The organism is Gandjariella thermophila (assembly GCF_005405885.1).
Taxonomy (GTDB): domain Bacteria; phylum Actinomycetota; class Actinomycetes; order Mycobacteriales; family Pseudonocardiaceae; genus Gandjariella; species Gandjariella thermophila.
Window position 1 is genome coordinate 1 of record NZ_BJFL01000005.1, and the last position, 115,343, is coordinate 115,343.

Genomic DNA, 115,343 nt, shown 5'->3' on the forward strand with positions numbered 1-115,343 from the left:
AAGAACTGGAAGATACTTGCCACCGGCTTTCGAGGGCGCCTCGCCGAGCTTCCGAATGTCATCCGAATCGTCACCGCACTGGAGTTCTACCGACTTGGCTGGTAAGGGCTCTGAATAACGCTCTTGACCTTCACCGAGCTTGCGCGATGGATCAACCCGATCGTGCGCGGCTGGTTGCGGTACTACGGAGCGTTCTATCGCTCTGCGCTGTTCGCCGTCCTCCGGCGTGTCAACGCCTACCTGATGCGTTGGATCCGCAAGAAATTCAAACGGCTTCGGAGGTTCAAGAAGGCCCACGGGTGCTGGCAGCGCATCACCAGTCAGCATCCCAGGCTCTTCGCTCACTGGGCATGGACACCGACGTTCTGGTGATCAGGATGACAAGAGCCGTGTAACGAGAGATCGTTACGCACGGTTCTGTGGGAGCCGGAGGGTGCGATTCCCTCCGGCCACCCGACCCTTAGGCGGGTTCCGGGCGCAGCGGAACGAGGGTGACCAGGCCGGACAGCTCGATGACCCGGCGGACCAGGGACTCCGGCGGCACCAGCAATTCCAACCAGATCTGCAGCAGCCGCAACCGCTCGGCCAGGCCGAAGAAGATCCAACCCCGGCTTAGCCGGGCGCGCCGCGGGACTGGGTGAGCCAGCCGGCGACCTGGACGCGGGAGGTGAAGCCCAGCTTGTTGAGGATGTGCTCGACGTGGGTCTCCGCGGTGCGCTGCGAGATCACCAGCTGGGCGGCGATGTCCCTGTTGCTCAGTCCCTGCGCGACCAGTTCCGCGACCTGCCGCTCGCGCGGGGTGAGCGGGGTGGCCTCCTCGCGCGGCGCGGGCGGGGTACCGGCGGAGTCCTCGCCGAGCGCGTAGGCGATCGCCGCCTCCGGGGTGAAGCGCAGGCCGCTGGAGAACGCCGCCTCGTACGCCCGGTCACCGAGATGCGCGCGGGCGTCCTCGGCGCACGCGTCGTGGAAGCCGCGCAGGTAGGCGTACAGCGACAGGCCGGTGGCGCGCCAGATGCACTGCACCGCGCCGAGCAGCGTGGCTGCCCGCTTCCAGTCGCCCTCGGAGGCCGCGATCCAGGCCAGCGCCTCGGTGCAGTTGCCGGCGCCGAGCATGTCCGCGAACAGCAGCTTGAGCCGCAGCCCGGTCTGCTCGGCGGTGGTGGCGCGGGTCGTCTCGCCGCGCCGCCACAGCGCGATTCCCATGATCCACAACGTGTAGGACCGGTACCACCGCTCGCCGCGCGCGTCGCTCATCGCCAGCGACTCCTCGCACAGCGCCACCGCCCGGTCGTGCTCGCCACGGAAGATCGCGATCGAGGCGAGCCGGGCGATCGCGTGCACGACGCCGATCGGATCGCCGGTGGCGCGGTGCCTGGCCAGTGCCTCCTCGAACCGGGCGGTGGCCTCGCCCAGGTCCCCGCGGAAGATCGCGATCAGGCCGGCGAGCCGGGCGGTGTAGGCGAGGCCGCTCGGGTCGTCCAGCTCGGTCGCCAGCCGGCGGGCCGCATCGTGCAGCGGGATCGCGGTGGCCATGTCGCTCTGCAGGCAGGCCAGCCAGCAGTTCACCCACAGCGCCTTGGCCCGCTCCGGGGTGGGGTCCGGGGCCAGCGCGAGCAACCCGTCCAGCCAGCGCCGACCCTCGCTGAGGATGCCCGTGGTGATCCAGTAGATGCGCAGCGCGGCGGCGATCCGCAGCCCGGCGAGCGCCTCCGAGCGGCAGGTCCGGCTGAACGCCAGTGCGGTGCGCAGGTTCGGCAGTTCCCGCCGCAGCCGGCCCCACCACTCCACCTGGTGCGGGCCGAACCACTCCGCCTCGGCCTGCTCGGCCAGCCGCCGGTAGTAGTCCCGGTGCCGGCGCAGCACCCGGTCTTCGGCCGGGCCGGCGAGGCGTTCCCGGCCGTACTCGCGGACCAGTTCCGGCAGCCGGTACCACACCCGGTGCGCGTGCTCCTCCCTGGCCAGGATCGACTTGTCCACCAGGTTGACCAGCAGGCCGGCCACCGCGTCGCGGGCGATGCCGCCGCCGGAGCAGACGTCCTCGGCCGCCGCGAGGTCCAGACCACCGGAGAACACCGACAGCCGGGCCCACAGGTCCTGCTCGGCCGGCGAGCACAGGTCGAAGCTCCAGGACAGCAGCGCCCGCAGGGTGCGCTGCCTGGGCGGCGCCGCGCGGCGGCCGGTGACCGGAAGCTGCAGCCGGTGCTCCACCCGCTCCAGCAGTTGCTCCACGGACAGCGCGCGAAGCTGCACCGCGGCCAACTCGATGGCCAGCGGCAGCCCGTCCAGGCGGCGGCAGATCTCGGCGATCGTGCCGGCGTTGTCCCGGGTGACGGCGAAGTCCGTCACCACGGCCGACGCCCGCTGGGCGAACAGGTCGACCGCGTGGAAGGAGGCCACCGCGTCCACTGGCTGGTCCGGCTCCGGCACGGACAGCGGCGGCACGGTGAGTACGTGCTCGCCGCCGACGTGCAGCGGCTCCCGGCTGGTGGCCAGGATCCACAGCTTCGGTGCGGCCGGCAGCAGCGTGGCCGCGAGCGTGGCCGCCGCGTCGACCAGGTGCTCGCAGCTGTCCAGCACGAGCAGCAGGTGCTGGCCGGCCAGCCGCTCGGAGAGCACGTCGAACGGGGCCTCGGTGGCGTGGTGCCGGATGCCCAGCGTGTTCGCCACGGTCTCGGCGAGGAGGCTGCCGTTGTCCAGCGAGGCGAGGTCGACCAGCCACACGCCGTCCGGGAAGGTCCGGCGCACGCTCGCCGCCGCGCGCAGCGCCAGCCGGGTCTTGCCGATCCCGCCCGGCCCGGTCAGCGTGACCATGCGGGTCGCCGACAGCAGCCGCCTGAGTTCGGCCAACTCCGACCGCCGGTCGACGAAACTGGTCACGTCGACCGGCAGGTTGCTGGCCCGGCTTCGGACCGCTGGCCTGGTCATCACGGTCAACGGTAGGTGAACCCGGTCCGGTCGCCCAGCACGGGCACAAATCGATGCGACGGCGGATCGGCCGCGCGCGGGAAAGCCGGGGCGGCGCCGGGCATTCGCGCCTCCCCGGCGCCGCCGGAACCGGTCGTGCCGGCGGCCACGGCGGGGCTCCGAAACATGGACCGGTTTCGAATTAGCCCGTTGACCTGGTCGGATCCGTGACTACGTTGAGGACGTGCGCGCTGTCGCGACTCGGCGGCCGGGCAACCTGCCGGCCGAGGTGACCAGCTTCGTCGGCCGCCGGTCCGAGACCGCGGAGGTCCGGCGCCTGCTGTCCGTCGCCCGGCTGGTGACGTTGACCGGCGTGGGCGGCGTCGGCAAGACCAGGCTGGCGCTGCGGGTCGCCACCGCGCTGCGGCGGGCCTTCCCGGACGGCGTGTGGCTGGTGGAGCTGGCCGAGGTCGGTGAGGACGCGCTGGTGCCGCACACCGTGGCGCAGGCGCTGGGCATCCAGGACACCGCCGGGCGCAGGCCGGTGGAGCTGCTTGTCGACTTCCTGCGCGGCCGCCACCTGCTGCTCGTGCTGGACAACTGCGAGCACGTCGTCGACGGTGCCGCCGAGCTGGTCGGCACGCTGCTGCGCGAGGCCGACCACCTGCGGGTGCTCACCACCAGCCGAGAGACGCTGCGGGTGCCGGGCGAGCACGTCCGCGTGGTCGAGCCGCTGCCGTGCCCGGCGCCGGGCGGCGAGGCCGGCGACGAGACCGCCGCGGTCACGCTGTTCACCCAGCGGGCCGCGGCGATGATTCCCAGCTTCACGCTCACCCCGGACAACCGCGCCGATGTCGCTAGGGTGTGCCGCCGGCTGGACGGCCTGCCGCTGGCCATCGAACTGGCCGTGGTGCGGCTGCCCAGCCTGTCCGTGACACAGCTCGAGGAGCGGCTCGACCAGCGGTTCCGGCTGCTCACCTCCGGCGACCGGGCGGGCGCCACCCGGCACCGCACGCTGCGCGCGGTGGTGGACTGGAGCTACGAGCTGTGCACCCCCGCCGAGCGGGTGATGTGGGCGCGGACGTCGGTGTTCGCCGGGGCGTTCGGGTTGGACGCCGCCGAGGAGGTGTGTGCGGGCGACGGCGTCACCCGTGGCGAGGTGATGGAGCTGCTCGCCAGCCTGGTCACCAAGTCCATCCTGGTCTGCGAGACCCGCCGGGAGCGCGCCCGGTACCGGCTGCTGGAGACGATGCGCCAGTACGGCAGGGAACGGCTGCGGGAGGGCGGGGCGGAGTCCGCGGTGCGGCGCCGGCACGCCGAGCGCTACCTGCGGCTGGCCGGGCAGTGCGAGCAGGAGTGGTTCGGCCCCGGTCAGGACGCCTGGCTCCACCGGTTGCAACGGGAACACGCCGACCTGCGGGCCGCGCTGGAGTTCTGCCTCGGCACCGAGGGACTGGCCCGCTGGGGGCTGCGGATGGCGGCGGCGCTGTGGTTCCACTGGATCTACTCCGGCCTCGCCGGGGAGGGCCGGCGCTGGCTGGAGTGCACGCTGGCCGTGGACCGCTCGCCCACCCCGGAACGGGCGAGGGCGCTGTGGGCGGCCAGCTTCATCGCCACCCACCAGGGCGACCTGGCGGCCGCCGGTGAGCTGGCCGACGAGGCCCGGCACCTGGCCGAGCGGCTGGGCGAGATGTCCACCCTGGTCCGCGCCGTCCACCGGGAGGGCCTGATCGCCACCTACACCGGTGACCTGGAGCGGGCCGAGCGCCTGCTGAGCGGCGTCCTGGCCCGCTACGCGGAGCTGGGCGAGGGGGAACACGCGCAGGCCGTGCTCGCCCGGCTCGGCCTGGCCGCGGTGCGCGAGATGCGCGGCGACCTCGACGAGGCGATCCGGCTCGGCCGCGAGTGCCAGCGGATCTGCCAGGCGCGCGGCGACCACACCCTGCTGTCCAGCACCCGCTACATCCTGGCCCGCATCCACCGCGCGGCCGGTCACCCGGACCAGGCGGCCAGCCAGGCCCGCGAGGTGGTCCGCATGCAACGCCGCCACGGCGGCCGGCCGGACGCCTGGCACCTGGCGCTGTGCACCGAGGTGCTGGCCTGGCTGGCCGAGGACGGCGGCGAGCACGAGCGGGCGGCGGTGTTGCTCGGCGCCGCGGCGCAGGTCCGGCGCGCCGCCGGGCTGGTCGACATCCTCCGCACGTCCATGCACGACCCGCACCGCGGCTACGAGCACCGAGCCCGCGCCGCGCTCGGCGACGACGGCTACGTGGCGGCGTTCGACCGGGGCAGCCGGCTGTCGGTGCCGGAGACCATCGCCTTCGCGCTCGGCGAGAGCCCCCGGCGCCGGTTGAAGCGGGCCGCCGGCGGCGAGCCGGGCGCGGCGCCCACGGGGACGGACGGGGCGTCGTTGACGCCGCGGGAACGGGAGGTCGCCGAACTGGTGCTGCGCGGGCTGTCCAACAAGGAGATCGCCAGCGAGCTGGTGATTTCCGCGCGCACCGCGTCCACCCACGTGGAGCACATCATGCTGAAACTCGGTTTCAGCTCGCGCACCCAGATCGCGGCGTGGGCCAGCACCAACGCCGCGGCCGCCCAGCAGGGAAATTCGGCCGGCTGAAGGCCTGCTGAACAGGGCTCCTTTCCCGCCGGCGAGCACACGCCCCGGCCACGCGAATCGGCATATGGTGGACGCCAGCCAGTCCCGTTCGCTGAGGGGTCGAAGAACCGACCGGGCGCGGTCAGGGAACGGGGATTCGAGGAGGGGACGTGAACGTGTTCGTGCCGCTCGTGGGCGCTCTGCTCTCGTGGCTGCACGGCTATTTCGGCCTCGACGTGTGCCCCGGGGACTGGGCGTGGACGCTGACCGGGCTGGGCGCGGTGACGGCGGCGTTCCCGGTGGCCGGCGTGGTCCTGGTGCTGGCCATCCGGCACGTCACCGGCAACCGGCTGTCCCTCGGCACGGTCACCGCCTTCGCCGGGATCGGCGTGTTCACATCGCTGGTGGTGCCCTGGGCGATGTTCGGCGGCGCCTCCGACGTCTTCCGCGCCGCCTTCCGGGGTTTCGTACCGGCGGGAATGGGCCGTGCCGAGCTGGCCACGCTGGGTGAGCGCTTCTGCTTCGTGGTGCAGCAGCGGGCCTATCTCGGCAACGGGCAGATCGGCAGTACCACGCTGTTCACCGGCCAGGGCATCGTCGCGACGGTGCTGCACGCCGTCACGCTGGTCGTGCTGCCGGCCATCGGCGTGTTCGGCGTCATCCTGATCGGCCGCGCCGCGTTCCGCCGTGGCCCGCGCTGGCCGTCCCGGTTCTTCTGGGTGCCGTTCGCCGTGCTGCCGTTCGTCACCACGCAGCTCACCGCCAGCGTGCTGGCGCAGCTCTGGGTCGGGTTCGTGCCGGCCAGCCTGCTCGGCGCGATCGCGGTGCGCCTGCTGCCGCCGCCGAGCTGGGCGGCGATCAACCGCAGCGCCGAGCGTCGCCGGGAGCAGCCACCGGAGCCCGCCGCCGATCCGCTGACGCCGCCGCCGGCCGCGCCGATGACCCCACCACCGGCCCGGCCGATGGCCGAACCGATGGCCAGCCAGCCGCTGCCGACCCCGCTGGACGGCGACCCCGGCGACGGGCGGCGCCCGCCCGAGCTGCCCGGACCCACCGTGGAACCACCGAGGGACGGCCCCGCCCGGCTGGCCACAGCGCCCGGCCGGATGCCGTTCGAGGCGTACCGCAACAGCATGCCGCAGCAGTCCACGGCCGCCGCGGTGGGCGCGGACCGCGGCGTCACCGCGGCGATCGGCCCGCCCATCGCCGGCCGGTTCGTCCGCCTGCAACGCCTCGGTCGGGGCGGGATGGGCACCGTGTGGCTGGCCGAGGACAGCCAGCTCGGCCGCACGGTGGCGGTGAAGCTCTCCCACGCCCTCGACGCCGACACCGAGGAACGCATCCTGCGCGAGGCCAGGGCGCTGGCCGCGGTGCGCCACCCGAACTGCGTGCGGGTGTACGACATCGTCGAGGACGCCGGCGAGGACGGCCGCGGCCTGGCCATCGTCATGGAGTACATCGAGGGCCGGTCGCTGTCCGAGGAGGTGCGCGGCCACGCGGCGCTGGACGACGTGGCCGCCGCCCGGCTGTGGGCGACCATGGCCGGCGCGCTGGCCGCCGCGCACGACAAGGGCGTGCTGCACCGCGATGTCAAGCCGTCCAACATCATCATCGACCCGAGCGGCGCCCCGCACCTGATCGACTTCGGCATCGCGCGGCGGCAGGGCGAGAGCACGCTCACCGCCGCCGGGATGATGATGGGCACCCCGGACTACCTGGCCCCGGAGACGGCGGCCGGCCAGCCGGCCACACCCGCCTCGGACGCCTGGCAGCTCGCCGCCACGGTCAGCTTCGCGCTCACCGGCCGGCCACCGCGCGGCGAGCGGGAGAGCACGGTGTCCGCGCTGATGGCCGCCGCCCAGGCGCAGCCGGTCACCCACCTCCCGCAGCAAAGCGTGCACCGCAAGCTGCTTGCCGCCTCGCTGCACCCGGACCCGGCCCGGCGGCCACCGCTGTCCCTGGTGCAGCGGGAGGTCAACGGCTGGCTGGCGCACGCCGGCCACAAGCAGGACGGCCCGGTCACCGGCATGCTCCGCCGCGCCGAGATCGGCCACTGACCAGTGACCGCACCCGCCGGCTGACGGGCAATCAGCGCAAGGTCGGCCGCTCATCGTGCCGTACTCGCTACCCTGAGCAGTCGAGCAGCGGGAGAGGGGCGGGCCGGTGCCGTGGATGTTGCGGGCGGTGGAGTTGTCCGGGTCGACGCGGTGGCGGTGGCTGCTGCTCGACGAGGACGGTCGGACGGTCGCCGACCACGAGGTTGACGTCGACCCGGCGGCCCCGGAGTACGAGGCCATCCATGACCTGCACGGCTACCTGTGGCGGAACCGCGTGCCCGACGACCGCATCCCCGCGGAGACGGCGATCGTGGCGCGCGTCGGTGCGTGGCTCGGCGAGCGGGTGCTGGGTGAGCGGATCGGCCGGCTGATCGTAGCCGGTGACGAGGACACCGTCCGGGTGGAACTGCCCGAGGGCGCCGACTTCCTGCCGCACTGGCCGCTCGAACTGTCGCATGTGGACGGTGTTTCGCTGGCCGGTCGTGGAGTCGGCCTGGTCTACCAGTGGGCTGGCACCCAGGCCCGGGACAAGCAGCCGGTGGGCGACGCGCTGCGCATCCTGGCGCTGTTCTCCATGCCGTCCCGCACCTCCGTGCTGGCGCTGCGCCGGGAGCGCTACGAGCTGGCGCGGCTGGTCCGCACCGTTGCCGCCCGCGAGCGCCGGGCCGTCGAGCTGCGGGTGCTGCAGTACGGGGTGACCCGCGACCGGCTGCGCGCCACCGCCGAGCAGGAGCCGGGGTGGGACGTGCTACACCTGGCCGGGCATGGGCTGGAAGGGGGCCTGCTGCTGGAACATCCGGACGGCTCGCCCGACGAGGTGTCCACCACGGACCTCGTGACGCTGTTACGGCCGGCGCGACGCCGGTTGAAGCTCGTCGTGCTCGGCGTCTGCCACTCCGGTGCGGCGACGGCCGCGGAGACGATGCGCTGGTTGCGACTGGACGAGCAGGCGGACGCGCTGGACCCCACCGCCGAAGTCGACGGCGCCACGGTGGGGCTAGCGCGCGGTTTGGTGGAACGGCTCGGCGTTGCCGCGGTGGCGATGCGCTACCCGGTATCGGACGAGTTCGCCGTCGCGCTGACCGCGGAGCTGTATCCGCGGCTGCTGGGTGGCATGCCGGTGGACCGCGCCGTCGCCCTGGCCGTACCGGCCGCCGCCGGGGAGCGGCCCTCGGCCGGCCGACCGCCGTTGTCCCTCGGCACGCCCGCGGTGTTCGGCCCCGGCGCCGCCGGCCTCACCCTGCGTCCGCCGGCCGGCACCGTGGACCTCGACCCGAGCCGGCACCGGATGGTCGGCTTCCCCGCCGAGCCGGAGCGGTTCGTCGGTCGCACCCGGCTGCTCATCGACGCGGCCCGCGCGCTCGCGCCGCGCAGCGACCGCACCGGCGTGCTGCTGGTCGGCATGGCCGGAGCCGGCAAGACCACGGCCGCCCTGGAACTGGCCTACCAGCACCGGGACCGCTTCGGCGCGCTGGCCTGGTGGCAGGCCCCCAGCCGGGACACGGCGCCCGGCGACGCGATCGTCGGCCTGGCGCACGCCCTGGAAACCCAGCTCGGCCACCTCGGCTTCACCATGCTCGACGCGGTGGGCGGCGAGGACCGCCTGCGCCACTTCCTGCCCCGGCTGTCCGCGCTACTGCGCGACGAGGCGGTGCTGCTGGTGCTGGACAACCTGGAGACCCTGCTGTCGGCGTCCGGCACCTGGCGAGACCCGATGTGGGCGGCACTGGTCGAGACCCTGACCGGGCACGGCGGCGAGTCCAGAGTCGTGCTCACCAGCCGGACCGCCCCGGACGGCCTGGACACCGACCGGGTGGCGGTGCTGCCCACCCACGCGCTGTCCCTGGCCGAGTCGATCCTGCTCGCCCGTGAGCTGCCGCACCTCGGCGCGCTGCTGCGGGACGTGCCCGGTCCGCACCGCGGACCGGCGGCCGATCCGGTGCTGGCCCGGCGAGTGATCCACGTCGTGCAGGGCCATCCCAAGCTGCTCGAACTCGCCGACGCCGCGGCCGCCGACCCGGAGAAGCTGCGCGCCCGGCTGGACGCCGCCGAGCGTGCCGGTGCGGACGCCCCGCTGGGCGCCTTCTTCGCCACCGGCACCAGCGACGTGGACGGCGCCCAGTTCCTGGACATCCTGACCACCTGGACCACCACCGCGCTCGCCGACCTGCCCACCCCGGCCCGCACCCTCGCGGAGCTGATCGCCTGCCTGGAAGACGCCGACCGGACCGTCCGGGTCGTCGGCACCGTCTGGCCGCAACTCTGGCGCACCCGGCACGACGGCGACCCGCCGTCACTGGACGAGGCCGTCGACACGCTGGCCGCCGCCGCGCTGGTGGACGCCGAAGGCGTCGGGGACGTCGCCGTGGACTACCCGATGCACCCGGGCGTGGCCGCGGCCGTCCGCGCCGCCACCGATTCCGACCTGCGCGCCACCGTGGACGACCTGCTCGGCGACCTGTGGTGGCGGGTCGCGGTCGGCGCGGGGCAGGTGGAGCAGGAGGGCGACGACGTCGCCGGCGAGACGATCGTCAACCGCGGCCTGGCCGCCCTGCCGTACCTGGTGCGCCGCGGCCGTGCGCGGGAGGCCGTCGCCCTGATGACGGCCGTCACCTCCCGCGATCCCTCGCCGGGCACCGCCCACCGCGTGCTGGGTTACCTGCGCCGCCTCCGCGACGACGGTGTGGAGACCGGGCAGCGACTGGACACCCAACTGCTCCACGCCAGGGTGCTGGCACGGATCGATCCCGCCGAGGGATTGGCCGCGATGCACGCCCTGCGGGCCGAGGTCCGCGGTCGCGGCGACCCGAAGGAGGGCGCGCGGGTCGCCGGTGAGCTGGCCAACCTGCTGCGCGATCACGCGGACCTGGCCGCCGCGCTGGAGGCCGCCGAAGAGGCGGTGTCGCTGGACCGCGCATCCGGGGGCGGCCCGTGGAGCGAGGCTGGCCACGAGGCGCTGGTGCTGCAGATCCTCGCGGCGATGGGCCACCACGACAAGGTGCTGGAGCAGGCGACCGGCCTGCTCGAGCGGCTTGACTCCCTCGATCCCGAGTCCAGTGCCGGCGAGTACCTCTCGACCTGGACCGTCACCGAGACCATCCTCGACGCGGCGTTCCTGGCCGCTTGTGGTCTGGGCGACTGGCCCCGTGCGCTCGAACTCAACGGGCGCGCCCAGGACAGCAGGAAGCGGAGGGGAGCGTCCACACAGGACCGCGCCCGCGTCGCCTTCAACGCCCACTTCCCGCTGCTGGAACTGGGCCGCCACGGCGAGGCGGAGGAAGTGCTGCTCGCCTGTCAGGAGGAATTCGAGCGGGCCGGCGACATCGTGCTCCTCGGTCGGGTGTTCAGCGCCAGGGCCAATCTCGCCATGAAACGGGGCCGGCTCGGCGAGGCGATCGCGAACGAGCACCACGCGCTGCGGTACAAGTACCAGCGTCCCGAGGCCGGCACCGTGGCCACGAGCCACCACAACCTGGCGCTGTACTGTCTCTGTCCCCCGAAGCGACCGGAACTCGCGGTTGTGCACGGCCTGGCCGCCGCGCTGCTGTTCCGGGCCTCCCACCGCGCCGCCAACGAGGACAGCGGCGTCCGCATCGTCGCCTGGTCATCGCGCGGCCACGCGGATGACCTCCTGCCCGCAGACCTCGGTGAACTGACGGCGCGGGTCGAGCAGGTGCCCGGCGTCCGGTTCGGCGAACTCCTCACCGAGCTCGTGCCCGACGCCGCGGCACGGGACGCGCTGTTCACCGACATCGTGAACGCAACACGCACCGTCGTGCTGAAGTAGCCGGCGCGGAAAATGCCGCTGATCGTCTGCGCTGGTCGGCGTACCTTTGCCGGGTGATCTCGACGAGATGGCTGGTCCGGCGGGAGTACCGGTCACCGAGCACGACGTGAACGCGGACGGCACGGTCCGAGACGCGGCGGTGGCGCTGTGGGTGGATGCCGCTCGGCAGGCTTATCTCGACCATTGCGCCCTGCTCCAGCGGTTGCGCGAGCGCTCCGGGCTCACCCTGCGGCACCGTACGGGCACGCTGCCCGCCGGCGCACTACTCGGCCGGCCGACCAGCGTAGTGATCTCCGCCAGCACAACGGAGTTCCGACCGCGTTCGTTCACCATCTCGATGCGGCTCCGCCCGCGCGGCGGTGACCAGGAGGTCGCGCTGAACGCCGCCTCCGTGATCCGGCTGGAGGACCCGACGACCGGCGAGGTGGTCGAACTCGGTCCACCAGCCGCGTTCCTCTTGATCGCGTTACCCCGATGCCTCGATGCCGGCCCCACCCTGCTCATCCCGTTCAGCAGCGACCTGTGGATTCCACCGGGACCGTCACACCCCCTGCTGCCTCGCCGGATGACTCGCGGTTAGGAAGTACTCGGCAACTCGCACCCGCCATTCACGACGGGTCATTCGCACGGTCACGAAATCGTCTCCGCTGTCGCCTGTGGGTCATACTTCGGCCACGCCGGTTACTTCGATCGTGTGGCCGCATATCATCGCACGACGGGAATAGCTTACCGCACTCTGACAACTCCCAGACGGTGCCTGACTTCCGATCCCGCGACGTAACGGTTCCGGTGTTCGCGCGGATATGTTCGGTGCGGCGACCGGCCGACCATGGGCCGAGGCCGCCAAGGTGATATTTTTGACCTGACGGGAGAACTGGTGTGGGCCGTTCGCGGCGGGCCAGCGAAAACCTCGCGCTCTTCATCTTGTGCGGTAAGCTCGCGGCGCAATGGATGGCCGCATCATTTCTGAGCTATCCGCCTGTTCTGTTATATCTGCTCACCAGCGACCCCGTGCTGCTCGGCCAGCACGACGAGGTGTGGGTGTTCAGTTGCTGCGCCCCCCTCGCGGCGCTGTGGGTGGTACTGCGTCACCGGCGCGTGCGGCTACGGCTCTCCTGGATCGTCGGCCGCTCCCTGGCACTGCTGGCCCTCTCCGCGGTCGTCGCGGCGATGGTGCCGACGCCGCCCGGGTTGCGTATTGTCGACCTCAACCCCGTTCGGTCCGGCGCCGTGCTGTGGCTGCTCTGGGTATGGATCATCGTCTGGCGAATCATCGATCGGCGCGTGGCGGCCCGCCAGGGGACGCAATGGGTCGGGACGCCTTGGGCCGGGACCGTCCGGCAGGCGGAGCGGGGCGATATCTGGTGGGCGGAGGTGCCGTTTGAGAAGGGTAGTTACGAGGACGGTGGACAAAGCTCCAAGGACCGGCCGTGCCTGGTGGTCAGCACCTTCAACCGGCACGCCTATGTCCTGAAGATCACCAGCGTGCCGAAGGAGGAGCGGCACGGCTACATTGCGATCCCCGCCGGCTGGCATCCGGAAAACGACAAACCCAGTTGGCTCCAACTGCATCCGCTGTTGAAGGTGCCGAAAGGAGACTTCCGCCGGTACGTCACGTCCTGCCCGGAATGGTTCTGGGACAAGTCAGTGAGGTTTATCCGGCGGATGCCACGACGGCCACCCACCCGCAGCCGGCCCGCGCCGCCACGCGGACTCCTCTCGGCAGAACCGACCAGACCGGACCGCGCCGGCAGAGACGCTGAGCAGGCGCACTCGGCTGAGCACGGGTGGAGAGTCGGGTGGTGGATTAGTCCGCGCGGTTGGTCGGTAACTCCTTGCAGTTGACGGCGCAGTCCGTCAAGATCGCCGAGCACCCACGCCGGAGTCGGCCGTCCGGCCCGACTGGTGAAGAACGCAGCGCCCGCGTACTCAAACGGGCGCCCCGTCGCGGGCACACCGGCGATTTCAGGAGCCCTGGACGGAGTAGTGGCACTGGACGCCGTGGTCGTCGGTGCTGTGGCGGCGCAGCACCGTCCGGCCGTCCACGATGATCGTGCAGCTCACCGGTCCGGTGGCCGTCGTGGTCACGTCGACGAAGCCGAAACCGGTGGTCGCGGACGCCGACCAGGGCAGGCGCACGTGCCGCAGTGCGCCCGGGGAGTTCGCGGTGTACTCGGCGGTCCTGCCCGTGGTGGCCTGGCCGGGGAAGCTATAGAAGATTTCCTCCGCGGTGCCGGCTCCGGTCACCTCCACCCGGATGGTGTGGTTCTCGAACAGGCCGCAGCCGGACGCCAGCAGCGCCGGCGTGATCATCACGATGCCCAGGACGGCGCCTCGCCGCATGCCGTGCCCCCTCGTTTCCGTCCCCCGTTCCGGTGGCCCGGGCAGGCCACCGGAACGCTACGGCGGGCACGGATCAGCCGGCGTCGGCTTCGGGGCTGGTCGGCATGTCAGCCCACGGGATGAGGTAGGCCGTCTGACCCCCTACGGGTCACCCTCCGCGTCAGCGCCAGGACGGCAGCCAGAGTTCGGCGTTCCACCGCCACGGGCTGATCGAGTCACCGACGAGTATCGGCCACAGCCAGGCGAAGTTGGCCACCACCAGGCCGATGTACAGGGCGACCACGAGCGTTCCGGTGCCCCGGCGTTCCACGCCCTGCCGCACGCTGCCCAGGATCTCGCCGAGCACCACGGCCAGGCCCAGCACCAGGAACGGCGCCATCGGCGTGGCGTAGAAGAAGTACATCTGCCGGTCCAGGTTGAGGAACCAGGGCAGGTAGCCGGCGAGGTAGCCGACCAGCACGGTGGCGTAGCGCCAGTCCAGCCTGGTCGCCGTCCGCCACACCGCCCAGGCGAGCATCGGCACCGACAGCCACCACATCGCCGGCGTGCCGATCAGCATCATCGCGCCGACGCAGTCGGCATCGCCGCAGCCCGGCGCCCCCGGCCCGGACTCGTAGTAGTAGAGCATCGGCCGCAGGCTCATCGGCCAGGCCCACGGCTTGGACTCCCACGGGTGCGGGTGGTCCCTCGGGGTCACCAGGTGCTCGTGGAACTCCAGCACGTTGCCGCTGTAATACCACAGTGACCGCAGCGCGTCCGGCACGAACCAGAACGTCGACTTGGTGCCGAGCTTGGTGCCCACCGCGTGCCGGTCGATTCCCGTCTCGCTGGCGAACCAGGCCCAGTAGCACCCCAGGTAGACCACCACCGGGACGGCGATCAGCGCCCACAGCGCGGGCAGGATGTCCAGCCGCAGCGTGCCCCGCCACGGGTGCCGCACCCCGGCCGCCCGCCGAGCCGCGACGTCGAAGACCAGGACGAGCAGCCCGAAGCCGGCCACGTAGTACAGCCCGCCCCACTTCGTCGCGCAGGCCACGCCCAGTGCGACGCCGGCCGCGAACCGCCACCACCGGAAGCCCAGCCGCGGCCCGTACGGCGAGTCGTTGATCCAGCCCTCCCGGACCGCCACGGCGAGCCGGCCGCGCACCTGGTCCCGGTCGACCAGCACGCAGGCGAACGCGACGACCACGAAGAACGTCAGGAAGATGTCCAGCATCCCCATCCGGGACTGGACCTGGCTGACGCCGTCGCAGATCAGCAGCACGCCGGCGACCGCGCCGAGCAGCGTGGACCGGGTCAGCCGCCGCCCGGCCCGCACGATCAGCAGCACGCACAGCGTGCCGACCACCGCCGAGGCGAACCGCCAGCCGGTGCCGTCGTAGCCGAACAGCCACTCGCCGGCGGCGATCAGGTACTTGCCCACCGGCGGGTGGACCACCAGCTCGTAGCCGGGGTTGTCCTCGTAGCCGCCGTTGCGCAGCATCTGCCACGCCTGCGGCACATAGTGCTTCTCGTCGAAGATCGGCGTTCCCTTGTCGGTGGGGAAGCCCAGGTGCCAGAACCGCACCACGCCGCCGATCAGGGTGACCACGATGGTGACCATCCAACCCCGCAGCCGGTCGGTCGGCATCGGCGGGCCCAACCGGTCAGCCGGGTCGGTGAGCGCGGCGTCCGCCGGAGGCGACGCCTCCGGTACCTCGCCGATATCGACCACCTCGTCCTCGGGTGCGGTGGCGCTCGCGTGCGGTGCCAGGACCTTCACCCGGCCGATCGTAGGGTGACCGGTGTGAATCCCGTATCGCGACCGGGCCGGCTGGTGCTCGCCGCGACGCCACTGGGCGACGCCAGGGACGCCTCGCCGCGGCTGGTGGAGGCGCTGGGCGCGGCCGAGGTGATCGCCGCGGAGGACACCCGGCGGCTGCGCGCGCTTGCCGCCCGGCTCGGCGTGTCGCCGCCGGGCCGCGTGGTGAGCTGCTACGACGCGGTGGAGGGCGCCCGGCTGCCCGGGCTCCTCGACGCGGTGCGCGAGGGCCGGACCGTGCTGGTGGTCACCGACGCCGGGATGCCCAGCGTGTCCGACCCGGGATACCGGCTGGTGGCCGCCTGCGTGGCCGAGGGGCTGCCGGTGACCTGCCTGCCCGGCCCGTCCGCGGTGACCACCGCGCTCGCCGTGTCCGGGCTGCCGTGTGACCGGTTCTGCTTCGAGGGGTTCCCGCCGCGCAAGCCGGGGGAGCGGCGGCGGTGGCTGGCCGCGCTCGCCCATGAGCCGCGTACCTGCGTGTTCTTCGAGTCGCCGCACCGGCTTGCGGACACCCTGGCGGCGGCCGCCGAGGTGCTCGGCGACGACCGGCGGGCCGCGGTGTGCCGGGAGCTGACCAAGCCGTACGAGGAGGTCCGCCGCGGCGGGCTGGCCGAACTGGCCCGCTGGGCGGCCGAAGGCGTCCGCGGCGAGGTGACCGTGGTGCTCGCCGGCGCGGTGGCCGGGCCCGCCCAACCCGACCTGCCCGCGCTGGTCACCGAGGTTGAGCAGCGGGTCGCCGAGGGCGAGCGGCTGAAGGAGGCGGTGGCCGCCGTCGCGGGCACCGCGGTCGCCAAGAAGGAGCTGTACGACGCCGTGGTCGCCGCCCGCCGGGCCGTCAGGTGAGTCCGACCGCGGCCGCCGGCGTGGTGAGCAGCGCCTCCAGCGGGGCGGCCTTGTGCAGGCACTCCTGCCACTCGGCGTCCGGGTCGGAGTCCGCGGTGATGCCCCCGCCGACGCCCAGCCACACCCGGCCGGCGTGCGCCTCCAGCGTGCGGATCGCCACGTTCAACTCCAGCCCGGCCACCGGGGAGGCCAGCCCCACCGAGCCGCAGTACACCTCGCGTGGCTCCGGTTCCAGTTCGGCGATCAGCTCCAGCGCCCGCAGCTTGGGCGCGCCGGTGACCGAGCCGGGTGGGAACGCGGCGGCCAGCAGGTCGGCGTCCGTGGCGTCCGGCCGCAGCCGGCCCCGCACGGTGGACACCAGGTGCCACACGCCGGGCGCCGGATGGACGGCGAGCAGTTCGGGCACGGTGACGGTCCCGGTGGCGCACACCCGGCCGAGGTCGTTGCGCACCAGGTCGACGATCATCACGTTCTCCGCGACGTCCTTGGTGGACGCCCGGAGCAGTCGGGCGTTGCCGTCGTCGGCCGGCCCGCGCCTGGGCAGCGTGCCCTTGATCGGGCACGAGGTCACCCGGTCGCCGTGCCGGGCCAGGAACAGCTCCGGGGAGAACGACGCCACCGCGCCCCACGCCCCGGACAGGTAGGCGGCGCGGGCCGGGCGCAGCCGGGCCACCCCCTCGGCGAACACCTCGGCCGGATCGCCGGCCAGCTCGCCGTCGAACCGGCTGCAGATGTTCGCCTGGAAGATCTCGCCGGCCGCGATCGCGTCGACGCACCCGCGCACGGCGTCCCGGTGCCGCCGCGCCGGTGGCCGCCGCAGCGGGCTGGCCGCCCACGGCCGCGGCGGCGGGTCGTCCCCGGCCAGCAGCCGGGCCATCTCGCCGGCCAGCGCCGCCGCGTCGTCGCGGCTCGTCGTGGCCCAGCCGTCGGCCGCGGCGCCGGTCAGCGCCTCGAACCACCACCTGCCCGCCGCGTCCAGCCGGAGCACGTGGTCGGCCCAGCCCCAGGCCGCGTCGGGCAGCCGCCGCGACCGGTGCGGCGGGTCGGCGAGCCCGTACCCGAGGTAGCCGAACCAGCCGCCAGCCACGGCGCCCGGCGGCGCCTCGGCCACCACCGGCTGCCGGTCGGGGACGCGCAGCGCCTCGCCGCCCGCGACCGGCTCCGCCCGCAGCGTCGGCGCGAGTACCGCCGCCGCGCCGAACCAGTCGCCGACCAGCCCGGCCGGCGGCGGCAGCCGCAGCGCCTCGGCCCGCGCGACCAGCCGCCGGAACACCCGCTCCGGTGACACGTCCGCACCGACCAGCCTGCTCACCACCCGCATGGGTTCATTCTCGTCATCCAGGTGGGTGACCGTGTGCCGGTGTCCTCTGGGCTTCTTGCGGACGGGTAGTCAGTTGCGGGTTGGAACGCCGACATGGCTCACCGACAATTGCCGGCCAGGCTCGGGACGTCACAATTTCTGGCGTCACAAAACGATGGCCAAACGAGCCGCGCGGGAGACGATGCGATGACCGCCGTACCATGGCCCGCCTGATCATCTGCTGACCGTGGAGGAGTTCGCGGCGCTCCACTGGGTGATCGACCCGGAACCGCCGATCAGCCTGACCGCGTACCACCTGGCCGGTGAGTTCGGTTACCAGGAGGCTCCCGCGGCGACGGGCGAGTTCGTCACCAGCGAGCCGTTTCCGCTGCGGGTGGGCCTGGCCGCGCTGATCGCGACGCGCAACCGGTGACGTGCGGCGCGGCAGCCCCGAGCCGGCGTGCCGCAACCCCTGACCGGCAAACCGGCTGCGTGGCTCCGTAGGCTTGACATATGAGCGCCCCCGTGTTGACCGCGGTGGCCTGGCCCTACGCCAACGGCCCCCGCCACATCGGTCACGTCTCCGGCTTCGGTGTCCCCTCTGACCTGTTCGCCCGCTACATGCGGATGGCGGGGCACCGGGTGCTCATGGTCTCCGGCAGCGACGAGCACGGCACGCCGATCCAGGTGCAGGCCGAGAAGGAGGGCGTGACCCCGAGGGAACTGGTGGACAAGTACCACCGGGCGATCGTCGACGACCTGCACGGCCTCGGCCTGTCCTACGACCTGTTCACCCGCACCACTACCGGCAACCACTACCAGGTGGTGCAGGAGCTGTTCCTCGCCCTGTGGCGCAACGGGTACGTGGTGCCGAAGACCGCGATGGGCGCGATCAGCCCGTCCACCGGCCGCACCCTGCCAGACCGGTTCATCGAGGGCACCTGCCCGATCTGCGGCTACGACGGCGCCCGCGGCGACCAGTGCGACAACTGCGGCAACCAGCTCGACCCGATCGACCTGATCAACCCTCGCTCCCGGATCAACGGTGAGCAGCCGAAGTTCGTCGAGACCGAGCACCTGTTCCTCGACCTGCCCGCGTTCACCGAGTCGCTGGGCGGCTACCTGGCCAGCCGCACGAACTGGCGCACCAACGTGCTCAAGTTCAGCCAGAACCTGCTTGGCGACCTGCGACCCCGGGCGATCAGCCGAGACCTCGACTGGGGCGTGCCGATCCCGCTGGACGGTTGGCGTGAGCAGCCGATGAAGCGGTTCTACGTGTGGTTCGACGCGGTCATCGGGTACCTGTCGGCGAGCGTGGAGTGGGCCCGCCGCTCCGGCGACCCGGACGCCTGGAAGGCGTTCTGGACCGACCCGGACACCGAGGCCTACTACTTCATGGGCAAGGACAACATCGTCTTCCACTCGCTGATCTGGCCGGCGCTGCTGCTCGGCGAGAGCGGGCGGGGCGACAAGGGCGGCACCCCGGGCGCGTTCGGCACGCTCAACCTGCCCACCGAGGTGGTGTCCAGCGAGTTCCTCACCATGAGTGGGTCGAAGTTCTCCACCTCCCGCGGCACGGTGATCTACGTGCACGACTTCCTCCGAGAGTTCGGCCCGGACCTGCTGCGCTACTACATCTCCGTCGCCGGCCCGGAAACCCAGGACGTGGACTTCACCTGGGAGGAATTCGTCCGCCGGGTGAACTTCGAGCTGGCCAACGAGTGGGGCAACCTGGTCAACCGGTCGATCGCGATGGCCGCCAAGAACGTCGGCGCGGTGCCGGAGCCACGCGCCCCGCAGGCCGCCGACGAGGAGCTGAAGGCGCTCGCCCGGAACGCCTTCGACGTCGTCGGCGGGCACCTGCGGCGGTCGAGGTTCAAGGCGGCGGTCACCGAGGCGATGCGGGTGGTCGGCGCGGCCAACAAGTACATCTCCGACCAGGAGCCGTGGAAGCGCAAGGACGACCCGGAGCGGCGGGACACCATCCTGCACACCGCGCTGCAGGTGGTGCGGGACGCGAACACCCTGCTCACCCCGTTCATCCCGCACGCCGCGCAGCAGGTGCACGAACTGCTCGGCGGCACGGGCGTGTGGGCCGCCCAGCCCGAGGTGCGCGAGGTGTCCGATCTGGACGACGAGGGCACCACCTACCCGGTGCTGTGCGGGGACTACCCGGCCGAGCAGGCGCGCTGGGAGTCGGCGCCGATCGAGGTGGGCCGGCCGCTGGCGAAGCCGACGCCGCTGTTCGCCAAGCTGGACCCGTCCCTCGGCGACACCGGCCCCGAGTGGGCGCCGATCCAGAAATGAGTACGCGTCGCGACGAGCGGCCGCCGGTGCCGGAGCCGCTTCCGGTGCCGGCGGTCGACGCGCACACCCACCTGGACGCGTGCGGCTGCGAGACCGCCGCCGATGTCCACGCCATGGTCGACCGCGCCGCCGCCGCCGGGGTGACCAGGGTGGTCACCGTCGCCGACGACCTGGCCTCGGCCCGCTGGGTCGCCGAGGCGTCCACCTGGGACGACCGGGTGTTGGCCGCGGTGGCGCTGCATCCCACCCGCACCAAGGACTTCGGCGAGGCCGAGCGGGCGGAACTGGAACGGCTGGCGGGCCATCCGCGGGTGGTCGCGGTCGGTGAGTCCGGTTTGGACTACTACTGGGACTACGCGCCGCACGACGCCCAGCAGGAGGCGTTCCGCTGGCACATCGACCTGGCCAAGCGGGTCGGCAAGCCGCTGATGATCCACGACCGGGACGCGCACGAGGACATCCTGCGCATTCTGGACGAGGAGGGCGCACCGGACACCGTGGTGTTCCATTGCTTCTCCGGGGACGCCGAGTTCGCCCGCCGCTGCGTGGCCGCCGGGTACGTGCTGTCCTTCGCCGGCACGGTGACCTTCCGCAACGCCCGCGCGCTCCGCGCGGCCGCCCTCGAGGTGCCGGCGGACCAACTGCTGGTCGAGACGGACGCGCCGTTCCTCACCCCGCACCCGTACCGGGGTCGGCCGAACGAGCCCTACTGCGCCGCGTACACGGTGCGCGATCTGGCCGCGCTGCGCGGCGTCGACGTGGCGGATCTCGCGTCCACCAGCACGGCGACCGCCGAACGAGTGTTCCGCCTCGGGCAGGTGCCGGTTCCATGACGAACCGTGCGTACCGGCCGTGCCAGCCTGTGATGCAAGACACACTCTCCGAAGCGATGTTTGCCCTACCGGCCCGTACTCCGTTACGGTCCCGTGACCGTAACCCGAGACGACGATGTTCAGGGTGGACCCGGAGTCAGGCTGGCAGTGCGTCGGGGACGGCCAGCCCCCGCCAGGGGTGGCCGTGCGGCGCTGACGACGGGAGTCGGAGCACCAAACCGAGTGCCGCGAGCAGCGGCAGCGGACGCGTAGCCGATCACGGCGTTGATCGGCCGGTCGCTGCGCTGGTCGCGGAACCCGTGTGGAGGTAACGGCCCTGTGAGTGGAACTGCCTGGCCCCGCAGGTATGGCGGCGTCACCGGCGTGCTGGACGACGCGCCGACCACCTGGTTCAACACGGGTGGCGCGCACACCGGGTTAGCGCTGCAGGAGCGCCCCCGCCGGCGCACACCGGCCGAACTGATGCACGTCACCACGGACGACGTGCTCGAGGTTCTCGGCCCAGACGCGGACGACCTGCTCGCCGCCGCCAACGTCACGCTCGACGAGCTTGTCGGCCTGCTCAACGCGGAGACCACGGTCCTCCCCGCGATGACCGACGAGTTCCTGCGGGTCATCGAGGAAGGCGAGCCCGAGGCCGAGGCGGAACCGGAACTCGCGGACGCCGACGCGGGCACGGCCACCGGCCGCTGGAAGCGCCGCTTCCTGCGCGCGTCGGTCGCCGCGATCCTGCTTTCGCTCACCGGCGGCGGTGCCGCCGCGGTGGCGATGGAGAAGTCCGTCACGGTCGACGTGGACGGCCAGGAGCACAGCGTCCGCACCTACGCCGGCACCGTCGGCGACGTGCTGCGCAGCGAGGGCATCAGCCCCGGCGCGCACGACATGCTCAGCCCCTCGCCGAATGCGAAGGTCGGCGACGGCGGCAAGATCGTCCTGCAGCGCGGCCGGCTGCTGCACGTCACCGTGGACGGCCAGCGGCAGGACCAGTGGGTCAAGGCGCACACCGTCGGCGACGCGCTGCGCCAGCTCAACCTGCCGGTGCAGGGCGCGTGGCTGTCCGCCCAGCCCGGCACGCAGATCCCGCTCGAGGGAATGAACCTCGAGATCAAGACGGCCAAGCAGGTCACCCTCTTCGACGGCGCCAACGACCCGAGGCCGCTCACCACGAACGCGGTCACCGTCCGGGAGATGCTCGCCGGCCTGGGGCTCAACCTCGGCCCGCAGGACTCGGTCGACCCGGGCCTGGACCAGCGGATCACCACCGGCGCCGAGATCCACATCAGCCGCACCGGCGTCACCGTGGTCAACCAGACCATGCCGATCGACCCGCCGGTGCAGCAGATCCAGGACCCGACGATGATGAAGGGCGAGCAGCAGGTCGTCGACCCGGGCACGCCCGGCCAGCAGATCGTCACCTTCCGGATCACGACGATCAACGGCAAGCAGACCGGCCGCGAGCAGATCGGCGTGAAGGTCATCACCCCGCCCAAGCCGAAGATCGTCAAGGTCGGCACCCAGCAGCCGCCGGACGGTGCCGAGTGGGACCGGCTCGCGCAGTGCGAGTCCGGTGGCAACTGGGCGGCCAACACCGGCAACGGGTACTACGGCGGCCTGCAGTTCGACCTGCAGACCTGGTCCTCGCACGGCGGCACCCAGTACGCGCCTCGGCCCGACCTGGCCACCCGCGAGCAGCAGATCGCCATCGCCACCAAGGTGCGGGACGAGCGCGGCGGGTACAGCGCCTGGCCGGTGTGCTCGAAGAAGGTCGGCCTGGCCTGACGGACAATCCGGGGGTGGCTGACAACTCCCCGGCGCCCGAACCGCCGGCACCCGGTTCTCCGGTGCCGCCGCAGGCGCGGCTGCTCGGTCCGGCCGACGTCCGCCGGCTCGCCGACGAACTGGGGCTGCGGCCCACCAAGCGGCTCGGGCAGAACTTCGTGCACGACCCGAACACGGTGCGGCGCATCGTGGCCGCCGCCGCGGTGTCCGGGGACGACGTCGTGCTGGAGGTCGGCCCGGGGCTCGGCTCGCTGACGCTGGCCCTGCTGCCGTGCTGCCGCTCGGTGGTCGCCGTGGAGGTCGACCGGGTGCTCGCCGGGCGGCTGCCGCGCACCGTGGCCGAGTACGCCCCCGGGACGGCCGACCGGCTGCGGGTGGTGCCGGCCGACGCGATGCGGGTCCGTGCCGGGGACCTGACCGCCGGCGGGCCGGCGCCCACCGCGCTGGTGGCCAACCTGCCCTACAACGTGGCCGTGCCGGTGGTGCTGCACCTGCTGGAGGAGGTGCCCACGCTGGCCCGCGGCCTGGTCATGGTGCAGTCCGAGGTGGCCGACCGGATGGCGGCCGGGCCCGGCAGCCGGGTGTACGGCGTGCCAAGCGCCAAGCTGGCCTGGTACGCCGAGGCGCGGCGGGCCGGCCCGGTGCCCAGGGCGGTGTTCTGGCCGGTGCCCAACGTGGACTCCGCGCTGGTCGCGCTGACCCGCCGGCCGCCGCCGTCGGCCGCGCCGCGCGCCGAGGTGTTCGCCGTGGTCGACGCCGCCTTCGCGCAGCGGCGCAAGACGCTGCGCGCCGCGCTGGCCGGCTGGGCCGGATCCGCGGAGCGGGCCGGCCGGCTGCTGGCCGCCGCCGGCGTCGATCCGGCCACCCGCGGCGAGCAACTCGGCATCGCCGACTTCGCCCGCATCGCCGAGGCCGCGGTGCGGGTGTGATCCGCTGCGCCGTTCGACGGGTCCGGAATGCGACGGCTGGCCGGTTGCCACACCGGGGAATCGGTGGCGTGCCTGTGACCTGGCAGACGAACCGCCGAATTTGATGTTCCTACCCTTGCGATCATCCGGTCGGTCGGTTGTACTGCTAGGTGCGTCCATCCCGAGCGGCCGAGAGACCTGGCTCTTCGACGCCGCAGCAACCATCCACCTCGGTGGGCAGGTGCTAACGCCAGGAGCGATGGAGTCTCTATGTGCGAACTCGAGCCTCGGCCGGTGCGGCGACCACCCCGCGACGTCGCGGAAGCAGGAGCGGACGGGCACGTCGCGCGGGTGCTGCGGACCCCGCCGAAACTCGTCCGGCGCCGTTGCGTCGATCAGTGCCGCCGCACCGTGACCGCATGTAGCCCGGCGGCGTAGCCAGCGGGCCTAACCCGTCTCCGCTGACTCCGCCCGCGCTTTCGCGCGAGCTCCTGTCTGATTTCCCGCCCGATCCGGACTGTCCATTCAGGACGGTAGCCGGCGCCGACCGCGCCGCGCTGCCGCGTGCCGCCGTGGAGCCAACGTGATCACAGTCGAGAACCTCACCAAGTCATTTCCCGGCCGGCGTGGAGCCGTGCTCGCCCTGGACCACGTCACCCTGGACGTCCCCGCCGGCGCGGTGTGCGGCGTCGTCGGCCCCAGCGGCGCCGGCAAGTCCACCCTGGCCCGGTGCCTGGCGCTGCGGGAGCGGCCGGACAGCGGCGCCATCCGGCTGGACGGCACCGACCTGGTCACCCTGGGCGGCAGCCAGTTGCGTGCCGCCCGCCGGCAGATCGGCGTGGTCCCCGAGACGCGAGCGCTGGTCCGGCAGCGGACCGTGGCCGGCAACATCGCGCTGCCGCTGGAGGCCGCCGGCGTGCCAGGGCCGGCGCGCAAGGACCGCGTGGCCGAACTGCTCGACCTGGCCGGACTGACCGGCCGGGCGGACGACCACCCGGAACAGCTCTCCCCGGGGCAGCGCCGGCGCGTCGCGGTGGCCAGGGCACTGGCCGGCCGGCCGGCCGTGCTGCTCGCCGACGAGCCCACCGCCGCCCTGGACCCGGACTCGGGCGGTGCCGTGCTCACCCTGCTCGACCGGGCCCGCGCCGAGGAGGGGGTGACCGTCGTCCTGGTCACCCACGACCTTACCGTGGCGCGGCGGGTCTGCGACGCGGTGACGGTGCTGGACCGCGGCCGGGTGGTCGAGCGGGGCGCCCTGCTCGACCTGGTCCGCGACCCGCGCACGCGCACCTCCGCCGCGTTGCTCCCGCTGGACGGGGAGATCCCCACCTCCGGCCACGACCGGGTCGCCGACGTGCTGCTGGTCGGCTTCGCGGCGATCGGGGCGCTGCTGCCGGAGGCGGCGAACCGGTTCGACGTGCGGCTGGCCGTGCTCGGCGGCGGCATGACCCGGCTGGGTGACACCCCGGTGGCCCGGTTCCGGATCGGCCTGTCCGGCGAGCGCGCCGACTCCGCACTGGAGTGGATCTCCGACTCCGGCGCGGTGGTGCACCGCACCCCGAGGGGGCCGCAGGGCGTCGCGGCGTGACCTCCGACACGTCCCGCGGCGGGCTCGGCGAGGTTGCCACGTTCGGCCAACCCCGCCGAGCCCGCCGCAGGCGGGGCTGGAACCGATGATCCCGGCCACCACTTAAGGAAACGCACGTAGGCTGCAGGTGTGCTGGCCGTAGTCCCATCTCCCGTGACCGTTCGCGTCCCCGGCAAACTCAACCTGCACCTCGGCGTCGGTGACGTGCGCGGGGACGGGTACCACGACCTCTGCACGGTGTTCCAGGCCGTGGCGCTCACCGACGACGTCACCGTGTCCGTCGCCGAGGAACCGGGCGTGGAGGTGGTCGGCGAGGGCTCCGCCGCAGTGCCCGCCGGCGCGTCCAACCTGGCCTGGCGCGCGGTGCAGACGCTCGCCACGCACGTCGGCAGGGACCCGGACGATCCGAAGGTGCGGGTGGCCATCCGCAAGGGCATCCCGGTGGCCGGCGGGATGGCCGGCGGCAGCGCGGACGCCGCGGCCACGCTGGTCGCGCTGGCCTCGCTGTGGCGGCTGGAGATGGGGCGGGACGAGCTGGCCACGATCGCCGCCAAGCTGGGCAGCGACGTGCCGTTCCTGCTGCACGGCGGGAACGCGCTGGGCACCGGCCGGGGCGAGCAGATCGTGCCAGTGCTGTCCCGGCACACCTACCACTGGGTGCTCGCCTTCGACCGCCGCGGACTGTCCACTCCGGACGTCTACACCGAACTCGACCGGTTGCGCGCCGAGGGCGACCCGCCCCGGGTGGGCAGCGTGGAACCGCTGCTGGAGGCGCTGGCCACCGGCGACCCGAGGCAGCTCGCCCTGCTGCTGGGCAACGACCTGCAGGCCGCCGCGGTGTCGCTGCGGCCCGGCCTGCGGCGTACCCTGCGCGCCGGGGTGTCCGCCGGCGCGCTCGCCGGCATCGTCTCCGGTTCCGGGCCGACCTGCGCGTTCCTCTGCGGTGATGCGCAGTCCGCCGTCGAGGTGGCCGCCGAGCTTTCCGGCGCCGGCGTGTGCCGTACCGTGCGGGTGGCGCAGGGCCCGGTGCCGGGCGCCAGGACGGTCGGCGGCGAGGAGACGCGCCCCACCCCGCCACAGGTTCACGCGTAGCCGAGCGTCGAACGCCCTCGCCCCGAGGTCACCGACGGGACCCGCGATGACGAGCGCGGGAACGCGCCAGGGCGAAGCGCGTTCGCGGAACGGGCACCGAAACTGCGGAAAGCTCGCGGACAAGGGAGCGTTCGTGGCCAATCCGGTCAACCTGGTCAACCTCGAAGGTGTGCACAAGAGCTACGGCGTCCGGCCGCTGCTCGACGACGTCTCGCTCGGGGTCGGCGAGGGCCAGCGGATCGGCGTGGTGGGCCTGAACGGCGGCGGCAAGACCACGCTGCTGGAGGTGCTCAGTGGGATCGGGCCGCCGGACGCCGGGCGGGTGAGCCGCACCCGCGGGCTGCGCATGGCCGTGGTCACCCAGCGCACCGAGCTGCCCGAGGGCGCCACCGTGCGGCAGGCGGTGCTCGACCCGCTGGGGTTCGTCGCCGAGCACGAGTGGGCCGCCGACCCGCGGGTGCGAGCCGTGCTCGACGGCCTCGGTCTCACCGCGCTCGGCATGGACGCCCCGGTGGACACCATGTCCGGGGGCGAGCGGCGCCGGGTCGCGCTGGCCGCCGCGCTGGTCCGCGAACTCGACCTGGTGGTGCTGGACGAGCCCACCAACCACCTGGACGTGGAGGGCGTGCGCTGGCTCGCCGACCACCTGCTGGCCCGCCGCTGCGCGCTTGTCGTGGTCACCCACGACCGCTGGTTCCTGGACACCGTCTGCACCAACACCTGGGAGGTGGTCGGCGGCCGGGTCGAGCAGTACGAGGGCGGCTACGCGGACTGGGTCTTCGCCAGGGCGGAACGGGCCCGGCTGGCCGAGGCCGCCGAGGAGAAGCGGCGCAACCTGGCCCGCAAGGAGCTGGCCTGGTTGCGCCGCGGCGCCCCGGCCCGCACCTCCAAGCCGCGGTTCCGGATCGAGGCCGCGGAGGCACTGATCAACGACGTGCCACCGCCCCGGGACACCGTCGAGCTGGTCAGCTTCGCCCGCCGCCGGCTGGGCAAGACCGTGCTGGAGCTGGAGGACGTCGTCCTCACCGCCGGGCCGCGCATCCTGCTCAAGGACGTCACCTGGCGGATCGGGCCCGGCGACCGGATCGGCCTGGTCGGGGTGAACGGCTCCGGCAAGACCACCCTGCTCAACCTGCTCGCCGGGGAGACCGAGCCGGAGCGGGGCCGGCGGATCGAGGGCAAGACCGTCCGGCTCGCCCACCTCACCCAGGAACTCTCCGACCTGCCCGGCGAGCTGCGCGTGCTGGAGGCCGTCGAGGAGGTCGCCCGGCGGGTGGTGCTCGGCCGGCACGAGCTGTCCGCGTCCCAGCTCGCCGAGCGGCTCGGCTTCCCGCAGGGCCGGCAGTGGACCCCGGTGCGGGACCTCTCCGGTGGCGAGCGCCGCCGGCTGCAGCTCGCCCGGCTGCTCATGGCCGAGCCGAACGTGCTGCTGCTCGACGAGCCCACCAACGACCTCGACATCGACACCCTGCAACAGCTCGAGGACCTATTGGACGGCTGGGCCGGCACGCTGGTCGTCGTCTCGCACGACCGGTACCTGGTGGAGCGGGTGTGCGACCGGGTGGTCGCGCTGCTCGGCGACGGCCGGATCATCGACCTGCCCGGCGGCATCGACGAGTACCTGCGCCGCCGCGCCGAGCAGGCCGAGGCGGAGCGGGCCAGCCAGCCCGGCCCCGCCCCGTCCGCGCCTGCGCCGAAGGCCGGCCCGAGCGCCGCCGAGCAGCGCGCCGCGCGCAAGGAACTAGCCCGGCTGGAACGGCGGCTGGACACGCTCGCCCGGCGGGAGACCGAGCTGCACGCCGCGCTCGCCGAGGCGGCCACCGACCCGGACCGGCTGCTCACCCTGGACGCCGAACTACGCGCCGTGCTGGCGGAGAAGGCCGAGGTCGAGCAACGCTGGCTGGAACTCGCCGAAACGGCCGACTAGGAGCAAGGGCGTTCAACCGACGCCGTCCCGAGTACCCTGACCTCGATCCTCTTCGCCGAGGTCACGCCCTGGCCGGCCCCGGGGCTTCCGCGAAGAGGGGCGACAGCCACGACTCCGCCAAGAGGGACGGTACTCGCCGTGGACATCGAGGACGTACACATCGGCCGCCGAGTCCGGGAGATCCGCACGTGGCGCGGGATGAGCCTGACAGCGACGGCAGGACTGGCGGGCATCTCCGTGTCGTACCTCAGCATGATTGAGCGCGGGCAGCGTCCCGTCACCAAGCGCTCTGTCCTGGAAGCCTTGGCGAAGGCGTTAAAGGTTTCCCCCGTCGAGTTGATCGGCGGCCCGTACGAGACGACCAGCTCGACGTCCAACGCGGCCAACCAAACCATGGCGGCCGTGGAGGACGCAGTATCGGGCTGGTGGCTCGGCGAGGTACCCGAGGTGCCCGGGCGGCCGTGGCCGCAGGTGCGGGCAGACGTGGACCTACTCACGTCCAAGCTTCGACCGAACTCGGACTACTCCGCGCAGACAGCACTTCTGCCCGACCTGATCCGTGACCTGCTGGTCGCTGCGACCGACCCCACGACGCGCCAGGATGCCCTCATTGGGCTGATGTACGCGTACCACGCGGCGTCGAACGTGGCGAAGCGTCTGCGGTTTGCCGGGTTGCCCACGCTGGCCGTGGAGCGGATGCGTCGCGTCGCCGAAGAACTGGACGACCCCGTGTGGTGCTCGTTCGTGTCCTGGGCACGGGCGCACGTCCTGAGTGGGTCGAACCGGCCCCGCCAGTACCAACTAGCGGTGGCCGCCGCCGACATGCCTCATGCGCGGCCGGAGACCCGCGGCATGGCGAACTTGACCGCGGCACTTGCCTCGGCTGCGCAGGGCAAGGCGGATGTGGCCGAGACGCACCTGAGTGAAGCGGCGGCCATCGCCGAGCTGATCGAGCCAGATGTGAGCCCGTGGGGGCACGTCCAGTTCGGTCGGACCAACGTGGGCATCTGGCGGGTGGCGATCGGGGTCGAGTTGGGCCAGGGCGCGAAGGTTGCCGAAGTCGCCCAGACGGTGCGACCGGAAACCATCACACAGTCCCGGGCGGCGGCATTCTGGATCGACTACGGACGTGGTCTGCTCGCCGAGCGCAAGACGCAAGAGCGCGGCCTGCGTGCCCTCCTGCAGGCCGAGAAGCTGGCCCCCCAGCAACTCCGTAACAACCCGTTCGTACGGGAAGCAGTGACGAACCTGCTGAGCGCGGCCCGGCGCGACGCTGGTGGGCGAGAGCTGCGGGGCCTCGCCTGGCGTATTGGAGTTGCTCCGAGCGGATGATAGATCGCCCCGCTTCACAAGCTGTGAAGAGCACCACGTAGGCCACTCTTAGCGTTCCTCCCGACACGGGAGGTGATAAGTCGTGGTCGGTGTCGATCCAGCCGCGCGCTTGATGCTCTTGGACGCGCTGAAAGGCCAGCGGTGAGCCCGCGCGTACCTGACGCACGCACCCTGGCGGTGTGGATGCGTCAAGCCGAATGGTTGCTGGCCGACGCGGCGCACCGGCTCCCAACGGGCTCCTACCCGGTTGCCGAGCAGGACGCCCTGGCTCACGCACTCGACCAGTTGGCGCACGCCATCCGCCTCCGCCGCAGCGCGGCCGCCGAACAGCCCGCCGTCGAACTCCCTGTGAGCGGCTGACGTGGACACCGCCACGGTGCTCGAGTATCACCCCGAACTCTCGGCACTGCCAGATATCGATCAGTGGGAGTGGTGGCCGATCAGGGAGCGTCACACCGTCGCCCTGGCTGGTCAACGTTCCACGGCAACGCACGTGGTTCTGCTTTACCTGTACGGCGACCACGCCGGCACCGCCCACGTCGACACGATGTGGCCGGGCGCGCGGGCTTTCTGGAGCGAGGTGGGGACGGTGCGCGAGGCAATCGCCTGGACCACTACACCCCCTTCGCTCTGTTCCCAGAGTGCCGAGCAGCACCTGGTGACCAGGACAAGGAAGGACACGTAATGACAGCAGCAGCCGGATTCGCATTCGACCCGATCGCCTCGCATAGCGGGCAGTTCCCGCTGGGCGCGCCGTTCGACCGCACCAGCACCGACCAGCCCTCACGAGCCGGGGTTCGCCCGTGGGCGCTGCGCGGGATGCTGGCGCAGCCGCCCGCCCCGGCAATGCCTGCGTGAGTGGTCCGCTACGACCACATGACGCAGACCTCGGTCGACGGGACCGGCCGCCCGCTGATCGAGGCCGGACCGCCAACGGTGAAGAACAAGACCAACCTCGATGGCGACGAAGGGCCCTCGGAAGACTTCAGTTACGACTTCGTGCCCGACGAGCCGTTCCAGATCTGATGTCGGTCCTTGGTCCTCGCGGACGAACGCGACCCGTGCGCCGACGCGATGGTGCGCGCCCTGCACGGGCGCGACACCGTGGTGCATCGGGTCGATACCGCGTGGTTCCGATCCCCGAAGGCGTACCGGTTCCCGGTCGGGATGACCTCGGCCGAGCGCGGATTCGCCAACCCGGAAGCCAAGTACGGACTCGGCGGCATCCTCACCTCGTTACCGGTGCTGTGGATCAACCACCCGGCGCGGCTGGCCGACGCCGCCTACAAGCCCGCGCAACTCGCGCTCGCCGCCCGGCACGGGCTGACCGTCTCCGACACGTTGATCAGCAACGACCCGGCGTCCGTCCGCGGGTTCGCCGGACGCGGCACGACCGACGACCGTGACGAAGGTGCTCGGCTCGAACTCGATCGTCGAGGCCGGGGGGCGCAAACTCGCCTACACGCGGGTGGTCGATGCGGCAGACCTCGGATGACCTGCGCGGGATCGAGCAGACCACGCACCTGTTCCAGCGCTGGATCGACAAGACGCACGAGGCGCGCATGATCGTCGTGGGGGACCAGTTCACCACCGTGGCCATCCACGCAACGAGCGCCACGGGCTACGTCGACTGGCGTACTGATTACGACAACCTGCGCTACGAGCTGATCGAACCACCCGAACACGTCGTGGCCGGCGTGCGCGGGCTGATGAAGGACATGGGTCTGGTCTACGGTGCGCTCGACTTCGTGATCGGGGCGAACGGCTGGACGTTCCTCGAAGTCAACGCCGGAGGACAGTACGGATGGTTGGAAGACGTGACGGGCGTGCCGATCACGGCCCAGCTCGCCGACCTGCTCGCCAGGGGGACGACGTCATGAGCCTCGACTGGGAAATGCTGCTTTCCCGGTTGGCCGACGAGCTGACCGCGAAAGGAAAACTGTCCTCGCCGCGTTGGCAGGCGGCATTTCGAGCGACCCCGCGCCACGTGTTTGTTCCCGAGTTCGTCGCCGGGTGCTGGAGATCGGCACCGGCACCGGCTACAACACCGCGCTGTTGTGCGCCGGCCTTGGGGACCAGCACGTGTCCAGCATCGACATCGACTACACCGAGGCCGCCAGGCAGCGGCTCGCCTCGCTGGGCTACCGGCCCGTCCTACGCACCGGGGACGGCATCGAAGGAATCCCGGACCGCGCGCCGTTCGACCGGATCATGGCTACCGTGGCCGTGTCGCACATCCCGCGTGCGTGGCTCGACCAACTGGTCGATGACGGCCTGATCCTCGCCGACGTCAAGCTCAACCCTGCCGCCGGCAACCTCGTGCTCGTGCGCAAGCGCGGCGAGGTCGCCGAAGGACGGTTCGACGCCGGACAGGCGTGGTTCATGGACATGCGCCACCCCGACCAACCCGAGCCGCCGCGCGCCAGTCCCACCAGCGAGGCGCCCACGTGCACCACGACCAGCCTGCCGGCCGTCGCGTGGGAACAGCCCGTGCCCTGGTTCCTGGCCTGCCTCACGAACGGCACCCCGGTCGACGTCGGCTACCGCCTCGATGACGACTATCAGCCCGTGGCCGCCCGGCTGACCGCAGGCGACGGATCATGGGCCGAGATCGACACCGCCGAGACCGAGCCTCGCGCGGTCGCGCAAGCCGGCCCCACGCGGCTGTGGGACGCCGTCGAGCACGCCTACCGGCGGTGGCGGGATTGGGGCGAGCCCGGGTGGGACCGGTTCGGGCTGACGGTCACCGCGTACGGCGAGCACACCGTGTGGCTCGATGAGCCCGGGCAAGTGGTAGCCACGTTCGCCCGGTGACGTGGGCGGCTGACCCACGGGCTTGGGCCGATACCGCGGGCGAAACGCAACTGACTTGCGGTATGAACGCCATCACGCCGTGCCGTGTCCCGCCCTAAGCTCGCCAGCATGAGTCGCTTCGTGGACACGTTGGTGGGCACGGCCACCGGGCCGGCGGGACGGGACCGGGCGATCGTCACCGGCGAGCCGGCGGAGCCGGTGCGGACCCCCTGGGCCGAGGTGCACGACCGGGCCAGGCGGATCGCCGGCGCACTGGCCGAGCAGGGCGTGCGGCCCGGATCTGCGGTCGCGGTGCTCGCCGCCGCGCCGCTGGCCATCGCCTCGGCGGCGCAGGCGACGTGGCTGGCCGGTGGCAGCGTGACCATGCTGCACCAGCCGACGCCCCGCACCGACCTGGCCACCTGGGCCGCCGACACGCTGCGCGTCCTCGGCGTGATCGGCGCCAAGCTGGTGCTACTCGGCTCGCCGTTCGACGAGCTGGCCAACGTGCTCGACGAGCACGGCATCGCCTACCGGCTGCTGGACGGGCTGGCCGGCGAGCCGATCGGGGCGCCGGCCGAGGTCGGCGAGGACGACGTCGCCCTGCTCCAGCTCACCAGCGGGTCCACCGCCGAGCCGAAGGCGGTGCGGATCACCCACGGCAACCTGATGGCCAACATGACCGGCATGCTGGACGCCGCCAAGCTGGACACCGGCCGGGACGTGATGGTGTCCTGGCTGCCGCTGTTCCACGACATGGGCATGGTCGGCTTCCTCACCCTGCCGATGACGTTCGGCGTGGAGCTGGTCAAGGTCACCCCGGCGGACTTTCTGCGCGGCCCGCTGCTGTGGCCGGAACTCATCACCAAGTACCGCGGCAGCGCCACCGCGGCGCCCAACTTCGCCTACGCCATCGTCGGCAAGCGGCTGGCCAGGGCGGACGCCGACGCCGGGTACGACCTGTCCTCGCTGCGCATCGCGCTCAACGGCGCGGAGCCGATCGACCCGGACGCGGTGGCGGCGTTCACCGAGGCCGGCGCCCGGTTCGGGCTGCGCCCGGAGGCGGTGATGTGCGCCTACGGCATGGCCGAGGCCACCCTCGGGGTGACCTTCGCGCCGCTGGGGTCCGGCATGGTCATCGACGTGATCGACGCCGAGGAACTGGAGTTGCGGCGGCGCGCGATGCCGGCCGCCGAGGGCCGCGCCACCCGGGCCTTCCCGCTGCTGGGCCGGCCGCTGAACGGCATCGAGGTGCGGGTGGTCGGCGAGGACGGCCGGGTGCTCGGCGACCGTGAGGTCGGCCGGCTCGCGCTGCGCGGCAGTTCGGTCAGCCCCGGCTACCTCACCGTGGACGGCCCGGTGCCCACCCGGGACGCCGAAGGCTGGCTGGACACTGGCGATCTGGGTTACCTGGTCGGCGACCAGGTGGTGGTGTGCGGCCGGATCAAGGACGTGATCATCATGGGCGGCCGCAACATCTACCCCACCGACATCGAGCGCGCGGCCTGCTCGGTGGCGGGCGTGCGGGCCGGCAACGCGGTCGCCGTGCGGCTCGACGCGGGCACCCGCCGGGAGCGGTTCGCCGTGGTGGTCGAGTCCGGCTCGGCGGGCGACGAAGCGGCCGAGGCGGAGCTGCGCAGGGCGGTCGCCGCCCGGGTGATGGACGCCGTGGAGGTCAGGCCGGCGGCCGTGGTGGTACTGCCCCCGGGCAGCCTCCCGAAGACGCCGTCCGGCAAGCTGCGCCGCGCCGCCGCCGGCGAGCGGGTCGCCGCGCAGCTGGCCGGCTGACCCCTGTCCTGCCGCGTGCGCCCCTCCCCGCGTTCAGCAGGCTCAACGGGGGTTTCAGGGCCGTGGAAACCGCCGTTCAGCCCGCTGAACGCGTTGAAGGGAGCCGTCGACCCGCTCGGCGTCGGCGGCGCAGGGCGGCCCGTGCGCGGGTCAGGAAGTCGTCCACGGCGCGGGCCGAGTAGCCGCGCCGACCCAGCCGGGGCCGGGGGAACGTGGCCTCGTTGACCTCCTCCGCGCTCAGGTCGTCCAGCCCGCGCAGGGTGGCCTCCAGCCGATCCAGTAGCGCGTCCACCGCGGCCTCGTCGTAACCGCGGCGCGCCAGCCACGCCCGGTCGAACACCACGTCGCGAACCTCGTCCGGTCCAAGACTCATCGGAACCTCCCGCGGGAGCACGTGATGATCTCGGACGCTACGCACGCAACCGGATTCCCGCGCGACACGCGGCCAGATCGGGTGAAATTCCGTCACCCGGCCGGGGCCGTTCAGCCGTGGAAGGCGTTCTGCGCCGCCTCCAGGCCCTTGCCGATCAGCGCCTCCACCGCGTCGGCGCACCGGTCCACCGCGAACGGCAGTTCCTTGCGCTCGGCGGCGGAGAAGTCGCGCAGCACCCAGTCGGCCGGGTCCATCCGCCCCGGTGGCCGGCCCACGCCGAACCGGACCCGGTAGTAGTCCCGGGTGCCCAGCGACTTGGAGACCGACCGCAGCCCATTGTGCCCGTTCTCGCCGCCGCCCAGCTTCAGCCGCACCGAGCCGTACGGCAGGTCCAGCTCGTCGTGCACCACGACCGTGGCGCCCGGCGCGAGCTTGTAGAACCGGGCGACGCCGGCGACCGGGCCGCCGGAGAGGTTCATGTACGAGCGCGGCTTGGCCAGCACCACCCGCCGGCCGGCCAGGCGGCCCTCCAGCACCTCGGTGTTGCTCTTGTGCGCCTTGAACTTCCCGCCGACCCGGGCGCCCAGCTCGTCCAGCACCATGAACCCGACGTTGTGCCGGTTGCCCGCGTACTGCGGTCCCGGGTTCCCCAGGCCCACCACGAGCACCAGATCGCTCTCCGCGCCGGTGTCCCGCCCGGGCAGGTTATCGACCACGACTGCGCAGCTCCTGCTCCAACTCGTCCAACAGCGCGTCGACCGCGTCCCGCCGGTAACCGCGGTGCAGGCCGGTGGCGACGGCGAACCGGGTGCTCCGCACCTCGAACGAGGTCATCCCACCGTGACCGTCCAGGGTGGACGACGCGCGGTCCAGGAAGGCGTCCACCTCTCTGGCATCGTAGCCGCGCAGCGACCGGGGTAACCGCACGGCGCGGAGGTCGGCGCCGGTGCGTAACCGGGTCGGGGCGATCCTGCCGGTGGCGAGCTGCCACTCGACACGGTCCAGCAGGTGGTCCACCTGCCGCTGGTCGTAGCCCCGCCCCGGGGGAGCCACCGCGAACAGCACCGACCGCACCTGCTCCGGGGTCAGCCGGGCCCGCCCGGCCAGTGCCTCGGCGGCCAACTCGAGGAAGGCGTCCACCTGGTCCGCCTCGTAGCCGCGACGGCCGCGGGCGGGGCGGGCGAACCGCGCCCCGCGCACGTCGGCGGGGGTGAGCGGACCGGGATGCGCAAACGGCGCGCCGCCCCCGCCCTCCGGGGGTTGCGCGCCGCCTGTTCTGCCCGACGTGGCGGACTCAGCCTTCTTCGGCCTCGGCGGCCTCCGCGGCCGCGGCCTCCTCGGGCGCCATCTCCGCGGCGGTCGGCGCCGCGGTCACGTTCACCACGAGCGTGTCGGCGTCGCTGACCAGCGTCGTGCCGGCGGGCAGCGGGATCTGGCCGGCGGTGATCTGGGTGCCGGCCTCCAGGTTGTGCACGGAGTACTCGAGCTGCTCGGGCAGGTTCAGCGCGTCGGCCTCCACCTCCAGCTCGTTGGTCTCCTGGTTGACCAGGGTGCCGGGGCCGGCCTCCCCGGTGACCACCACGGGCACCGCGACGGTGACCTTCTCGCCACGGGAGACCTCGAGCAGGTCCACGTGCTCGATGTAGTTCTTGATCGGGTGGGTGGTCACGGTCTTGGTCAGCGCGAGCTGGCTCTTGTCGGCGATGTCGAGCCGAAGTACGACGTTATGGCCGTGCTCACGGACCACACGGGCGAACTCGAGCGCCGGCAGTGCCAGGTGCGTCGGGTCGGAGCCGTGGCCGTAGAGCACCGCGGGAATCTTGCCGGCACGACGGGCGCGGCGGGCGGCGCCCTTACCGAACTCGGTGCGCGGCTCGGCGGCGAGACGGACCTCGGACACGGGGGTGTTCTCCTTGCTGCGTCGGGCGGACTAAAAGCCGTCGGTTCGGGTGCGGATCGGGACGGTTTCGGGCTTCGGCGGCGGGGGCGCATCGACGTGAACGCGCGCGGCTCTCCAGCCGCCGCGTCGATCACGCCGGGCGCGAGGCCCGCCCTCGCCGAGGCAACCCGAACAGTGTATGTCGCCAGGGGGAACGCCACCGAACGGGGTTACCCAGCCACGCCGCACCACCCCGGAAACGGCCGCGGGCGCGGACCGGCGGGACCGGTCCGCGCCCGCTGGCGCCGTCGGTGCTCGGCTCAGGCGTTGCCGTTGAACAGGTTGGTCACCGAACCGTCCTCGAAGACCTGCTCGATCGCCCTGGCCAGCAGCGGGGCGATGGACAGCACGGTCAGCGTGGGGAAACGCTTCTCTTCCGGGATGGGCAGGGTGTTGGTGAACACCACCTCCCGGGCGCCGCAGTTGGCCAGCCGGTCCCTGGCCGGGCCGGACAGCACGCCGTGCGTGGCCGCGATGACCACGTCCTTGGCGCCCTCGTTCAGCAGTTGCTCCACCGCCTTGGAGATGGTGCCGCCGGTGTCCACCATGTCGTCGATGACCACGGCGAGCCGGTTCCGCACGTCGCCGACCACCCGCTTGGCCACCGCCTCGTTCGGCTTGTGCGGGTCGCGGGTCTTGTGGATGAATGCCACCGGGCAGCCGCCGAGCTGGTCGGCCCACTTCTCCGCCAGCCGCACCCGGCCGGAGTCGGGGGAGACCACGGTGATGTTCTCCTCCGGGTACGCCTCCCGCACGTAGTCGGCGAGCAGCGTCTGGGCCAGCAGGTGGTCCACCGGGCCGTCGAAGTAGCCCTGGATCTGCGCGGTGTGCAGGTCGACCGTCATGATCCGGTCCGCGCCCGCGGTCTTGAACATGTCGGCGATCAGCCGCGCGGTGATCGGCTCGCGGCCGCGGTGCTTCTTGTCCTGCCGCGCGTAGCCGTAGAACGGCATGATCACGGTGATGCGCTTGGCGCTGGCCCGCTTCAGCGCGTCCACCATGATGAGCTGTTCCATGATCCACTTGTTGATGGGGTCGCAGTGCGACTGGATGACGAACGCGTCGCAGCCGCGGACGGACTCCTCGAACCGGACGAAGATCTCCCCGTTCGCGAAGTCATAGGCCGACTGAGGCGTGATCGTCACATTGAGGTGCTTCGCAACCTCCTCCGCCAGCTCAAGGTGCGAACGGCCGGCGAAGAGCATCAGGTTCTTCTTCGGCGTGCCGGACTTCGGGCTCACGATCACTGCCCCTTCTCTTCGCGGCCGACCTCGTCGTCGACCTCGCCGTCGTGCTTCCTCCGGTGCGCGGCAAGCGCGCGTTCGGCCGCCGCGGCGGCCTCGGTTCCCCCTCTGCGCCGCACCACCCAACCTTCGATGTTGCGCTGCGGCCCCCCGGAGACGGCGAGCGCGCCGGGCGGGACGTTCCGCCGCACCACGGTTCCCGCGCCGGTGTAGGCACCGTCACCGACGCTGACCGGCGCAACGAACATGTTGTCCGATCCGGTACGGCAGTGCGAACCGATCGTGGTGCGGTGCTTCCGTACGCCGTCGTAGTTGACGAAGACGGTGGCGGCCCCGATGTTGGTGTGCTCGCCGATGCTCGCATCTCCCACATAGGAGAGGTGCGGCACCTTACTGCCCTCGCCGATGTCGGAGTTCTTCACCTCCACGAAGGTGCCGATCTTGCCCTTGGTGCCGAGCCGGGTGCCGGGCCGCAGGTAGGCGAACGGACCCACGCTGGCCTCCGGACCGATCTCCGCGTCCGTGCCGTGCGTGCGTACCACACTCGCGCCCGCGCCGATCCGGCACCGGGCCAGCGTGGTGTCCGGACCGACGACCGCGCCCTCCTCGACCACCGTGCGGTCCCTGAGCTGCACGCCGGGCTCGATCACGACGTCCCTGGCCAGCTCCACGTCCACGTCCACCCAGGTGGTCGGCGGGTCGATCACGGTGACCCCGGCCCGCATCCAGCGCTCCAGCAGCCGGCGGTTCAGCTCGGCGCCCAGCCGGGCGAGCTGCACCCGGTCGTTGACGCCCGCCACCAGCCACGGGTCGGCGCACGCCAGCGCGCCCACCCGGTGGCCCTCGCGGCGGGCGATGGCCAGCACGTCGGTGAGGTACAGCTCGCCCTGCGCGTTGCCCGCGGACAGCCGGCCGATCGCGGCGCGCAGCACGGCCTCGTCGAACGCGTAGATGCCGGAGTTGATCTCGGTGATGGCGAGCTGGTCCTCGTCCGCGTCGCGGTGCTCCACGATGCCGGTGACCGCTCCGCGCGGGTCGCGCAGGATGCGGCCGTAACCGGTGGGGTCGTCGACCACGGCGGTCAGCACGGTCACCGCGTTGCCGGCGGAGGCGTGCTCGGCCAGCAGCGCGTCCAGCGTGGCGGCGTCCAGCAGCGGCACGTCGCCGTAGCTCACCAGCACGGTGCCGGTCGCCTCGGGCAACTCGGCGAGCGCGCAGGCCACCGCGTGCCCGGTGCCGCGCTGCTCCTCCTGGACCGCGGCGAGCACCTTCCGGCCCAGCTCGCCACCCACCTCGTCGAGGTGGGTGGCGACCGCCTGCCGGCCGTGCCCGACCACCACCACGAGATGGTCCGGGTCCACCCCGGCCACCGCCCGGACCGCGTGCTCCACCAGGGTGCGGCCGCCGATCCGGTGCAGCACCTTCGGCGTGGCCGAACGCATGCGGGTGCCCTCACCGGCGGCGAGGACGACGGCGCTGATCGGACCCGGCCGGGCTGGCTTGCCGGTGGAAGCTGAGTTGACGGTCATTCGGATCCCACTTGCTCGGCCGTGCGGATTCGACGGGACGGGCGATCGCGCCCGGTTGCCTCCCGCCGCGGGCACGATCCTACGGTGCGTCGCGGAGCACCCAGGCGTGGCCGTTCTCCGGTTCCGCGTACGGCCGGGTGAGTCGGCCGTCACGGGCGCCGTCCGGGCGGGGTTCGTCCTGCTCGTCCAGCTTCTCGGTGATCTGGTCCAGATCGCCGGTCACCGAGGCGACCTGGTTGCCGCCGCGGTTCTTGGCCAGGTACATCGCGGCGTCCGCACGGGAGAGCGCCTCCGCGGCCGTCTCGTGCGGCCGTAGCGACACCACCCCGATGGACAGCGTGACCCCGCGGGAGAGGTCCGGCGGCAGCTTGGCCACCGCCTCCACCGCCCGGCCGAGCGCGGCCTCGGCCGCGGGCAGCGGCGCGCCGGGCAGCAGCACCACGAATTCGTCGCCGCCGTAGCGGGCCACCACGTCGTCCCCGCGCACCGTGTGCCGGAGGGTGCCGACCACCACGCGGAGCACGTCGTCGCCCTCGGCGTGCGAGTACCGGTCGTTGACGCCCTTGAAGCCGTCCAGGTCCACGAGGGCCACCGAGACCGGGTGCGAGTCCGGCGCGGCGATCATCGCGTCCAGGTGGTCGTCCAGCGCGCGGCGGTTCGGCAGGCCGGTGAGCGGGTCCTGCAACGCCTGCTGGGTGATCGCGCCGTGCATGCGGGCGAGCCGCTCGTGCTCCCGCCGGGCGTTGAGCGTGGCCACCCGCGACTCGCGCAGCGTCCACAGCTCGGTCTCCAGTTCGGTGGCGTAGTGCTCCAGCGCGTTCGTGGTCCGCTCGCCGCCACCCTCCCCGGACAGCCGCGCGAACTCCCGCACCAGGCACAGCCGCAGCGTCTGCTCGGAGGTCTCGTGCTCGACCTGGTTGCGCGCCCGGGCCAGCACGTCGATCGCGTCCTCCGGGCGGTCGGCCTGCTCCAGGCAGCGGGCCAGCGCGATGGACACGACGATCAGGTCGCGGGCGTACATCGAGTGGTCCAGCAGCTTGGTCAGCCGGTCGATGTGCCCACCACCGGGGCAGGCCAGCGCGTGCGCGGCGCCGACCACCGGCACCTGGTGCGATGCCGGCAGGTCCCCCTGGCGGGGGAACAGCGACTCGCGGAACGGGCCCTCCACGGAGGTGGCGATGGCCGAGGCGGTGGCGAACCGCTCGCGCGCGTCGGCCAGCTTGCCCACGCGTTCCAGCCGCAGGCCCCAGCCGAGCAGCAGCCGGACCCGGTTGATCAGGTGTACGCAGATCTCGTGCGGCCCGCCGTTCTCCCGGACCGCCTGGTGCGCCCGCGCGATCACCTGGTCGGCCAGCTCGTACACGCCGAGTTGGGTGAGCACCAGGCCGATGTCCACCAGCACCGACGCGAGCAGCCGCTCCCAGGTGCGCTGGTTGAAGGTCAGGTCCGGGCTCAGCTTCTCGTCGATCATGGCGAGCGCCTTGGCCGCCTCGGTGAGCGCGGCGTCGTCCGCGCCGGCCAGCAGCGCCCGGCGGGCCCGCAGCGCGTGCGCCCCGGCCTCCAGCACGTGTAGCCCGTGCCGGCGGGTGTAGGCGAGCATCTCGTCCAGCCGCGGATCGGACAGCTCCACCAGCCCCGGAGTGGACAGCCGGATCAGCGCGCTGGCCCGGAGCAGTTGGGCCACCACCCTCGGCTCCCCGGGGCCGCGCCGCTGCGCCACGTCCAGCAGCTCGTCGATCTCCTTCGCGCAGTCGACCTGGTGCTCCAGCGGGCTGCGCTGCGCCACGGCGATGAGTTCCCGGGCCCGGCCGACCAGCCACGCCTCGGTGATCCGGCTGCTCGCGGGCTCCGACCCGCCCGGCTGGTCGAGTGCCTCGTCGCGCAGCACGTACACCCCCATCCGCGGATGCCCGCTCTTCTCCGGCGGTGGCGGCCGCCAGAGGGTCTTCGTCCCGGTCCGCCAACCCGACGAGCCGGGCGACGCTGGTCCGCTCCGCCGCCAGGATTCGAACCTGGACCATCGGAACCAAAATCCGAGGTGCTGCCTTTACACCACGGCGGACCGTCACGGGCCGTTGCCGCCCGCGAGATGACATGGTGACACGTGCACCCCGAAAAGGGTCAGTGGTGCCACTCGTCTGGCCGCCACCCCATCGTAGTTGGCCGAACACGATGGGTGTTACCCGTGATGGGAGTGGCCGTACGGTCAACGGTCACAAGCGTTGCGTCACCGTTTGATCAGGCCGCCGAGGAAATCCGTCAGTACCGCTTCGTACTTCGCCGCGTCCACGTTCCAGGCCGCGGTGTGCTCGGCGCCGGGCACCTCCAGGTAGCGGATCGGCCAGTGCAGCCGCCCGGCCGCCGCAACCAGGTCCCGGGACTCGGTGACCGGCACCGTGGTGTCCGCGTCACCGTGGATGAGCAGGGTGGGCGGGCGCACCGCGGGCGGGTGCTCGACCAGTTCCATGCGGCCGAAGTCGATGCCGCCGCGCCAGCCCGACACGGCCATCGCGACCGGGGTGAGCGCGCCGGGCAGCCGCCGGTTGCGCGCCTGCAACGCCAGCGTCTTCGACCAGCTCGACACGGGCGCGTCCAGCACCACGGCGGTCACCGAGCCCGCCAGTTCCGAGCGGGCGAGCACCTGCTCGACCACCGCGCCGCCCATCGACCAGCCGCACAGCACCACCCGGCGGGCGCCGTGGTCGAGCGCGTACCGAACCGCCGAGGCCACGTCGCGCCACTCGCTGTCGCCCAGATGTAGCAGGCCGTCGGGGGAGCGGGGCGCCCCGTCGTCGTTGCGGTACGTGACGTCCAGCACCGGCAGGCCGAGCCGGTGCAGGGTGGGCAGCACGCGTAACCCCTCCAGCCGGCTGCCGCCCCGGCCGTGCACGGTGACGGCCCACGTCGCGCCGGGCTGGCCGGTGGGTGCCGCCTGGCCGGTGGGTGCGGCCGGGATCGAGGGCGCCGGCACGTACCAGGCCGGCGCCGGACCCAGTTCCGTGGGCACCATCACGTCCTGGAAGTCCAGGCCGACGGCCGTCCTCGGGTCACCGCCCCACACCCCGGGATCGAGCCGCACGCGGGTGCCAGCCGGCGGGGCGCCGCCGTCCAGCAGCCGGCGCGCCACCCGGTCGCCGGAGTCGCGGACCACCGCGCCGACCCGGGCCGCGCCGTCCCGCCAGATCAGGCCCCAGGTGCCGGGCCGGAGCGCGTTCGCCGACCTGGCGAGGAGCACCACCGGGGTGCCGCCGTCCTCGGCGCCGCCGAGCGCGGTGTCCGGGAACCCCGGTCGCGCCTTGGCGGGATCCAGTAACTGGTCGCTGTAGTACCAACCGACCCCCGCGACCCCCGCCACGGCGACGACCAGCACGGTCAGCACCGCGATGAGCACGGCGCAGACCGGGTGCCGGCGCCGGTCGGTGCGCATCGCCGAATCATGCCCGCCACGCGTGTCAGGTGGCTGTGTGTTCCTACCGGACTCCTGTGTTCACCGGAGAACACCCGGGCGGATGTGGCGATCACCGCGCGCCCTACCTACGCTGGCGTAAGTTACGGTTCCGTAGCCAGGACAGACAGAGGATCCCGCCAACCCCTCGAGGTGCCCATGACCGCAACGCTCGACCGGTCCCCCGCCCAGTCCCCGACATCGGGGCCCAAACCACTGACCGAGGGCCGCCGTGGCATCGCCGCGCACGTCTCCGTCTACGTCTTCGTCGTCGTGCCGATGATCGCCCTGGTGCTCGCCGTCCCGGCCGCCTGGGGTTGGGGTCTCGGCTGGACGGACGTGGCACTCGCCGCGGCGTTCTACTGCCTGAGCGGGCTCGGCGTGACGGTGGGCTACCACCGCTACTTCACGCACAGCTCGTTCAAGGCGAAGCGGGGCCTGCGGGTTGCGCTGGCGGTGGCCGGCAGCCTGGCGTTGCAGGGCCCGGTCATCACCTGGGTCGCCGACCACCGCAGGCACCACGCGTTCTCCGACAAGGAGGGCGACCCGCACTCGCCGTGGCTGTTCGGGACCTCGCCGCTGGCACTGGCGCGCGGTTTCTGGCACGCGCACATGGGGTGGCTGTTCGAGCGGGACAAGACCAACGTCGAGCGGTTCGCACCGGACCTCGCCGCCGACCAGGACATCCGCGCGGTCCAACTGCTGTTCGGCCCGCTGACCGCGGTGAGCCTGCTGCTGCCCGGGCTGCTCGGCGGCCTGATCACCTGGTCGTGGGCGGGCGCGCTGTCCGCGTTCTTCTGGGCGGGCTTGGTGCGGGTCGCCTTCCTGCACCACGTCACGTGGTCGGTGAACTCGATCTGCCACATGATCGGCGAGCGGCCGTTCAACGCCAGGGACAAGTCCGCGAACTTCTGGCCGATGGCGGTGCTCTCCTTCGGCGAGTCCTGGCACAACCTGCACCACGCCGACCCCACCTGCGCGCGGCATGGCGTGCGGCGTGGCCAGCTCGACATCTCGGCCCGGCTCATCTGGCTGTTCGAGAAGTTCGGCTGGGCGTACAAGGTGCGCTGGCCCAACCCGGACCGGCTGGCCCGGATCACGGCGCGTCCGTGACGCAGCAGACCTCGGCGCCGAGGACCCCTCGTCACGGTGAGGGGTCCTCGCTGTTTTCCCGCCGTGCCCACCTAGGGTGACCGAAGTGGCGGCGAGACGGCGGGCACGGGAGAAGGCGGCGGCCACCGCCGAGCGGGTTCCGGTGGTGCGGGTACGGATGACCGGCAAGGAGCGCCGCCAGCAGTTGCTGGACGTGGCCAGGGCACTGTTCGCGGAGAAGGGCTTCGACGCCACCTCGATCGAGGAGATCGCGAACCGCGCCGGGGTGAGCAAGCCGGTCGTCTACGAGCACTTCGGCGGCAAGGAGGGCATCTACGCGGTCGTGGTCGACCGGGAGATGCGTGACCTGCTGGACCGGATCGTGTCCGCGCTCTCCGGCGGCCACCCCAGGGAACTGCTCGAGCAGGCCGCCTGCGCGCTGCTGGACTACATCGAGGACGGCACGGACGGTTTCCGCATCCTGGTCCGCGACTCCCCGGTGGCCAGCACCACCGGCACGTTCTCCAGCCTGCTCAACGACATCGCCAGCCAGGTGGAGCACATCCTCGGCGTGCACTTCGACGCGCGCGGCTACGAACCCAAGCTGGCCGCGCTCTACAGCCAGGCGCTGGTGGGCATGGTCGCGCTGACCGGTCAGTGGTGGCTGGAGGTGCGCAAGCCCAAGAAGGACGAGGTGGTCGCGCACCTGGTCAACCTGGCGTGGAACGGGCTGTCCCACATGGAACCCAAGCCCCGGCTGCGTACCCGCTGAGCAGGGCCCGGCGTCAGCGCCGGTGGTCGGCGAGGGCACGCAGGCCGTGGCCGAGCAGGGCGCCGACGGTGGCGCCGACCAGGGCGAGCAGCACGTCGTCCACGCTGCTCAGCCGGTTCACGCCGAGCACGTACTGCAGGCATTCCAGCAGCACCGCGAAGGCCGCGCTGATCGCTAACACCCAGCGCATGCGCAGCGGGCCGCCCGGGCGCAGCACGAGCAGCAGCGCGAAGGGAACGAACAGCGCACCGGTGGCCACGTGCCACCACGGGCTGCTCCACACCATGCCCTCGGCCGGGTCGAACCCGACCAGTGCCCGCAGCGGCACCAGTTCCACGACCCGGGCCCGGATGCCGTCGCCGCGCCATCCCGGGCCGGGCAGCGCGGCCAGCAGGATCATCCCGGCGGTGAGGTAGCCGAGTACGCCGGTGCGGGCCACCCGCAGCGCCATCGGCCAGCCGCGGAGCCGCTCGCCGGAGGCCTCCACCGGAACCGCGAGCAGCGCGCCGACAAGTGGGTACACCAGGAGAGCCGGAAACAGCCCGGTGTCCCGAACCACCGCACCCAGGCTCACGGGACCGGCACCGTGCGCGCCGAGCGAGGTCACCACTGAGTCCGGCAAAAGGGACACGGGGCACCATAGCGCGATTCAGGCACGTGGGGGAGGGTGAGGTTCGCCCGATCTCGTTTCCGGCGGGACGTAGTCTGGAGAGCGTGCCCCTCCCGGCGGCCGTGTCTCGGCGGCCCGACTCCGGGTCAGGGGTTGTTCGCGTTCGCCCCGTGCGCTGGACCTGAACTACAGGGGGACCTGCGAAGTGAATCAGCCCGGACCGCTCCGTGGCCTGCTGCCCACCGTACTGACCGACAAGGCGCTGCGCGAGGTGGTCTCCTCCGCCGGCTCTCCGCTGCTGGAGGTGGAGGGCCCGGTCGCGGCGCGGCCGCTGGTGGTCGCCTCCCTGGCCGCGGCCGAGGACGCCGGCGGCGCGGACCGCCCGGTGCTGGCCATCACCGCCACCGGCCGGGAGGCCGACGACCTCGGCGCCGCACTCGGCGACCTGCTCGGGCCGGACGTGGTGGCCACCTTCCCGTCCTGGGAGACGCTGCCGCACGAGCGGCTGTCCCCGCGGGCGGACACCGTCGGCCGGCGGCTGGCCGTGCTGCGCCGGCTGGCCCACCCGGAGGAGGACCCGGCGGGGCCACTGCGCGTGGTGGTGGCCACGGTGCGCAGCCTGATCCAGCCGATGGCGCCCGGGCTGGGCGAGCTGGTCCCGGTGCACCTTTCGGCCGGCGCCGAGCACGACTTCGACCACCTGGTGGAACGGCTGGTCGAACTGGCCTACGCCCGGGTGGACATGGTGGAGAAGCGCGGCGAGTTCGCGGTGCGCGGCGGCATCCTGGACGTGTTCCCGCCCACCGCCGAACACCCGCTGCGGGTGGAGTTCTGGGGCGACGAGGTCAGCGAGATCCGCGCGTTCTCCGTGGCCGACCAGCGGTCCCTACCCGGCGAGGTCACCGCGTTCAGCGCGCCGCCGTGCCGGGAGCTGCTGCTCACCGACGCGGTCAAGGCGCGGGCCGCCGCACTGGCCGAGCAGCACCGGGCCGACGAGCACCTGGCCGAGATGCTGGACAAGCTGGCCGGCGGGGTGCCGTGCGAGGGCATGGAGGCGCTGATTCCGGCACTGTGCGACGGCGAGCTGCAACTGCTCCCGGACGTGATGCCCGAGGGCACGCACGTGCTGCTCGCCGACCCGGAGAAGATCCGTACCAGGGCGCACGACCTGGTGCGCACCGGGCAGGAGTTCCTGGAGGCCTCCTGGATGGCCGCCGCGGACGGTGGGCGGGCGCCGGTGGACCTCGGCGCGTCCGCCTACCGCAGCCTCGCCGACGTGGCCACGCACACCCGGGACGCCGGCCGCCCGTGGTGGACGCTCAGCCAGTTCACCACGGAGCAGGCGGCGGGCGGTGCGCTCCGCCTCGACCTGCGGCCGGTGGAGGCGTACCGGGGGGACGTGCAGCGGGCGTTCGCTGACCTGCGCGCGCACACCGCGACCGGCGGCGCCGCGGTGCTCGTGGTGCCCGGCGCCGGGACCGCGCAGCGAGCCGTGGAGCAACTGCGCGAGGCCGAGGTGGCCGCGCTGTTCGCCGAGAACGGCCTGGCCGACCCGCCGAAGCAGGCCACGGTCACCGTGGTCCGCGGCACCATGGAGGACGGCTTCGCCGCACCCGAGGTCGGCCTGGTGGTGCTCACCGAGACCGATCTCACCGGCGGCCGCGGCGGAACGTCCACAAGGGACATGCGGCGCATGCCGTCCCGGCGGCGCAACGCCGTCGACCCGCTGGCGCTCAAGCCCGGCGACTTCGTGGTGCATGACAAGCACGGCATCGGCCGGTACGTGGAGATGGTGCGGCGCACCGTGGCCGGCGCCACCCGCGAGTACCTGGTGCTGGAGTACGCGCCGAGCAAGCGCGGCCAGCCCGGTGACCGGCTGTTCGTGCCCACCGACCAGCTCGACGAGGTGTCCCGCTACGTGGGTGGCGAGCTGCCCTCGCTGAACAAGCTGGGCGGGTCCGACTGGCAGAACACCAAGGCCAAGGCGCGCAAGGCGGTCAAGCAGATCGCCGCGGAGCTGGTGCAGCTCTACGCCGCCCGGCAGGCCGCGCCCGGTCACGCGTTCGGCGTGGACACCCCGTGGCAGGCGGAACTGGAGGACGCCTTCCCGTTCGTGGAGACCCCGGACCAGCTCGCCGCGATCAACGAGGTCAAGGCGGACATGGAGAAGGCCGTGCCGATGGACCGGGTGATCTGCGGCGACGTCGGCTACGGCAAGACGGAGATCGCGGTGCGCGCCGCGTTCAAGGCGGTTCAGGACGGCAAGCAGGTGGTGGTGCTGGTGCCCACCACGCTGCTCGCCCAGCAGCACCTGAACACCTTCGGCGAGCGCATGCGGCCGTTCCCGGTGACCGTGAAGGGATTCTCCCGGTTCACGGACCCGAACGAGGCCGAGGAAACCGTCAAGGGCCTGGCCGACGGCGAGGTGGACATCGTCATCGGCACCCACCGGCTGCTGCAGACCGGCATCCGCTACAAGAACCTCGGGCTGGTCATCGTGGACGAGGAGCAGCGCTTCGGCGTCGAGCACAAGGAGCACATCAAGGCGCTGCGTACGCACGTGGATGTGCTCACCATGTCCGCGACGCCGATCCCGCGGACGCTCGAGATGAGCCTGGCCGGCATCCGGGAGATGTCCACCATCCTCACCCCGCCCGAGGAGCGGCACCCGATCCTCACCTACGTCGGCGCCTACGACGAGAAGCAGGTGGCCGCCGCGATCCGGCGCGAGCTGCTGCGCGACGGTCAGGTGTTCTTCGTGCACAACCGGGTCTCCACCATCGAGCGGGCAGCGCGCCGGCTGCGCGAGCTGGTGCCGGAGGCGCGCATCGTCACCGCGCACGGCCAGATGAACGAGGACAGGCTGGAGAAGATCATCCAGTCGTTCTGGGAGCGCGAGTTCGACGTGCTGGTCTGCACCACGATCGTGGAGACCGGCCTGGACATCTCCAACGCGAACACGCTGATCGTGGAGCGCGGCGACCTGCTCGGCCTGGCCCAGCTGCACCAGTTGCGCGGCCGGGTCGGCCGGGGCCGGGAGCGCGGCTACGCGTACTTCCTGTACCCGCCGGAGGCGCCGCTGACGGAGAACGCGCACGACCGGCTGGCCACCATCGCGCAGAACACCGAGCTGGGCGCGGGCATGGCGGTAGCCATGAAGGACCTGGAGATCCGCGGCGCGGGCAACATCCTCGGCGCCGAGCAGTCCGGGCACATCGCGGGTGTCGGCTTCGACCTGTACGTGCGGCTGGTCGGCGAGGCGGTGGAGGCGTTCCGCAAGCACGCCGGCGCGCCCGGCGAGGAGGCCGAGGAGGAGCTGGCCGAGGTCCGGGTGGACCTGCCGGTGGACGCGCACATCCCGCACGACTACGTGCCCGGGGAGCGGCTGCGGCTGGAGGCGTACCGGAAGATCGCCGCGGCCCCGGACGCCGCCGGGCTCGCCTCGGTGCGCGACGAGTTGGTCGACCGGTACGGCCCGCCGCCGGCGCCGGTGGAGCACCTGCTCGCGGTGGCCGCGTTCCGGCAGACCTGCCGCGAGCACGGGGTGACCGAGGTGGCCGTGCAGGGCAGCTCGATCCGGTTCGCCCCGCTGGACCTGCGCGACTCGCAACTGGTCCGGTTGAAGCGGCTGCACCCGCGCGCCGTCTACAAGGCGGCGGCCAAGATCGTGTCGGTGCCTCGGCCCACCGAGGGTGCCGCGGGCGGCCGGATCGGCGCGCCGCCGCTGCGGGACCTGCCACTGCTGGAGTGGTGCGGCAAGTTCCTCGAGTCGCTGGCCGCCAGCCCCGCCGCCGCGGCGACCGCCGGCCGGTAGGCGCACGGTGAGCTGGATCGCGTGGTGGGCTTCGTCACGGCTCGCGGCTGTGAGAGGGTGATGCGCCGTGACGACGAAGCCGCATCGGATGGTTCGCCCGGCCACCATTCGCTCGGGACGGTTCCTGGTCACCGCGGTAGCCGCGGCGGTGGGCGCGCTGCTCGCCGGGTGCGGGTCCGGCCCGTCCCAGGCCACCTCAGCGGTCATCGTGGGCAACACCGCGGTCTCCCTGGACATCGTGCAGCAGCGGGTGGACGCGGTGCTGGCCAAGGAGCCCGCCGCACAGCAACTGCAGCAGCAGCACAAGCTGGACCAGGTGTCCCGGCAGGTCGTGCAGATGGCGGTGTGGCACGAGCTGGCCCGGCAGGGCGCGGCGCGCGAGGGTATCACCGTGGACGAGAACCAGGTCTCCCAGCTGGTCGACCAGGCGGGCGGGGCCGAGCAGGCGTCCAGGGGCACCATCTACGACGCCACCACCTTCCGCGACCGGGCCCGCGACCAGCTGATCATGATGCAGCTCGGCAGGAAGTACCTGAACCGGCTCACCGTCACGTTCGACATCACCCAGGTCGGCAGCCGGCAGGCGGCGGTGGACAAGGCCAGGCAGCTCGCCGCGCAGCCCGATCAGGCTGCCCGGGTGCTGCAGGCCGACCAGGCCGCCGGGGTGCCGGCGGCGACCAACCAGAAGCTCACCGCGGCCGCCGCCCCGTCCTACGCGCTGCCGCTGTTCGGCGTCCGGCCGGGCACGGTGGTCGCGTACTCGCCGCAGGGCGACACCTCGCAATGGATCGTCGCGCTGGTGCGCGACCGGCACGTCGACCCCGCCACCCCGGCGAACGACGGGTCGGTGAGCCCGCAGGAGCAGCAGGACCCGAAGCAGCTCGCCCAGGTGGGGCTGCGGATGCTCGCCCCGCTCGGCGACGAGCTGGGCATCCGGATCAACCCGAGGTACGGCCTGTGGGACCCGGTCGGCATGGAGGTCGCGCCCAGCGCGGGCGAGGCGGAGGGCTTCGAGATCGGCCCTGCCGGACCCGCCACGTGACCGCACGCCCTCCCGCCGAGGCGGCCGGCGACACCGCCGAGGCACGCCTTCCCGCCGAGGCGGCCGGCGACACCGCCGAGGCACGCCTTCCCGCCGAGGCGGCCGGCGACACCGCCGAGGCACGCCTTCCCGCCGAGGCGGCCGACGATACTGCGGAGGCGTGGTGGTGACACTCAGCGACGGCTGCGTGGTGGTGCTGCTGCGCCCGCGTCTGGGTGCGGTGCTGCCGGCCGCGGCGGTGCCCGCGTTGCGCAGCGCGGCCAGCGTGTTCGCCGGTGCCGACCTGCCCGAGCCGGTGCGCTCCGCGCTCGGCGCGGACCCCGCACCGGACCGCGACGAGTTGCTGCGGCTCGCGGCCGAGTGCCCGGTCGCCGTGGTGGCCGGTGAACTGGACGAGCCGGCCGCCGCCGCGCTGCACGGTGCCGGAGCGGCGGTGCTCGGCACACCCGAGCCGGCCGGCGCCGGTCTGCTGGAGGCGGTCGCGGTGATGGACCGGCTGCGCTCGCCCGGCGGGTGCCCATGGGACGCCCAGCAGACCCACGACTCGCTACGGCAGTACCTGGTGGAGGAGACCTACGAGCTGCTCGAGGCGATCGAGGACGGCGACCGCGCGGCGCTGCGCGAGGAACTCGGCGACGTGCTGCTGCAGGTGCTGTTCCACGCCAGGATGGCCGAGGAGGACGAGGCCGACCCGTTCTCCGTGGACGACGTGGCCCGGGAACTGGTGACCAAGCTGGTCGGCCGGCACCCGCACGTGTTCGCCCCGGACGAGGTCACCGCCGGTGCGGAGACTCCGTGGTCGCACGGCCGGTGGGAGGAGCTGAAGCAGGCGGAGAAGCGCCGCGAGTCCAGTGTGGACGGTGTGGCGCTGGGGCAGCCCGCGCTCGCCCTCGCCGCCAAACTGGCGCAGCGCACCGGCCGCGCCGGGCTGCCCGCCGACCTGCTGCCCGGCACCGACGACGCGGGCGGTGTCGCGCCCGGCGCGGCACCCGGCGAGATGCTGTTCGCGGTGGCCGCGCTGGCCAGGCTCGCGGGCGCCGACCCGGAGGGCGAGTTGCGCGCGGTGGCCCGCCGGTTCGCCGAGGACGTGCGGGCGGCGGAGCGCGCCGCCCGGGCCGCCGGTGTCGACCCGGCCGGAATGTCCGCCGGCGACTGGCGCCGGTTCTGGCCGGCCCGCTGATCGCGCCGCGGGTTCGGGGCGGTTCGGCCGGCGCCGGGACCGCAGCGGGCGGATGTTCCAAGAACAGCACGAGTCTCGCCTCCGCCGCGTACGGTTCGCTACCGTATCGGCACCGAGGGCTGTCGAGGGGGGAGTCGGGTGTCCGACGTCGTGCAGGTGAGACTGCCCAGCGGTGACGTGGTCTGGGCGCGCGTGGCGGTCGAGGATGACGGGCCGGCCGATGTCGGCTTCGCCGACCGGAGCAAGGTCTACCACCTCGACGGGTTGGTCGAGACCGTGCGCGGCGTGGCGGAATCCATCCGCGACGGGTTACGCCATTTCCAGCCCGACGACGTCACGGTGCAGTTCGGGATCGAGGTGTCCGGGAAAACCGGCAAGGTGGTGAGCGTGCTCGCCCAGGCGGGGGCCAAGGCCACGCTCACCGTCACACTGAAGTGGAAGGGCGGCGGCGGGCGGGACGACCGCGCCGAAACGGTCGCCGCGTTCTCGGGCGAGGAGGAGCCGGACGGAAATTCCTCGGAGCATGACGGGAATTCCCCGGAGTCGGCCGGAAATTCCGCGGAGCCGGAAGCGGATTCCTCAGCGCCGGACGGAGGTTCGCCGCACGCGGCGGGAGCGGCCGAGCGATGAGCCCCGTCACCGACCTGACGGAGCACCTCCAGCGTTGCGTCGTGCGCCTGTCCGGCGGGGAGCTGCGCGGCGGCAGTGGTTTCTTCGTCGCCCCCGGGTACGTGCTGACCTGTGCGCACGTGGTCGACGGCGCGGTCGACCGGCCGGTGACGGTCACCTGGGACGGCAGGGACCACCGCGGCCGGGTGGTGTGGGCCGAGCCGCGCGGGGAGGCGGGCACCGCGGGCCCGGTCTGGCCCTATCCCGACCTGGCCGTGGTCCGCGTTCCGGTCGGCGGCCCGTGCGTGTGGTTGGCCGAGCGTCTGCCCGACTACGAGGCGGAACTGCTCGCCGCCGGCCACGCGCGGCTGTACGGGCCGCAGGAGGAACGGCGCACGGCGCAGCTCACCTCGGCCGGCCCGGTGGACCTCGGCACCGCGACCCTGCTGCGGCTCAGCGGCGACGAGTTGCCCGACGGGATGTCCGGCGGGCCGGTTCTCGATCTCACCACGGGCGAGGTGTGCGCGGTGGTGAAGACCGCGCGAGCGCGAAACGAGCCGCACGGCGGGGTCGCGCTGCCGATCGAGGCGCTGCGCGCGCTGCCGGCCGACCTGTTCCGCGAGTTGTGGCGCGGGCACGACCGCTACCACGCCTCGGACGGCCCGTGGCCGGGACTGCTCGACCGCCTTCCCGAGCGCCGCCCGCGCAGCGTCGACCCGCTGGCCATCGTGAGCCCCAACGGCTCCCATCCGGTGCTGCTGCCCAGCGAGATCAGCGAACTCCGGGGCCTGCTGGCCGACCTGCCGCCGGCCGACGACCTGTACGAGGTGTACCGGCTGGCCTGCGGACCGGCCGCGCCACGTCCGGAACTGTCACTGCGGGACCGCCGGGACGTGGTCCGCGCCCTGGACGACGTCGCCGCCGCCCCGCGCGGCGCGCTGCACCCGCTGCTGGCGTTCGCCGCGCTGACCGCCCACCGCTGCCAGCGGCCCGATGCGGCGGACCGGTTGCGCGCCTGGGCGCAGCGGGTGGCCACCCGTCTCGGCCAGCGGGCCGAACTCGCGCGGTACACGCCCGCCAGCCGCGGCGCCGCCGGGGAGGAGCCCGCGGCGGTCATCGCCAGGGTCGAGCCCAGCGCGCACGACCCGGACCGGTACCTGCTCACGGTCTGGCTGCACCGTGGCGACGGGGACGTGGAGAACCTCGCCAGCAGCGACGATCCCCGGCCGATCGGCGAGACGTGGCAGCGGCTGCGGAGCCTGCTGCCCGGCGCGCTGAACCAACTCGACGCCGGCCCCGACGTGATGGTCGAGTTCGTGTTGCCGCAGCGCCTGCTCAACGAGCCCGTGGACGAGTGGCAGGTGTGGCCCGGTCGACCGTTCGCGCGGCTCGGCAGGCGCCATCCGGTGGTGGTTCGCGCGCTGGGCGAGGACGACGATTCCTACAGCTTCAGCGAGGGCACCGCACGGTGGAAATGGCTGGTCGAGCAGGACACGGTGCCGTGGCACTGGATCGACTGCGAGGACAAGCGGGACCAGGAGGTCCTGTATGCCTGGTTCGAGGAATCCACCGAGCACGCCGCGCTGGGGCTGCCCGGCCCGCCGGACGTGGAGTTGGCCCGCGCCGCGCTGGAGGCCGGGCTGTTCGCCGGCCTGCGGGTCGCGGTGTGGCGGCGCACCTGGTGCCAGGACCACGCCGCCAGCGGCGTGGTCACCCGGCCGTGCGCGAGCGACCGGTTCCGGGAGGAGTTGAGCGGCGGCCTCGCCGGCGTGCCGGTGACCCGGCTGCCGCGCGCGGTCAAGGACCTGCGAAACGCGGCCGCGCAGGCGGGTCCGGAACATTGCGGCCACGGCGTCGTGCTGCTGTGGGATCTTGGAAGGCGGCCGGAGGCAGGCCAACCGCTCGTTCCTCTGGCGTGAAGGGAGCACAGGGGTGGAGGACTGGTGGATCTATCGCGGCACCGGCGAGCCGCACCCGGGCATCCTGCGGTTGCCCGCACCTCCGCCGTGGCGGGTGTTCGACGGTGGACCGCCGGTCGCCCCGCACGAGGGTAGCGACGCCGCGGTCCCGCGCCGGCTCGGCGACGCCCGCCGCGCGGTGACCTACCGGCCGCGCCGGGAAGAGGTCGAACTGGTCAACGCCGCCCTGTACCTGCGGCGACCGTTGCTGGTGACCGGCAAGCCGGGCACCGGCAAGTCGACGCTGGCCTACTCCGTCGCCCACGAACTGGCCCTCGGCCCGGTGCTTCGCTGGCCGATCACCAGCCGGGCCACCCTCCAGCAGGGGCTGTACGAGTACGACGCGATCGGCCGGTTACACGAGGCCAACCTCAGCGAGCACACCGGTGGCGGCGCGCGGGACTTGGGCATCGGGCGGTATCTCACCCTCGGCCCGCTGGGCACCGCGCTGCTGCCGTACGAGCAACCACGTGTCCTGCTGATCGACGAGATCGACAAGAGCGACATCGACCTGCCGAACGACCTGCTCAACATCTTCGAGGAAGGCGAGTACTCGATCCCGGAGCTGCGCCGGGTGTCCTCCGCCCATCCTCGGGTCGAGGTGCAGACGGCGGACGGCGGGCAGGTCGTCGTGGAGCGCGGCCACGTGCGTTGCCGCGCGTTCCCGTTCGTGGTGCTGACCAGTAACGGCGAGCGCGAGTTCCCGCCGGCGTTCCTGCGCCGGTGTCTCCGGCTGGACCTGCACGAACCGGATGCCGACCAGCTCGCCAGCATTGTCGAGGCACATCTCGGACCGGGTGCGAAGACGGCCAGCGACGATCTCATCGAGCGTTTCATCGGGCATCGGGAGCGTGGCACCCTCGCCACCGACCAGTTGCTCAACGCCATCTACCTCACCTCGACGGCCGCCGTCGAGCGCGGGCTGGGGCGGGAGGAACTCGCCGACATGATCCTGCGATACGTCGAGAGCGACGCGGGGCTGGGATGAGTCTCACCCGGCTCCTGGCCGTCCTGGAGAGCGCCGGCCTCGACCCTCAGCCCCGCGAGGTGGCCGAGGCGCTGTGGCTCGCCCCGCACCTTCGGCCGGGTGCCGCCCCGGGCAGTGGCGAGGACGCCGCCCGGTACCAATCCCCAACCGGCGGTCGAGGCGTGGGCGGCGGACCATCCGCCGCCCTCCCCGGCGGTGCCGGGGGAGCGGGCAAGCCGGCCGGCGCGGACCGCGGCCGGCCGGATCCGGCACCACCCGGCGACCAGCACCCGCTGCGCCTGCCCGCGCCGCGCGGCACCGCCACCGGCGAGGCGCTCCCGCTCCGGCTGCCCGCCGCGGACGCCCTGCCCGGCAAGCTCGCCCTCGGCCGGGCCCTGCGGCCACTGAAGCGCCGGGTACCCGACCGCCGCCGGCTCGCCGTCGACGAGGACCTGACCGCGACCCGGATCGCCGAGGAAGGCATGTGGCTGCCGGTGCTGCGCCCGGCCACCGACCGGTGGTTGGACCTCGCCCTGGTGGTTGACGCCGAACCGTCCATGGTGGCGTGGCAGCCGCTGATCGCCGAACTGCGCGCCCTGCTGGAGAACCTCGGCGCGTTCCGCGACGTGCGCACGTGGTCGCTGCACCCCACCGAGGGCGGCGGCCTCGGCCTGAGCCAGGGGACCTCGCGAGGGCGGCTGCGCCCGCCGGCCGAACTGGCCGACCCCACCGGCCGCCGGCTGATCCTGCTGGTGAGCGACTGCGTCGGCGGTCCGTGGCACAGCGGCGTGGTGGGCGCGCTGCTGCGACGCTGGGCGCGCGGCGGGCCGGTGGCGATCCTGCAGCCGTTGCCGCAACGCCTGTGGCCGCGCACCGGGCTGCGACCGGTGCGCGGGCGGCTGCACGCGCCGGCCGCTGGCGTGCCGAACGCGCGGCTGCGGTTCACCCGGCACCACCGCCGCCGTGCCGCCTCCCGGGACGCCGTGCCGGTGCCGGTGCTGCAGATCGAACCGGACTGGCTGGCTCCGTGGGCCCGGCTGATCGGCGCCGACGGCGGCGGCTGGATGGACAGCGCGGTGACGTTCGCCGCCCCGCCGCGGCCACCGGCCACGACCGAGCCGGTGCGCGCCGCGCCGAGCCGGCCCGCCGACCAGGTCACCTCGTTCCATGCCGCGGCCACCCCCGACGCGTTCCGGCTGGCCAGCTACCTGGCCGCGGTTCCGCTCAACCTGCCGATCATGCGCTTGGTGCAGCGGGTCATGCTGCCCGCGTCCCGGCCGAGTCACCTGGCCGAGGTGTTGCTCAGCGGCCTGCTGGTCACCGTGACCGGCGGCGAGGACACCCGGTACGAGTTCGCGCCGGGCGTGCGCGAGGAGCTTGCCGGCTACCTGCTGCGCAGCCAGGCCGGCCGGTTGCGGTCCGAGTTGTCCCGCTTCTTCGCCGAGCGGCTCGGTCTCAGCCCGCGCGAGTTCCGCGCGGCGGTGTCCACCCCGGAGGGGACCGGGGACGCCGGGTTGGCCACCGCCGGCCCGCCCCTGGGCCACCTGCCCTCGGCGATGCTGGCCCGCTGGGGTGGCCGCTACCGGGAGTTGACGGCGCTGTTCGAGGTCGACGGCCGGCCGCGGCAGACCGAGGCGAGCCCGTCCGACGCCGAACGCGCCGAGGAACTGGCCGCCGCGGCCGAGCACCTGCTCGCACCGGCCTGGGCGGAACTGCTCGGCCTCGACGACCGGCCGCCGCGGCCCGGGGCGCCGGGGTCCGGTGCCGAAGGCGGGTCCTTTCCGCGCGAGGTCCTGGATGACGTGGAAGAAGCGATTCGGTTGTATCGGCAGGCGCTTGCCATCGGGGGGCACCGGGCACGGCTGCTGGCCGGCCTGGTTCATGCGTTGCGAATTCGCCACGAACTGACCAATAGCCTGGCCGATCTACACGAAGCGCTTGCCATTGGCGGCCAGGCGCTGGACCTAAGGGTGGAAAACGGTCACCTGGACGAAGCGGCCATGTGCGCCGATCTTGCCGACCTCCGACTGGTGCGGTTCCATCAAGGCGGTAAGGCGGGTGACCTGGACGAGGCGGTGCGACTGTCGCGAACCGCGGTCGACCTCACACGACACGACGACCCGGCTCGATCAGCGCGTTACACCGCATTAGCGCGCGCGTTACGGCTGCGGTTCGACCGGACCCGTAGGCTCAACGACCTGGACGAGGCGATGAACGTGTACCAGCAGGCTCTGGCGACCGCAGGCTCGCGGGCAGTACCCCACCTGCTCGCCGAGCTCGCCGGAACACTGCGGACGCGCTTCGAACACGCAGGAAGCCCGCGAGACCTGGACGCGGCTCTCGCGACGCAGCGCAGGGCGGTGGACGCCGTGACCGACGATCCCCAGCGGTGGCGCTTCATCGCCGACCTTGCCGATCTGCTGCGCATGCGTTTCGAGGCGGGCGGGACGCGGCGCGACCTCGACGAGGCGGTGAGCCTCTACCGCATGGTGGTGCTCCAGGCGCCGCCGGGAGCCGGGCAGGTCCGGGCGTTACGCGCGCTGTCCAGCGCCGCCGCGACCCGCTTCCAGCACACTGGCGAGGCCGCGGACCTGGACGAGGCGGTGGATCTCAACCAGCGCGCGGCCGAGACCAGCAGCGTCGGCGACCCCGAGCACGCCAGGAACCTGTCCACCATGTCCGCGCTGCTGCGCACCCGGTTCGAGCGCGGCGGCCACCTCGACGACCTGGACCGGGCGGTTCGCGCCGCCAGGCAGGCGCTGGAGTCCACCCCCAGCTACCACCCCGACCACGTCGGCTATCTCGAGGAACTGGGCAGGGTCGCGCGGATCCGCTTCGAGGCCGTCGGCGACCCCCTCGACCTGATCGAGGCGATCGACGCCTTCCAACGGGCCGCCGACCTGGTCCCGGCCGACCATCCCGGGCGCGCCCGGTACCTCACCGAACTCGGTGCCGCGCTACGGCTGCAGGCCGACGCCGGCCTCACCGGCGGCGACCTCGGCCGGGCGGTGCGGGTGCTCGCCGAGGCCGTCGCGCTCACCTCGGCGGACGACCCGGAATACCCGCGCCGGGCGGTGCTGCTGGCCCGTGCGCGGGTGCTCGCCGGGCTGCCCCCCGACGACGCCCTGGCCGCGTGCCACGACGCGATCCGGGCCAGCGCCCGCGTTCTCGGTGAGGACCACCCGGACATCCTGCGCGCCCGGCTCGAACTCGGCAGAGTGCTGCTGCGTGCCGGGCACCTCGCCGAGGCGGCCGGTGAACTGTCCGCCGCGTCCGCGGCTTCGGCCAGGGTCCTCGGCGCGGAACATCCCACCACGCTGGCCGCGCGCTTCCACCACGCCGGCGCGCTGGCCAGGCAGAGACGGCCCGCCGAAGCCGCTCGGGAACTCGCCGAGGTGCTCGAGATCCAGACCCGGGTGCTCGGCGCCGAGCATCCCGACACGGTGGCCAGCCGGGCGGCATTGGACGCGTTGGAGCAGCCGAGATGAGCATGGCACGGGGGGACGGCGAGGCGCTGCGGGCGCCGGGTCTGGGCGAGGCGGATGATCCGCGCGGGCACGACCGCCCGCCCGGCGGCGGGCGCGGCGGCGCCGCGCGGACCGGCCGGCTGCGCCGGCTGCTGGGACTGCTGGCCCGGCTGCTCCCGAGGGACCGGGCCTACTTCCGCAGATGGGTGCCGCTCGGTGTGGTGATCGGCGCGGTCGCCGGGTTCGGCGCGATCGCCCTGCGCGGGCTGCTGGATCTGGTCACCCACGGCCTGCTCGGTGAACTCTCCGGCTTCCACCCCGCGACGGTGGCCGCCGACGGCGGTGCCCACCCGGCCAGCGGGATCGGCCGGTGGTGGGCCGTGCCCCTGGCCGTCGCCGGCGGCGCGCTGGTCAGCGCGCTGCTGGTGCGGTGGCTGGCGCCGGAGACCAGCGGGCACGGCACGGATGCCGCGATCGACGCGATCCACCACGACCCGAAGGGCATGCGCAGCCGGGTGACGGTCGTGAAGATGGTGGCGTCGGCGCTCACTCTCGGCTCGGGTGGTTCCGGTGGCACCGAGGGCCCCGCCGCGCAGATCTCCGCGGCCTTCGGGTCCGTGGTGGCCCGGGTGTTCCGGCTCACCACCGAGGAAGCCCGGACCGCGGTGGCGGCCGGACTCGCCTCCGGTGTCGGCGCGGTGTTCCGGGCGCCGTTCGGTGGTGCGCTGCTCGGCGTCGAACTGCCCTACCGGCGCGACATGGCCGGCGAGATGCTGGTCCCCTCGCTCATCGCGTCGATCGTGGCGTACCTGGAGTTCGGTGCGGCCTACGGTTTCGGCGCCATGTTCGGCGACCACCCGGCCCTCGCGGTGGCCGTGTACCAGTTGCCACTGTTCCTGGTGCTCGGCGTGCTGGCCGGGCTGACCGCGCGCTGCTTCTGCTGGGCGTTCTACCGCGCCAAGGCGGCCTTCGACGGGTGGGGGAGGGTTCCCTCGGTGCTGCGGCCCGCCGTGGCCGGCCTGGCCGTGGGCGCCTTCGGGTTGCTGCTGCCCGAGGTGCTCGGCACCAGCTACGGCGTCGCCCAGTCGACGATGGACCGGTACTGGCTGCTCGGCACGTCGCTGTGGGTGGTGCTGGCCTTCCCGCTCGCGAAGATCCTCGCCACGTCGCTGACGGTCGGTTCGGGCGGTTCGGGCGGGGTGTTCGGTCCCGGCATGGTGATCGGGGCGGGGGTGGGCGCGGCGTTCTGGCGGCTGCTCGCGTACACGCCGATCCCGCTACCCGATCCGGCCGTCTTCGTCCTCGTCGGGATGGCCGCCTGCCTCGGTTCCGCGATACATGCGCCGGTGGCGGTGACGGTGATGGTCGCCGAGGTGACGGGCAGCGCCGGAGCGCTCTTCCCCGCCATCCTCGCGGTGGCAGCGGCCACGCTTGTCGTGGGCGATGTGAGCCTTTACCGGAGCCAGCCGCACAAACGGACGAGTGTGGCGGAAGCGGATCCCGCGCCCAATCCTCCTGCCGGTGTAACCGCAGCCCTCAATGGGCACGCCGAGCGGAGTCAATTCGATCCCGGGATGGTTTCTCCGGTACCCGTGCCGGACGAGCTGACGAAGCCGGGTTGCCGATTCCCGGGCGGTGCCACCGCTTGACGGATCAACGACCAAACTGGGCGCCCCGCCTGTTAGTGTGCTGAAGGGGCAGTTCCCGGACAGCGCGCGCTGGCAGGGCTGGGCGGCATGGGGGTGATGGCGATGGTCGCAACGGGCCGCCCGATCTCCCGGCAGAACCAGCGAGGCCGCCGGACATCCGGCCGTTCCGGGACGGGCATGCCGTGCCCCTGGTCGTTACGCACCAGCACGGTGCGGCAATACCGGTACAGGAAGGCTGGTCGCATGAACGGCGGTGCGCCGGAGTTCGAGTCGGACCTCGTCGACCTGACAGGACTTCCGCTGAATCGGCTGCGGTCCCTCGACGACTCGGTGCTGTCCCATGCCATCCGTCGGGTCTTGCAGGAGCTGGACGATGCCCCGCAATTGCTCGCCGCATTCGACAACGCGATTTCCTCACCATGACCCGTCCCGACCCCCGCTCGCCGCGCGGAGCGGGGCGGGCGCCGGGACGGTGGACGTGTCGCTGCTGCCCCCGGTCACCGGGTCGGAAACCGTCGAATGGCCGGCCGCGCTGGACGTCGACGGCCTGCGGGCGCATGGCTGGTCGCCGATTCCGTTCCGGCAGTTCGTGCTGAAGATGCACGGTCGCTGCAACCTGGCGTGCGACTACTGCTACCTGTACCGGATGGCCGACCAGAGTTGGCGGTCACGGCCGCCGCTGATGAGCGCGGAGACGCTGCGGCACACCGCTCGCCGGATCGCCGAGCACGCCCACGCGCACGGCCTTTCCCGGTTACACCTGGTCCTGCACGGCGGAGAACCACTGCTCGCCGGGACATCCCGGTTGGCGGCCGCGGTGACCGAGGTCCGGCGCGCGGTCGGCCCCGGCGCGGCGGTGGCGGCGAGCGTACAGACCAACGGTTCTTGCCTGGACCGTGCCGCGCTGGACACCTTCGCCCGGCTCGGCATCCGGGTGGGAGTGAGCCTGGACGGCGGGCGCGCCGCGACGGACCGGCACCGCCGGTATGCCAGCGGCCGCAGCAGCCACCCCGACGTGGCGCGCGCCCTGCGGCTGCTGGGCCGGCCACCGTACCGGGACCTGTTCGCCGGTCTGCTGTGCACGATCGACGTGGCCAACGATCCGGTCGGCACCTACGAGGCGCTGCTGGAGTTCGCCCCGCCGGCGGTGGACTTCCTGCTGCCACACGGCAACTGGACGGCGCCGCCGCCGGACCGGCCGGCCGATCCGGCGGTCACGCCCTACGCCGACTGGCTGATCGCGGTGTTCGACCGCTGGTATGCGGCGCCCCGGCGGGAGACCGGCGTCCGCCTGTTCGACGAGATCCTCAACCTGCTGCTCGGCGGGACCAGCCGGGTCGAGTCGGTGGGACTGTCCCCGGTCAGCCTGATCGTCGTGGAGACCGACGGCACCATCGAGCAGGTCGACTCGCTGCGGTCGGCCTATCCCGGCGCATCGGGTACCACGCTGAACGTGGTCGATCATTCCTTCGACACCGCGCTGGACCATCCGTCGATCGTCGCCAGGCAACTCGGGGCCGCCGCGTTGAGCGAGACCTGCCGGCGCTGCGCCATCCGTGACGTGTGCGGTGGCGGCCACTACGCGCACCGGTACCGGGCCGGCAGCGGCTTCCGCAACCCGACGGTGTACTGCCCGGACCTGTTCCGGCTGATTGGCCACGTCCGTGCCCGGGTGCGCGCCGACCTGCGCCGGCTGTCCCGCGAGGCGGTGGGCGCATGACCGCCGCCTCGCCCGCCACCCGGCACCGGGTGGCCGCCGAGTTCCTGGACCGGCTCGGCGCCGGCCGGGAGGAGGAGCCGGCGCTGGCCCTGCTGCGCGACGGCCGGCTGAGCAAGCACCTGCTGATGATCCGCATGGTCCTGGACCGGGTGCCCGCGGCGGACCGGGGGCCGGCCGGGCTGGACGCGTCTTACGACCTGCTGCGGGCCGCGCAGGCACGCGACCCGCGGGGCACCGCGGCGGTGCTGCTGCACCCGCACGTCGGCGCGTGGGCGATGCACTGCCTGCGCGCCCTGCGCCGGGGCGCCACCGGGCCGGCGCTGCACACCGACCTCGGCTACCTCAACGTACTGGCCGCCGTGGCGGCCGCCCGCGCCGGCGTCGAGTTCGCCATCAAGGTGCCGGTGCGGGACGGGGCCGTGGTCCTCCCCACCCTCGGGCTGGCCCGGCTGGGCCTGGCCGCGGACCGGGCGACCGTACGGTCCCACGCCGGGCGGCTCGCCGTGACCGCAGCCGGCACCACCGTCCACGTCCCCGCCGACCCGAGCCTGGACACGGCCGGCTGGTCCGGGCTGCGCCACCTGACGGCCACCGAGCGGACCGCCCGGATCGACCTGCTGCTCGACGACATCGACCCGTTCCGGAGCTACCAGGGACTCACCCTGTCGCAACGGTTGAGCGCCGGCCAGGTCACGGCCTGGCAGCGGACCTTCGAGGAGGCGTGGCGGCTGCTCGTCCGGCACCATCCCGCCCAGGCCACCGGGATCGCCAGCACGCTCCGCTCGCTGGTCCCGCTGGACGGGGCCGGCCGGCACCGCAGCGCCACGTGCCCCGAGTCCTTCGGCGCGATCGCCGCGTCGTTCCCGCCGGACGCCGCGGCGTGCGCCGCCACCCTGGTCCACGAGTTCCAGCACGCGAAGCTCGGCGCGCTGCTGGACCTGCTGCGGCTGTGCGACACCGCGCCCGGCATCGCGTGCTACGCGCCGTGGCGGGAGGACCCCCGACCGGTGGGTGCGCTGCTGCACGGCATCTACGCGCACGCGGCGGTGACCCTGTTCTGGCGGGCGCACCGCACGGTCGTGGGTCCGGCCGAGCGGGCGCGCGCCGAGTTCGAGTTCGCGCTCTGGCGCGAGCAGACCGGCTTCGCGCTGCGGCTGCTGCGCGGCTGCGGCGCCCTCACCGTGCCGGGCCGGCGATTCGCCTCGGCCATAGCCGACGCCCTGGCCGGCTGCGCCAGCGACCCGGTGGCCGACGAGCCTGCCCGCGCGGCCCACGAAGCCGCGCTGGCGCATCGCGTTCGGTGGCGGCTGAACAATCTCCGCCCCGACCCGGCCGCGATCGAGCGGATGGCCACGGCGTGGCGTGCTGGCCGCCGCTGCCCGACCGGGCCGGCGACCGGCACGACCATCGCCGCCGGGCAGGGCGCCGCCGCCCCGGGCCGCGTCCCGGCGTGGACCCGCCGGGCGCTGACCCTGCGGCACCGTGGCGGCCCGCCCGTGGCGGCCGCGCTGCTCGGGGCGCCGGAGATCGTCGCCGCCCTGCACCGGCGGCTCCGCCGGCAGCACACCACCGTGGACCCGGCCGAACTGGCGGGCTGGCTCGCCCCGGCGCTGCCCGAGGACGGCACCGCCGGGTTCGTCGGCGCGACCGGGACCTACCAGTGACAGCCTGTTCCGGAACGGGACGGACCTGCGATGACGAGCACGGGAACGCGCCGAGGCGAAGCCCCGCGATCGCGGGGCGGGCGCCCTATCAGGCAAAACCGGAGTGTCATGTCCCTGTCGCGCCCCGGCGACGCGATCGCGGCGCGCGTTCCGGAACAGGCACTGACAGCCAGCAGCGGCGCGTGTTCGGGAAACAAGCACTGACCAACGGCATCAGGGGAGCGTGAAGTGGGGAATCTGACGGCCTCCGACGACGGTGTGGGCGGCATCGGCGGCGCTCCGGAACCGGCCGGCTCCGCGGGCACCGGTTTCCCCGGACGCGTCCGGATCAGCTACGTCGGCGCGGATCGCATGTGGGCCGAGTGGGTGGCGCAGCAACTGGAACGCGCCGGCCTGGTCACCGCGCTGGAACTGCAGGATCCGCTCACCGGCCGGGATCTCGCCCGGGCGCTCCGGCACACCCTGGACGGTGCCGACCGCACACTCGCGGTGTTCAGCGACGCCTACTTCCAGGCAGGCGGCCACGACCTGGCGGAATGGGCCGACGCGTACGCCTCCGTGGGTGACCGGATCGGCCGGTTGGTGCCGGTGGTGGTCGGGCCGTGCCGGGTGCCCGACATGCCGGCACCGCTGACCTTCGTCGAGCTGTTCGACCTCGGCGAGGAGCAGGCACGGCAGCGGCTGCTGGACCGGGTCGTCGGGGCGGACGCGCCGGCCGGCGGGGTCGCGCGGGCCAGCGAGTTCCGCCATCCGGTGCGGTTTCCCGGCGAGCAGCCGGCGGTGTGGGGCCACGTGCCGCTGCGCAACGTCAACTTCACCGGGCGGGACCAGGTGCTGCTCGCGCTCCGGGAACGGATGACCACGTCGGTCACGGCGGTGGTACCGAGCGCCGTGCACGGCATGGGCGGGGTCGGCAAGACCCAACTCGCCGTGGAGTACGCCTACCGGTTCGCCTCCGACTACGACGTGGTCTGGTACGTGCGGGCTGAGCAGACCACCCTCGCCCGCTACGACCTGGCCGCGCTTGCTCCGCGACTCGACCTCCCGGTCAGCCAGCACCTGGGCGAGACCGTGCAGTCCGTGCTGGACGCCCTGCGCCGGGGCGCGCCCTACCGGCGCTGGTTGCTCATCTTCGACAACGCCACCAGCCCCGCCGAGCTGCGGCCGTTGCTGCCGACCGGCCAGGGGCACGTGCTGGTGACGTCGCGGGACGTCGACTGGCGGTCCAGCGCCGAGGTACTCGAGGTCGACGTCTACCGGCGCGCGGAGAGCGTGCGCTTCCTCCGGCGCCGGGTGCCCCGGCTGTCCGAGGCCGACGCGAACCTGGTGGCCGAGCGGCTGGGCGACCTGCCGCTCGCCCTGGAAGCGGCGGCCGCCTGGTTGGAGGTGTCCGGCACACCCGTCGAGGAATACCTGCAACTGGCCGACACCCAGCTGACGAACCTGCTCGGCGAGGTGCGGGTAATCCCCTACGAGCGGGAGGTCGTGATGGCGTGGGCGGTGCCGATGAACCGCCTCCGCGACGAGCGGCCGGCCGCGGCGCAACTGCTGCGGCTGTGCGCGTTCCTGTCCGCCGAACCCATCCCGGTCACCCTGTTCACCCAGGCGCAGCTCGACGGCGAGTCACCGGTGCGCCTGCCCCAGCCACTGGACGGTCAGCTGCGCGACCCGGTGCAGCGCGGCCGGATCTTCCATGACATCGGCCGGTACGCGCTGGCCAAGGTCGGCCAGCACACCGCGGCCACGGCGGCGCAGACCATCCAGCTGCACCGGGTGGTCCAGGGCGTGCTGCGCGACCTGCTGACCGGGCAGCAGCGGGACGAGTTGCGGCGCACGGCGCGGCTGCTGCTGGCCGCGGCCGATCCTGGTGACCCGGAGGACCCGTCCACCTGGGACGCGTACGCGGAGTTGATCCCGCACCTCGAACCGGCGGGGGTGGTCGCGGACGGTGCGGAACCGGCGGTGCGCCGGCTGGTCATTCACCTCGTGCACCACCTGTACCGGCGGGGTGAGTTCGCGGCCAGCCGGGATCTCGCCGCACGGGCCGCGCGGGTCTGGGAGCGGGTGCTGGGCGAGCACCCCGATCTCAACGACCTCAACGTGCACCTGGCCAACGCGCTGCGCGGCGGCGGGGACAGCGTCGCCGCCCGCGAGATCGACGAGCGGGTCCTCGACTACTGGCGCCGCAGGTTCGGTCCCGACCACGAGCGCACCCTCTGGGCCGCCAACGGCCTGGCCGCCGACCTGCGCCAGCTCGGCGAGTGGCGCGCCGCCCGCGAGATGGACCGCGACACCCTGCGCCGCTGCCGGGAGGCCTTCGGTGCCGACCACGAGAACACCCTGCGGGCCGCGCACAACTACGCGGTCTCGCTGCGGATGATGGGCGAGTTCCCGGAGGCGCTGGAAGTGGACCGGGACACCGCGGAGCGGCGCACCCGGCTGTCCGGCGCCAACCGCCAGCGCACCCTGCTCTCCGTCAACAACGTCGCCCGCGACCTGCGGGAATGCGGTCGCTACGCGGAGGCGGCCGCGATGCAGGAGAACACCTACGCCGAGTACCGCAGGCTGTTCGGCGACCGTCACCCGGACACCCTGCGCGCCATGAAGAATCTGTCGGTCTCGCTGCGCAAGGCCGGCCGGTACGCGGAGTCGTGCGCGCTGGCCAGGCGCACCCTGGAAGGGCACAGCGAGCGCTTCCCCGACGACCACCCGGAACTTCTCGCCGCGACCACGAACCTGGCCAACGACCTGCGCCTGGTCGGCGACCTGGTGGAGGCCAGGGCCCGCGCCGAGCACGCCTGCAGCCGGTTCCGGCACAAGCTGGGCGACCGGCACCCGTACACGCTGGCGTCCGCCACGAACCTGGCGGTCCTGCTCCGGCTGTCCGGGGACCCGGAGGCCGCCAGGGAACTGGACGAGCTGACCCAGCAGGCCTTCCGGGACGTGCTCGGCGCCGACCACCCCTACACGCTGGCGTCCGCCACGAACCTGGCCAGCGACCTGTACGCGCTGGGCGACCACGCCGCTGCCCGGCGGCTCGACGAGGACGTGCTGACCCGGTCGCGGCTGGCCCGCGGGGAGGACCATCCCTACACGCTGGCCTGTGCCAGCAACCTGGCGATGGACCTGCGGGCCACCAACGAGCGGTCCGCGGCGCGCACCCTGGAGGCGGACACGCTGGACCGCTACCGGCGCACCCTGGGCGATGAGCACCCGGAGGTGGTCGCGGCGACCGCGCGAGCGAGGCTGGACTGCGACATCGAGCCGCCACCGATGTAGGCGCCGCCGGAAGCACCTGGCGTCCGGCGTCCGGCCGGGTGCGCCGGTTCCGCCGATCGTCCGCGGCCCAGGCAGCCGCCCATGGCCGGCGAAGCCGGCCGGGCCAGCCCGACTAACGTCGTCCCGGTGAATGACGGCTACCTGCGCTTCCCGCACCTGCACCAGGACCTGGTCACCTTTGTCGCCGAGGACGACGTGTGGCTCGCGCCGCTGGACGGCGGCCGGGCCTGGCGGGTCACCGCCGACCAGGTGCCGGTGCGCAACCCGCGGTTCTCCCCGGACGGCCGGCTGCTGGCCTGGACCAGTTCCCGTGACTCCGAGCCGGAGGTGCACGTCGCCGAGGTGGACGGCGGCCCGAGCAGGCGGCTGACGTACTGGGGGCACTTCCGCACCGCGGTGATCGGCTGGACGCCGGACGGCGAGGTGCTGGCGATCACCGCCGCCGGTGAGCCGCAGCCGCGCCGGACCTGGGCGCATGCCGTCCCGCTGGACGGCGGGCCGGCCCGGCGGCTGCCGTACGGACCGGTCGGCGCCCTCGCCTACGGCCCGGCCGGCCGGGTGCTGCTCAGCCGGCCGTTCGCGAGCGACCCGGCGTGGTGGAAGCGGTACCGCGGGGGCACCGCGCCCACGCTGTGGGTGGACCCGGACGGCACCGGCGAGTTCAGCCGGCTGTTCCCGGAGATCACCGCGCCGCTGACGGCGCCGATGTGGGTCGGTGACCGGATCGCGTTCCTGTCCGACCACGAGGGCGTCGCGCAGGTGTACTGCTGCCTGCCGGACGGCAGCCAGCTACGCCGGCTCACCGACCACGAGTTCTACGCCCGCAACGCCACCACCGACGGCGAGCGGATCGTCTACCAGTGTGCCGGCGACCTGTGGCTGCTGGACTCCCTGGACGCCGAACCGCGCCGGCTCGATATCCGGCTCGGCGGTCCGCGCGCCGGGCGGCAGCCATACCCGGTCGCGGCGCGGCACAACCTGGGCGCCGTTTCCCCGGATCACACCGGCCGGGCCAGCGCGGTCGAGGTGCGCGGCACCGTGCACTGGGCGACGCACAAGGACGGCCCGGTGCGCACCCTGCTCGCCGAGCCGGGGGTGCGGGCCCGGCTCCCGCAGGTGCTCGGCGAGACCGGCCACGTGGTGTGGGTGACCGACGCCGGGGGCGACGACGCCCTGGAGGTGGTCCCGGCCGACGGTGTCGAGCCGGGCGGTTCGCCGCGCCGGCTGGCCGCGGGGCGGCTCGGCCGGGTGCTGGAGTTGGCCGCGTCACCGGACGGCCGGCGGGTCGCGGTGGCCAGCCACGACGGCCGGCTGCTGCTGGTCGACGTGGACTCCGGCGAGGTACGCGAGGTGGTGCGCAGCGAGGACGGTGAGGTGTCCGGGCTGACCTTCGCGCCGGACTCCGCCTGGCTGGCCTGGTCGCATCCCGGGCCGGACCCGCTGCGCTGGATCAGGATGGCCAACACCACCGATCTGTCCGTTGTGGACGTCACGTCGCTGCGGTTCACCGACTTCTCGCCGGCGTTCACGCTGGATGGCAGGCACCTGGCGTTCCTGTCCGTGCGCAGCTTCGACCCGGTGTACGACGCGCACGTGTTCGACCTGTCCTTCCCCACCGGCTGCCGGCCGTACCTGGTGCCGCTCGCCGCCACCACGCCGTCCCCGTTCGATCCGCTGCGCCAGGGCCGCCCACTCGGCTCCCCGGACTCCGAGGAGCCCGGCGACGGCGAGCCGGACGGCGAGTCCGGCCGCCCGCGCACCCTGGTGGACGTGGACGGGCTGGCCGGCCGGGTGGTGCCGTTCCCGGTGCCCGCCGGCCGCTATTGCGACCTGCGCGCGGCCAAGGGCGGCGTGCTGTGGCTGCGCGAGCAGGTGGTCGGCGTGCTCGGCGAGGACCTGGCCGGTTCGAACAGCGAGCCGCCCCGGCCGGTGCTGGAGCGCTACGACCTCGCCAAGCTGCGCGCCGAGGTGCTGGTGGACGGCCTCGACGGGGCCACCGTCTCCGGCGACGGCAGCCGGGTGGTGGTGGCGGACCGGGGCTCGTTGCGGGTGGTTCCGGCGGACCGCAAGGTCGACGCGGACGACGACTCGCCGGACCGGGTCGAGGTGGACCTGTCCCGGGTGCGGGTGATGGTCCACCCCGGCGCGGAGTGGCGGCAGTCCTACGCCGAGGCCGGCCGGCTGATGCGCGACCACTTCTGGCGGGCCGACATGGGCGGCGTCGACTGGGACGGCGTGCTGGAGCGGTACCGGCCGCTGGTGGACCGGGTGGGCAGCCACGACGAGCTGGTCGACCTGCTCTGGGAGGTGCAGGGCGAGCTGGGCACCTCGCACGCGTACGTGGTGCCGCCGGATGACGGCGGGGACGGGGCGCGGCGGCTCGGCCTGCTCGGCGCGGACCTGCAACGCGACGGCGACGGCACCTGGCGGGTGGCCCGGATACTGCCCGGGGAGAGTTCGGACTCGCGGGCCCGCTCGCCGCTGACCGCGCCCGGGGTGGCGGTGCGCGCCGGGGATGCGCTGCTCGCGGTGGACGGCCGGCCGGTCGACCCGGTGGCCGGTCCGGGACCGCTGCTGGTCGGCGCGGCCGGCAAACCGGTCGAGCTGACCGTGCGCCCGGCCGGCGGCGGCGAGCCCCGGCGGGTGGTCGCGGTGCCGCTGGCGGACGAGGAGCCGCTGCGCTACCAGGCGTGGGTGGCCGACCGGCGCGCCCACGTGCACGAACTGTCCGGCGGTCGGGTCGGCTACCTGCACGTCCCCGACATGATCGCCAACGGGTGGGCGCAGCTGCACCGCGACCTGCGGGTGGAGTTGCAACGCGAGGCGCTGGTGGTGGACGTCCGCTACAACCGGGGCGGCCACCTCTCCCAGTTGGTGGTGGAGAAGCTGGGCCGGCGGATCATCGGCTGGCAGCACGGCCGCGGCCACCGGCCGACCAGCTACCCGGAGGACGCTCCGCGCGGGCCGGTGGTCGCGGTGGCCAACGAGCACTCCGGCTCGGACGGGGACATCGTGAACGCCGCGATCAAGGCGCTCGGTATCGGGCCGGTGGTCGGCACCCGCACCTGGGGCGGCACGATCGGCATCGACATGCGGTACCACCTGGTGGACGGCACGCTGGTCACCCAGCCCCGGTACGCCACGTGGCTGACCGGTCCGGGCTGGGACGTGGAGAACCACGGCGTGGCGCCGGACGTGCCGGTCGAGGTGACGCCGCAGGACTGGGCGGCGGGCCGTGACCCGCAACTGGACACCGCGGTGCGCGTCGCGCTGGACGCCCTGGCGGACCGGCCCGCCGCGACGCCCCCCGACCTGCCCCCGCTGGCCGGCTGATCAGTTCCGCCGCCGTCGGCGGGCTGACCAGGGACGGCGTCGCGAAGCCGCCTGGTGAGCAAACCGCCCGGCTCCCGGCTGCGTATTCACCGGTAGAGGGTCGGTGGGTCACGTGGAGGCGAGCAGCGGGAGGTCGGCATGGCACTGCGCCGCACCAGGCCGGTCGGCTACGGGCGACCGGGCCCGGAGCCGGGACACCCGGCGGGGCGAGGCAGGCGACGAGCCGAACCGGCCGCCGGGTGGTCGCCCGACCGGGCCCGGCGACCGCTGTGGTCGGACCGGGCTCGAGACTGGTCCGACGGTCCCGAGTGGCGACACCGCCCGCCCGATCCGGGAGGGCCGCGCCGCGGCACACCGCCCGGGCCGCGAGGCACCCGGCGGCTCGGCGCGCCCGAGCCGGAGGGCTGGTACCCGGACCGGTTGCCGCGACCGCGCTGGTCCGAGGACCCCCGGCCACCGGAGCGGTTTCCCGGCCGCCCGCGCCCGGGGCGAGCCGGCGGGTGGCCCCGGGGTCGGCGTCGCCGGCCGGGCCGGGTGGTGCTGGGCCTGGCCGGCGTGCTGGTGCTGGCTCTCGCCGGGTTCGCCGGCTACCTGGACACCACGCTCAACCGGATGCCGGTACTCGCCGACTACGAGGGGCGGCCCGCCGAGGGAGCCGGCACGAACTGGCTGATGGTCGGCTCGGACAGCCGGCAGGGCCTGACCGACGACCAGAAGCAGGAACTGAGCACGGGCGACGCCGACGGCGGGCGCACCGACACGATGATGCTGTTACACATTCCCGGCGCGGGCGGCGGCCGGGCCACCCTGGTCAGCCTGCCGCGCGACTCGCTGGTGAACATCCCGGGGCGGAGCCGCAACAAGCTGAACGCCGCCTACGCGTTCGGCGGGCCGCAACTGCTCACCCGCACCGTGGAGCAGGCCACCGGGCTGCGCATCGACCACTACGCGGAGGTCGGATTCGCCGGGTTCGCCGGCGTGGTCGACGCGGTGGGCGGCGTGAACGTCTGCGTCGACCAGCGGCTGCGGGACCCGGCCGCTGGGCTGAACCTGAACCCCGGCTGCCAGAACCTGGACGGCGCCCAGGCGCTGGGCTTCGTGCGCACCCGCAAGCCGTTCGCGCGCCAGGACCTGGACCGCATCGACAACCAGCGGAAGTTCGTCTCCGCGCTGGTCGGCAAGGCGACCAGCGCCAGCGTGCTGGCCAACCCGATGCGGCTGTTCCCGCTGGCGACCAGCGGCGCCCGCGCGCTCACCGTGTCCAACGGCGACCACCTGCCCAACCTGGCCGCCGCCGGCCTGGCGCTGGCCGGCTCGGACACCGCGACCACCACTGTGCCGATCGGCGGCACCCCCACCCTGTCCGGGCTGGGCTCGGTGGTGGTGTGGGACCGGACCAGGGCGTCCCAGCTTTTCCAGTCCTTCCGCGCGGACGTCGCGGTGCCGGACCAGATCCTGTCCCGCTGAGCGTTCAGTGGAACAGCGTGTCGCCCCAGAAGCCGCCGGGGCGGACGCCGGGCGGGCAGGCGTAGATCGCCGAACCGGTGTGCTGGATGTACTCCATCATCGCGTCCTTCTCCGCGAGCGCCTGCTGCATGGGCACGAACTGGCTGCGCGGGTCGCGGTTGAACGCGATGAAGAACAGCCCGGCATCCAGGTGCCCGAGGCCGTCGGAGCCGTCGACGAAGTTGTAGCCACGGCGCAGGATCCGCACCCCGCCGAGCGACTCGGCGGAGGCCAGCCGGATGTGCGCGTCGTCGGCGATCAGCGGCTTGCCGCCCTCGCCGTGCACGTGCAGGTCGACCGGGTCGAACTCGCCGGCCTGGCCGTGCGCGGCACCGCTGCCCTTCTGCCGTCCGATGATCTCCTCCTGCTCGGACAGCCGGGTGCGGTCCCAGGTCTCGATGTGCATGCGGATCCGCCGGGCCACCAGGTAGCTGCCGCCGGTCATCCAGTCCGGGCCGTCGCCGGGCTGCACCCACACGTGCTGGCGCAGCGCGTCGGTGTCCTCGGCCTTGATGTTGTTGGTGCCGTCCTTGAAGCCGAACAGGTTGCGCGGCGTGCTCTGCGACCGCGAGGTGGTGGAGGTACGGCCGAAGCCGAGTTGGGACCAGCGCACGGTGACCGCGCCGAACCCGATCCGGGCCAGGTTGCGGATCGCGTGCACGGCGACCTGCGGGTCGTTCGCGCACGCCTGCACGCACAGGTCGCCGCCGCAGCGGGCCGGGTCGAGCGCGTCCTTGGCGAAGGCGGGCAGGTCGATCAGGGCCGGCGGGCGCCGGTCGGCCAGCCCGAACCGCTGGTCGAACAGGCTGGGGCCGAAGCCGACGGTGAGGGTGAGCGAGGACGCGGGCAGCCCCAACGCCTCGCCGGTGTCCTCCGGCGGCGCCTCGGCGGGCCCGCCGACCGCGCCGTGCTCGGTGGCCTCCTGCCCGGCGGCCATCCGCTCCGCCGCCCTCGTCCACTCCCGCAGCAGGTCCACCAGGTCGTTGCGGCTGGTGGTGGTGACGTCGAAGGAGACGAAGTGCAGCCGGTCCTGCGCCGGGGTGACGATCCCGGCCTGGTTGGCGCCGTGGAACGGCACGGCGTTGGCCGCGGTGTCCGTTGTGGACGCCGCGGGGACCACCCGGTCGGCGGCCATCCCGCCGGCCACGCCGGCCCCGGCCAGCGCCGCACCGGCGCCGGCCAGCCCGAACAACCGTCGCCGGGAAACCCGGGTACCCGCCTCACTCACGGTTGCGCCACCACCCCGGAGACCTTGCTCAGCGGCTCACTCAGCGCGTCCACCGCGGAGGACAGTTGCTTCACCTGGTCCTGGGACAGCTCGGTGTAGCCGCGGTAGCCGTCGCCCACCTTGTACTGGTCCAGCAGCTTGTCCACGGCGGCGAACCGCTCGTCCACGGTGGACAGCAGCGCGGCGTCCCTTTCCCGCACCACGGCCCGCAGCGGGTCGAGCGCCGCCTTCGAACCGTCCACATTGGCCCGGAAGTCCCAGAGGTCGGTGTGCGAGAACGTCTCCTCCTCGCCGGTGACCTTCTTGGTGGCGACCTCGTCCAGCAGTTCCTTGGCCCCGTTGGGCAGGTCGACCGGGGTGAGGTCGAAGGTCTTCACCTGCCTGTCCAGCTCCTGCACGTCGGCGAGCAGCTTGTCCGCCACCGCGCCGCTGTCCGGCCGCAGGCCGGTGGTCCACAGGTCCTTCTCCAGCCGGTGGAACCCGCTGAACTGCTCGCCCTGCTTGACGTCGCTCTCCCTGGCGTCGATCGCGCCGTCGAGGTCCTCGAACTTCTCCGCCACCGGCTCGATCCGCTCGTACGGCTGCCGAGCCGGGGCGTAGAGCACCTTGGCCTGCTCGGCGTTGCCGGCCTTGACCGCGGCGACGAACCCGGAGGTCTGCTGCACCAGGGCGCCGGTCTGGGCGACCAGGTACTGCCGGTAGCTCTGCACGGCCTGGTCCAGCCGCTGGTTCGACTGGTTGGCCCCGCCGGCGCCGCCGGTGACGGTGAAGTCACCGCGGATGCCGTCGCCGGTCATGCCGGGCTTGCAGGCGGTGGTGTACTTCCCGGCCGCGGGGACCTGCACGGTGAGCTTGCGGGACAGCCCCGGGCCGATGTTCTCCACCTCGCCGATCACCTTGTCGGCCTGGCCGTACAGGTAGAACTCGGTGACCTTGGTGCCCTTGTTGGTGACGTCGAAGGTGACGTTGCCGGCCGGCGCGCTGGTGGCGGACAGCTTGCACGCGTCGTCACTGGCCTCCACCGTGATGGCGCCCGCCCCCGCGGTGGACGCCTCCTTGCCCCCGCATGCGGACAGGCCGGCCAGCGAGCCGACTCCGATGGCGGCGACGACGGCGGCGCGCAGCGCGCTGGATGGTGCGGACATGGGCGGCTCCGGATCGTGTCGGTCGGGCCCGCCGCGGCGGGCGCCGGTCGGGCGGGACGGTTGGGGCGGATGCGGTCAGGCGGAGGTGGTGCTCGGCTGGGCGGCGGCCGCCGGTTTGCGCTGCGGCGCGAGGAACAGCGGCAGCACGATCGCCACGTAGCCGGCCCAGGCGACCGCCTGGATCACCGTGGTCTGCGCCGAGTAGTTGAAGATCCCCTTGAGCAGCGTGCCGTACCAGGAGTCCTCCGGCAGCACGCCGGAGACGTCGAAGGCGAGGGTGTGCAGGCCGGGCAGTACGCCGGCCTCCTGCAGGTCGTGGAAGCCGTAGCCGAGGACCCCGGCGGCCACGAAGACCAGCAGCGCCCCGGTGACGGTGAAGAACCTGGTCAGGTTGACCCTGACCGCGCCGCGGTACAGCAGCCAGGCGAGCACGACCGCGATCGCGATGCCGACCAGGAAGCCGGCCAGCGGCGCCGTGGTGCCGCCGCCGGCGGACTGCACGCTGGAGAAGAAGAACACCGCGGTCTCCAGCCCCTCCCGGCCGACCGCGAGGAACGCCATCAGCACCACGGCCACGGGGCCGATGTTCAGCGCCTCGGACAGCTTGCCGCGTAGCTCCGTGGCGATGGTGCGGGCGGTCCGGCGCATCCAGAAGATCATCCCGGTGACGAAGACCACGGCGACGATCGACGCGCTGCCCCCGAAGCCCTCCTGGGCGCGGAAGCTCAGGTTGGCTGCGGTGAAGGTGAGCACCGCGCCGACGCCCACCGAGAGCAGGACCGCCGCGGTGACGCCGGCCCAGACCAGCGGCAGCGCGGCCCGTCGCTCGGTGCGCACCAGGAAGGCGACCAGGATGCTGACCACGAGTGCGGCCTCCAGGCCCTCGCGGAGCCCGATCAGCAGGTTGCTGAGCAGCATCTCTTCCTCCTGTCCCGAGCATCGCGGTGTGCGCCGCGGCCGTGGTTCGGCAAGCTGCCGGTGCGAATTTAGGTAAGCCTCACCTGATTGTCCAGACGTCCGGCCGGGGGCATGGGTCACATCGGGCCGGCCGGCACGCGGTCAGGACGGGGTCCCTCGGCGCGGGGAAGCACGTAGCCTGGTCGGGTGGCGACGTCCTCCCCATCGCCGGCACGAAGCCGGGAGAACGCGGTCGCGGTCGACACGGTCGAGCGGCCGCCTGCCCGCTCCCGGCGCCGGGTCGGTCGCGTGCTCGGCCGGTTAGCGCTGGCCGTCCTGGTGCTGGCGCTGGGCGGCGGCGCGGCCTGGGCGGTGAGCGTCGCCACCCGGCCGAACCCACCGGTGAACGTCGCCCCGCAGTTCGTGATCGAGCAGGAATACGTCGACCCCGGGTCGAAGGTGCCCGGCAGCGCCGGCGCGGTGCCGCAGCCAACGCCCAACCCGGCGCCGCGGAACGCGCCGCAGCAGCCCATCGCGACCAACGAGACGGTGACCGCGTGGGTGAACCGGATCTCCGGCAGCACCGACATTCCGCCGAGGGTGCTGCGCGCCTACGCCAACGCCGACCTGATGATCCGCGCCACCGACCCGGCCTGCCGGCTGTCCTGGACGCTGCTCGCCGGGATCGGGCACGTCGAGTCGCATCACGGCCGGTACGGCGGGGCCGGCATCGACGCGGGCGGCAGGGAGACCATCCCGGTGGTCGGCGTCCCGCTCGACGGCTCCACCGGCTTCCAGCGGATTCCGGACACCGACCACGGCGCGCTGGACGGCGACCCGGTGTGGGACCACGCGGTCGGCCCCATGCAGTTCCTGCCCAGCACCTGGCGCCGGTGGGGGGTGCGGGCCAGCCGCGACGGCAACCCGCCGGACCCGCAGAACATCGACGACGCCGCCGTCACCGCGGGACGCTACCTCTGCTCCGGCGGCCGCGACCTGGGCACCCCCAAGGGCTGGTGGGACGCGGTGCTCAGCTACAACAACTCGGTCGACTACGGTCAGCGGGTGTTCAGCGCCGCGGACGCCTACGCGCGGGCCAGCCTCGCCGCCCGCTGAGCCGCTACGCCTCCCTGCGCACCGCGATCTTGGCGCTGACCTCGCCCAGCGCCTCCTGGTACTCCGGCAGCGGGTTCATCGTGGCGGCCATCCGCAGTTGCGCCTGCGCCTCGGCGAGGCGCCCCTGCCGGTGCAGCGTCTGGCCCAGGGCGAACCGCGCGTAGTGGTCACTCGGGTCGATCTCCAGGACCCGGAGGAAGGCGGCCTCGGCGCGGCGGAACTGCGCCGAGCCGAGGTAGGCACGCCCGGCGAGCAGGTGAACGCTCGGCTTGTCCGGGGCCTCGTCGAGGACCGGCTGCAGCTCACGCAGCGCGTCCAGCGGGCGCCGCTCGGCGAGCAGCTCCTCGGCCCGGCGGAAGGACTCGAACGTGCTCATGGTCCGGCCAACGCTACGCACGGGCGAGCTGTTCCGAAAAGCCACCGTCCGGATGGCGGCCCTGGTTGCCTCATGTACCCAGCGTGCGTCGTCCGGTACCGGCCCAGCGACCGCGGGCCGCCGGGCCCGTGCGAGCGGCCGGTGTGATGGGTGGGCGTGGCGGTCCGAGGGGCTTGCCGGACGACGCACGCGTCCAGGTCGGCACAGCGTGCCTCGACCGGTCGCGCGGCGGCTTGGTTAGGCTCGCAGTCGGTCAGTTCTGCACGTTGGGACAGGGAGTGCACGTGGCGGTCATCGAGCAGGTCGGCGCCCGCGAGATCCTCGACTCGCGGGGTAACCCCACCGTCGAGGTGGAGGTGGCGCTGGACGACGGAACGCTGGCCAGGGCGGCGGTGCCCTCCGGGGCCTCCACCGGCGAGCACGAGGCGGTCGAGCTCAGGGACGGGGACACCGGCCGCTACAACGGCAAGGGCGTCGAGCGGGCCGTCACCGCGGTGCTCGACGAGATCGGTCCCGAGCTGACCGGTATCGAGGCGGTCGAGCAGCGGGTGGTCGACCAGAAGCTGATCGACATCGACGGCACTCCCAGCAAGTCGCGGCTGGGCGCGAACGCGATCCTCGGCGTTTCGCTCGCGGTTGCGAAGGCTGCGGCCGAGTCCAGCGGCCTGGAGCTGTTCCGCTACATCGGCGGGCCGAACGCCTACGTGCTGCCGGTGCCGATGATGAACATCCTCAACGGCGGCGCGCACGCCGACACCGACGTGGACATCCAGGAGTTCATGATCGCGCCGATCGGCGCGGAGTCCTTCCGCGAGGCGCTGCGCTGGGGCACCGAGGTTTACCACGCGCTGAAGTCGGTGCTGAAGAGCAAGGGCCTGGCCACCGGCCTGGGCGACGAGGGCGGCTTCGCGCCGAGCCTGCCCAGCAACCGGGAGGCCCTGGACCTGATCTCCACCGCCATCGACAAGGCCGGCTACCGGCTCGGCCGGGACGTCGCGCTCGCTCTCGACGTGGCGGCCACCGAGTTCTACTCCGACGGTGCCTACACCTTCGAGGGCAGCAAGCGCAGCCCGGAGCAGCTGACCAGCTACTACCGCGAGCTGATCGACGCCTACCCGCTGGTGTCCATCGAGGACCCGCTGGCCGAGGACGACTGGGACGGCTGGGTGCAGCTCACCGCCGAACTCGGCGAGCGGGTGCAGCTGGTCGGCGACGACCTGTTCGTCACCAACATCGAGCGGCTCGACGAGGGCATCGAGCGCCGCGCGGCGAACGCCCTGCTGGTCAAGGTCAACCAGATCGGCACGCTGTCCGAGACGCTGGACGCGATGAACCGGGCGCAGAGCTTCGGCTACCGGTGCATGATGAGCCACCGCTCCGGCGAGACCGAGGACACCACCATCGCCGACCTCGCGGTGGCCACCAACTGCGGCCAGATCAAGACCGGCGCGCCGGCGCGCAGCGAGCGGGTGGCCAAGTACAACCAGCTGCTGCGGATCGAGGAGACGCTCGGCGACGCCGCGCGGTACATCGGCCCGGAGGCCTTCCAGCGGTTCGACCCGGAGGCCTGAGTGACCGGGCCGAGCCGCGGTAGCCGGATCGCGGTGGCGCGCGGTGTCGCGGCCGCGGAAGGGAAGGCATAGCCAGGGATGCCTCCGCGCGAGCAGGACCGGAGCCGGCGGCGCCGGCGCGCCGACGGTGCGCCCGCCCGCCGGCCCGAGCGTGCCCGCCGACGCACTCCTTCCCGCGGAGGCGGCAGTCAAGACCGCCGGACCTACCGCGCGGAGGGCGGCGGCTGGCGCGGCCGGCTGCGGCGCGGGAGCGCGGGCGCGGCCAGGGCGGCACGCGCGGCCGGCGGGGCGGTCCGTGGCGGGCTGGCCAGGCGGGCCCGCTCCGGCCCCAGCACCGGCGGCGCGTTCCGGATGTCCACCACCCGGCGGGCCGCCATGCTCGCCATGGTGATCTGCGCGCTGGCGCTCAGCCTCGCCGTGCCGCTGCGCACCTACCTGGCCCAGCGCGCGGAGATGCGGGACGAGATGGCCCGCCAGGAGCAGCTGCGCGCCCAGGTGGCGCAGTTGGAGGACCGCAAGGCCCAGCTCTCCGATCCGACGCAGGTGGAGGCGGAGGTGCGCCGCCGGCTGGGGTACGTCCGCCCGGGGGAGACGCCGTACGTGGTGCAGTTGCCGGACGGCGGCCGCCCGGCCGCGGCCGCGCCGCCCACCGCGCCGGCGGAGCAGCGCCCGACCTGGTACGGGCAACTGTGGCGGTCGATCAACGGGAGCGGTTCGTGAACCGAACCTTCGAGCCGGTCACCGAGCGGGACCGGGACGAGGTGGCGCGGCAACTCGGCCGCCGCCCCCGGGCCATCCGGGCGATCGCGGCCCGCTGCCCGAGCGGGCATCCCGCGGTGATCCAGACCAATCCGCGGCTGGAGGACGGCACCCCGTTCCCGACCCTGTACTACCTGACCTGCCCACGGCTGTGCGCCCTGGTCAGCAGGCTGGAGGCGGGCGGGGCGATGCGGGAGATGACCGAGCGGCTGGCCACCGACCCGGCGCTCGCCGACGCCTACCTCGCCGCGCACCGCCGCTACCTGGCCGAGCGGGACGCGATCGAGCCGCTGGGCACCGAGGTCAGCGCGGGCGGCATGCCGAACCGGGTGAAATGCCTGCACGTCCACGTCGCCCACACGCTGGCCAGCGGGCCCGGGGTGAACCCGTTCGGCGACGAGACCCTGGCGCGGATCGCCGACTCCTGGCCGGCCGGCGACTGCGCCTGAGCACGCCGGCGGCCCGGTTCGAAAGGCGGTCGGTTCCCGCCGAATGTCGGGTGCACAACCGCCTGTCTGGGGGAGCAACCCTTGCGGGCACCGTGCTTGACTCTCCCGCGGAGTTATCGAGATCGGCAGGGACGCGGCACCGCGGTCGCCGCGCCGGGCGCGAGCCCACAGCACAACACAGAGGGATGGAGCGGTAGTGCGTCAGCACGGCGGGTCGAATCCACGGCACGGCACCAGCGACTCGCCAGGACGGCGAACATCCCGGAGACGCTCCCGGAGAAGGCAGGGCCTCGCCGCCGCGGCGATGATCGCCACGTTCGTCCCGATGGCCGCCGTCGGCGGCAGCGCCGTGCACCTGGCCCGCGCTGTGGCGCCCCAGCCCGCACCGCGGGAGGCGTCCCCCGGCGACCTGGGGGCGAACGGCGCGCTGCCGCGGAACGGCACGCTCGGCCCGGACGTGCTCGGCGCCGCCAACGATCCCGCCAGGCTGGCCGAGCAGGTCGGCCCGCTGGCCGACCTGCCGAGGGGACCGCTGGGCATCCCCGGCGTCGTGCTGGACGCCTACCTGCGCGCGAAGCAGCGGCTCGCCGGGCTGGTCCCGCACTGCCACCTGGACTGGCCGCTGCTCGCCGGGATCGGCAAGGTCGAGTCCAACCAGGCGCGCAACGGGATGGTGGACGCGCGCGGCACCACGCTGAGCCCCATTCTCGGGCCGGTGCTGGACGGTGGCCCCGGCAACGCCGCGGTTCCGGACACCGATCACGGCCGCTACGACGGCGACCCCGCCTGGGACCGCGCGGTCGGCCCGATGCAGTTCATCCCGTCCACTTGGGCCGGGTACGCCTCGGACGGCAACGGTGACGGGATCGCCGACCCGAACAACGTCTACGACGCCGCGCTCGCCGCCGGCAGGTACCTGTGCGCCGGCGGGGGCGACCTGTCCCAGCCGGCGGACCGTGCCCAGGCGGTGTTCCGCTACAACCACTCCGACGACTACGTTCGCCTGGTGCTGCTCTGGGCGGACGCCTACGTCGCGGGAATCACGCCGCTGCCCAGCCAGCCGGTGCTGCCGGTCAGCTACCCGCAACCGATCACCGGTCCCGGTCCGGTGCCGCCGGCCGCGCCCGGTGCCGCCCCGCCGTCCGCGCCCCCGCCCGGCGCGCCCCCGGCACCCGGTGGCAACCCGCCGCCTCCGGCACCCGGCCCGACGTCGGCCGGCGGCCCGCCGTCCGCGCAGCCGGCCGCAGGCTCGTCGTCCTCCGCGGCACCGTCCTCGGCTCCGCCGTCGCCGAGCGGCAGCACTACCCCGCCGCCGTCGTCGAGCACCCCGCCGCCCACCTGCCCGACGCCGACCACGAGCACGACGACGACCACAAGCACGACGACCTCGCCGACACCGCCGCCGTCGAGCACCACGCCCCCGCCGCCGTCGAGCACCACGCCCCCGCCGCCGTCGTGCACGCCGCCGCCGTCCCCGTCCTCGTCGGACACCGCGCCACCGCCGCCGTCCGGATCTCCCGCGCCGCACACGCAGTAGCGTGCGCGGGGAGCGGCCCGCTCGGCGTTACGGTTGGCGCGTCGCCGAATCAGCCGAGGAGGACGTGCCATGCCGCGGGTTGCCGCGATCGACTGCGGAACGAACTCGATCCGCCTGCTGGTCGCCGATGTGACGGTGCGCGAGGACGGCAGCCACTGGCTGCGGGACGTGCACCGGGAGATGCGGATCGTCCGCCTCGGGCAGGGGGTGGACGCGACCGGCGTGCTCGCCCCCGAGGCGCTGGAGCGGACCAGGGCCGCGCTGGTCGACTACGCGCGGGTGCTGGCCCGCAAGGGCACCGAGCGGGCCCGCATGGTGGCCACCTCGGCGACCCGGGACGCCGCCAACCGGGACGAGTTCTTCGCGATGACCCGGGAGGTGCTCGGCGCCGAGGCCGAGGTGATCAGCGGCGACGAGGAGGCGCGGCTGTCGTTCAGCGGCGCGGTCGGCGACCTGGAGCCGGAGGGCGGCCCGTTCGTGGTGGCCGACGTCGGCGGCGGCTCCACCGAACTGGTGCTCGGCACCTGGGACGGGGCCAAGGCGCGGGTGGACGCGGCCCGCTCGGTGGACGTCGGGTGCGTGCGGATCACCGAGCGCAGCCTGCGCGACGACCCGCCGACCCGCGAGGAGATCGCCGAGGCGGAGCGGATCACCACCGAGATCCTCGCCGGTGCGTTCGACGCGGTGCCGGTGGCCGGCGCGCGCACCTGGGTCGGCGTGGCCGGCACCGTGACCACGCTGTCCGCCGTGGCCCAGGAACTGCCGGAGTACGACCCGGCCGCCACCCACCTGTCCCGGCTGTCCCTGGACACCGTCCGGGAGACCACCGACCGGCTGCTGGCCATGTCGCACGACGAGCGCGCCGCGATCAGGGCGATCCACCCCGGCCGGGTGGACGTGATCGGCGGCGGCGCGCTCGTCGTCAAGGTGCTGGCCGAGCAACTCGCCGAGCGCGCCGGTATCACCGAACTCGTGGTCAGCGAGCACGACATCCTGGACGGCATCGCGCTCTCCGTCGCCTGACGGCGGTCAGCGGTTGGACGCCGCGCGGACGAACTCGCCGAGGTCGGCGGACTGCCGGATCCGGCTCGGTTCGTGCACGTACATCATGTGCCCGGCCTCGTAGTAGGCCAGGCTGATGTTGTCCCGCAGCTCGGCCGGAATCGGCAGGTGGGCGAGCACGTGCTGGGCGGCGAAGTACGGCGTGGCCCCGTCGTGGTAGCCGAGGCCGACGTGCACCTTCAGGTAGGGGTTGGCCCGCATCGCGGTGCCCAGCTTGCCGGTCACCGACACGTGCGCGCCCTCGAAGTCCTTGTACGACCACGGCCGCACCCGGGCGGTGAGCACCTCGTAGGGCAGGTCGTTGGCGTACTCCAACTCGGCGCGCACGTAGTGGTTCAGCGCCGCCGCGTACGGCCCCATGATCGCCTGCATCGACGGGTCGTCCTCGAAGTGCTCCCGGCCGGCGTCCGCGTCCCACCCGGTGAACCGGCCGTCCAGCCGGCCGACCACCAGGCGGCGGTGGCGCAGTAGCTCGGTGAAGAACCGGACGTGCTCGATGCGCAGGTTCACCCGGTCCACGTAGTCGGCGGACAGCCCGGTCAGCCCGGCGATCTTGTCGACCGCGGCCGCCCGCTCCTCGGTTGACAGCCGCGCGCCACGGGCCAGCGCCCACGGGTAGTCGCGCGCCGCGTACTCCTCGGCCTCGGCCAGCACGTCGGACAGCGCGCGGTCGCCGTGCAGCCCGTGGTAGTGCGCGATCGCCGCGTAGGTGGGCAGGAAGAGGGTGTGCGGCAGGTCGTTGCCCTCGGTGAACCGGACGGTGCCCATGTCCAGCACCGAGGAGATCAGCATGAGCCCGTTGAGGTACATGCCGTACCGGGACTGCAGGTGCTCGGCGAGCGCGGCGGCGCGGAGCGTGCCGTAGGACTCGCCGGCCAGAAACTTCGGCGACATCCAGCGCCCGTTGCGCGAGGTCCACAACCGGATCACCTCGCCGACCGACTCCAGGTCGCCCTGGAAGCCGTGAAAGTCGGCGGGTTTCTCGCCCTTGACGGTGCGCGAGTATCCGGTGGACACCGGGTCGATGAACACCAGGTCGCTGTGCGCCAGCAGGGTTTCCGCGTTGTCGGCCAACCCGTACGGCGGCGGGGTGAGCGCACCGACGTCCCCGGACAGCACCCGGCGCGGCCCGAGCAGCCCGAGGTGCAGCCACGCGCTGGACGAGCCGGGCCCACCGTTGAACGCGAAGGTGACCGGCCGCTCGCCGGGGTCGGCACCGTCCAGGGTGTAGACCGTGAGGAAGACCTCGGCCTTGGGCTGGTGGCCGTCGAACGCGCCGTCGGTGTGCACCTCGGTGCGCAGCACGATCCGGCCGGCCGTGGCCGTGTAGCTCAGCTCGCCCTGCGGCACGGTCAGCGTGTGCCGGGTGGTGACCAGATCGTCGACCGGCGTGGTGTCCCGGTCGTCGGCCGTGCGGTGGCCGTTCGCGGTCGGCTTCCCGGTGTCGGTCTCCTGCGCGTTGCCCATGCGTCGCACCCTACGGCGCGCGATCTCCCCGCCGGTACGCAGAATGGGAGCCGTGCCGGACCGTGGCCGTGTCCCCGCCGAGGTGGCGCCGGCTGTTCCCGGCATCGCCGCGCTGGACGCCGAGGTGAGCCGGTGCCGGGCCTGCCCCCGGCTGGTCGTGTGGCGGGAGGAGGTGGCCAGGGTGCGCCGCCGGGCCTACCGCGACGAGGAGTACTGGGCGCGGCCGGTGCCCGGCTACGGGCCCGAGGACGCCGCGCTGGCCATCGTCGGGCTCGCCCCGGCGGCGCACGGCGGCAACCGCACCGGGCGGATGTTCACCGGCGACCGTTCCGGCGACGTGCTGTTCGCGGCGCTGCACGCGGTCGGCCTCGCCTCCCAGCCGGAGTCCGTGCACCGCGACGACGGGCTGGAGCTGCGCGGCACCCGGATCACCGCGCCGGTGCACTGCGCACCGCCGGCCAACAAGCCCACGCCGGCTGAGCGGGACACCTGCCGGCCGTGGCTGACCCGGGAACTGACGTTGCTGCGGCCGACGCTGCGGGCGGTCGTGGTGCTCGGCGCGTTCGGCTGGCAGGCGCTGCTGCCCGCGCTGCCCGCCGCGCACTGGCGGGTGCCTCGGCCGCGGCCGGTGTTCGGGCATGGCGCGGACGCGGTGATCCCCGCCGCCGACGGCGGCGCCGACCTGCACCTGCTCGGCTCCTACCACGTCAGCCAGCAGAACACCTTCACCGGCAAGCTCACCCCTGCGATGCTGCGGGAGGTCCTGACCAGGGCGAAGGACCTGGCCGGGCTGGGCTGAGCTGTGGCGCCCCTGGAGAAGCTGCGCGGCGACCGCGGGGGGCAGTACAGCATACGGATCAACCAGCAACGGCGTATGGCTCAACCTGCAGTCCCGCGACGACCTGGCGCGCGAGAGGGACCACCTGGCCGACACGCTCGATCGGATCCGTCCGCTGGCCAGTGCCTGACGCCCGCACGGTCTGCGGTGCGGAAACCACTGCCGTGGTTCGCGACATCCGCAGGCCATGAAGGTGGAAACGTCAGCCAGCAGAACACCCAGAGACAGCAGGAACGCCTGCGGCGACTGGCCGCGCGAGCGCGCCCGTTCGACCAGGACGTCGCGCACCTCTTCGGGTACGTCGCGGATCTGCGGAGCGACCATGAATGGGTTTTGCATGCACGGCCCTTCCGAACCGATTCCGAACCCAGTGCAACAGGTCCGTCACGGACAGTTTTCCGCAGGTGAGGGGCACATCACGAGGTGGCGAGCCTCACCCAGCGACGGCGGTCACATACCGGCCGGATTCGTTACTCAATCGAGTCAGTTGGTGGGACCATGGGTGTATGGCCGCGGTAAAGTCGCAACCCACCAGAATTCTGATCGCCGGTGGCGGGTATGTGGGCATGTACACCGCTCTGGGGTTGCAATCCAAGCTCAGGGCCGGTGAAGCCTCGATCACCGTCGTGGATCCCCAGCCACACATGACCTACCAGCCGTTCCTGCCGGAGTCGTCGGCCGGCTCGATCGAGCCCCGGCACGTCGTCGTGCCGCTGCGTCGGGTGCTCAAGCGCTGCCAGGTGGTGACCGGGCGGATCACCCAGATCCAGAACGAGCACCGGGTGGCCACGGTCGAGGCGCCGGACGGGCACATCGAGGAACTGCCGTACGACGTGCTTGTCGTGGCGCTGGGCTCCATCGCGCGCACCCTGCCCATCCCGGGCCTCGCGGAGCAGGGCATCGCCGCGCGGACCGTCGGCGAGGCCATCTACCTGCGCAACCACGTGCTCTCCCGGCTGGACGCGGCCGCCAGCACCAACGACCCGGACCTGCGCCGCCGGCTGCTGAGCTTCGTGGTGATCGGCGGCGGGTTCGCGGGCATCGAGATGCTGGGCGAGTTGGAGGACATGGCCCGCTACGCCATCGAGCGCTACTACCGCGACCTCAGGCCGGAGGACATGCGGTGGGTGCTGGTCGAGGCGGCCAACCGGATCCTCCCCGAGGTGAGCGCCAAGATGGGCGTCTACACCGTGCGGCGGCTGGAGGAGCGGGGCATCGAGGTCTTCCTGGAGACCAAGGTGACCACGATGGAGAACGGCCACGTGGTGCTGGACGACGGCACCGAGTTCGACGCCGACACGATCATCTGGACCGCTGGCGTCAAGGCCAACCCCGTGCTAGCCAACAGCGACCTGCCCCGGGACGCGCGTGGCCGGGTGCGCTGCACGGCCTCGCTTCAGGTCGAGGGCACGCCGAACGTGTGGGCGGCGGGCGACTGTGCCGCGGTGCCCGACCTGTCCCGCACCGAGGAGGACCCGCAGGCCACCTGCAGCCCTTCGGCGCAGCACGCCGTGCGGCAGGCCAAGCAACTCGCCAAGAACCTGGTCGCGGTGCTGCGTGGCAAGCAGCCCAAGCCGTACTTCCACCGCTACGTCGGCTCGGTGGCCAGCCTCGGCCTCTACAAGGGCGTCGCGGACGTCTACAACATCAAGCTCAAGGGCTTCCCCGCGTGGTTCATGCACCGCACGTACCACGTCAGCCGGATGCCGACGTTCAACCGGAAGTTCCGCATCGTGATGGACTGGACCCTCGCCGCCGTGTTCCGGCGCGAGGTGGTCGCGCTGGGTCAGATCAACGACCCCAAGGCGGACTTCGTCCGCGCGGCGAACAGCTGACGAGCCGTCTCGGCCGCGCCCGCGCGGCGACGCGCCCGGCCGGGAACGCTCACGCACGCCGCACCGCTGCGGCCGGCGGCCGCTGCTCCACGCGGCCGCCGAGCCAGCCGTGCCGCCGATGATGGCCTCGCGCGCCCGAACCAACGGACCGCCTGGCGAGGCCGGCGAGATCCCCAGCCGCCGTGCCGGCGGGCACCTCGGCCGTTCGGCGCTCTCCCTACCGCCAAACGGACGATCTTCAGGCGGTCGTACGACTTCTGCAAATTGCAAACCGGTACATGCCTCGCCTAAGTGGACTACCATCACCCGGCGTTGTCTTGACATTGCGTTAGGTGAAACCGAGACTACGGCCAGTGTGTCACCCTAAAGTGTGAAAGACGGGCGTCGGAGAAGAGGTGGCCGCATTGTCGATCAAGGAGTTGGCCGCCCGGCTGAGGCGTGGCGAGCTTGAGGACCGCGCGCTCGCCGATTACGCCGCCGAGTACGCCAGGGCGCAGAGGTGTTTCCGCAACAAGAAGGACGACTGAGCGTGAGTGCCCGGTGGGGGCAGCGTGAGAACCTGTCCTCATCAGGGCCGGACGCCTCGCCGGGTGTCACGCCGGGTGTCGGTCCGGACATCCCCGACCGGCAGATCGGTGCCCTCCACACCGAGCCCGCGGTCGGCGCCCCGCTCGACGGTCGACCGACTCCGCTGCTGCTGCAGGGCCAGGACTACCGGTTCCGCACGCCCCCCACCTGCCTGGATTTCCAGGAGCACGTCTACCGCAGGGGCATGGTCGACGAGGGCGACGGCGAGCCCGAGCCGTGTGTCCTCGTCCTCGCCCGCTCGGCGGACATGGAGATGAACGAGCTGTCCATCGCGCTCGCCGAGCGCGGCATCCGGATGGCCCGCATCGACGTGGACCGCTGCCTGGACCTCGGCCTCACCATCCACACGGACACGCCGCTGATCGAGCTGGACCGCTGGCTGCTGCGCCCGGTGCTGGTCTGGCGCCGGCACTTCGAGTTGGCCGCGCTGCCGGTGGACCCGCGCACCCTGGTCGGCTCCTACACCGTGGACCAGTGGCGCGCGGTCGCGGACTGGCTGTCCAGCCGGTCGGACTGGGCGCACGTCAACCCGGCCAGGACGAGCCTGCACCTCGACCGGCTGACCCAGCTCGCCGACGCCCGCGCGTTCGGCCTGCGTATTCCGCGCACCGCGGTGACCACCCGCCCTGGCCGCAACCGGCCGGGCGGCGGGCGCTGCATCGTCAAGTCCAGCGGCCGGCACCTGCTGGAACCGCGGCCCGGCCTGCAGCACGGGCTGTTCCCCCGGCCGCTGGAGACCAGCCGGACCTCGGACAACCCGGAACCGGCTCCGGTGATCGTGCAGGAGTACCTGCCCGCGGAGACCGAGATCCGGGTGTTCCTGATCGGTGAGGAGTGCATCGCGTACCAGGTGGACAAGCTCGACCCGGCGCAGCTCTGGTCGGACCCGGACGCCGTCCTGGTGCGCCGCGTCGACGTGACACCGGTCCTCGTGCAGCGGCTGCACGCGCTTGCGCGACACTGGCGGCTACAGGTCGCCGCGGTCGACCTGATGGTCGTCCAGGGTGAGTACGTGTTCCTCGAGGTGAACGTGAACTGTGACTGGCAGTGGTTCGAACACCGCGCCGGCACCACCGAGGTGTCCGACGCGGTGCACGACTGGGTGGCCACCCGGTTCACCGAGCTGAATCGTGCGGACCCGCGCCGATGACCGCCGAGCAGGTCCGGCTGGAGCCGGCCGACCACCATCGCCGTCGGATGCGCTGGGTGTCCACCCCAGCGTCCGGCTCCCCCTCTGGCTTACGGCATTCAGTCGTCTGGAGCCGTCACCGTGTGCGGACCAGACCACCCGGCTGCGCCGCCCGGGGGGAGTTAGGTGTAATCACCCCCGCAACACCGCGGGACCTTCTAGGCTGCGCGCTGCCCCCGTAGCCCAACAGGAAGAGGCAGGCCCCTTAAAAGGGTCCAAGTGTCGGTTCGAGTCCGATCGGGGGCACAGCACTCCAAGGAGACGAAAACCCCACGCCGGGAAAACCGGCGTTGGTGTGGTGCGCCAGTCTCCGCGCCGTCCGGCTCGCCGGCATTTCGAGTGGCCCGGCCGAGAGGGGGAAGTCCCGAGCCGGGCCGTTCGCGGCTTCTCGGGCCTCTTGGCCGGGTTTTTCGTGGCGTTGTGAGGCGCTGGTGCGCTGCGCGGGCACCGGCCGCGCGGATCACGGGGCCGTGGTCGCGCCGGCCGTCCGACCCGCGAGCGCCCGCGGTGGGCGAACGGGAGGACATCCGCCGGCCGTCATCACGTGCGGCTAACCCGGAGAATGGAACGCGTTCTCAGTCCGTAACCGCCGCCTCGGGATGCCCTGCGTAATCCTTCAGGCATTCGACTAATCGTCCAGGCGGTCGGTGACCACGACAGTAAGAACGCATTCGCATGTTGCCTTATTGCTCTGTTCGAACGACGGGAATTGCCCCGGCTGGACCGCTGCCGGGCGGCCGTGGCAGCGCTCTGCTGCGCGAACGACGCGGATTGGTCTGGACCATGAGACCATCCGGGTCACCTCGACGGCCTCGCCGGTAACCGCGGCTCGCACCGCGACGGGCGGGCACCCGTCCGGCCGGGCGCCGGATGCACCCGCACGGCCTGCCGGGCGGCGCCAACGCCGTTGACCTTCGGCGTCGGCGAACCGCGCCAAGGGCACCTAGAGGACGGTCCGAGTGCCGGGTTTGTCATGGAATGACTGGGTTACCCCTTTCGCGTTCCGCTGTCGCCTGGGAGAGTGGGGGCGCGATGAGGAAGGCATCCGTACGCGGGTTCCGGCTGGTCCGAGTGCTGACGGCGCTGCTGGGCGGCGTCGCCGTGACTCTCTCCGCGCCGGCGGCACCGGCACCTGCCGCGGCTCCCGCGCTGCTGCCGGAGTTGCTGGCCCAGCAGGCCGCCACGGCGCTCGCCGCCCGCGTCTCGGCCGACCTCGGCACCCGATCGGCGGGTTCGTTCCTCGACCCCGCGACCGGTGTGCCGGTCGTGAACGTGCTCGACCAGGCGGACGCGCAGCAGGTGCGGGAGCGGGGCGCCACGCCACGCGTGGTCGCCTACGGCACCGACGCGCTCCAGGAGGCGGAGGCCGATCTGGACCGTACCGGCGGTGCGCCGAGCACCGCGTGGGGCGTCGACCCGGCCACCGACCAGGTGGTGCTCACCGTCTCCGATGCCACACCCAAGGACGGCGCGGACAGGCTGCTCGCCGCGGCCAGGAAGCACGGCAACCGAGTCCGGGTGCAGCGCATCAGCGGACCGATCACCGAGCAACTCTCCTCCGGAGACGACATCACCACCGGGATGATCCGCTGCTCGGTGGGCTTCGCCGTGCACCGCGGCGGCACGCCGCACCTGCTCACCGCCGGCCACTGCACCCGAGGCCTGCCCCAGTGGATCAACGTGGGGCCCTCGGTGGACTCGCACTTCCCGGGCAGCGACTACGGGCTGATCCTGGACGAGACCGCGCAGGGCCGCGGCGTGGTCAACCTGTACAACGGCGGCACGCAGCGGATCACCGCCGCCGGCAACGCCACCGTCGGCCAGTCGGTCTGCAAGAGCGGCCGCACCACCCACCTGACCTGCGGCAAGATCACCGCGCTGAACCAGACCGTGAACTACGGCAACGGCGACGTGGTCCGCGGCCTGATCCGCGCGGAGATCCGCTGCGACAAGGGGGACAGCGGCGGCGCGCTGTTCGCCGGCAGTGTCGGGCTGGGCACGCTCTCCGGCGGCGACGGCCACATCGAGTACTTCCAGCCGCTGCCCCAGTCGCTGCGCGCCTACGGCGCCACACTCGGGTAGCCGCCGACCCGGCCGGTCAGTCGCGGGCGGGCGGCAACGCCCGGAGCGCGTCCAGCACGGCCGGGTCCTGCAGCCGCAGCCACCGGACGACCTCGGAGTAGGTGGCGCAGCGCCGGGAAGAGCTGCTCGAAGCGGCCCTCCAGGCAGGGCGTGCGGCCGCCGCGAATGGTCGCCGGGTCCACCCGCAGCCCGGCGCCGGTGGCCTGCCGCACGAAGCCGAAGAACTGGTCCAGTTCGGCGTTCCACTGCGCGGTCTGCCAGAAGCCCACGCTCGGTTCGGCGCCGCGGCAGAAGTGCCCGTTGTAGTGGGTGCCGATCTCGTGACCGTCGGCGATCGCGGTGTTCAGGTCCTCGATGCGGGTGCGCACCTCCTGCGGGGAACCGCCGAAGCCGATGGACGCGCGGCCCGGCAGGTGGCCCGGGCCGGTGTACTCGCCGCGACGCGCGTCGTCGAGCAGGTAGATGCCGGACAGGAAGCCGCTGAAGTGCGCGCCGACCCGCCTGGCCAGCGGCAGCATGCGCTGCCAGTGCGCGTGGTCGCCGGCCCCGTCGAAGGAGAACAGCACGAACTGCGGTGGCCGCTCGCCCGGAGCGAGCCGGTGCAGCCACGCCGGTGTGGGACCGGCCGACCGGCTCGGGCTGCTCGGCGCGGTCGTGGTGGACCCGACCTCGGCCGACGCGCTGCCGGTCGCGGTCCGCTCGACCGGGTTCCCCGCCGTGGTCGGCGCCGCCCCGGTGGTCGGCGCGGGAGCGGTGGTGGCGCCGCCGTCGGCAGCGGCGCGGGGCGCGCCCGGCGCCGGCTGGGTATGGTCCCCGAGCACCACCAGCACGGCGACCGCGACCATCAGCGTGGCCACCGTACTCAGCCAGCCGATCCGTGTCCTTACCCGCATACCGCCCCCTCACGCGACCATGGTGGCCGCGCCATGCCCCTCCAGGAAGACGCGTGGGAGCGCGTCGCGTTCAATTGGTCCGGTCCATTCCCGGCCCCGGACCAGCCTTCCGGGCGCGGAAACCGGCGATCCGGCGGCCGTCCACCCACCACCGGGGTTACCCACCGTGCGGTCGTCAGGCGGCCGGGTGGCCACCGGCCGCCGGCCCGGCCAGCCACTTTCGTTACCCTGCGTACCGCCGTGGCCAGCGCGAACCGACGGACCGCGGCGGTGCGCGTAAGGTCACCTTTGTCCGATGGAACCAGCGGGCAGCCACTTCCGTTGGAGCCGGTGAAGGCGTTGGCACCCTTCAGGAGGAGTCAGGTGCGCACGACAGGCAATCCCGCGTTCCGCAACCTGCCCACGGGCGGCGGGTACGGCGGCTACGCCACATTCGACACCCCGCTGGGCGCCGGTTACGGGCAGCAGGCGCGGCCCACCGCCGTCGAGCGTCCGATGACGATCGATGACGTCGTCACCAAGACCGCCATCACGCTTGGCCTTGCCCTGGTCACCGGGGCGCTCACCGCCTACTTCCACGCCTACGGGCTGGCGTTGCCGGCACTCCTGGTCGGCCTGGTGGTGTCACTGGTCATCATCTTCCGGCGGACGCCGAGCGCCCCGCTGGTGCTGACCTACGCCGCGGCCGAGGGCGTGCTGCTGGGCGCGATCTCCGGGCTCTTCAACGCCATCTACCCGGGCATCGCGCTGCAGGCCATCCTCGGCACGTTCGGGGTGTTCGCCGCGATGCTGGTGGTCTACAAGACCGGTGCGGTCCGGGTCACCCCGCGGCTGACCAAGTGGGTCATCGGCGCCACGGTCGGCGCGTTCCTGCTCATGCTGGCCGACCTGCTGTTCTCGCTGTTCCACGTGGACACCGGGCTGCGTGACGGCGGTCCGCTGGCCATCATCTTCAGCCTGGTCGTGATCGGCATCGCCGCGTTCAACTTCCTGCTGGACTTCGACGCCGCCGACCGGATGATCCGGGCCGGGCTGCCGGCGAAGTTCGCCTGGTACGCGGCGTTCGGCCTGATGACCACGCTGGTCTGGCTGTACCTGGAGATCCTCCGGCTGCTGTCCTACCTGCAACGCCAGTAACCGGCCAGGCGAGAAGGGGCGCCCGGGATCATCCCGGGCGCCCCTTCTCGCGCCGGTGCTCAGCTCAGCCGCTCGACAATCATGGCCATGCCCTGACCGCCGCCGACGCACATCGTCTCCAGGCCGAACTGCTTGTCGTGGAAGCGCAGCGAGTTCAGCAGCGTGGTGGCGATCCGCGCGCCGGTCATGCCGAACGGGTGGCCCACCGCGATCGCCCCGCCGTTGACGTTGAGCTTCTCCAGCGGGATGCCCAGGTCCTGGTACGACGGGATGACCTGGGCGGCGAACGCCTCGTTGATCTCCACCAGGTCGATGTCGTCGATGGTCATGCCGGCCTTGGCCAGCGCGCGCCGGCTGGCCTCCACCGGGCCCAACCCCATGATCTCCGGGGACAGCGCGGACACCCCGGTGGACACGATCCTGGCCAGCGGGGTCAGCCCGAGTTCGCGGGCCTTGGTGTCGGACATGACGACCAGCGCCGCCGCGCCGTCGTTGAGCGGGCAGCAGTTACCCGCGGTGACCCGGCCGTCCGGCCGGAACACCGGCTTGAGCTGGGACACCTTCTCGTAGGTGGTGCCCGGCCGGGGGCCGTCGTCGGTGTCCACCACGCGGCCGTCCGGCAGCGTCACCGGGGTGATCTCGCGGGCCCAGAAGCCGTCCTTGATGGCCTGCTCGGCGAGGTTCTGCGAGCGCACGCCGAAGTGGTCCATCTCCTCCCGGCTCACGCCCTTGAGCAGGGCCAGGTTCTCCGCGGTCTGGCCCATCGCGATGTAGATGTCCGGCAGCGCGCCGTTCTCCCTCGGGTCCTGCCAGTGCTCGGCGCCCTGCTCGGCGGTCCGCTCGGTGCGCGCCTCCGCGTCGGCGAACAGCGGGTTGTGCGTGTCCGGCCAGGAGTCCGAGTTGCCCTTGGCGTACCGGGACACGGTCTCCACGCCGGCGCTGATGAACACGTCGCCCTCGCCGGCCTTGATCGCGTGGAAGGCCATCCGCGTGGTCTGCAGGCTGGACGCGCAGTACCGCGTCGTGGTGCACCCCGGCAGATGGTCGAAGCCCAGCAGCACGGCGATCACCCGGGCCATGTTGAAGCCCTGCTCGCCGCCGGGGAGGCCGCAGCCGAGCATCAGGTCGTCGATGTCCTTCGGGTCAAGCTGGGGAACCTGGTCCAGTGCCGCACGCACGATCTGGGCGGCCAGGTCGTCGGGTCGGATGTCAACCAGCGATCCCTTGCCGGCGCGCCCAATCGGGGACCGGGTGGCGGCGACAATCACGGCCTCGGGCATTGTGGAACTCCTTCGTTCACAAGCGGGGATGTGGTCAGCGTAGAGCGGTGAGGCACCCGAACGAGACCCAGTGTCGACCCGGTACCAGCGTCGTGCCGCGTCAAGGTGACGGGATTGTCAGCATCTCGGAGCGCGCCTTCAGGACTGAACCGGTTCCGGGCGGCCCAACGCCCGGTTCAGCCAGGCGACCACGCGCGCGGTGGGGCGCCGCGCCTCGGCGGTGGCCGAGCGGGTGGGTAGCGCGGGCAGCGGACCGCCGCTCCACACCCCGGCCACGCTGCACAGCGCGGGAAGGATCACCGCGGCCGCCGCCTCGTAGCCGGCGGCGTTGGGATGGAACCGGTCGGCGCTGAACAGGTCGGTGGGCCGGGCCAGGAACTCCGGCGAGAGCAGGTCGGCCAGCGCCACCGGGATCCCGCCGGCCCGCTCCACCTCACCCCGCTGCATACGGGCCAACGTCAGGCTCCAACTGCGGGCCACCGCGCGCAGCGGCTGCGGGATCGGCCGGATGGCGCCCAGGTCCGGGCAGGTGCCGACGACCACGCCGACGCCGGCGGCGGTCAGCCGGCGCACCTCGACGCCGAGCAGCCGGGCGGAGACGTGCACCGGCATCTTGGTGGTCACGTCGTTGGCCCCGATGACCACCAGGGCCACGTCCGGCCGGGCGGCGAGCGCGCGGTCGACCTGCCCGGGCAGGCTGCGCGTGGTGGAGCCGCTGATCGCGTAGGTGGCCAGCCGCACCGGCCGCTCCGCCTCCTCCGCCAAGCCCCTGGCCAGCAGCACTCCCGGCAGTTGCTCGGCGCTCTCCACGCCCACCCCGGCGGCCGACGAGTCGCCGAGCACCGCGAAGCACAGCGGGTTCGCGGTGCCGAAGACCACCTCGTCGGTTACCGGCCCGCTGCCGTCGGGCAGGTAGATGCCGTCGGCGCACGGCGGCGGCGCCTCGGGGACGCCGATGACCAGCCGGGCGCGCCGGGACTGCTCGGTGAGCAGCCCGTACGCGGCACCGGAGAGCCCTCCGATGGCACCCGCCGCCATCGCCACGGTGCGGAACGCGCGCAGCGCGGTCACCCCGACCTCCCTCCGTCTCTACCGAGCGGTAACGCGTCGACGACCTCGGTGTCCCCCTCGTCTGGCTTCGTCAGCAGGACAATCCGATTAAAGCGCCAGCCACGATGGTGATGCGCACACGTTCGGTTCGCGCGCGGACCGGGCCGCTTTCAGATGTTCGCGTTAACCGCCCAGCCCGTGCGGTCGCCGCGTCCGGGCGCTCCTGCGGCGTGTTTCGTTCGCGCGGCCGGAAACGCGCCGCCAGCCTCGGCTGTCCTAGGCTGCTGGAACGGGTCTCGTGGTCAGTGGGAGGGCAGCTGTGGAGTACGCCGAGCACGTCGTCGACCTGGTCGGGAACACGCCGCTGGTGCGGCTGAACTCGGTCACCGAGGGGCTGTCCCCGCTGGTGCTGGCCAAGGTGGAGTACTTCAACCCGGGCGGCAGCGTGAAGGACCGGATCGCGCTGCGCATGGTGGAGGCGGCGGAGCGCTCCGGGGAACTCGCGCCCGGCGGCACGATCGTCGAGCCCACCTCGGGCAACACCGGGGTCGGGCTGGCCATGGTGGCCCAGCGCAAGGGCTACCGGTGCGTGTTCGTCTGCCCGGACAAGGTCAGCGAGGACAAGCAGAACGTGCTGCGCGCGTACGGCGCCGAGGTGGTGGTCTGCCCGACCGCCGTGCCGCCGGACCATCCGGACTCCTACTACAGCGTCTCCGACCGGCTGGTCGGCGAGATCCCCGGCGCGTGGAAGCCGAACCAGTACGCCAACCAGGAGAACCCGGCCAGCCACTACCACTCCACCGGCCCGGAGATCTGGCGGCAGACCGAAGGCCGGGTCACGCACTTCGTCGCCGGCATCGGCACCGGAGGAACGATCTCCGGGACCGGTCGCTACCTCAAGGAGATCTCCGGTGGCCGCGTGAAGATCATCGGCGCGGACCCGGAGGGCTCGGTGTACTCCGGCGGCAGCGGCCGCCCGTACCTGGTGGAGGGCGTCGGTGAGGACTTCTGGCCGGCCACCTACGACCGGGACGTCTGCGACGAGATCGTGCCGATCTCCGACGGCGACTCCTTCCTGATCACCCGTCGGCTGGCCCGGGAGGAGGGGCTGCTGGTCGGCGGGTCGTGCGGGATGGCGGTGGCCGGCGCGCTTCGGGTCGCCGAGCGGTGCGGCCCGGACGACGTGATCGTGGTGCTGCTGCCCGACGGCGGGCGGGGCTACCTGACCAAGGTGTTCAATGACGCCTGGATGGCCTCCTACGGCTTCCTGCCGCCGGACTCCACCGGCGCCACCGTGGGCGACGTGCTGCGCCGCAAGGACGGCACCATGCCGGACCTGGTGCACGTGCACCCGAACGAGACGGTGGCGGACGCGGTGACCATCCTGCGCGAGTTCGGGGTGTCCCAGATGCCGGTGGTCAACGCCGAGCCGCCGGTGATGGCCGCCGAGGTGGCCGGCGCGGTGAACGAGCGGGACCTGCTGGACGCCCTGTTCACCGGCAAGGCGCACCTCGCCGACCGGGTGGAGCAGCACATGTCCCCCCCGCTTCCGACCATCGGCGCCGGGGAGCCGATCAGCACGGCCATGTCCGCGCTCTCCGGGGCGGACGGTGCGCTGGTGCTGGTGGGCGGCAAGCCGGCCGGCGTGGTGACCCGGCAGGACGTGCTCGGCTTCCTTGCCGGCCGGTGACCTGACCGGCGAGGTGGCCGGGCCTTGCCGGTGACGAACCTCGCATCCGGTAACCGGCAAGTTGCCACGTCCGAACGGAGTATCCGCTAGGTTGGCCCGGACGTGACGAAATGACGCTGAACCGAGGGGGTTCGAATACCCGATGAGTGCTCCCCAGCCGCCCGAGCAGAAACCCCGGCAGGGCGGCCAGCCGAGCCAGGAGCGGCCCGGCTCGCCGGCGCAGACCGGCGCGACCGGGTCCGACCAGCCAACCCAGGAGGCGGCTGCCGCACCGCCGGCGCCGGCGCAGCAGTCCGCGGCGGCGGATGCGGCCTCGGCCGGCGGCGCGGCGGGGGAGAAGACCAACCCGGACGCCACCCAGGTGGTCTCCGGCGGCGGTGCTGAAACGCCGCCGAAGGGACCGGAGGGCACCACCCAGATGATCCCGCCCGGCGGCCAGACCGCCGCGGACACCACCCAGCGGGTCGAGCCGGGCGCCGCGGGTAACCCGGACGCCACCCAGGTCGTGCCACCGGGCCAGCAGGCCGGAACTCCCGGGCAGCAGGGCGCCCCGGGTTGGCAGGTGAGTGCCGCCGGCCAGCAGCCCGGTGCTCCAGGGCACCCCGGCGCTTCCGGGCAGCCTGGCCAGCCCTACGGGCAGCAGCCCTTTGGCGGCCAGCCACAGTACCCGGGCCAGCAGCCGTGGGGCGGCCAGTACTCCGGGCAGCCTTACCCGGGTCAGCAGTTCCCCGGCCAGCAACCCTCGGGACAGCCGTATCCCGGTGCTCCCGGCCAGCAGGGCTACGGCGGCCCGCAGCAGTTCCCGCAGGCACCGCCGGGCGGCTACCCCGGCCAGCCGGCACAGCCCGGTCAGCAGGGTTGGCCGGGCACGGCGAGTCCGCAGCAGCCGGGGTGGCCGGCCGCCGGCCAGCAGCCCGGCTTCCCGCCGCCCGGTCAGCCGTACCCGGGTGGGCCCGGCCAGCCGCCCGGTGCCTGGCCCGGCGCCCCGCAGCAGCAGTGGGCCACCCAGCCGGGCGCCGGGCAGCCCTATGCCCAGCCCGGGTACGCACCACCCTCGGGGCCGCTGGCCGACTGGGGCCGCCGGGTGGTGGCCTACCTGATCGACGGCGGCATCCCGTTCCTGGGGATGGTGCTGGCGTACGGGCTGGGCTTCCTCATCGGACGGAGCACCATCTTTGTTGCTGGGGTTCTGGCTCTGATCGGATGGCTCGGCGCACTGGCGTTCATTCTGTGGAACACCTGCCACCGCCAGGGAAGCACCGGCCAGTCGGTGGGTAAGTCTGTGGCCAAGACGAAGCTCATCAAGGAGGACACCGGGCAGCCCGTCGGGTTCGGCGCGGCCCTGGGCCGGCAGTTCTGCCACATCCTGGACGGCTTCCTGTTCATCGGCTACCTGCGCCCGCTGTGGGACGCCAAGAAGCAGACGTTCGCGGACTCGATCGTCGGCACGCTGGTGGTCCGCACCGAGCCGTAGCTCCGCGGTGTCCGGCGCCACGTCGCCGCCGGACGGGTCAGTCCGGCGGCGACGTGGCACGGACCGTAGGCTCTCGCTCATGGTGCACAGCGCCGACGAGTTCGGATTCGCGACCAGGGCGATCCACGCCGGGCAGGACGCCGACCCCGCGTCCGGGTCGGTGATCGTGCCCATCCACGCCACCTCCACCTACGCGCAGGACGGCGTGGGCGGGTTGCGCGCCGGGTACGAGTACTCCCGCACCGGCAACCCGACCCGTACCGCGTTGGAGGAGTGCCTGGCCAGCCTGGAGGGCGGCCGGTACGCGCGGGCGTTCGCCTCGGGCATGGCCGCCACGGACGCGGTGCTGCGCGCGCTGTGCCGGCCCGGCGACCACCTGGTCATCCCGGACGACGCCTACGGCGGCACCTTCCGCCTGGTCGACAAGGTGCTCACCGGGTGGGGCATCGAGTACACCCCCGTTCGGCTGTCCGATGTGGACGGCGTGCGGGCGGCGGTGCGGCCGAACACCAGGGTGATCTGGTGCGAGACGCCGACCAACCCGCTGCTGGGCATCGCCGACGTCGCGGCGCTGGCCGATCTGTCCAGGGACACCGGCACCACGCTGGTGGTGGACAACACCTTCGCCTCGCCCTACCTGCAGGCGCCGCTCGCGCTGGGTGCGGACGTGGTGGTCCACTCCACCACCAAGTACCTCGGCGGTCACTCCGACGTGGTGGGCGGCGCGGTGGTCACCTCGGACGAGGAACTGGCGCAGCAGGTCGCCTTCCTGCAGAACTCGGCGGGCGCCGTACCCGGGCCGTTCGACGCGTGGCTGACCCTGCGCGGCCTGAAGACGCTCGCCGTGCGGATGGAGCGGCACTCGGACAACGCCGAGCGAATCGCCGAGACGCTGTCCCGGCACCCCGCGGTGCGCCGGGTGTACTACCCGGGCCTGCCCGGCCACCCCGGCCACGAGGTGGCCGCCAAGCAGATGCGCCGGTTCGGTGGCATGGTGTCGATCAGCCTGGCCGGTGGTGAGGAGGCCGCCCTGCGACTGTGCGGCCGGACCAGGCTGTTCACCCTGGCCGAGTCGCTGGGCGGGGTGGAGTCACTGATCGAGCACCCGGGCCGGATGACGCACGCCAGCACCGCGGGCTCACTCCTGGCGGTGCCCGCCGACCTGGTGCGGCTGTCCGTGGGCATCGAGGACCCGGACGACCTCGTCGCGGATCTGCTCGGCGCGCTGGACGGATAGTCCGTCAGGGGCGGCGCTGGGCCATCCCGTTGTCGTGCTGCTGGACCGCGTTCCCCATCGCCTGCGCCGGCCTGCCCTGCGCCGGCAGCCGGTTGGTGTCCACGCAGCCACCCACCAGCTCGACCACGCCGTCATGCCGCACATATCGTCCAGGGTTCCCGCAGCCGGCATCCGCCACGGTGAAGACGGCGGCACCGGTGAGGGCGGCCGCCGCGGCGACCGCCCCGGCGAACGGAAGCGCCGTCGCGACCCGTGCCACGAGCGCCATGCCACCTCCCAGGTCGGGTTACCCAAGGTAGTACGCGAACCGGCGGCAGTCGGATCAACGTCAACGGCCCGCGCCGGCGTCCGTACCGAGAGTACCCGGCTTCCGCGGTGCCGTCCTGACATCCATCTCACGCGGCGCGCGTACCGTGTTTGGCCTGGCAGGATCTAGCGCCATGGACCGGGTCAGCCTGGATCGCATTCGCGCGGCGCGCAAACTGCTCGCCGACGTGGTTCGGACCACGTCGCTCGCGGACTCCCTGGTGCTCTCCCAGCTCGCCGGCGGCGACGTCTACCTGAAGTGCGAGAACCTGCAACGCACCGGATCCTTCAAGATCCGCGGGGCGTACGTGCGAATCCACGGGCTGAGCGCGGCGGAGCGGGCCACCGGGGTGGTCGCCGCCAGCGCCGGGAACCACGCGCAGGGCGTGGCCCTGGCCGCATCCCTGCTGCACACTAGGGCCACGGTGTTCATGCCGGTCCGCGCCCCGCTCCCGAAACTGGCCGCGACCAGGCAGTACGGCGCCGAGGTGCACCTGCACGGCGCCGTGGTGGACGAAACCCTGGCCAGGGCGAAGGAGTTCGCCGAGGAGACCGGCGCGGTGTTCATCCACCCCTTCGACCATCCGGACGTGATCGCCGGCCAGGGCACCCTCGGCCTGGAGATCCTCGACCAGCTTCCGGACGTGGCCACGATCCTGGTGCCCACCGGGGGCGGCGGGCTGCTCGGCGGGATCGCGGCCGCGGTCAAGGCGGTCAAACCGGAGACCACGGTGGTCGGCGTGCAGGCCGAGCAGGCCGCCGCGTTCCCGCCGTCGCTGGCCGCCGGCCGCCCGGTCCGCCTGGACGCGGTGTACACCATGGCGGACGGCATCGCCGTCGGTGAACCCGGCGCGATCACCTACGCGCACGTCGCCGGGCTGGCCGACGAGGTGATTACGGTCGGTGAGGAGTCGCTGTCCCGGGCGGTGCTGCTCTGCCTGGAGCGGGCCAAGCTGGTGGTGGAGCCGGCCGGCGCGGCGGCGGTCGCCGCGATCCTGGACCACCCCGGCCGCTTCACCCCGCCGGTCGTCGCCGTGCTCTCCGGCGGGAACGTCGACCCGCTGCTCCTGCTGCACATCATCCAGCACGGGATGACCGCTGCCGGCCGCTACCTGGCGATGCGGCTGCGGATGGCGGACCGGCCCGGCTCGCTGGCCGCGCTGCTCGGCCGGATCAGCGAACTGGGCGCGAACGTGCTGGACGTCGAGCATTCCCGGGTGTCCGGCGCGCTGGCCCTCGGCGAGGTCGAGGTGGCGCTCAAGCTGGAGACCCGCGGCCCGGAGCACTGCGCCCAGGTCGTGGACACGCTCCGGGCCGCCGACTACACCGTCCTGGAACCCTGACCGGGACCACCGAGTCCCGAGGATGCGGCGCCTCGGCGCTGGGGATTGCCTCGGCGGTGTTGATGGCGCCTCGGCGCTAGAGATTGCCTCGGCGCGCCTGCTCGCGCTCGATGGCCTCGAACAGCGCCTTGAAGTTGCCCTTGCCGAAGCCGAGCGAGCCGTGCCGCTCGATCAGCTCGTAGAACACCGTTGGCCGGTCGCCGATCGGTTTGGTGAAGATCTGCAGCAGGTAGCCGTCCTCGTCCCGGTCGACCAGGATCCGCCGCTTCTTCAGCTCCTCGATCGGCACCCGGACCTCGCCGATCCGGGCCCGCAGCTTCGGGTCGTCGTAGTAGGAGTCGGGCGTGTCCAGGAACTCCACCCCGGCGGCCCGCATCTGGTCGACCGTGGTCAGGATGTCGCCCGTGGCCAGCGCGATGTGCTGGCAGCCGGGGCCGCCGTAGAAGGCCAGGTACTCGTCGATCTGCGACTTCTTCTTCGCCATCGCCGGCTCGTTGAGCGGGAACTTCACCCGGTGGTTGCCGTTCGCGACGACCTTGCTCATCAGCGCGGAGTACTCGGTGGCGATGTCGTCGCCGACGAACTCCGCCATGTTCACGAAGCCCATCACCCGGTGGTAGAAGTCCACCCAGTAGTCCATCCGGCCCAGCTCGACGTTGCCCACGCAGTGGTCGACCGCCTGGAACAGCCGCTTCGGCGCACCGGCCGGCCGCGTGACGGCGCCCTCCCTGGGCTGGTAGCCGGGCAGGTACGGGCCGGAGTACCGGGACCGGTCGACCAGGGTGTGCCGGGTCTCGCCGTACGTGGCCAGCGCGGCGAGCCGCACGGTGCCGTACTCGTCGCTGATGTCGTGCGGTTCCTCGAGCACGGTCGCGCCCTGGGCGCGGGCGTGCGCCACGCACCGGTCCACGTCCGTCACCTCCAGTGCGAGGTCGACGACGCCGTCGCCGTGCCGGCGGTGGTGGTCCAGCAGCGGGCTCGCCGGGTCCACCCCGCCCTTGACCACGAACCGGGCCGACCCCGAGGTCAGCACGAACGCGCGGTGATCGCGGTTGCCGGTCTCCGGCCCGGAGTACGCGACCAGCCGCATGCCGAACGCGGCCTGGTAGAACCACGCGGTCTGGGTGGCGTTGCCGACCACGAACACCACCGCGTCCATGGCCCGCACCGGGAACGGATCGCGGGCCTCGTCGTGCTCGACCAGTCCGACCAGCTGCTTGAGCTGCTCCAGGCTCACCTCGTCCAGCGCGGGTCCCGCCTGGCCAAGTATGTCGGTCATGATGCCCTCCGTACCGCGCGCGGTGTGCGACAGTTCGTGGGCCAGAGCATGTGCCTATGCTGCATGTTGAGCAACAGATGCCATATCAGATGGACAATCTGCTCAGTGTGAGGCGGCCGGCTGGGGTCGTGTTGGTCAGTCTGACCAGGAGGTGTGACGTGGCTGCCACGGAGGGGCCGCTGGACGCTCTTGACGCGCGGCTGTTGCTGCTGCTGTCCGACGAGCCCCGGCTGGGTGTGCTGGAGTGCTCACGGCGCCTCGGCGTGGCCCGGGGCACCGTGCAGGCCCGGCTGGACCGCCTGGAGCGGCGCGGTGTGCTGCGCGGGTTCCCGCCCGAACTGGACCTCGGCGCGATGGGCTATGGGCTGACCGCGTTCGCCGTGCTGGAGATCGCGCAGGGACGGCGGCACGAGGTCGCCGAGCGGTTGGCGGCCATCGACGAGGTGTGCGAGGTGCACGCCACCACCGGCGAGGGCGACCTGCTGGTCCGCATGGTGGCCCGGTCCAATGCCGACCTGCAGCGGGTGATCGACGAGGTGGTCGACGTGGCCGGTGTGCAGCGCACGTCCACGTCGATCGCGCTGTCCACGCCGGTGCCGCCGCGGGTCCGCCCGCTGCTGGAACGCCTGCTGTGACCAGGCCGCCGTGCCGGTGGATCAACGAACCCGCGGCCCCGGGCACGCGCGGTGCCGGGGGCCGCGGAGATCGTGATGGTTCAGCCGCGGTAGGGCTCGGCCTTGATCAGGGTGACCTTCATGCTCGCCCCGTTGGGCAGTTCGTACTCGCGGGACTCGCCCTCCTTGGCGCCGAGCAACGCCTTGCCCAGCGGGGAGTTCGGTGAGTACACCTCGATCCCGCCGTGCGCGCCTTCCTCGCGGGTGGCCAGCAGGAAGGTCTCGGTCTCCTCGTCATCCTCGTAGCGAACCGTGAGCACCATGCCCGGCTCGGCGACCCCGCTGTTCTCCGGCGCCTCGCCCACCTTGGCGTTGCGCAGCAGCTCCTGCAGTTGCCGGATGCGAGCCTCCTGCTTGCCCTGCTCCTCACGAGCGGCGTGGTAGCCGCCGTTCTCCCGCAGGTCGCCCTCCTCGCGGCGGGCGTTGATCTCCGCGGCGATGACCGGGCGATTCGCGATCAACTCGTCCAGCTCGTGCTTGAGCCGGTCGTGGGCCTCCTGGGTCAGCCAGGTCACCTGGGTCTCGCTCACGGTCACCAACTCCTTGCGTGTCACTGCAGGCCCGCGGGCTGCGGGCCGGCTTTTCCCAACCGTCAGGCCAGGAACGGAAAAACACGGCCCACGACGGGGCCGTGCTACCCAGCGAGGATAACACGCAGACAACGATCCGTGGCCGGCGTCACGTGCCCCGGACCGTGGACGACCATCAGTTCACCCGCTTGGCCGCGCCTCCTTGGTGAGGTAGCTCGGCACCTGATAGGAGCAGCCGTAGACCTCGCCGGTCACCGGCCGTTTGGACGTGCGCAGCACGGTCGACCGGCTCACCACCGTTGCTCCGGCCGGGACCAGGACCTCCTTGCGGCCGACCTCGTCGCCGTCCTGGGAACGGGCCCGCACAAGGCAGTCCGCCGGCCGCTCCGGGTGGTCGCGGCGCACCTGGAAGTCGATCCGCACCGAGTGGTCGTCCAGTATCTGGAACGCGGTCTGCTCACCCTCGATCGGCTGGCTGCCCAGGTTCTGGTACGCCACCACGGCGACCACCAGCCCGACCACCACCGCCGCGGCCAGCACCACCCAGTACGCCCAGCGAGGCGGCCGGCGTCCGGCCCGGGAGCCGTACCGATCGGTCGGCACCTCCCGCTGCGCCACCGGTTGCCTCCTCACGCGGGGACTCCACGACACGTCGCCGGTCGGGGGGACCCGCCGGAAACTGTCGTACCTCCGGGAACAATGAGTGCGAGCATCCACGTTGAGTATCCCCGGGACCGGGGGAGATCTCTCGGCGGGGGCCGGCAGACCGGATCACGGAAGGACCGCTTCGGCCATGGCAGAGCAGCTCCGTCTGATGATGGTGCACGCGCACCCGGACGACGAGTCCAGCAAGGGGGCGGCCACGACCGCCCGCTACGTCGCCGAGGGGCACGAGGTCGTCGTGGTGACCTGCACCGGTGGCGAGCGGGGCAGCATCCTGAACCCGTCGATGGACCGGCCCGACGTGGCCGCGAACATGGCGGAGATCCGGCGGCGGGAGATGGCTCGCGCCGCGGAGATCCTCGGCGTGCGGCACCGCTGGTTGGGCTTCGTCGACTCCGGCCTGCCCGAGGGGGACCCGAAGCCGCCGCTGCCCGAGGGCTGCTTCGCGCTGGTGCCGCTGGAGGAGGCGACCGAGACGCTGGTGCGGGTGGTGCGCGAGCTGCGGCCGCACGTGATGGTCACGTATGACGAGAACGGCGGCTACCCGCACCCGGACCACATCCGCTGCCACGAGGTCTCGGTGGCGGCCTTCGACGCGGCCGGCGACCCGGAGCGGTTCCCCGACGCCGGCGAGCCGTGGCAGCCGCTGAAGCTGTACTACTCGCACGGTTTCTCCCGGGCCAAGATGCAGATGTTCCACGACGCGCTGGTGGCCAGGGGCATCGAGTCGCCGTACGAGGAGTGGCTGGCCCGGTGGTCGGAGGACCGTCCGGACGTGATGGAGCGGGTCACCACCCAGGTGCCCTGCGGCGACTACTTCGCCGTGCGGGACGAGGCGCTGCGGGCGCACGAGACACAGATCGACCCCAACAGCCGGTGGTTCGCCGTACCGTTGGAGGTGCAGCAGGAGATCTGGCCGACCGAGGACTACGAGCTGGCCAGGTCTCTGGTGGACACCACGCTGCCGGAGGACGATCTCTTCGCCGGAGTGCGGGAGAAGGTGAGCGCCGCATGACCGCCTCGATCACGGGCCTGACCGCCAAGGCGTTGGCGGCTCCGGGCGTGCTGCCGCTGCTGGCGGCGCCGGGCCAACCCGGCGACCCCGGCGGCCAGGGCGAGGACTTCGGCAAGTCCTCGCCGGTCGGCCTGCTGGTGCTGATCCTGTTCTTCATCGCGGTCGGCTTCCTGGTCCGGTCCATGACCAAGCACCTGCGCAAGGTGCCGGCCAGCTTCGATGAGCCCACCGACCGGGCCGGCAGGTCCGGCGAGGACGCCGCGCCCGGCGAGCGCGACGAGGCCGGCGGCGACGCCGCCGACCGCGCCGAGGACGGATCTCCCGGGCAGGCCCCGGAACACGGCACGGCCAAGCGCCCGCATCGCACCTGACCACCACGCCGCGCGGTACCCGGCCGGGTGCGCAGCGCGGTCGGTCGGCCACGTCCGGGCACCGTCCGTGCACGGTGCCGACAAGGCTGGGACCCTGAAGACATGACCAACCGGCTCGCCCAGGCCACCAGTCCGTACCTGCTGCAGCACGCGGACAACCCGGTCGACTGGTGGCCGTGGTGCCCCGAGGCGTTCGACGAGGCGCGCCGCCGCGACGTGCCCGTCCTGCTGTCCATCGGCTACGCGGCCTGCCACTGGTGCCATGTGATGGCCCACGAGTCCTTCGAGGACCCGGAGGTGGCCACGCTGATGAACGAGAACTTCGTCAACATCAAGGTCGACCGCGAGGAACGGCCGGACATCGACGCCGTCTACATGCAGGCCACCCAGGCGATGACCGGCCAGGGCGGCTGGCCGATGACCTGCTTCCTCACTCCGGACGCGGAGCCGTTCCACTGCGGCACCTACTACCCGCCCGCGCCGCGGCCCGGCATGGCGTCCTTCCGCCAGTTGCTTCGCGCGGTGACCCAGGCGTGGACGGAGCGTGGCCACGAGGTGCGCCAGGCCGCCAGCCACGTCGTGGCCCAACTCAACGAGCACGGCAAGCCGCTGCCCGAGTCCACTGTGGACGATCAGGTGCTGGCCGGCGCGGTGGACGCGCTGGCCGGCGACTTCGACCGGCAGCACGCCGGTTTCGGCGGCGCGCCGAAGTTCCCGCCGTCCATGGTGCTGGAGTTCCTGCTGCGGCACCACGAGCGCACCGGCTCGGACCGTGCGCTGGCCATGGCCACGGCCACCTGCGCGGCGATGGCCCGCGGCGGCATCTACGACCAGCTTGCCGGCGGGTTCGCCCGGTACAGCGTGGACGCCGCCTGGGTGGTGCCGCACTTCGAGAAGATGCTCTACGACAACGCCCTGCTGCTGCGGGTGTACGCGCACCTCAGCCGCGCCAAGGGTGACCCCATGGCGGCGCGGGTCACCGAGGAGACCGCCGAGTTCCTGCTGCGCGACCTGCGCACGCCGGAGGGCGCGTTCGCCGCCTCGCTGGACGCCGACGCCGGCGGCGTGGAGGGGCTCACCTATGTCTGGACGCCCGACGAACTCGTCGATGTGCTCGGCGACGCCGACGGCCGGTGGGCCGCGGAACTGTTCGGCGTGACCGAGCGGGGCACCTTCGAGCACGGCCGGTCCACCCTGCGGCTGCCGGCCGATCCGGACGACCCGGAGCGGTGGCGCCGGGTGCGCGAGGCGCTGCTCGCGGCGCGGGCCCGCCGGCCCCAGCCGGGCATCGACGACAAGGTGGTCACCGCGTGGAACGGGCTGGCCATCGTCGCGCTCAGCGAGGCCGGCATGGCGCTGGACCGGCCGCACTGGCTGGAGGCCGCCGCCGAGGCCGCCCGGCTGCTGCTGGACCGGCACCTGGTGGCCGGCCGGCTGCGGCGCACCTCCCGGAAGGGCGTGGTGGGCGACGCCGCCGGGGTGCTGGAGGACTACGGCTGCCTCGCCGACGGCCTGCTCGCGCTGCACCAGGCCACCGGCCAGCCGCACTGGCTGGACGCCGCCTGCGACCTGCTGGACACCGCGCTGGACCGGTTCGCCGACCCTCAGGCCAGCGGGCAGTTCCACGACACGGCCAACGACGCCGAGGCGCTGGTGCGGCGCCCGGCCGAACCGACCGACAACGCCACGCCGTCCGGAGCTTCCGCGCTGGCCGGCGCACTGGTGACCGCTTCCGCTCTGGCCGGTCCGGACCGTGCGGCTCGCTACCGGGACGCCGCCGAGCGGGCGGTGACGCGGGCCGGGCTGCTGCCCGCACGGGCCCCCCGGTTCGCCGGGCAGTGGCTGTCCGCCGCCGAGGCGCTGCGCCAGGGGCCGGTCCAGGTGGCCGTGGTCGGCCGCGCGGAGGACCCGGCTCGGGCCGCGCTGCTGTCCGCTGCGGTCGCGCACGCCCCCGGCGGGGCCGTGGTCCTCGCCGGGCCGCCGGACCTGCCCGGCGTTCCGCTGCTCGCCGACCGCCCGCTGGTGGACGATTCGCCCGCCGCCTACGTGTGCCGCGGCTACGTCTGCGACCGCCCGGCCACCACGGTCGACCAGTTGGTCGCCGCCCTCTGACCCGCCGCTCGGTCGCGGGCCCTTCCGCCACCGACTCGGCCGGCTGGTTACCGGCGCTGAGCCGGCTGCCATCGGGCCGAACGGCCGTTCCCGGCACCCGGCCGGCGTTGCCTGCCCGCTGACGTCGCCTGCCCGGCGGCTGTCCACCCGCAGCGAACCGGCTACCGACGCGCGGCTGCCCGGCGTAGCGTCTGTATCGGCGTAATCGTGTAATCACCATTTCGGTGGAGGTTGATATGCATGGGCGGTTCGTGATGGTCGGCCGCGGCCGACATGGTTGGGGTCCCGGCGGCGGACGCGGCCGAGGCAGGGGCGGTTGGCAGCAGGCCGACCTTCCGCCCGCGGACGACGCCGCGGCCTGGTTCGCGGGGCGGCTGCCGGACGGCTGGTTCACCGGCCCACCGGAGATCACCGTCGACCGCGAGGAGATCGTGATCGTCGGCGAGTTGCCGCCGCTGACCGAGGAGTTCGCCGACGACGCGGCCCGGTCGGCCGCCGAGTCCGGGCGGATCAGCCGGTTCCGCGAGCAGACCCGGGACGAGCGGATCGAGATCGCGCGGCAGGCCGAGCACCGCTACCAGCGCAAGGTGTCCTGGGGCGCGCGGATCGGCGACACCCAGGAGCTGTTCACCACGCAGTCGGTGCCGGTGATGACCCGGCTGCGGCAGCCGGAGCGCCGGGTGCTGGACACGCTGGTCGACGCCGGCGTGGCCCGCTCCCGCTCGGAGGCGCTGGCCTGGGCGGTCCGCCTGGTCGGCGAGCACGCCGACGCCTGGCTCACCGAACTCCGCGAGGCCATGGCCAAGGTCGACGACCTCCGCTCCCAGGGCCCCGACCTCGGCTGAGCGTCTCCGGTGCCGGGCCGGCGTGCCGCCGCCCCGGCACCGGACGCGCTACCCGACGCCCTCGACGAAGATCAGCCGGCGGTGCAGCGCGTCCCGGCGCACCTCGAGCGCCTCCGCGTACTCCGGCGACGCGTACCACTCGCGGGCCCGTGCCATGGTCGGGAACTCCACGATCACCACGCGCCGCTCCGCCGGCCAGTCGCCCTCCACCACGTCGATCGCGCCACCGCGAACCACGTACCGCCCGCCGTACCTCGCGATCGACGCCTCCGCCAGCGACCGGTACCGGGCAGCCAACTTCTCGTCCCGGATCTTCACCTCGGACACCACGTACGCGGCCATGGCCGCCATCCTCGCCGATCACCGCCGCCGACGCCGGCAGCGCCCTCCCACCGCGCTACTCGGCGCCGCCCGGATAACCCCGCTCGGGCTTCCACAGTTCCGGCCTCGGGCCGGCGAACTCGTGCACGTAACCGCAGGCGTCGCAGATCAGGCCGACCGCCGACTGGTTGGCCCAGCTCAGCCCGAGGAACTCCGCCCCGGTGCTGTTCAGCTTCACCTCGCGCGACCAGAACTCCCGCCCGCCGCAGACCAGGCAGCGCAGCGGCCGGCCAAGCAGCGTGGCCAGTTTGGGCTTACCGAAGATCCCCATACCGGCATCTTCCAGTCCTCGCTGATCCCGGGGAACCCCCGCCGGTGACTCGGAGACCGCACGCGGGCGGCCAATTCCGCTGCGTGACCGAATACCCCCGGCTCCGGGGCCTACGGCCCTGCCGGGACGCGGCCATGTGGACCAGCATCGAAGGTGGCCTCGGCGCTGCGCCGGTGAACCGCGTCCCGAGATCGCGCGTTCCCGGCAGGCATCCTCTGGCAAGGAGGCGAGCATGACCAGTCACCTGACCAGAGCTGAGCGCGCCACCCGCGGCTGGGTCTCCCCCAAGGAGATCGTGGCCGTGGTCCTGGTGGCCATCGCGCTCACGTTCATCGTGCAGAACCGCCAGATGATCGGGATTCTCCTGTTCGTCCCGACGGTCTTCGCGCCGCTGTGGGCCGCGTTCGCCGGTGTTCTCGCCGTCGGCCTCGCGGCCGGCTACCTGCTCGCGCGGCGAGGCCGCTGATCCGGCACCACGGGCAGCCGATCCGCGTCCTGGTTCGCGGCATACCCGGTGACCAGGACCAAGGACCGGGGATCGCCCGCCCAGCCCGCGTACGGACTTCCGGCACCGACCTCCCGGTGCGCGCCGTCCATCCCGCAATCTCCCACGCGAAACGCGCTTCGATCGTCCGCTTCGGACGGTTGCCGAAGCTACGGCCCGGAGGTGGAGACGGGCGTCAACCGGAGTCGCCGAAGAAGGCGGCGGCGCGGCGCCCCATCTCCTCGGCCGAGACGTCCTCGATGTGCTGACTGAGTATCCACTGCTGCCCGAACGGTTCCCGGAGCCGCCCGGCGGCACGATGTCCGGCCGGAATGACATGATCACCCCATGAGCACAGCACAGTCTCTGACAGCGCACGAGGTCTTCCACCGCCTGGTAGGCGGTGTGGCTGGGCTTGCCGCCGGGGACATGAGTCAGGTCGAACGGCTCGCCGCGCTCTACGCGGAGGAGACCTACGTTGAGCATCCCGCGTCGCCGCACGAGATGCCGCCGCTGACCAGCCGCGCGGATCTGCGTCGGCACTTCACCGAGATCGCGCAGTGGATCCAGCAGATCGACAACTACCGGGCGGAGCGCGTCACCATCCACGACACGACCGATCCCGAGGTGATCGTGGCGGAGTTCGTCTACACCGGCGGTGGCCAGGACGGCGCTTTCGATATCCCGTGTGTGTTCATCATGCGGGTCCGCAACGGCGAGATCGTCTCGTCACGCGACTACTTCGGACCGCGGATTCCAGTGTCCGGTTAGGACTTCGCGGCCGTCGTGAAGTTCCGCGTGTCGCTGGCGCGGAAAACCGTTGCGCTCGCGGGCTTGCGGTCGGGTAGGCATACCGCATGGAACTCAGCGTGGCCACGATCCCGGGGCAGATGACGCTCCAACCGGCCTCACCAGCTGACTGCGCCGAGCTGCTCGTTCTGCAGCGGTGCTGCTGGGTGCAGGAGGCATTACTCAACCAGACTCTGGACATTCCCGCACTGAGGGAAAGCCTGGAAGATGTTGAGGCATGGACGGGGATCTGGTCGGTGTGGTGTGTTCGTCATAGTGAAGCCACGAGTACAAACGTGTTCTTAGCTGCTCCCGAAGTGACGGGCCGTCGTCGTGTTGGACCACGCCCGTGCGCCGGCGCGCCCGGCGGCAGCCGAACGAAGGCCGGCTCGCGTGCCTGCTCGAGCGTGGCGCCTTGGGCCTGAGGGACGGCCGGATGGAGACGACATCCGCCGATCAGGGGTAGAGGGCGAACCAGATGGCGATGTAGTGGCAGACGGCGGCCAGCACGGTGGCGGCGTGGAAGAACTCGTGGTAGCCGAACAGCTGCGGCCATGGGTCGGGCCAGCGGGTGGCGTAGAAGACGGCGCCCGCGGTGTAGAGGGCACCGCCGACCAGGAGCAGCACGAGGGCCGCGACGCCGGCGTGGTGGAGCAGGTCCGGCAGTACGAACGCGGCGACCCAGCCGAGCGCGACGTAGATCGGCACGCCGAGCCAGCGCGGGGCGCGCGGCCAGACCAGCTTGAGGATCATGCCGGCGGCCGCGCCGCCCCAGACCACGGCGAGCACCACGGTGCCGGTGGAGGGGGGCATCGCCAGCGTGGCGAACGGGGTGTACGTGCCCGCGATGAAGACGAAGATCATCGAGTGGTCGAGCCGCTTCATCCACATCCGGGCGCGGACGCTCACCCAGGTCCGCCGGTGGTAGAGCGCGCTCACGCCGAACAGGCCGAGCACGGTGGCCGCGTAGACGGATGTGGCCACCGCGGCGGTGGCGGAGACGGTGGTCGCCGCCAGCACGATCAGCGTGGCGCCGGTGACCACGGAGACGACGAACGACCAGAAGTGCAGCCACCCGCGCATCCTCGGCTTGGTCACCGCCGCGGAGGGTCGGGTGAGAGGTGCGGGTGCGCTCACGGTAGCGAGGCTACGTCACCCTCGGTTGCCAGCCGGCCATGCTGTGCTCCGGTGCACAGCTCAATCCTCCTGATGGTGCACGGGATTACGCTGCGCAGCCACGCCGCCGGGCAGGCGGTCGTTACCGGCTGAATCGGCGTACGCTGCCGGAACGTGAGCGTGCGCGCATGGGTTCGGGAGCTGCTCTACACCATCTACGAGTGGCGGTTGGGCCGCCAGCTGGACGGTGCGCAGCGGCCCAGGCACGTGGGCGTGATCCTGGACGGCAACCGGCGGTGGGCGCGGGAGGCCGGGTTCACCGACGTCAACGACGGCCACCGGGTCGGCGCCCGGAAGATCGCCGAGATGCTGGGCTGGTGCCGCGAGGCCGGCGTCGAGGTGGTCACGCTGTGGCTGCTGTCCACGGACAACCTCAACCGCCCCGCGGAGGAACTCCAGCCACTGCTGGAGATCATCGCCGACGTGGTGGACGAGTTGACCGAGCCAGGCAACGCGTGGCGCCTGCGCATCGTCGGCGCCCTGGACCTGCTGCCGACCGAGACGGCTGCCCGGCTGTCCGCGGCCGCGTTGCGTACCGAGGGCCGGAAGGGCATGCAGGTCAACGTGGCGGTCGGGTATGGAGGGCGGCGGGAGATCACCGACGCGGTGCGCAAGCTGCTGCAGCAGCACGCCGAGGCGGGCACCACCATCGAGGAACTGGCCGAGTTCCTGGACGTCGACCATATCGCCGAACACCTCTACACCTCCGGCCAGCCGGACCCGGACCTGCTCATCCGCACCTCGGGGGAGCAGCGGCTGTCCGGCTTCATGCTGTGGCAGTCGGCGCATTCGGAGTTCTGGTTCACCGAGGCGTACTGGCCGGACTTCCGGCGGGTCGACTTCCTGCGCGCGCTGCGCGACTACGCCATCCGGCACCGCCGTTTCGGCTCCTGACCAACCGGCCACAGAGAGCGATCATCCGGAGCCCCGCCGACCGGCGGAGGGTACGGATACCGCCGCCCGACTCCCCCAAACGGGCTACTCCCGTTCGGCCGACGCAATAACGGCGGGTAAACGGGGACGTGCTGTGACGGGACGGTTTCCCACCGCCGGTATCAACGCTCTGGCGCACGGGCTGAACTGCGGATTCGCCAATCGGAGCGGGCTGAACGCCGCGGCCACGCCGGGCGATTCGTACCGGGGAATCCGTAGTCAACGTGTCGAGTCGGTGACGAATCGCGAATCACCTAAGTGGCTGCCTGCCGAGAAGCGGGGGGCGAAGGTAGCTTCCGAAGTGGCGGGCCGTGTCGTAGGCGGACTGCCCCGGGAGGCCCTGGTCGTGGCTGTAGTTGGCGGGACGGTTGGACCGTCCACGGCGCGGGGGCCGGCACCCGGCCCTCGTGGTCAGCGAGGCTGACACCGCGGCGGCGGTGCCAGCGGGAGCGGACCAACCAGGGCGGTGCCCGGCCCAGCGAGGAGCGGACGTGGGTGCCGCGTCCGCGAGGGAGTTGCCGTGACAGCACGACGTCCCGCGAGCCGTTCCTCAGGCTCACCCCGGAGCACTTCCCGGCGCCGCGCCGCGGCACCCGAGCCCGCCACGCACACGTATGTGCTGGACACCTCGGTGCTGCTGGCCGACCCGTGGGCGGCCACCCGGTTCGCCGAGCACGCGGTGGTGCTGCCGCTGGTGGTGATCAGCGAGTTGGAAGGCAAGCGCCACCACCCGGAACTGGGCTGGTTCGCTCGGGAAGCGCTCCGCATGCTCGACGACCTGCGCACCCGGTACGGCCGGCTGGATGCGCCGGTGCCGGTCGGCGAGCATGGAGGGACCCTGCACGTCGAGCTCAACCACAGCGACCCGCAGGTGCTGCCGCCGGGCTTCCGGACCGACTCCAACGACACCCGCATCCTCGCCTGCGCCCTCAACCTCGCCGCGGAGGGGAACGCGGTCACCCTGGTCACCAAGGACATGCCGCTGCGGGTGAAGGCAGCCGCGGTCGGCCTGACCGCCGACGAGTACCGCGCGCACGACGTCACCCCGTCCGGCTGGACCGGCATGGCCGACGTCGAGGTGCCGCCGGCCATGGTCGACGCGCTGTTCAAGGACGGCGAGGTGGACCCGACCGAGTTCGACGTGGCCGCCGCGCGGGACCTGCCCTGCCACACCGGGCTGCGGCTGCTGGCCGGCACCGCGAGCGCGCTGGGCCGGGTCACCCCGGACAAGAAGGTTCGCCTGGTCCGCGGCGACCGGGAGGTCTTCGGCCTGCACGGCCGGTCGGCCGAGCAGCGCATCGCCCTGGACCTGCTGATGGACCACGACGTCGGCATCGTCTCGCTGGGCGGCCGGGCCGGCACCGGCAAGTCCGCGCTGGCGCTGTGCGCCGGGCTGGAGGCGGTGCTCGAACGCCGCCAGCACCGCAAGATCGTGGTGTTCCGGCCGGTGTACGCGGTGGGCGGGCAGGACCTCGGCTACCTGCCCGGCTCGGAGAACGAGAAGATGCAGCCCTGGGCCCAGGCGGTGTTCGACACGCTCGGCGCGCTGGTCAGCCAGGACGTGATCGACGAGGTACTGGACCGCGGCATGCTCGAGGTGCTGCCGCTGACCCACATCCGCGGCCGGTCGCTGCACGACTCGTTCGTGATCGTCGACGAGGCGCAGTCGCTGGAGCGCAACGTGCTGCTCACTGTGCTGTCCCGGCTGGGCACCGGCTCCCGGGTGGTGCTCACCCACGACACCGCGCAGCGGGACAACCTGCGGGTGGGCCGGCACGACGGGGTGGCCGCGGTGATCGAGAAGCTGAAGGGCCACCCGCTCTTCGCGCACCTCACGCTGACCCGCTCGGAGCGCTCGCCGATCGCCGCGCTGGTCACTGAGATGCTGGAGTACCACGCGGTGTGAGGCGGGTTCGGCCGGTCCGGGGCGGTTCGCCCCGGACCGGTCACCAGCCGCCGGGCAGCGGGCGGCCCTCGGCGAACCCCGCCGAGGACTGCACGCCCAGCACCGCGCGCTCGTGGAACTCCTCCAGGTTGCGGGCGCCCAGGTAGGTGCAGGACGAGCGCAGCCCGGAGCAGATCGCGTCGAGCAGGTCCTCCACGCCGGGACGGTTCGGGTCCAGCGTCATCCGGGACGTGGAGATGCCCTCCTCGAACAGCGCCTTGCGGGCCCGGTCGAACGCGTTGTCGCTGCGGGTGCGCGCGCTGACCGCCCGCTTGGACGCCATGCCGAACGACTCCTTGTACGGCCGGCCCGCCTCGTCGCGCTGCAGGTCACCGGGGGACTCGTAGGTGCCGGCGAACCACGAGCCGACCATCACCGCGGACGCGCCCCCGGCCAGCGCCAGCGCCACGTCCCTCGGGTGCCGCACCCCGCCGTCGGCCCACACGTGCCGGCCCAGCCGCCTGGCCTCGGCGGCGCACTCGGCGACCGCGGAGAACTGCGGCCGGCCCACCCCGGTCATCATCCGGGTGGTGCACATCGCGCCGGGGCCGACACCGACCTTGACCACGTCCGCGCCGGCCTCCACCAGGTCGCGCACCCCCTCGGCGGTAACCACGTTGCCGGCCACCACCGGGACCGCCGAGCCGGCCGGGTGCACCGACCGGACGGCGTGCAGCGCGCCGATCATCTTCTCCTGGTGGCCGTGCGCGGTGTCCACGACCAGCACGTCGATCTCGGCGTCCAGCAGCGCCTTGGTCTTGGCGGCCACGTCGCCGTTGACGCCGACCGCGGCGGCCACCCGCAGCCGACCCCTCGCGTCCAGCGTCGGGGTGTACATCTCGGCGCGGAGCGCGGCCACATCGGTGAGCACCCCGGCCAGCCGGCCGTTCGCGTCCACGCCGAGGGCGACCCGGGTGGTGCGGCCGTGCAGCCGGTCGAACACCTCGCGCGGCGGGGTGCCCAGCGGCAGCACCAGCACCTCGCGGTCCACCACCTCGCCGACCCGGGTGAACCGGTCGACGCCGACGCAGGCGGCCTCGCCGACCACGCCGATCGGCCGGTTCCGGTCGTCCACCACGGCGACCGCGCCGTGCGCCCGCTTGGGCAGCAGGTTCAGCGCGTCCGCCACCGCGTCCTCGGTGTGCAGCACCAGCGGGGTATCCCACACGGTGTGCCGGGACTTCACCCAGGACACGATCTCGGCGACCGCCTCGGCGGCCACGTCCTGCGGGAACACCACCAGGCCGCCGCGCCGGGCCACCGTCTCGGCCATCCGCCGGCCGGCCACCGCGGTCATGTTGGCCACCACGATCGGGATGGTCGTACCCGAACCGTCGGAGGTGGACAGATCCACGTCGAACCGGGACTCCACCGGCGAGCGGCGGGGCACCAGGAAGACGTCGTCGTAGGTCAGCTCGTGGCACGGGGCGTGCCCGTCAAGGAACCGCACGAGGTTCCAGGCTACGTCTTCGGCGGCGGGTCAGTGACCCGGGAGCAGGCGGCGCACGGCGTCGATGGTGTCCGCGTCCGCCGGGGTCTTGTCCGGCCGGTAGCGCAGCACCCGCGCGAACCGCAGCGCGACCCCGCCGGCGTAGCGGGGGCTGACCTGTACCCCGTCCAGTTCGATCTCCACCACCAGTTCCGGTCGCAGGTAGACGGTCCAGGAGTCGCGGTGCGTCTCGAACTCCGGGAACGTGGTCGTCTGCCAGGCGAGCAACTCGTCGGTGAGGCCCTTGAACGTCTTGCCGACCATGATCGGCGCGCCGCCTTCCGGGTCACGCGCGCCGAGGTGCAGGTTGGACAGGTACCCGGTGCGCCGGCCGTGCCCCCACTCGGCGGCCAGCACCACCAGGTCCAGGGTGTGCACCGGCTTGACCTTCAGCCAGGACCGGCCCCGGCGCCCGGCGGCGTACGGCGCGGCCAGCGACTTGACCACCACGCCCTCGTGCCCGGCGGCCAGCGCGGCGTCCAGCACCGCCTCCGCGGCGGCCGGGTCGGGTTCCCGGTCGCCGACGATCACGTGCCGGCCGGCGACCGAGCGCAGCGCGTCGATCCGCTCGGCCAGCGGCGCGTCCAGCAGGTCGGCGCCGTCGGCGTGCAGGCAGTCGAAGAACCACGGGTGCAGCAGCAGCTCCCGGACGTCGCCCACCTCC

Annotated in this window: 95 protein-coding genes, 2 tRNA genes and 1 riboswitch (1 of these 98 running past the window's edge); of the genes, 66 read left to right on the forward strand and 31 right to left on the reverse strand. The window is 72.8% G+C overall.

What is annotated here, in order from left to right; translation table 11 throughout:
• Positions 1-123: 123 nt before the first annotated feature.
• Positions 124-372, forward strand: a complete 249-nt coding sequence (locus FFT21_RS07240; RefSeq protein ID WP_225978173.1) for a group II intron maturase-specific domain-containing protein — start codon at positions 124-126, stop codon at positions 370-372.
• A gap of 240 nt (positions 373-612) precedes the next feature.
• On the opposite strand, the gene FFT21_RS07245 is transcribed toward FFT21_RS07240, so the two are convergent.
• The gene (locus FFT21_RS07245) at positions 613-2,925 is read right to left on the reverse strand and encodes an ATP-binding protein (RefSeq protein WP_137813003.1); all 2,313 of its coding nucleotides are present in this window, start codon (positions 2,923-2,925) and stop codon (positions 613-615) included.
• Positions 2,926-3,148: 223 nt separating this feature from the next.
• Here FFT21_RS07245 and FFT21_RS07250 point away from each other — a divergent pair, with 223 nt between their 5' ends.
• The 5 genes from FFT21_RS07250 to FFT21_RS07270 all read left to right on the forward strand — a co-directional run bounded on the left by FFT21_RS07250 (position 3,149) and on the right by FFT21_RS07270 (position 13,192).
• A complete protein-coding gene (locus FFT21_RS07250) occupies positions 3,149-5,524 on the forward strand; it encodes a helix-turn-helix transcriptional regulator (protein ID WP_137813004.1) in 2,376 nt (791 codons plus the stop codon).
• A gap of 149 nt (positions 5,525-5,673) precedes the next feature.
• A complete protein-coding gene (locus FFT21_RS07255; RefSeq protein ID WP_307722902.1) occupies positions 5,674-7,560 on the forward strand; it encodes a serine/threonine-protein kinase in 1,887 nt (628 codons plus the stop codon).
• A 115-nt stretch (positions 7,561-7,675) separates the two neighbouring features.
• On the forward strand, positions 7,676-11,347 hold the full coding sequence (locus FFT21_RS07260; RefSeq protein ID WP_137813005.1) for a CHAT domain-containing protein: 3,672 nt from the start codon (positions 7,676-7,678) through the stop codon (positions 11,345-11,347).
• 67 nt (positions 11,348-11,414) lie between these two features.
• Positions 11,415-11,927 (forward strand): acyl-CoA thioesterase family protein, encoded by a 513-nt coding sequence (locus FFT21_RS07265; protein ID WP_137813006.1) that lies wholly within the window; start codon positions 11,415-11,417, stop codon positions 11,925-11,927.
• Between the two features lie 299 nt (positions 11,928-12,226).
• Positions 12,227-13,192, forward strand: coding sequence for a type II toxin-antitoxin system PemK/MazF family toxin (locus FFT21_RS07270; protein WP_137813007.1), 966 nt, complete (start codon positions 12,227-12,229; stop codon positions 13,190-13,192).
• Between the two features lie 120 nt (positions 13,193-13,312).
• Here FFT21_RS07270 and FFT21_RS07275 read toward each other — a convergent pair whose 3' ends face one another.
• Both FFT21_RS07275 and FFT21_RS07280 read right to left on the reverse strand, forming a co-directional pair.
• A complete protein-coding gene (locus FFT21_RS07275) occupies positions 13,313-13,690 on the reverse strand; it encodes a hypothetical protein (protein WP_137813008.1) in 378 nt (125 codons plus the stop codon).
• A gap of 160 nt (positions 13,691-13,850) precedes the next feature.
• Complete coding sequence (locus FFT21_RS07280; protein ID WP_371856745.1) at positions 13,851-15,404, reverse strand: dolichyl-phosphate-mannose--protein mannosyltransferase; 1,554 nt, start codon at positions 15,402-15,404, stop codon at positions 13,851-13,853.
• Between the two features lie 72 nt (positions 15,405-15,476).
• On the opposite strand from FFT21_RS07280, the gene rsmI reads away from it, so the two are divergent.
• A complete protein-coding gene (gene rsmI / locus FFT21_RS07285; protein ID WP_137813009.1) occupies positions 15,477-16,334 on the forward strand; it encodes a 16S rRNA (cytidine(1402)-2'-O)-methyltransferase in 858 nt (285 codons plus the stop codon).
• Here the strand turns inward: rsmI and FFT21_RS07290 are convergent.
• The gene (locus tag FFT21_RS07290; protein ID WP_137813010.1) at positions 16,327-17,655 is read right to left on the reverse strand and encodes an aminodeoxychorismate synthase component I; all 1,329 of its coding nucleotides are present in this window, start codon (positions 17,653-17,655) and stop codon (positions 16,327-16,329) included. The two genes, rsmI and FFT21_RS07290, sit on opposite strands and share 8 nt — an antisense overlap.
• 226 nt (positions 17,656-17,881) lie before the next feature.
• On the opposite strand from FFT21_RS07290, the gene FFT21_RS07295 reads away from it, so the two are divergent.
• The 16 genes from FFT21_RS07295 to FFT21_RS07355 all read left to right on the forward strand — a co-directional run bounded on the left by FFT21_RS07295 (position 17,882) and on the right by FFT21_RS07355 (position 33,981).
• Positions 17,882-18,067, forward strand: coding sequence for a hypothetical protein (locus FFT21_RS07295; protein ID WP_137813011.1), 186 nt, complete (start codon positions 17,882-17,884; stop codon positions 18,065-18,067).
• 80 nt (positions 18,068-18,147) lie between these two features.
• A complete protein-coding gene (gene metG, locus FFT21_RS07300; protein ID WP_137813012.1) occupies positions 18,148-19,941 on the forward strand; it encodes a methionine--tRNA ligase in 1,794 nt (597 codons plus the stop codon).
• Positions 19,938-20,774, forward strand: coding sequence for a TatD family hydrolase (locus tag FFT21_RS07305; protein WP_137813013.1), 837 nt, complete (start codon positions 19,938-19,940; stop codon positions 20,772-20,774). Before metG ends, FFT21_RS07305 begins: the two co-directional genes overlap by 4 nt.
• Positions 20,775-21,092: 318 nt before the next feature.
• On the forward strand, positions 21,093-22,553 hold the full coding sequence (locus FFT21_RS30495; RefSeq protein WP_307722903.1) for a resuscitation-promoting factor: 1,461 nt from the start codon (positions 21,093-21,095) through the stop codon (positions 22,551-22,553).
• An 80-nt stretch (positions 22,554-22,633) separates the two neighbouring features.
• Positions 22,634-23,482 carry a 16S rRNA (adenine(1518)-N(6)/adenine(1519)-N(6))-dimethyltransferase RsmA gene (gene rsmA / locus FFT21_RS07315; RefSeq protein ID WP_137813191.1) on the forward strand — a complete coding sequence of 283 codons (849 nt, stop codon included), beginning with the start codon at positions 22,634-22,636 and terminating at the stop codon, positions 23,480-23,482.
• A gap of 152 nt (positions 23,483-23,634) precedes the next feature.
• Positions 23,635-23,727, forward strand: a riboswitch (SAM riboswitch).
• A gap of 317 nt (positions 23,728-24,044) precedes the next feature.
• Positions 24,045-25,049, forward strand: a complete 1,005-nt coding sequence (locus tag FFT21_RS07320) for a methionine ABC transporter ATP-binding protein (protein ID WP_137813014.1) — start codon at positions 24,045-24,047, stop codon at positions 25,047-25,049.
• Between the two features lie 129 nt (positions 25,050-25,178).
• Positions 25,179-26,141 carry a 4-(cytidine 5'-diphospho)-2-C-methyl-D-erythritol kinase gene (locus tag FFT21_RS07325; RefSeq protein ID WP_137813015.1) on the forward strand — a complete coding sequence of 321 codons (963 nt, stop codon included), beginning with the start codon at positions 25,179-25,181 and terminating at the stop codon, positions 26,139-26,141.
• A gap of 133 nt (positions 26,142-26,274) precedes the next feature.
• Complete coding sequence (locus tag FFT21_RS07330; RefSeq protein WP_225978175.1) at positions 26,275-28,068, forward strand: ABC-F family ATP-binding cassette domain-containing protein; 1,794 nt, start codon at positions 26,275-26,277, stop codon at positions 28,066-28,068.
• Positions 28,069-28,206: 138 nt separating this feature from the next.
• Complete coding sequence (locus tag FFT21_RS07335; protein ID WP_307722904.1) at positions 28,207-29,400, forward strand: helix-turn-helix domain-containing protein; 1,194 nt, start codon at positions 28,207-28,209, stop codon at positions 29,398-29,400.
• 183 nt (positions 29,401-29,583) lie between these two features.
• The gene (locus FFT21_RS28785) at positions 29,584-29,760 is read left to right on the forward strand and encodes a hypothetical protein (protein WP_153816541.1); all 177 of its coding nucleotides are present in this window, start codon (positions 29,584-29,586) and stop codon (positions 29,758-29,760) included.
• A 1-nt stretch (position 29,761) separates the two neighbouring features.
• Entirely contained in the window at positions 29,762-30,085 is a 324-nt protein-coding gene (locus tag FFT21_RS07340; RefSeq protein WP_137813017.1) for a hypothetical protein, read from the forward strand.
• Complete coding sequence (locus FFT21_RS28790; RefSeq protein ID WP_153816542.1) at positions 30,085-30,258, forward strand: hypothetical protein; 174 nt, start codon at positions 30,085-30,087, stop codon at positions 30,256-30,258. Before FFT21_RS07340 ends, FFT21_RS28790 begins: the two co-directional genes overlap by 1 nt.
• Positions 30,259-30,276: 18 nt before the next feature.
• The gene (locus FFT21_RS28795) at positions 30,277-30,426 is read left to right on the forward strand and encodes a hypothetical protein (protein WP_153816543.1); all 150 of its coding nucleotides are present in this window, start codon (positions 30,277-30,279) and stop codon (positions 30,424-30,426) included.
• A gap of 449 nt (positions 30,427-30,875) precedes the next feature.
• Entirely contained in the window at positions 30,876-31,280 is a 405-nt protein-coding gene (locus FFT21_RS29605; protein ID WP_225978176.1) for an MvdC/MvdD family ATP grasp protein, read from the forward strand.
• A 133-nt stretch (positions 31,281-31,413) separates the two neighbouring features.
• Positions 31,414-32,214 carry a methyltransferase domain-containing protein gene (locus tag FFT21_RS07350; protein WP_225978177.1) on the forward strand — a complete coding sequence of 267 codons (801 nt, stop codon included), beginning with the start codon at positions 31,414-31,416 and terminating at the stop codon, positions 32,212-32,214.
• 108 nt (positions 32,215-32,322) lie between these two features.
• Positions 32,323-33,981, forward strand: a complete 1,659-nt coding sequence (locus FFT21_RS07355) for a fatty acyl-AMP ligase (RefSeq protein WP_137813018.1) — start codon at positions 32,323-32,325, stop codon at positions 33,979-33,981.
• 76 nt (positions 33,982-34,057) lie between these two features.
• Here the strand turns inward: FFT21_RS07355 and FFT21_RS07360 are convergent, their stop codons facing one another.
• From FFT21_RS07360 to FFT21_RS07400, 9 genes are all read right to left on the reverse strand, one after another.
• The gene (locus tag FFT21_RS07360) at positions 34,058-34,354 is read right to left on the reverse strand and encodes a DivIVA domain-containing protein (RefSeq protein ID WP_137813019.1); all 297 of its coding nucleotides are present in this window, start codon (positions 34,352-34,354) and stop codon (positions 34,058-34,060) included.
• Positions 34,355-34,464: 110 nt separating this feature from the next.
• Positions 34,465-35,070 (reverse strand): aminoacyl-tRNA hydrolase, encoded by a 606-nt coding sequence (pth, locus tag FFT21_RS07365; RefSeq protein WP_137813020.1) that lies wholly within the window; start codon positions 35,068-35,070, stop codon positions 34,465-34,467.
• The gene (locus tag FFT21_RS30505; RefSeq protein WP_137813021.1) at positions 35,060-35,554 is read right to left on the reverse strand and encodes a DivIVA domain-containing protein; all 495 of its coding nucleotides are present in this window, start codon (positions 35,552-35,554) and stop codon (positions 35,060-35,062) included. Before FFT21_RS30505 ends, pth begins: the two co-directional genes overlap by 11 nt.
• 94 nt (positions 35,555-35,648) lie before the next feature.
• Positions 35,649-36,254 carry a 50S ribosomal protein L25/general stress protein Ctc gene (locus FFT21_RS07375; protein WP_137813022.1) on the reverse strand — a complete coding sequence of 202 codons (606 nt, stop codon included), beginning with the start codon at positions 36,252-36,254 and terminating at the stop codon, positions 35,649-35,651.
• 299 nt (positions 36,255-36,553) lie between these two features.
• A complete protein-coding gene (locus FFT21_RS07380) occupies positions 36,554-37,534 on the reverse strand; it encodes a ribose-phosphate diphosphokinase (RefSeq protein WP_137813023.1) in 981 nt (326 codons plus the stop codon).
• 2 nt (positions 37,535-37,536) lie between these two features.
• Positions 37,537-39,066, reverse strand: coding sequence for a bifunctional UDP-N-acetylglucosamine diphosphorylase/glucosamine-1-phosphate N-acetyltransferase GlmU (gene glmU / locus FFT21_RS07385; RefSeq protein WP_137813024.1), 1,530 nt, complete (start codon positions 39,064-39,066; stop codon positions 37,537-37,539).
• A gap of 79 nt (positions 39,067-39,145) precedes the next feature.
• Positions 39,146-40,966, reverse strand: coding sequence for a GGDEF domain-containing protein (locus tag FFT21_RS07390; RefSeq protein ID WP_137813025.1), 1,821 nt, complete (start codon positions 40,964-40,966; stop codon positions 39,146-39,148).
• Between the two features lie 91 nt (positions 40,967-41,057).
• Positions 41,058-41,128 (reverse strand) — tRNA-Gln (locus tag FFT21_RS07395).
• Between the two features lie 165 nt (positions 41,129-41,293).
• Complete coding sequence (locus tag FFT21_RS07400) at positions 41,294-42,493, reverse strand: alpha/beta hydrolase family protein (protein ID WP_137813026.1); 1,200 nt, start codon at positions 42,491-42,493, stop codon at positions 41,294-41,296.
• Positions 42,494-42,670: 177 nt separating this feature from the next.
• On the opposite strand from FFT21_RS07400, the gene FFT21_RS07405 reads away from it, so the two are divergent.
• The gene (locus tag FFT21_RS07405) at positions 42,671-43,624 is read left to right on the forward strand and encodes an acyl-CoA desaturase (RefSeq protein ID WP_137813027.1); all 954 of its coding nucleotides are present in this window, start codon (positions 42,671-42,673) and stop codon (positions 43,622-43,624) included.
• A 157-nt stretch (positions 43,625-43,781) separates the two neighbouring features.
• Complete coding sequence (locus FFT21_RS07410) at positions 43,782-44,375, forward strand: TetR/AcrR family transcriptional regulator (RefSeq protein ID WP_137813193.1); 594 nt, start codon at positions 43,782-43,784, stop codon at positions 44,373-44,375.
• Between the two features lie 13 nt (positions 44,376-44,388).
• Here the strand turns inward: FFT21_RS07410 and FFT21_RS07415 are convergent, their stop codons facing one another.
• Positions 44,389-44,949 (reverse strand): VanZ family protein, encoded by a 561-nt coding sequence (locus FFT21_RS07415; protein ID WP_137813028.1) that lies wholly within the window; start codon positions 44,947-44,949, stop codon positions 44,389-44,391.
• Between the two features lie 241 nt (positions 44,950-45,190).
• Between FFT21_RS07415 and mfd the strand changes: the two genes are divergently transcribed.
• The 15 genes from mfd to FFT21_RS07485 all read left to right on the forward strand — a co-directional run bounded on the left by mfd (position 45,191) and on the right by FFT21_RS07485 (position 71,134).
• Positions 45,191-48,799, forward strand: coding sequence for a transcription-repair coupling factor (mfd, locus tag FFT21_RS07420; protein ID WP_137813029.1), 3,609 nt, complete (start codon positions 45,191-45,193; stop codon positions 48,797-48,799).
• A gap of 67 nt (positions 48,800-48,866) precedes the next feature.
• Positions 48,867-49,841, forward strand: a complete 975-nt coding sequence (locus FFT21_RS07425) for a hypothetical protein (RefSeq protein WP_225978178.1) — start codon at positions 48,867-48,869, stop codon at positions 49,839-49,841.
• On the forward strand, positions 49,838-50,011 hold the full coding sequence (locus FFT21_RS28800) for a hypothetical protein (protein WP_153816544.1): 174 nt from the start codon (positions 49,838-49,840) through the stop codon (positions 50,009-50,011). The genes FFT21_RS07425 and FFT21_RS28800 overlap by 4 nt, the downstream gene beginning before the upstream one ends.
• Positions 50,005-51,021: a nucleoside triphosphate pyrophosphohydrolase gene (locus tag FFT21_RS07430; RefSeq protein WP_225978179.1), complete on the forward strand. Its 1,017-nt coding sequence runs from the start codon at positions 50,005-50,007 to the stop codon at positions 51,019-51,021. Before FFT21_RS28800 ends, FFT21_RS07430 begins: the two co-directional genes overlap by 7 nt.
• Positions 51,022-51,159: 138 nt before the next feature.
• Positions 51,160-51,651, forward strand: a complete 492-nt coding sequence (locus FFT21_RS07435) for a CU044_2847 family protein (protein ID WP_137813030.1) — start codon at positions 51,160-51,162, stop codon at positions 51,649-51,651.
• A complete protein-coding gene (locus FFT21_RS07440; protein ID WP_137813031.1) occupies positions 51,648-53,549 on the forward strand; it encodes a VMAP-C domain-containing protein in 1,902 nt (633 codons plus the stop codon). Before FFT21_RS07435 ends, FFT21_RS07440 begins: the two co-directional genes overlap by 4 nt.
• 13 nt (positions 53,550-53,562) lie before the next feature.
• Positions 53,563-54,576: an AAA family ATPase gene (locus FFT21_RS07445; protein ID WP_137813032.1), complete on the forward strand. Its 1,014-nt coding sequence runs from the start codon at positions 53,563-53,565 to the stop codon at positions 54,574-54,576.
• Positions 54,573-58,043: a tetratricopeptide repeat protein gene (locus FFT21_RS07450; RefSeq protein ID WP_137813033.1), complete on the forward strand. Its 3,471-nt coding sequence runs from the start codon at positions 54,573-54,575 to the stop codon at positions 58,041-58,043. The genes FFT21_RS07445 and FFT21_RS07450 overlap by 4 nt, the downstream gene beginning before the upstream one ends.
• Positions 58,040-59,671, forward strand: coding sequence for a chloride channel protein (locus FFT21_RS07455; RefSeq protein WP_137813034.1), 1,632 nt, complete (start codon positions 58,040-58,042; stop codon positions 59,669-59,671). Before FFT21_RS07450 ends, FFT21_RS07455 begins: the two co-directional genes overlap by 4 nt.
• Positions 59,672-59,914: 243 nt before the next feature.
• A complete protein-coding gene (gene fxsA, locus FFT21_RS29105; protein ID WP_192909421.1) occupies positions 59,915-60,094 on the forward strand; it encodes an FxSxx-COOH cyclophane-containing RiPP peptide in 180 nt (59 codons plus the stop codon).
• Positions 60,095-60,149: 55 nt separating this feature from the next.
• The gene (locus tag FFT21_RS07465; RefSeq protein WP_225978180.1) at positions 60,150-61,391 is read left to right on the forward strand and encodes an FxsB family cyclophane-forming radical SAM/SPASM peptide maturase; all 1,242 of its coding nucleotides are present in this window, start codon (positions 60,150-60,152) and stop codon (positions 61,389-61,391) included.
• Positions 61,388-63,055, forward strand: coding sequence for an HEXXH motif domain-containing protein (locus FFT21_RS07470; protein WP_137813037.1), 1,668 nt, complete (start codon positions 61,388-61,390; stop codon positions 63,053-63,055). Before FFT21_RS07465 ends, FFT21_RS07470 begins: the two co-directional genes overlap by 4 nt.
• Before the next feature lie 228 nt (positions 63,056-63,283).
• Entirely contained in the window at positions 63,284-66,334 is a 3,051-nt protein-coding gene (fxsT, locus tag FFT21_RS07475) for an FxSxx-COOH system tetratricopeptide repeat protein (protein ID WP_137813038.1), read from the forward strand.
• An 81-nt stretch (positions 66,335-66,415) separates the two neighbouring features.
• Positions 66,416-69,667 carry a S41 family peptidase gene (locus FFT21_RS07480; protein ID WP_137813039.1) on the forward strand — a complete coding sequence of 1,084 codons (3,252 nt, stop codon included), beginning with the start codon at positions 66,416-66,418 and terminating at the stop codon, positions 69,665-69,667.
• A gap of 537 nt (positions 69,668-70,204) precedes the next feature.
• Positions 70,205-71,134, forward strand: coding sequence for an LCP family protein (locus FFT21_RS07485; RefSeq protein ID WP_225978181.1), 930 nt, complete (start codon positions 70,205-70,207; stop codon positions 71,132-71,134).
• A 4-nt stretch (positions 71,135-71,138) separates the two neighbouring features.
• On the opposite strand, the gene efeB is transcribed toward FFT21_RS07485, so the two are convergent.
• The 3 genes from efeB to efeU form a co-directional block, all read right to left on the reverse strand.
• Complete coding sequence (gene efeB / locus FFT21_RS07490) at positions 71,139-72,401, reverse strand: iron uptake transporter deferrochelatase/peroxidase subunit (RefSeq protein ID WP_137813041.1); 1,263 nt, start codon at positions 72,399-72,401, stop codon at positions 71,139-71,141.
• Positions 72,398-73,546: an iron uptake system protein EfeO gene (efeO, locus tag FFT21_RS07495; RefSeq protein WP_137813042.1), complete on the reverse strand. Its 1,149-nt coding sequence runs from the start codon at positions 73,544-73,546 to the stop codon at positions 72,398-72,400. Before efeO ends, efeB begins: the two co-directional genes overlap by 4 nt.
• A gap of 75 nt (positions 73,547-73,621) precedes the next feature.
• Positions 73,622-74,464: an iron uptake transporter permease EfeU gene (efeU, locus tag FFT21_RS07500; RefSeq protein ID WP_137813043.1), complete on the reverse strand. Its 843-nt coding sequence runs from the start codon at positions 74,462-74,464 to the stop codon at positions 73,622-73,624.
• A gap of 186 nt (positions 74,465-74,650) precedes the next feature.
• On the opposite strand from efeU, the gene FFT21_RS07505 reads away from it, so the two are divergent.
• Entirely contained in the window at positions 74,651-75,559 is a 909-nt protein-coding gene (locus tag FFT21_RS07505; protein ID WP_137813044.1) for a lytic transglycosylase domain-containing protein, read from the forward strand.
• Positions 75,560-75,563: 4 nt separating this feature from the next.
• On the opposite strand, the gene FFT21_RS07510 is transcribed toward FFT21_RS07505, so the two are convergent.
• A complete protein-coding gene (locus FFT21_RS07510) occupies positions 75,564-75,935 on the reverse strand; it encodes a tetratricopeptide repeat protein (protein WP_137813045.1) in 372 nt (123 codons plus the stop codon).
• A gap of 284 nt (positions 75,936-76,219) precedes the next feature.
• Here FFT21_RS07510 and eno point away from each other — a divergent pair, with 284 nt between their 5' ends.
• The 5 genes from eno to FFT21_RS07535 all read left to right on the forward strand — a co-directional run bounded on the left by eno (position 76,220) and on the right by FFT21_RS07535 (position 81,274).
• On the forward strand, positions 76,220-77,506 hold the full coding sequence (gene eno / locus FFT21_RS07515; RefSeq protein ID WP_137813046.1) for a phosphopyruvate hydratase: 1,287 nt from the start codon (positions 76,220-76,222) through the stop codon (positions 77,504-77,506).
• A 78-nt stretch (positions 77,507-77,584) separates the two neighbouring features.
• Positions 77,585-78,226, forward strand: coding sequence for an FtsB family cell division protein (locus FFT21_RS29615; RefSeq protein ID WP_225978182.1), 642 nt, complete (start codon positions 77,585-77,587; stop codon positions 78,224-78,226).
• Positions 78,223-78,714: a DUF501 domain-containing protein gene (locus tag FFT21_RS07525; RefSeq protein WP_137813047.1), complete on the forward strand. Its 492-nt coding sequence runs from the start codon at positions 78,223-78,225 to the stop codon at positions 78,712-78,714. Before FFT21_RS29615 ends, FFT21_RS07525 begins: the two co-directional genes overlap by 4 nt.
• 325 nt (positions 78,715-79,039) lie before the next feature.
• Positions 79,040-80,251, forward strand: coding sequence for a lytic transglycosylase domain-containing protein (locus tag FFT21_RS07530; RefSeq protein WP_137813048.1), 1,212 nt, complete (start codon positions 79,040-79,042; stop codon positions 80,249-80,251).
• A 69-nt stretch (positions 80,252-80,320) separates the two neighbouring features.
• On the forward strand, positions 80,321-81,274 hold the full coding sequence (locus FFT21_RS07535) for a Ppx/GppA phosphatase family protein (RefSeq protein ID WP_137813049.1): 954 nt from the start codon (positions 80,321-80,323) through the stop codon (positions 81,272-81,274).
• 6 nt (positions 81,275-81,280) lie between these two features.
• On the opposite strand, the gene FFT21_RS07540 is transcribed toward FFT21_RS07535, so the two are convergent.
• Positions 81,281-82,780 (reverse strand): S10 family peptidase, encoded by a 1,500-nt coding sequence (locus tag FFT21_RS07540; protein WP_137813050.1) that lies wholly within the window; start codon positions 82,778-82,780, stop codon positions 81,281-81,283.
• Positions 82,781-82,862: 82 nt separating this feature from the next.
• On the opposite strand from FFT21_RS07540, the gene FFT21_RS07545 reads away from it, so the two are divergent.
• From FFT21_RS07545 to FFT21_RS07570, 6 genes are all read left to right on the forward strand, one after another.
• Positions 82,863-83,579: a uracil-DNA glycosylase gene (locus FFT21_RS07545; protein WP_371856746.1), complete on the forward strand. Its 717-nt coding sequence runs from the start codon at positions 82,863-82,865 to the stop codon at positions 83,577-83,579.
• Positions 83,580-84,124: 545 nt separating this feature from the next.
• Complete coding sequence (locus FFT21_RS07555; RefSeq protein WP_137813052.1) at positions 84,125-85,453, forward strand: NAD(P)/FAD-dependent oxidoreductase; 1,329 nt, start codon at positions 84,125-84,127, stop codon at positions 85,451-85,453.
• A 395-nt stretch (positions 85,454-85,848) separates the two neighbouring features.
• Positions 85,849-85,980: a hypothetical protein gene (locus FFT21_RS30245; protein ID WP_264081628.1), complete on the forward strand. Its 132-nt coding sequence runs from the start codon at positions 85,849-85,851 to the stop codon at positions 85,978-85,980.
• 2 nt (positions 85,981-85,982) lie between these two features.
• Positions 85,983-87,191 (forward strand): ATP-grasp domain-containing protein, encoded by a 1,209-nt coding sequence (locus FFT21_RS07560; RefSeq protein WP_225978183.1) that lies wholly within the window; start codon positions 85,983-85,985, stop codon positions 87,189-87,191.
• A 211-nt stretch (positions 87,192-87,402) separates the two neighbouring features.
• A tRNA-Leu gene (locus FFT21_RS07565) sits at positions 87,403-87,476 on the forward strand.
• Positions 87,477-88,262: 786 nt separating this feature from the next.
• Positions 88,263-89,312, forward strand: coding sequence for a S1 family peptidase (locus FFT21_RS07570; protein ID WP_137813053.1), 1,050 nt, complete (start codon positions 88,263-88,265; stop codon positions 89,310-89,312).
• Here FFT21_RS07570 and FFT21_RS07575 read toward each other — a convergent pair.
• A complete protein-coding gene (locus tag FFT21_RS07575; protein ID WP_137813054.1) occupies positions 89,291-90,205 on the reverse strand; it encodes a polysaccharide deacetylase family protein in 915 nt (304 codons plus the stop codon). The genes FFT21_RS07570 and FFT21_RS07575 overlap by 22 nt on opposite strands.
• 363 nt (positions 90,206-90,568) lie before the next feature.
• Between FFT21_RS07575 and FFT21_RS07580 the strand changes: the two genes are divergently transcribed.
• Positions 90,569-91,342: a Bax inhibitor-1/YccA family protein gene (locus FFT21_RS07580; protein ID WP_137813055.1), complete on the forward strand. Its 774-nt coding sequence runs from the start codon at positions 90,569-90,571 to the stop codon at positions 91,340-91,342.
• A gap of 59 nt (positions 91,343-91,401) precedes the next feature.
• Here FFT21_RS07580 and FFT21_RS07585 read toward each other — a convergent pair whose 3' ends face one another.
• Both FFT21_RS07585 and FFT21_RS07590 read right to left on the reverse strand, forming a co-directional pair.
• A complete protein-coding gene (locus FFT21_RS07585; protein ID WP_137813056.1) occupies positions 91,402-92,622 on the reverse strand; it encodes an acetyl-CoA C-acetyltransferase in 1,221 nt (406 codons plus the stop codon).
• 138 nt (positions 92,623-92,760) lie between these two features.
• Entirely contained in the window at positions 92,761-93,693 is a 933-nt protein-coding gene (locus FFT21_RS07590; protein WP_137813057.1) for an SGNH/GDSL hydrolase family protein, read from the reverse strand.
• A 298-nt stretch (positions 93,694-93,991) separates the two neighbouring features.
• Here FFT21_RS07590 and FFT21_RS07595 point away from each other — a divergent pair, with 298 nt between their 5' ends.
• The 3 genes from FFT21_RS07595 (at position 93,992) to FFT21_RS07605 (ending at position 98,073) form a co-directional block, all read left to right on the forward strand.
• Positions 93,992-95,362 (forward strand): cystathionine beta-synthase, encoded by a 1,371-nt coding sequence (locus FFT21_RS07595; RefSeq protein WP_137813058.1) that lies wholly within the window; start codon positions 93,992-93,994, stop codon positions 95,360-95,362.
• A 142-nt stretch (positions 95,363-95,504) separates the two neighbouring features.
• The gene (locus tag FFT21_RS30250; protein ID WP_264081629.1) at positions 95,505-96,836 is read left to right on the forward strand and encodes an RDD family protein; all 1,332 of its coding nucleotides are present in this window, start codon (positions 95,505-95,507) and stop codon (positions 96,834-96,836) included.
• Between the two features lie 79 nt (positions 96,837-96,915).
• Entirely contained in the window at positions 96,916-98,073 is a 1,158-nt protein-coding gene (locus tag FFT21_RS07605) for a cystathionine gamma-synthase (RefSeq protein ID WP_137813059.1), read from the forward strand.
• Between the two features lie 4 nt (positions 98,074-98,077).
• Here the strand turns inward: FFT21_RS07605 and FFT21_RS07610 are convergent, their stop codons facing one another.
• A complete protein-coding gene (locus FFT21_RS07610; protein ID WP_192909422.1) occupies positions 98,078-98,341 on the reverse strand; it encodes a hypothetical protein in 264 nt (87 codons plus the stop codon).
• A 172-nt stretch (positions 98,342-98,513) separates the two neighbouring features.
• Between FFT21_RS07610 and ilvA the strand changes: the two genes are divergently transcribed.
• On the forward strand, positions 98,514-99,722 hold the full coding sequence (ilvA, locus tag FFT21_RS07615; RefSeq protein ID WP_137813060.1) for a threonine ammonia-lyase: 1,209 nt from the start codon (positions 98,514-98,516) through the stop codon (positions 99,720-99,722).
• A 76-nt stretch (positions 99,723-99,798) separates the two neighbouring features.
• Here the strand turns inward: ilvA and hppD are convergent, their stop codons facing one another.
• Positions 99,799-101,001 (reverse strand): 4-hydroxyphenylpyruvate dioxygenase, encoded by a 1,203-nt coding sequence (gene hppD / locus FFT21_RS07620; RefSeq protein WP_137813061.1) that lies wholly within the window; start codon positions 100,999-101,001, stop codon positions 99,799-99,801.
• Positions 101,002-101,159: 158 nt separating this feature from the next.
• Between hppD and FFT21_RS07625 the strand changes: the two genes are divergently transcribed.
• The gene (locus FFT21_RS07625; RefSeq protein WP_225978184.1) at positions 101,160-101,636 is read left to right on the forward strand and encodes an Lrp/AsnC family transcriptional regulator; all 477 of its coding nucleotides are present in this window, start codon (positions 101,160-101,162) and stop codon (positions 101,634-101,636) included.
• Positions 101,637-101,716: 80 nt separating this feature from the next.
• Here FFT21_RS07625 and greA read toward each other — a convergent pair whose 3' ends face one another.
• Together greA and FFT21_RS07635 are read right to left on the reverse strand one after the other, a co-directional pair.
• On the reverse strand, positions 101,717-102,211 hold the full coding sequence (gene greA, locus FFT21_RS07630; protein WP_137813062.1) for a transcription elongation factor GreA: 495 nt from the start codon (positions 102,209-102,211) through the stop codon (positions 101,717-101,719).
• A gap of 174 nt (positions 102,212-102,385) precedes the next feature.
• Positions 102,386-102,823, reverse strand: coding sequence for a DUF4307 domain-containing protein (locus tag FFT21_RS07635; RefSeq protein ID WP_137813063.1), 438 nt, complete (start codon positions 102,821-102,823; stop codon positions 102,386-102,388).
• A 175-nt stretch (positions 102,824-102,998) separates the two neighbouring features.
• On the opposite strand from FFT21_RS07635, the gene mca reads away from it, so the two are divergent.
• The 4 genes from mca to abmR all read left to right on the forward strand — a co-directional run bounded on the left by mca (position 102,999) and on the right by abmR (position 107,211).
• Positions 102,999-103,883, forward strand: a complete 885-nt coding sequence (gene mca / locus FFT21_RS07640) for a mycothiol conjugate amidase Mca (RefSeq protein WP_137813064.1) — start codon at positions 102,999-103,001, stop codon at positions 103,881-103,883.
• Positions 103,880-104,254, forward strand: coding sequence for a hypothetical protein (locus tag FFT21_RS29625; protein ID WP_225978185.1), 375 nt, complete (start codon positions 103,880-103,882; stop codon positions 104,252-104,254). The genes mca and FFT21_RS29625 overlap by 4 nt, the downstream gene beginning before the upstream one ends.
• Before the next feature lie 102 nt (positions 104,255-104,356).
• Positions 104,357-106,366, forward strand: a complete 2,010-nt coding sequence (locus FFT21_RS07655) for a thioredoxin domain-containing protein (RefSeq protein WP_137813065.1) — start codon at positions 104,357-104,359, stop codon at positions 106,364-106,366.
• Between the two features lie 236 nt (positions 106,367-106,602).
• Complete coding sequence (abmR, locus tag FFT21_RS07660) at positions 106,603-107,211, forward strand: ATP-binding transcription factor AbmR (RefSeq protein WP_503826165.1); 609 nt, start codon at positions 106,603-106,605, stop codon at positions 107,209-107,211.
• A 48-nt stretch (positions 107,212-107,259) separates the two neighbouring features.
• Here abmR and FFT21_RS07665 read toward each other — a convergent pair whose 3' ends face one another.
• On the reverse strand, positions 107,260-107,553 hold the full coding sequence (locus tag FFT21_RS07665; RefSeq protein ID WP_137813066.1) for a DUF1330 domain-containing protein: 294 nt from the start codon (positions 107,551-107,553) through the stop codon (positions 107,260-107,262).
• A 55-nt stretch (positions 107,554-107,608) separates the two neighbouring features.
• On the reverse strand, positions 107,609-107,863 hold the full coding sequence (locus tag FFT21_RS07670; protein ID WP_137813067.1) for a hypothetical protein: 255 nt from the start codon (positions 107,861-107,863) through the stop codon (positions 107,609-107,611).
• A gap of 232 nt (positions 107,864-108,095) precedes the next feature.
• Between FFT21_RS07670 and FFT21_RS07675 the strand changes: the two genes are divergently transcribed.
• Positions 108,096-108,329 carry a DUF1049 domain-containing protein gene (locus FFT21_RS07675; RefSeq protein WP_137813068.1) on the forward strand — a complete coding sequence of 78 codons (234 nt, stop codon included), beginning with the start codon at positions 108,096-108,098 and terminating at the stop codon, positions 108,327-108,329.
• 366 nt (positions 108,330-108,695) lie between these two features.
• The gene (locus FFT21_RS07680) at positions 108,696-109,118 is read left to right on the forward strand and encodes a nuclear transport factor 2 family protein (protein WP_137813069.1); all 423 of its coding nucleotides are present in this window, start codon (positions 108,696-108,698) and stop codon (positions 109,116-109,118) included.
• 474 nt (positions 109,119-109,592) lie between these two features.
• Here the strand turns inward: FFT21_RS07680 and trhA are convergent, their stop codons facing one another.
• The gene (gene trhA, locus FFT21_RS07690) at positions 109,593-110,273 is read right to left on the reverse strand and encodes a PAQR family membrane homeostasis protein TrhA (protein ID WP_264081630.1); all 681 of its coding nucleotides are present in this window, start codon (positions 110,271-110,273) and stop codon (positions 109,593-109,595) included.
• 153 nt (positions 110,274-110,426) lie between these two features.
• Here trhA and FFT21_RS07695 point away from each other — a divergent pair, with 153 nt between their 5' ends.
• The gene (locus tag FFT21_RS07695; RefSeq protein ID WP_137813070.1) at positions 110,427-111,206 is read left to right on the forward strand and encodes an isoprenyl transferase; all 780 of its coding nucleotides are present in this window, start codon (positions 110,427-110,429) and stop codon (positions 111,204-111,206) included.
• Positions 111,207-111,861: 655 nt separating this feature from the next.
• Positions 111,862-113,151 (forward strand): RNA 5'-3' helicase PhoH2, encoded by a 1,290-nt coding sequence (gene phoH2 / locus FFT21_RS07700; protein WP_225978186.1) that lies wholly within the window; start codon positions 111,862-111,864, stop codon positions 113,149-113,151.
• Positions 113,152-113,191: 40 nt separating this feature from the next.
• Here the strand turns inward: phoH2 and FFT21_RS07705 are convergent, their stop codons facing one another.
• Positions 113,192-114,640: a GuaB1 family IMP dehydrogenase-related protein gene (locus FFT21_RS07705; protein WP_137813072.1), complete on the reverse strand. Its 1,449-nt coding sequence runs from the start codon at positions 114,638-114,640 to the stop codon at positions 113,192-113,194.
• A 30-nt stretch (positions 114,641-114,670) separates the two neighbouring features.
• A protein-coding gene (locus FFT21_RS07710; protein WP_137813073.1) for an ATP-dependent DNA ligase crosses the window boundary here: on the reverse strand, positions 114,671-115,343 show its final stretch. Its footprint extends 878 nt past the window's final position; the window shows 673 of its 1,551 coding nt (coding positions 879-1,551); the start codon falls outside the window, past its right edge; its stop codon occupies positions 114,671-114,673.

Coding starts and splice junctions, on each gene's coding strand:
- FFT21_RS07245 (WP_137813003.1), bottom strand. CDS start 2,925: ATGACCAGGCCAGCGGTCCGAAGCCGGGCCAGCAACCTGCCGGTCGAC.
- FFT21_RS07260 (WP_137813005.1), top strand. CDS start 7,676: ATGTTGCGGGCGGTGGAGTTGTCCGGGTCGACGCGGTGGCGGTGGCTG.
- FFT21_RS07265 (WP_137813006.1), top strand. CDS start 11,415: ATGGCTGGTCCGGCGGGAGTACCGGTCACCGAGCACGACGTGAACGCG.
- FFT21_RS07275 (WP_137813008.1), bottom strand. CDS start 13,690: ATGCGGCGAGGCGCCGTCCTGGGCATCGTGATGATCACGCCGGCGCTG.
- FFT21_RS07290 (WP_137813010.1), bottom strand. CDS start 17,655: ATGCGGGTGGTGAGCAGGCTGGTCGGTGCGGACGTGTCACCGGAGCGG.
- metG (WP_137813012.1), top strand. CDS start 18,148: ATGAGCGCCCCCGTGTTGACCGCGGTGGCCTGGCCCTACGCCAACGGC.
- FFT21_RS07305 (WP_137813013.1), top strand. CDS start 19,938: ATGAGTACGCGTCGCGACGAGCGGCCGCCGGTGCCGGAGCCGCTTCCG.
- FFT21_RS28785 (WP_153816541.1), top strand. CDS start 29,584: ATGCGTCAAGCCGAATGGTTGCTGGCCGACGCGGCGCACCGGCTCCCA.
- FFT21_RS28790 (WP_153816542.1), top strand. CDS start 30,085: ATGACAGCAGCAGCCGGATTCGCATTCGACCCGATCGCCTCGCATAGC.
- FFT21_RS28795 (WP_153816543.1), top strand. CDS start 30,277: ATGACGCAGACCTCGGTCGACGGGACCGGCCGCCCGCTGATCGAGGCC.
- FFT21_RS29605 (WP_225978176.1), top strand. CDS start 30,876: ATGCGGCAGACCTCGGATGACCTGCGCGGGATCGAGCAGACCACGCAC.
- FFT21_RS07355 (WP_137813018.1), top strand. CDS start 32,323: ATGAGTCGCTTCGTGGACACGTTGGTGGGCACGGCCACCGGGCCGGCG.
- FFT21_RS07360 (WP_137813019.1), bottom strand. CDS start 34,354: ATGAGTCTTGGACCGGACGAGGTTCGCGACGTGGTGTTCGACCGGGCG.
- glmU (WP_137813024.1), bottom strand. CDS start 39,066: ATGACCGTCAACTCAGCTTCCACCGGCAAGCCAGCCCGGCCGGGTCCG.
- FFT21_RS07390 (WP_137813025.1), bottom strand. CDS start 40,966: ATGGGGGTGTACGTGCTGCGCGACGAGGCACTCGACCAGCCGGGCGGG.
- FFT21_RS07400 (WP_137813026.1), bottom strand. CDS start 42,493: ATGCGCACCGACCGGCGCCGGCACCCGGTCTGCGCCGTGCTCATCGCG.
- FFT21_RS07405 (WP_137813027.1), top strand. CDS start 42,671: ATGACCGCAACGCTCGACCGGTCCCCCGCCCAGTCCCCGACATCGGGG.
- FFT21_RS07410 (WP_137813193.1), top strand. CDS start 43,782: ATGACCGGCAAGGAGCGCCGCCAGCAGTTGCTGGACGTGGCCAGGGCA.
- FFT21_RS07440 (WP_137813031.1), top strand. CDS start 51,648: ATGAGCCCCGTCACCGACCTGACGGAGCACCTCCAGCGTTGCGTCGTG.
- FFT21_RS07450 (WP_137813033.1), top strand. CDS start 54,573: ATGAGTCTCACCCGGCTCCTGGCCGTCCTGGAGAGCGCCGGCCTCGAC.
- FFT21_RS07455 (WP_137813034.1), top strand. CDS start 58,040: ATGAGCATGGCACGGGGGGACGGCGAGGCGCTGCGGGCGCCGGGTCTG.
- fxsA (WP_192909421.1), top strand. CDS start 59,915: ATGAACGGCGGTGCGCCGGAGTTCGAGTCGGACCTCGTCGACCTGACA.
- FFT21_RS07470 (WP_137813037.1), top strand. CDS start 61,388: ATGACCGCCGCCTCGCCCGCCACCCGGCACCGGGTGGCCGCCGAGTTC.
- FFT21_RS07480 (WP_137813039.1), top strand. CDS start 66,416: ATGGCCGGCGAAGCCGGCCGGGCCAGCCCGACTAACGTCGTCCCGGTG.
- efeO (WP_137813042.1), bottom strand. CDS start 73,546: ATGTCCGCACCATCCAGCGCGCTGCGCGCCGCCGTCGTCGCCGCCATC.
- efeU (WP_137813043.1), bottom strand. CDS start 74,464: ATGCTGCTCAGCAACCTGCTGATCGGGCTCCGCGAGGGCCTGGAGGCC.
- FFT21_RS07510 (WP_137813045.1), bottom strand. CDS start 75,935: ATGAGCACGTTCGAGTCCTTCCGCCGGGCCGAGGAGCTGCTCGCCGAG.
- FFT21_RS29615 (WP_225978182.1), top strand. CDS start 77,585: ATGCCTCCGCGCGAGCAGGACCGGAGCCGGCGGCGCCGGCGCGCCGAC.
- FFT21_RS07530 (WP_137813048.1), top strand. CDS start 79,040: ATGGCCGCCGTCGGCGGCAGCGCCGTGCACCTGGCCCGCGCTGTGGCG.
- FFT21_RS07535 (WP_137813049.1), top strand. CDS start 80,321: ATGCCGCGGGTTGCCGCGATCGACTGCGGAACGAACTCGATCCGCCTG.
- FFT21_RS07540 (WP_137813050.1), bottom strand. CDS start 82,780: ATGGGCAACGCGCAGGAGACCGACACCGGGAAGCCGACCGCGAACGGC.
- FFT21_RS07555 (WP_137813052.1), top strand. CDS start 84,125: ATGGCCGCGGTAAAGTCGCAACCCACCAGAATTCTGATCGCCGGTGGC.
- FFT21_RS07570 (WP_137813053.1), top strand. CDS start 88,263: ATGAGGAAGGCATCCGTACGCGGGTTCCGGCTGGTCCGAGTGCTGACG.
- FFT21_RS07575 (WP_137813054.1), bottom strand. CDS start 90,205: ATGCGGGTAAGGACACGGATCGGCTGGCTGAGTACGGTGGCCACGCTG.
- FFT21_RS07585 (WP_137813056.1), bottom strand. CDS start 92,622: ATGCCCGAGGCCGTGATTGTCGCCGCCACCCGGTCCCCGATTGGGCGC.
- FFT21_RS30250 (WP_264081629.1), top strand. CDS start 95,505: ATGAGTGCTCCCCAGCCGCCCGAGCAGAAACCCCGGCAGGGCGGCCAG.
- FFT21_RS07605 (WP_137813059.1), top strand. CDS start 96,916: ATGGTGCACAGCGCCGACGAGTTCGGATTCGCGACCAGGGCGATCCAC.
- FFT21_RS07610 (WP_192909422.1), bottom strand. CDS start 98,341: ATGGCGCTCGTGGCACGGGTCGCGACGGCGCTTCCGTTCGCCGGGGCG.
- ilvA (WP_137813060.1), top strand. CDS start 98,514: ATGGACCGGGTCAGCCTGGATCGCATTCGCGCGGCGCGCAAACTGCTC.
- hppD (WP_137813061.1), bottom strand. CDS start 101,001: ATGACCGACATACTTGGCCAGGCGGGACCCGCGCTGGACGAGGTGAGC.
- mca (WP_137813064.1), top strand. CDS start 102,999: ATGGCAGAGCAGCTCCGTCTGATGATGGTGCACGCGCACCCGGACGAC.
- FFT21_RS29625 (WP_225978185.1), top strand. CDS start 103,880: ATGACCGCCTCGATCACGGGCCTGACCGCCAAGGCGTTGGCGGCTCCG.
- FFT21_RS07655 (WP_137813065.1), top strand. CDS start 104,357: ATGACCAACCGGCTCGCCCAGGCCACCAGTCCGTACCTGCTGCAGCAC.
- abmR (WP_503826165.1), top strand. CDS start 106,603: ATGCATGGGCGGTTCGTGATGGTCGGCCGCGGCCGACATGGTTGGGGT.
- FFT21_RS07665 (WP_137813066.1), bottom strand. CDS start 107,553: ATGGCCGCGTACGTGGTGTCCGAGGTGAAGATCCGGGACGAGAAGTTG.
- FFT21_RS07670 (WP_137813067.1), bottom strand. CDS start 107,863: ATGGGGATCTTCGGTAAGCCCAAACTGGCCACGCTGCTTGGCCGGCCG.
- FFT21_RS07675 (WP_137813068.1), top strand. CDS start 108,096: ATGACCAGTCACCTGACCAGAGCTGAGCGCGCCACCCGCGGCTGGGTC.
- FFT21_RS07680 (WP_137813069.1), top strand. CDS start 108,696: ATGAGCACAGCACAGTCTCTGACAGCGCACGAGGTCTTCCACCGCCTG.